General features: G+C 48.4%; 107 protein-coding genes and 2 riboswitches. Of the genes, 75 read left to right on the top strand and 32 right to left on the bottom strand.

The annotated features are described in order from the left end of the window. Positions 1 to 977: 977 nt before the first annotated feature. Positions 978 to 2,363, bottom strand: coding sequence for an alkaline phosphatase (locus BM058_RS00835; RefSeq protein ID WP_090925138.1), 1,386 nt, complete (start codon positions 2,361 to 2,363; stop codon positions 978 to 980). A gap of 154 nt (positions 2,364 to 2,517) precedes the next feature. Beyond that, positions 2,518 to 3,210 carry an L-ribulose-5-phosphate 4-epimerase gene (locus tag BM058_RS00840; protein WP_090925139.1) on the bottom strand — a complete coding sequence of 231 codons (693 nt, stop codon included), beginning with the start codon at positions 3,208 to 3,210 and terminating at the stop codon, positions 2,518 to 2,520. Between the two features lie 308 nt (positions 3,211 to 3,518). On the opposite strand from BM058_RS00840, the gene BM058_RS00845 reads away from it, so the two are divergent. The 14 genes from BM058_RS00845 to dgoD all read left to right on the top strand — a co-directional run bounded on the left by BM058_RS00845 (position 3,519) and on the right by dgoD (position 17,658). Then, positions 3,519 to 4,307, top strand: a complete 789-nt coding sequence (locus BM058_RS00845; protein ID WP_245736755.1) for a DeoR/GlpR family DNA-binding transcription regulator — start codon at positions 3,519 to 3,521, stop codon at positions 4,305 to 4,307. Between the two features lie 211 nt (positions 4,308 to 4,518). Beyond that, positions 4,519 to 5,196 carry a ribulose-phosphate 3-epimerase gene (rpe, locus tag BM058_RS00850; protein ID WP_090925140.1) on the top strand — a complete coding sequence of 226 codons (678 nt, stop codon included), beginning with the start codon at positions 4,519 to 4,521 and terminating at the stop codon, positions 5,194 to 5,196. Between the two features lie 22 nt (positions 5,197 to 5,218). Next, positions 5,219 to 6,187 carry a ribokinase gene (gene rbsK / locus BM058_RS00855; protein ID WP_090925141.1) on the top strand — a complete coding sequence of 323 codons (969 nt, stop codon included), beginning with the start codon at positions 5,219 to 5,221 and terminating at the stop codon, positions 6,185 to 6,187. After that, positions 6,184 to 7,740: a sugar ABC transporter ATP-binding protein gene (locus BM058_RS00860; RefSeq protein WP_090925142.1), complete on the top strand. Its 1,557-nt coding sequence runs from the start codon at positions 6,184 to 6,186 to the stop codon at positions 7,738 to 7,740. Before rbsK ends, BM058_RS00860 begins: the two co-directional genes overlap by 4 nt. A 2-nt stretch (positions 7,741 to 7,742) precedes the next feature. Continuing rightward, the gene (locus tag BM058_RS00865) at positions 7,743 to 8,732 is read left to right on the top strand and encodes an ABC transporter permease (RefSeq protein WP_090925143.1); all 990 of its coding nucleotides are present in this window, start codon (positions 7,743 to 7,745) and stop codon (positions 8,730 to 8,732) included. A gap of 1 nt (position 8,733) precedes the next feature. Continuing rightward, the gene (locus tag BM058_RS00870) at positions 8,734 to 9,702 is read left to right on the top strand and encodes an ABC transporter permease (protein WP_177195373.1); all 969 of its coding nucleotides are present in this window, start codon (positions 8,734 to 8,736) and stop codon (positions 9,700 to 9,702) included. 77 nt (positions 9,703 to 9,779) lie between these two features. After that, positions 9,780 to 10,868 carry an autoinducer 2 ABC transporter substrate-binding protein gene (locus tag BM058_RS00875; RefSeq protein WP_090925145.1) on the top strand — a complete coding sequence of 363 codons (1,089 nt, stop codon included), beginning with the start codon at positions 9,780 to 9,782 and terminating at the stop codon, positions 10,866 to 10,868. Between the two features lie 79 nt (positions 10,869 to 10,947). After that, complete coding sequence (locus BM058_RS00880) at positions 10,948 to 11,910, top strand: sugar phosphate isomerase/epimerase family protein (RefSeq protein ID WP_090925146.1); 963 nt, start codon at positions 10,948 to 10,950, stop codon at positions 11,908 to 11,910. 142 nt (positions 11,911 to 12,052) lie between these two features. Further along, positions 12,053 to 13,723 (top strand): ribulokinase, encoded by a 1,671-nt coding sequence (locus BM058_RS00885; RefSeq protein WP_407690153.1) that lies wholly within the window; start codon positions 12,053 to 12,055, stop codon positions 13,721 to 13,723. Between the two features lie 94 nt (positions 13,724 to 13,817). Further along, on the top strand, positions 13,818 to 15,302 hold the full coding sequence (melA, locus tag BM058_RS00890) for an alpha-glucosidase/alpha-galactosidase (RefSeq protein WP_090925148.1): 1,485 nt from the start codon (positions 13,818 to 13,820) through the stop codon (positions 15,300 to 15,302). 121 nt (positions 15,303 to 15,423) lie between these two features. Then, the gene (locus BM058_RS00895; RefSeq protein ID WP_090925149.1) at positions 15,424 to 15,618 is read left to right on the top strand and encodes a DUF4083 family protein; all 195 of its coding nucleotides are present in this window, start codon (positions 15,424 to 15,426) and stop codon (positions 15,616 to 15,618) included. A 54-nt stretch (positions 15,619 to 15,672) separates the two neighbouring features. Further along, a complete protein-coding gene (locus tag BM058_RS00900; protein WP_090925150.1) occupies positions 15,673 to 16,047 on the top strand; it encodes a FluC/FEX family fluoride channel in 375 nt (124 codons plus the stop codon). Further along, on the top strand, positions 16,044 to 16,421 hold the full coding sequence (gene crcB / locus BM058_RS00905) for a fluoride efflux transporter CrcB (RefSeq protein ID WP_090925151.1): 378 nt from the start codon (positions 16,044 to 16,046) through the stop codon (positions 16,419 to 16,421). The genes BM058_RS00900 and crcB overlap by 4 nt, the downstream gene beginning before the upstream one ends. An 88-nt stretch (positions 16,422 to 16,509) precedes the next feature. After that, positions 16,510 to 17,658 carry a galactonate dehydratase gene (gene dgoD / locus BM058_RS00910; protein WP_090925278.1) on the top strand — a complete coding sequence of 383 codons (1,149 nt, stop codon included), beginning with the start codon at positions 16,510 to 16,512 and terminating at the stop codon, positions 17,656 to 17,658. A gap of 94 nt (positions 17,659 to 17,752) precedes the next feature. Here the strand turns inward: dgoD and BM058_RS00915 are convergent, their stop codons facing one another. Beyond that, positions 17,753 to 18,610, bottom strand: a complete 858-nt coding sequence (locus BM058_RS00915; RefSeq protein ID WP_090925152.1) for a MurR/RpiR family transcriptional regulator — start codon at positions 18,608 to 18,610, stop codon at positions 17,753 to 17,755. Positions 18,611 to 18,817: 207 nt separating this feature from the next. Between BM058_RS00915 and BM058_RS00920 the strand changes: the two genes are divergently transcribed. The 4 genes from BM058_RS00920 (at position 18,818) to BM058_RS00935 (ending at position 23,812) form a co-directional block, all read left to right on the top strand. Further along, positions 18,818 to 20,383: a gluconokinase gene (locus BM058_RS00920; protein WP_090925153.1), complete on the top strand. Its 1,566-nt coding sequence runs from the start codon at positions 18,818 to 18,820 to the stop codon at positions 20,381 to 20,383. Between the two features lie 20 nt (positions 20,384 to 20,403). Then, positions 20,404 to 21,753: a GntP family permease gene (locus tag BM058_RS00925; protein ID WP_090925154.1), complete on the top strand. Its 1,350-nt coding sequence runs from the start codon at positions 20,404 to 20,406 to the stop codon at positions 21,751 to 21,753. An 18-nt stretch (positions 21,754 to 21,771) separates the two neighbouring features. Further along, entirely contained in the window at positions 21,772 to 22,674 is a 903-nt protein-coding gene (gene gnd, locus BM058_RS00930) for a phosphogluconate dehydrogenase (NAD(+)-dependent, decarboxylating) (protein ID WP_090925155.1), read from the top strand. A gap of 403 nt (positions 22,675 to 23,077) precedes the next feature. Further along, positions 23,078 to 23,812, top strand: a complete 735-nt coding sequence (locus BM058_RS00935) for a sulfite exporter TauE/SafE family protein (protein WP_090925156.1) — start codon at positions 23,078 to 23,080, stop codon at positions 23,810 to 23,812. On the opposite strand, the gene BM058_RS00940 is transcribed toward BM058_RS00935, so the two are convergent. Further along, positions 23,796 to 24,536: a YwaF family protein gene (locus BM058_RS00940; protein WP_090925157.1), complete on the bottom strand. Its 741-nt coding sequence runs from the start codon at positions 24,534 to 24,536 to the stop codon at positions 23,796 to 23,798. The genes BM058_RS00935 and BM058_RS00940 overlap by 17 nt on opposite strands. Positions 24,537 to 24,671: 135 nt before the next feature. On the opposite strand from BM058_RS00940, the gene BM058_RS00945 reads away from it, so the two are divergent. After that, complete coding sequence (locus BM058_RS00945) at positions 24,672 to 25,739, top strand: FUSC family protein (protein ID WP_090925158.1); 1,068 nt, start codon at positions 24,672 to 24,674, stop codon at positions 25,737 to 25,739. 25 nt (positions 25,740 to 25,764) lie between these two features. Here the strand turns inward: BM058_RS00945 and BM058_RS00950 are convergent, their stop codons facing one another. Continuing rightward, on the bottom strand, positions 25,765 to 27,525 hold the full coding sequence (locus BM058_RS00950; RefSeq protein ID WP_090925159.1) for an N-acetylmuramoyl-L-alanine amidase: 1,761 nt from the start codon (positions 27,523 to 27,525) through the stop codon (positions 25,765 to 25,767). A 981-nt stretch (positions 27,526 to 28,506) separates the two neighbouring features. Here BM058_RS00950 and tlp point away from each other — a divergent pair. Together tlp and BM058_RS00960 are read left to right on the top strand one after the other, a co-directional pair. Beyond that, positions 28,507 to 28,728, top strand: a complete 222-nt coding sequence (gene tlp, locus BM058_RS00955; RefSeq protein ID WP_090925160.1) for a small acid-soluble spore protein Tlp — start codon at positions 28,507 to 28,509, stop codon at positions 28,726 to 28,728. A 215-nt stretch (positions 28,729 to 28,943) separates the two neighbouring features. Then, positions 28,944 to 30,425, top strand: a complete 1,482-nt coding sequence (locus BM058_RS00960; RefSeq protein ID WP_090925279.1) for a flotillin family protein — start codon at positions 28,944 to 28,946, stop codon at positions 30,423 to 30,425. A gap of 200 nt (positions 30,426 to 30,625) precedes the next feature. On the opposite strand, the gene BM058_RS00965 is transcribed toward BM058_RS00960, so the two are convergent. After that, on the bottom strand, positions 30,626 to 31,249 hold the full coding sequence (locus BM058_RS00965) for a uracil-DNA glycosylase (protein ID WP_090925280.1): 624 nt from the start codon (positions 31,247 to 31,249) through the stop codon (positions 30,626 to 30,628). Positions 31,250 to 31,466: 217 nt separating this feature from the next. Here BM058_RS00965 and BM058_RS00970 point away from each other — a divergent pair, with 217 nt between their 5' ends. Then, positions 31,467 to 31,925: a flavin reductase family protein gene (locus BM058_RS00970; protein WP_090925161.1), complete on the top strand. Its 459-nt coding sequence runs from the start codon at positions 31,467 to 31,469 to the stop codon at positions 31,923 to 31,925. 37 nt (positions 31,926 to 31,962) lie between these two features. Here BM058_RS00970 and BM058_RS18080 read toward each other — a convergent pair whose 3' ends face one another. Both BM058_RS18080 and BM058_RS00975 read right to left on the bottom strand, forming a co-directional pair. After that, complete coding sequence (locus BM058_RS18080; protein WP_177195374.1) at positions 31,963 to 32,139, bottom strand: hypothetical protein; 177 nt, start codon at positions 32,137 to 32,139, stop codon at positions 31,963 to 31,965. A 38-nt stretch (positions 32,140 to 32,177) separates the two neighbouring features. After that, a complete protein-coding gene (locus tag BM058_RS00975; protein ID WP_090925162.1) occupies positions 32,178 to 34,121 on the bottom strand; it encodes an aconitate hydratase in 1,944 nt (647 codons plus the stop codon). A gap of 187 nt (positions 34,122 to 34,308) precedes the next feature. Between BM058_RS00975 and htpX the strand changes: the two genes are divergently transcribed. From htpX to qoxD, 7 genes are all read left to right on the top strand, one after another. Next, positions 34,309 to 35,208 (top strand): protease HtpX, encoded by a 900-nt coding sequence (htpX, locus tag BM058_RS00980; RefSeq protein WP_090925163.1) that lies wholly within the window; start codon positions 34,309 to 34,311, stop codon positions 35,206 to 35,208. Between the two features lie 72 nt (positions 35,209 to 35,280). Continuing rightward, on the top strand, positions 35,281 to 35,568 hold the full coding sequence (locus tag BM058_RS00985; protein WP_090925164.1) for a hypothetical protein: 288 nt from the start codon (positions 35,281 to 35,283) through the stop codon (positions 35,566 to 35,568). Beyond that, positions 35,555 to 36,526: an EamA family transporter RarD gene (gene rarD, locus BM058_RS00990; RefSeq protein ID WP_245736759.1), complete on the top strand. Its 972-nt coding sequence runs from the start codon at positions 35,555 to 35,557 to the stop codon at positions 36,524 to 36,526. The genes BM058_RS00985 and rarD overlap by 14 nt, the downstream gene beginning before the upstream one ends. A 274-nt stretch (positions 36,527 to 36,800) precedes the next feature. Further along, positions 36,801 to 37,724: a cytochrome aa3 quinol oxidase subunit II gene (qoxA, locus tag BM058_RS00995; protein ID WP_090925166.1), complete on the top strand. Its 924-nt coding sequence runs from the start codon at positions 36,801 to 36,803 to the stop codon at positions 37,722 to 37,724. A 33-nt stretch (positions 37,725 to 37,757) separates the two neighbouring features. Further along, complete coding sequence (gene qoxB, locus BM058_RS01000; protein WP_090925167.1) at positions 37,758 to 39,704, top strand: cytochrome aa3 quinol oxidase subunit I; 1,947 nt, start codon at positions 37,758 to 37,760, stop codon at positions 39,702 to 39,704. Continuing rightward, entirely contained in the window at positions 39,701 to 40,309 is a 609-nt protein-coding gene (gene qoxC, locus BM058_RS01005) for a cytochrome aa3 quinol oxidase subunit III (RefSeq protein ID WP_090925168.1), read from the top strand. The genes qoxB and qoxC overlap by 4 nt, the downstream gene beginning before the upstream one ends. Beyond that, entirely contained in the window at positions 40,310 to 40,669 is a 360-nt protein-coding gene (gene qoxD / locus BM058_RS01010) for a cytochrome aa3 quinol oxidase subunit IV (RefSeq protein WP_090925169.1), read from the top strand. 197 nt (positions 40,670 to 40,866) lie between these two features. On the opposite strand, the gene BM058_RS01015 is transcribed toward qoxD, so the two are convergent. The 4 genes from BM058_RS01015 to BM058_RS01030 form a co-directional block, all read right to left on the bottom strand. Continuing rightward, positions 40,867 to 41,202, bottom strand: coding sequence for a hypothetical protein (locus tag BM058_RS01015; protein ID WP_090925170.1), 336 nt, complete (start codon positions 41,200 to 41,202; stop codon positions 40,867 to 40,869). Between the two features lie 151 nt (positions 41,203 to 41,353). Then, entirely contained in the window at positions 41,354 to 42,283 is a 930-nt protein-coding gene (locus BM058_RS01020; protein WP_090925171.1) for a sugar-binding transcriptional regulator, read from the bottom strand. A 106-nt stretch (positions 42,284 to 42,389) separates the two neighbouring features. After that, complete coding sequence (gene tkt / locus BM058_RS01025) at positions 42,390 to 44,396, bottom strand: transketolase (protein ID WP_090925172.1); 2,007 nt, start codon at positions 44,394 to 44,396, stop codon at positions 42,390 to 42,392. 36 nt (positions 44,397 to 44,432) lie between these two features. Then, positions 44,433 to 45,245: a 6-phosphofructokinase gene (locus tag BM058_RS01030; protein WP_143082960.1), complete on the bottom strand. Its 813-nt coding sequence runs from the start codon at positions 45,243 to 45,245 to the stop codon at positions 44,433 to 44,435. 238 nt (positions 45,246 to 45,483) lie between these two features. On the opposite strand from BM058_RS01030, the gene BM058_RS01035 reads away from it, so the two are divergent. The 3 genes from BM058_RS01035 (at position 45,484) to BM058_RS01045 (ending at position 49,716) form a co-directional block, all read left to right on the top strand. Next, positions 45,484 to 46,482, top strand: coding sequence for an ABC transporter substrate-binding protein (locus tag BM058_RS01035; RefSeq protein WP_090925174.1), 999 nt, complete (start codon positions 45,484 to 45,486; stop codon positions 46,480 to 46,482). A 4-nt stretch (positions 46,483 to 46,486) separates the two neighbouring features. Beyond that, positions 46,487 to 48,517 (top strand): iron ABC transporter permease, encoded by a 2,031-nt coding sequence (locus tag BM058_RS01040; protein ID WP_090925175.1) that lies wholly within the window; start codon positions 46,487 to 46,489, stop codon positions 48,515 to 48,517. A gap of 104 nt (positions 48,518 to 48,621) precedes the next feature. Further along, the gene (locus BM058_RS01045; protein WP_090925176.1) at positions 48,622 to 49,716 is read left to right on the top strand and encodes an AbrB family transcriptional regulator; all 1,095 of its coding nucleotides are present in this window, start codon (positions 48,622 to 48,624) and stop codon (positions 49,714 to 49,716) included. Here BM058_RS01045 and BM058_RS01050 read toward each other — a convergent pair. Both BM058_RS01050 and BM058_RS01055 read right to left on the bottom strand, forming a co-directional pair. Continuing rightward, positions 49,701 to 50,483 carry an ABC transporter permease gene (locus tag BM058_RS01050; protein ID WP_090925177.1) on the bottom strand — a complete coding sequence of 261 codons (783 nt, stop codon included), beginning with the start codon at positions 50,481 to 50,483 and terminating at the stop codon, positions 49,701 to 49,703. The two genes, BM058_RS01045 and BM058_RS01050, sit on opposite strands and share 16 nt — an antisense overlap. Beyond that, positions 50,476 to 51,117, bottom strand: a complete 642-nt coding sequence (locus BM058_RS01055) for an ABC transporter ATP-binding protein (protein ID WP_090925281.1) — start codon at positions 51,115 to 51,117, stop codon at positions 50,476 to 50,478. The genes BM058_RS01050 and BM058_RS01055 overlap by 8 nt, the downstream gene beginning before the upstream one ends. 147 nt (positions 51,118 to 51,264) lie before the next feature. Here BM058_RS01055 and BM058_RS01060 point away from each other — a divergent pair, with 147 nt between their 5' ends. The 3 genes from BM058_RS01060 to BM058_RS01070 all read left to right on the top strand — a co-directional run bounded on the left by BM058_RS01060 (position 51,265) and on the right by BM058_RS01070 (position 54,288). Then, positions 51,265 to 51,543, top strand: a complete 279-nt coding sequence (locus tag BM058_RS01060; protein ID WP_090925178.1) for a GNAT family N-acetyltransferase — start codon at positions 51,265 to 51,267, stop codon at positions 51,541 to 51,543. A gap of 751 nt (positions 51,544 to 52,294) precedes the next feature. Then, on the top strand, positions 52,295 to 52,804 hold the full coding sequence (locus BM058_RS01065) for a hypothetical protein (protein WP_090925179.1): 510 nt from the start codon (positions 52,295 to 52,297) through the stop codon (positions 52,802 to 52,804). A gap of 17 nt (positions 52,805 to 52,821) precedes the next feature. Next, on the top strand, positions 52,822 to 54,288 hold the full coding sequence (locus BM058_RS01070; protein ID WP_090925180.1) for a hypothetical protein: 1,467 nt from the start codon (positions 52,822 to 52,824) through the stop codon (positions 54,286 to 54,288). A 257-nt stretch (positions 54,289 to 54,545) separates the two neighbouring features. Here the strand turns inward: BM058_RS01070 and BM058_RS01075 are convergent, their stop codons facing one another. The 4 genes from BM058_RS01075 to BM058_RS01090 form a co-directional block, all read right to left on the bottom strand. Continuing rightward, on the bottom strand, positions 54,546 to 55,151 hold the full coding sequence (locus BM058_RS01075) for an alpha/beta hydrolase (RefSeq protein ID WP_090925181.1): 606 nt from the start codon (positions 55,149 to 55,151) through the stop codon (positions 54,546 to 54,548). Positions 55,152 to 55,164: 13 nt separating this feature from the next. Continuing rightward, on the bottom strand, positions 55,165 to 56,142 hold the full coding sequence (locus BM058_RS01080) for a ring-cleaving dioxygenase (RefSeq protein WP_090925182.1): 978 nt from the start codon (positions 56,140 to 56,142) through the stop codon (positions 55,165 to 55,167). A 3-nt stretch (positions 56,143 to 56,145) separates the two neighbouring features. Then, the gene (locus tag BM058_RS01085) at positions 56,146 to 56,610 is read right to left on the bottom strand and encodes a MarR family winged helix-turn-helix transcriptional regulator (protein WP_090925183.1); all 465 of its coding nucleotides are present in this window, start codon (positions 56,608 to 56,610) and stop codon (positions 56,146 to 56,148) included. A 106-nt stretch (positions 56,611 to 56,716) separates the two neighbouring features. Continuing rightward, positions 56,717 to 58,024, bottom strand: a complete 1,308-nt coding sequence (locus tag BM058_RS01090; protein ID WP_090925184.1) for a globin-coupled sensor protein — start codon at positions 58,022 to 58,024, stop codon at positions 56,717 to 56,719. A 156-nt stretch (positions 58,025 to 58,180) separates the two neighbouring features. Here BM058_RS01090 and BM058_RS01095 point away from each other — a divergent pair, with 156 nt between their 5' ends. Further along, entirely contained in the window at positions 58,181 to 59,080 is a 900-nt protein-coding gene (locus BM058_RS01095) for a DMT family transporter (RefSeq protein ID WP_090925185.1), read from the top strand. Here the strand turns inward: BM058_RS01095 and BM058_RS01100 are convergent. Then, a complete protein-coding gene (locus BM058_RS01100) occupies positions 59,067 to 59,936 on the bottom strand; it encodes an SDR family oxidoreductase (RefSeq protein WP_090925186.1) in 870 nt (289 codons plus the stop codon). The two genes, BM058_RS01095 and BM058_RS01100, sit on opposite strands and share 14 nt — an antisense overlap. Positions 59,937 to 60,080: 144 nt before the next feature. Between BM058_RS01100 and BM058_RS18085 the strand changes: the two genes are divergently transcribed. Further along, complete coding sequence (locus BM058_RS18085) at positions 60,081 to 60,248, top strand: hypothetical protein (protein WP_177195375.1); 168 nt, start codon at positions 60,081 to 60,083, stop codon at positions 60,246 to 60,248. Positions 60,249 to 60,270: 22 nt separating this feature from the next. Here the strand turns inward: BM058_RS18085 and BM058_RS01105 are convergent, their stop codons facing one another. Genes BM058_RS01105 through BM058_RS01115 form a run of 3 tightly spaced genes read right to left on the bottom strand, consistent with a single transcriptional unit; the run spans position 60,271 to position 62,753 of the window. After that, positions 60,271 to 61,428 carry an acyl-CoA dehydrogenase family protein gene (locus BM058_RS01105; RefSeq protein ID WP_090925187.1) on the bottom strand — a complete coding sequence of 386 codons (1,158 nt, stop codon included), beginning with the start codon at positions 61,426 to 61,428 and terminating at the stop codon, positions 60,271 to 60,273. Positions 61,429 to 61,486: 58 nt separating this feature from the next. Further along, complete coding sequence (locus tag BM058_RS01110; RefSeq protein WP_090925188.1) at positions 61,487 to 61,978, bottom strand: hypothetical protein; 492 nt, start codon at positions 61,976 to 61,978, stop codon at positions 61,487 to 61,489. 7 nt (positions 61,979 to 61,985) lie between these two features. Further along, entirely contained in the window at positions 61,986 to 62,753 is a 768-nt protein-coding gene (locus tag BM058_RS01115) for a class I SAM-dependent methyltransferase (protein WP_090925189.1), read from the bottom strand. 680 nt (positions 62,754 to 63,433) lie between these two features. On the opposite strand from BM058_RS01115, the gene BM058_RS01120 reads away from it, so the two are divergent. The 3 genes from BM058_RS01120 (at position 63,434) to BM058_RS01130 (ending at position 67,799) form a co-directional block, all read left to right on the top strand. Then, positions 63,434 to 65,509 carry a methyl-accepting chemotaxis protein gene (locus tag BM058_RS01120; RefSeq protein WP_090925190.1) on the top strand — a complete coding sequence of 692 codons (2,076 nt, stop codon included), beginning with the start codon at positions 63,434 to 63,436 and terminating at the stop codon, positions 65,507 to 65,509. 138 nt (positions 65,510 to 65,647) lie between these two features. Next, positions 65,648 to 66,142, top strand: a complete 495-nt coding sequence (locus BM058_RS01125; RefSeq protein ID WP_090925191.1) for a GNAT family N-acetyltransferase — start codon at positions 65,648 to 65,650, stop codon at positions 66,140 to 66,142. Beyond that, positions 66,135 to 67,799 (top strand): YndJ family protein, encoded by a 1,665-nt coding sequence (locus tag BM058_RS01130; protein ID WP_090925192.1) that lies wholly within the window; start codon positions 66,135 to 66,137, stop codon positions 67,797 to 67,799. Before BM058_RS01125 ends, BM058_RS01130 begins: the two co-directional genes overlap by 8 nt. On the opposite strand, the gene BM058_RS01135 is transcribed toward BM058_RS01130, so the two are convergent. Further along, positions 67,726 to 69,108 (bottom strand): MATE family efflux transporter, encoded by a 1,383-nt coding sequence (locus BM058_RS01135; RefSeq protein WP_090925193.1) that lies wholly within the window; start codon positions 69,106 to 69,108, stop codon positions 67,726 to 67,728. The genes BM058_RS01130 and BM058_RS01135 overlap by 74 nt on opposite strands. Positions 69,109 to 69,332: 224 nt before the next feature. Between BM058_RS01135 and BM058_RS01140 the strand changes: the two genes are divergently transcribed. The 3 genes from BM058_RS01140 to BM058_RS01150 all read left to right on the top strand — a co-directional run bounded on the left by BM058_RS01140 (position 69,333) and on the right by BM058_RS01150 (position 71,378). Then, positions 69,333 to 70,265, top strand: coding sequence for a DMT family transporter (locus BM058_RS01140; RefSeq protein ID WP_090925194.1), 933 nt, complete (start codon positions 69,333 to 69,335; stop codon positions 70,263 to 70,265). A gap of 55 nt (positions 70,266 to 70,320) precedes the next feature. Further along, entirely contained in the window at positions 70,321 to 70,959 is a 639-nt protein-coding gene (locus BM058_RS01145; RefSeq protein ID WP_090925195.1) for an SDR family oxidoreductase, read from the top strand. 176 nt (positions 70,960 to 71,135) lie between these two features. Further along, entirely contained in the window at positions 71,136 to 71,378 is a 243-nt protein-coding gene (locus tag BM058_RS01150) for a DUF2584 family protein (RefSeq protein ID WP_090925196.1), read from the top strand. Positions 71,379 to 71,409: 31 nt separating this feature from the next. On the opposite strand, the gene BM058_RS01155 is transcribed toward BM058_RS01150, so the two are convergent. Beyond that, positions 71,410 to 72,216: a 2OG-Fe dioxygenase family protein gene (locus BM058_RS01155; protein ID WP_090925282.1), complete on the bottom strand. Its 807-nt coding sequence runs from the start codon at positions 72,214 to 72,216 to the stop codon at positions 71,410 to 71,412. 142 nt (positions 72,217 to 72,358) lie between these two features. Here BM058_RS01155 and BM058_RS01160 point away from each other — a divergent pair, with 142 nt between their 5' ends. From BM058_RS01160 to BM058_RS01175, 4 genes are all read left to right on the top strand, one after another. After that, positions 72,359 to 74,518 (top strand): type IA DNA topoisomerase, encoded by a 2,160-nt coding sequence (locus BM058_RS01160; RefSeq protein ID WP_090925197.1) that lies wholly within the window; start codon positions 72,359 to 72,361, stop codon positions 74,516 to 74,518. Positions 74,519 to 74,648: 130 nt separating this feature from the next. Then, entirely contained in the window at positions 74,649 to 74,978 is a 330-nt protein-coding gene (locus BM058_RS01165) for a DMT family transporter (RefSeq protein ID WP_090925283.1), read from the top strand. Next, positions 74,978 to 75,292 (top strand): DMT family transporter, encoded by a 315-nt coding sequence (locus BM058_RS01170; RefSeq protein WP_090925198.1) that lies wholly within the window; start codon positions 74,978 to 74,980, stop codon positions 75,290 to 75,292. Before BM058_RS01165 ends, BM058_RS01170 begins: the two co-directional genes overlap by 1 nt. A gap of 92 nt (positions 75,293 to 75,384) precedes the next feature. Continuing rightward, on the top strand, positions 75,385 to 75,714 hold the full coding sequence (locus BM058_RS01175) for a DUF1516 family protein (RefSeq protein ID WP_090925199.1): 330 nt from the start codon (positions 75,385 to 75,387) through the stop codon (positions 75,712 to 75,714). A 65-nt stretch (positions 75,715 to 75,779) separates the two neighbouring features. Here BM058_RS01175 and moaC read toward each other — a convergent pair whose 3' ends face one another. Then, a complete protein-coding gene (gene moaC / locus BM058_RS01180) occupies positions 75,780 to 76,268 on the bottom strand; it encodes a cyclic pyranopterin monophosphate synthase MoaC (RefSeq protein ID WP_090925200.1) in 489 nt (162 codons plus the stop codon). An 86-nt stretch (positions 76,269 to 76,354) separates the two neighbouring features. On the opposite strand from moaC, the gene BM058_RS01185 reads away from it, so the two are divergent. The 13 genes from BM058_RS01185 (at position 76,355) to BM058_RS01250 (ending at position 88,876) form a co-directional block, all read left to right on the top strand. Next, positions 76,355 to 77,821, top strand: coding sequence for a potassium/proton antiporter (locus tag BM058_RS01185; protein WP_090925201.1), 1,467 nt, complete (start codon positions 76,355 to 76,357; stop codon positions 77,819 to 77,821). A 40-nt stretch (positions 77,822 to 77,861) separates the two neighbouring features. Then, positions 77,862 to 78,761 carry an AEC family transporter gene (locus BM058_RS01190; RefSeq protein WP_090925202.1) on the top strand — a complete coding sequence of 300 codons (900 nt, stop codon included), beginning with the start codon at positions 77,862 to 77,864 and terminating at the stop codon, positions 78,759 to 78,761. Positions 78,762 to 78,830: 69 nt separating this feature from the next. Then, positions 78,831 to 79,580, top strand: a complete 750-nt coding sequence (locus BM058_RS01195) for a FixH family protein (protein WP_090925203.1) — start codon at positions 78,831 to 78,833, stop codon at positions 79,578 to 79,580. Positions 79,581 to 79,671: 91 nt separating this feature from the next. Continuing rightward, positions 79,672 to 79,780: riboswitch (TPP riboswitch) on the top strand. 83 nt (positions 79,781 to 79,863) lie between these two features. Then, on the top strand, positions 79,864 to 80,460 hold the full coding sequence (locus BM058_RS01200; protein ID WP_090925204.1) for a thiamine phosphate synthase: 597 nt from the start codon (positions 79,864 to 79,866) through the stop codon (positions 80,458 to 80,460). Then, the gene (thiO, locus tag BM058_RS01205; protein WP_090925205.1) at positions 80,457 to 81,605 is read left to right on the top strand and encodes a glycine oxidase ThiO; all 1,149 of its coding nucleotides are present in this window, start codon (positions 80,457 to 80,459) and stop codon (positions 81,603 to 81,605) included. Before BM058_RS01200 ends, thiO begins: the two co-directional genes overlap by 4 nt. Then, positions 81,589 to 81,792 (top strand): sulfur carrier protein ThiS, encoded by a 204-nt coding sequence (gene thiS / locus BM058_RS01210; RefSeq protein ID WP_090925206.1) that lies wholly within the window; start codon positions 81,589 to 81,591, stop codon positions 81,790 to 81,792. The genes thiO and thiS overlap by 17 nt, the downstream gene beginning before the upstream one ends. A gap of 6 nt (positions 81,793 to 81,798) precedes the next feature. Next, the gene (locus BM058_RS01215) at positions 81,799 to 82,566 is read left to right on the top strand and encodes a thiazole synthase (protein ID WP_090925207.1); all 768 of its coding nucleotides are present in this window, start codon (positions 81,799 to 81,801) and stop codon (positions 82,564 to 82,566) included. Continuing rightward, positions 82,566 to 83,579 (top strand): ThiF family adenylyltransferase, encoded by a 1,014-nt coding sequence (locus BM058_RS01220; protein ID WP_090925208.1) that lies wholly within the window; start codon positions 82,566 to 82,568, stop codon positions 83,577 to 83,579. Before BM058_RS01215 ends, BM058_RS01220 begins: the two co-directional genes overlap by 1 nt. 677 nt (positions 83,580 to 84,256) lie before the next feature. Continuing rightward, positions 84,257 to 85,405, top strand: a complete 1,149-nt coding sequence (locus BM058_RS01230; RefSeq protein ID WP_090925210.1) for an NAD-dependent epimerase/dehydratase family protein — start codon at positions 84,257 to 84,259, stop codon at positions 85,403 to 85,405. A gap of 20 nt (positions 85,406 to 85,425) precedes the next feature. After that, positions 85,426 to 86,568: a glycosyltransferase family 4 protein gene (locus tag BM058_RS01235; protein WP_090925211.1), complete on the top strand. Its 1,143-nt coding sequence runs from the start codon at positions 85,426 to 85,428 to the stop codon at positions 86,566 to 86,568. A gap of 41 nt (positions 86,569 to 86,609) precedes the next feature. Then, a complete protein-coding gene (locus BM058_RS01240) occupies positions 86,610 to 87,065 on the top strand; it encodes a GtrA family protein (protein ID WP_090925212.1) in 456 nt (151 codons plus the stop codon). A gap of 164 nt (positions 87,066 to 87,229) precedes the next feature. Next, positions 87,230 to 87,700 (top strand): hypothetical protein, encoded by a 471-nt coding sequence (locus BM058_RS01245; protein ID WP_090925213.1) that lies wholly within the window; start codon positions 87,230 to 87,232, stop codon positions 87,698 to 87,700. A 30-nt stretch (positions 87,701 to 87,730) separates the two neighbouring features. Next, positions 87,731 to 88,876 carry a glycerate kinase gene (locus BM058_RS01250; RefSeq protein ID WP_090925214.1) on the top strand — a complete coding sequence of 382 codons (1,146 nt, stop codon included), beginning with the start codon at positions 87,731 to 87,733 and terminating at the stop codon, positions 88,874 to 88,876. Between the two features lie 190 nt (positions 88,877 to 89,066). Here BM058_RS01250 and cls read toward each other — a convergent pair whose 3' ends face one another. Further along, positions 89,067 to 90,515 carry a cardiolipin synthase gene (gene cls / locus BM058_RS01255; RefSeq protein ID WP_090925215.1) on the bottom strand — a complete coding sequence of 483 codons (1,449 nt, stop codon included), beginning with the start codon at positions 90,513 to 90,515 and terminating at the stop codon, positions 89,067 to 89,069. A gap of 183 nt (positions 90,516 to 90,698) precedes the next feature. Here cls and coaW point away from each other — a divergent pair, with 183 nt between their 5' ends. From coaW to thiE, 5 genes are all read left to right on the top strand, one after another. Beyond that, positions 90,699 to 91,541: a type II pantothenate kinase gene (gene coaW, locus BM058_RS01260; RefSeq protein ID WP_090925216.1), complete on the top strand. Its 843-nt coding sequence runs from the start codon at positions 90,699 to 90,701 to the stop codon at positions 91,539 to 91,541. A gap of 24 nt (positions 91,542 to 91,565) precedes the next feature. Then, the gene (locus BM058_RS01265) at positions 91,566 to 92,024 is read left to right on the top strand and encodes a MarR family winged helix-turn-helix transcriptional regulator (RefSeq protein ID WP_090925217.1); all 459 of its coding nucleotides are present in this window, start codon (positions 91,566 to 91,568) and stop codon (positions 92,022 to 92,024) included. Positions 92,025 to 92,102: 78 nt separating this feature from the next. Further along, positions 92,103 to 92,210: riboswitch (TPP riboswitch) on the top strand. A gap of 170 nt (positions 92,211 to 92,380) precedes the next feature. Continuing rightward, positions 92,381 to 93,196 carry a bifunctional hydroxymethylpyrimidine kinase/phosphomethylpyrimidine kinase gene (thiD, locus tag BM058_RS01270; protein WP_090925218.1) on the top strand — a complete coding sequence of 272 codons (816 nt, stop codon included), beginning with the start codon at positions 92,381 to 92,383 and terminating at the stop codon, positions 93,194 to 93,196. Between the two features lie 13 nt (positions 93,197 to 93,209). Continuing rightward, positions 93,210 to 94,031: a hydroxyethylthiazole kinase gene (thiM, locus tag BM058_RS01275; RefSeq protein WP_090925219.1), complete on the top strand. Its 822-nt coding sequence runs from the start codon at positions 93,210 to 93,212 to the stop codon at positions 94,029 to 94,031. Next, positions 94,024 to 94,656: a thiamine phosphate synthase gene (gene thiE, locus BM058_RS01280; RefSeq protein WP_090925220.1), complete on the top strand. Its 633-nt coding sequence runs from the start codon at positions 94,024 to 94,026 to the stop codon at positions 94,654 to 94,656. Before thiM ends, thiE begins: the two co-directional genes overlap by 8 nt. 232 nt (positions 94,657 to 94,888) lie before the next feature. On the opposite strand, the gene nirD is transcribed toward thiE, so the two are convergent. Genes nirD through cobA form a run of 3 tightly spaced genes read right to left on the bottom strand, consistent with a single transcriptional unit; the run spans position 94,889 to position 98,858 of the window. Further along, a complete protein-coding gene (gene nirD, locus BM058_RS01290) occupies positions 94,889 to 95,209 on the bottom strand; it encodes a nitrite reductase small subunit NirD (RefSeq protein ID WP_090925222.1) in 321 nt (106 codons plus the stop codon). A gap of 19 nt (positions 95,210 to 95,228) precedes the next feature. Then, complete coding sequence (nirB, locus tag BM058_RS01295; protein ID WP_090925223.1) at positions 95,229 to 97,661, bottom strand: nitrite reductase large subunit NirB; 2,433 nt, start codon at positions 97,659 to 97,661, stop codon at positions 95,229 to 95,231. 30 nt (positions 97,662 to 97,691) lie between these two features. Continuing rightward, a complete protein-coding gene (gene cobA, locus BM058_RS01300; RefSeq protein WP_090925224.1) occupies positions 97,692 to 98,858 on the bottom strand; it encodes a uroporphyrinogen-III C-methyltransferase in 1,167 nt (388 codons plus the stop codon). A 206-nt stretch (positions 98,859 to 99,064) separates the two neighbouring features. On the opposite strand from cobA, the gene BM058_RS01305 reads away from it, so the two are divergent. The 5 genes from BM058_RS01305 (at position 99,065) to BM058_RS01325 (ending at position 103,595) form a co-directional block, all read left to right on the top strand. Continuing rightward, positions 99,065 to 99,784, top strand: coding sequence for a hypothetical protein (locus tag BM058_RS01305; protein WP_090925225.1), 720 nt, complete (start codon positions 99,065 to 99,067; stop codon positions 99,782 to 99,784). 217 nt (positions 99,785 to 100,001) lie between these two features. Then, positions 100,002 to 101,744: a carbon starvation CstA family protein gene (locus BM058_RS01310; RefSeq protein WP_090925226.1), complete on the top strand. Its 1,743-nt coding sequence runs from the start codon at positions 100,002 to 100,004 to the stop codon at positions 101,742 to 101,744. A 21-nt stretch (positions 101,745 to 101,765) separates the two neighbouring features. Beyond that, complete coding sequence (locus BM058_RS01315; protein WP_170841186.1) at positions 101,766 to 102,032, top strand: cory-CC-star protein; 267 nt, start codon at positions 101,766 to 101,768, stop codon at positions 102,030 to 102,032. Positions 102,033 to 102,045: 13 nt separating this feature from the next. Beyond that, positions 102,046 to 102,987: an ArsA family ATPase gene (locus tag BM058_RS01320; protein ID WP_090925227.1), complete on the top strand. Its 942-nt coding sequence runs from the start codon at positions 102,046 to 102,048 to the stop codon at positions 102,985 to 102,987. A 71-nt stretch (positions 102,988 to 103,058) separates the two neighbouring features. Beyond that, positions 103,059 to 103,595: a GNAT family N-acetyltransferase gene (locus BM058_RS01325; RefSeq protein ID WP_322787865.1), complete on the top strand. Its 537-nt coding sequence runs from the start codon at positions 103,059 to 103,061 to the stop codon at positions 103,593 to 103,595. Here the strand turns inward: BM058_RS01325 and BM058_RS01330 are convergent. Together BM058_RS01330 and BM058_RS01335 are read right to left on the bottom strand one after the other, a co-directional pair. Further along, a complete protein-coding gene (locus BM058_RS01330; protein ID WP_090925229.1) occupies positions 103,587 to 104,897 on the bottom strand; it encodes a hemolysin family protein in 1,311 nt (436 codons plus the stop codon). The genes BM058_RS01325 and BM058_RS01330 overlap by 9 nt on opposite strands. 97 nt (positions 104,898 to 104,994) lie before the next feature. Beyond that, on the bottom strand, positions 104,995 to 108,243 hold the full coding sequence (locus BM058_RS01335; RefSeq protein WP_177195376.1) for a DEAD/DEAH box helicase: 3,249 nt from the start codon (positions 108,241 to 108,243) through the stop codon (positions 104,995 to 104,997). 150 nt (positions 108,244 to 108,393) lie between these two features. Here BM058_RS01335 and BM058_RS01340 point away from each other — a divergent pair, with 150 nt between their 5' ends. The 3 genes from BM058_RS01340 (at position 108,394) to BM058_RS01350 (ending at position 111,213) form a co-directional block, all read left to right on the top strand. Next, on the top strand, positions 108,394 to 109,014 hold the full coding sequence (locus BM058_RS01340) for an HD domain-containing protein (RefSeq protein ID WP_090925231.1): 621 nt from the start codon (positions 108,394 to 108,396) through the stop codon (positions 109,012 to 109,014). A 238-nt stretch (positions 109,015 to 109,252) separates the two neighbouring features. After that, positions 109,253 to 110,707, top strand: coding sequence for a SulP family inorganic anion transporter (locus BM058_RS01345; protein WP_090925232.1), 1,455 nt, complete (start codon positions 109,253 to 109,255; stop codon positions 110,705 to 110,707). An 86-nt stretch (positions 110,708 to 110,793) separates the two neighbouring features. Further along, entirely contained in the window at positions 110,794 to 111,213 is a 420-nt protein-coding gene (locus BM058_RS01350; RefSeq protein ID WP_090925233.1) for a universal stress protein, read from the top strand. 40 nt (positions 111,214 to 111,253) lie between these two features. Here BM058_RS01350 and cudC read toward each other — a convergent pair whose 3' ends face one another. Continuing rightward, positions 111,254 to 111,820, bottom strand: coding sequence for a choline uptake/conversion transcriptional regulator CudC (gene cudC / locus BM058_RS01355; RefSeq protein WP_245736761.1), 567 nt, complete (start codon positions 111,818 to 111,820; stop codon positions 111,254 to 111,256). A 218-nt stretch (positions 111,821 to 112,038) separates the two neighbouring features. Between cudC and betB the strand changes: the two genes are divergently transcribed. Together betB and BM058_RS01365 are read left to right on the top strand one after the other, a co-directional pair. Continuing rightward, positions 112,039 to 113,511, top strand: coding sequence for a betaine-aldehyde dehydrogenase (gene betB / locus BM058_RS01360; RefSeq protein ID WP_090925235.1), 1,473 nt, complete (start codon positions 112,039 to 112,041; stop codon positions 113,509 to 113,511). Positions 113,512 to 113,563: 52 nt separating this feature from the next. Further along, a complete protein-coding gene (locus BM058_RS01365; protein WP_090925236.1) occupies positions 113,564 to 114,772 on the top strand; it encodes an iron-containing alcohol dehydrogenase in 1,209 nt (402 codons plus the stop codon). Positions 114,773 to 115,343 lie beyond the last annotated feature (571 nt).

The raw sequence follows: 115,343 nt of genomic DNA on the forward strand, positions 1-115,343 counted from the left end.
AAATACCGAACGATTTTTTAAAAATCGTTCGGTATTTTTCGTTGCTGAGACAAACCGCTGCGCCAATATGTTTCGCTTTTACTGTAGAGCGCAAGGGAGGCATCGATCGCCGGGCTCATCGTGCCTTCTTCGCCCCGGGTACGGCCTGCCTCCGCCGTTCCTCCGGGTCAGCTGCTTGTCGAAACCGACGCACCACGGCTGTTCCAGGGCCCGTTTGCCGGAATCGAAGCCACACCTGCACTGCTCCGCGATGGGATCACGGTGCCACTCGGTATAATTGTTTGTTTTGTACAGGTTGGGGGCGCGAACGTCGTTGGTAATGGGTTCTAAGGCACTTTAGGAGGTTCTGCGCTCCTGTAAACGTCGTTATACATGACTATTGAGACACTTTAGAGGGTTCGGTACCCTCGTAAACGTCATCAGGAAAGATTCCCAAGGCACTTTAGAAGGTTGCGGACTCCCTAAAACGTCGTTGGACAAGATGCCTGAGGTACATTAGAAGGTTTCGTCCCCTGCCGTAAACGTTGTCATGAGCGAATCGAGGCTGCGTTCAGCGGGAAACTGAACGGGGCGATGCAGCAACGAGAGCCTGCCGCTGTGTGAAAACGGCGGAGAATAGTCCTTAAGGCACTTTAGGGTATCATGCAGCGTCTCAAACGTCATCAGGCATGTCGTCGGAGACACTTTAGAGGGTCCGGTGCGCCCGTAAACGTCATCAGGAATGATCCCCAAGGCACTTTAGAAGGTTGCGGACTCCCTAAAACGTCGTTGGACAAGATGCCTGAGGTACATTAGAGGGTTTCGTGCGCCGGCCCTGACCGCACATCCTGCGGCTTGGGCTGTCCTGAGCAGTAGTCGAAGCATTTTGACTTCGCTGCTATGAGACTCCTGAACAGCGACTCAAGACTTTCATGTTTCGTTATCTTTTGTCCCGGTCTCTTTTTTCATAAAGATGGAATGTTGTTTGTGTTCAGTGATTATTGATTACTGCCCAGGCTGATATTCATCGTATCAGCCATGATTTTCGGCAGATCCGTGTTATCCAGAAGGCCGCTGAAGGAATCGGATTGAGGACCATAAGCATAGACGGGAATATCTACACCGGTGTGTCCGGAGCTTGTCCAGCCTACGAGAGCCTTGTCACTTACAATGGTATTGATGGCTGCGGCAGGATTATCCGCTTCCTGTACCGCTGTAATGTTTTCTTCTGTCCATTCAAAAGGGGTGTGATTTTCGACGACTTCCCGGACATTGGTGCGGTTCTCGTTTAATTGTGCTGCCATATAATCACCGGTTGCCTGCACCTCTTTCAGCTTATCGGCCTGTACATCATATTCTCCATTGGTTCCTACAGACATTCCGCCTGTTTCATGGTCACCGGCCACAACGACAAGGGTGTTTCCTTCTTCTTCGGCAAAGGTGATGGCGTCTTCCACAGCGTGTTCGAAAGCCTCGGTATCGCTCATGGCCCATCCGGCATCATTGGCATGACCGGCCCAGTCAATCTGACTACCTTCCACCATCAGGAAAAATCCATCCTGATCCCGGCTCAGTGTATCAATGGCACTGCTTGTCATGTCGGAAAGACTTGGTTCTTCTGTGCTACTACGCTGCAGTTCAGGGCTCAGTGCACCATCTGCGAACAAACCGAGCAGCTTTTCCCCTTCATTGACATTCACGCTGTCGGTTTCCATCAGCTCACCGTTTGTCTCCACGTGCTGGTAACCAGCATCCTGAGCCTGCTGCAATAAATGCTCTTCCGACTGCATGCCGCCTTCAGATTCCGGCAGGAAATATTCTTTTCCACCTCCCAGCATGACATCGACGTCGTTATCAAGCATCTGTTTTGCGATTTCGGCTTGGTTGTCACGGGATTCCACGTGAGAAGCAAAGACTGCTGGTGTAGCATGGGTGATTCTGGACGTTGCGACTAGTCCGGAGGATTTCCCTTCCTCTTCCACAGCTTCCAGAATAGTTTCCACTTCATTTCCCTGCGCATCGAGGCCGACCATTCCATTGTTTGTTTTATGTCCTGTTGCCATGGCAGTCCCGGCAGCAGCGGAGTCCGTTACCCTGGAGTCGCTGGATCTTGTTTTAAACATGCCCTTCAGATGTTCATCCCAGACTGCATCTTCTCCTTTATACCACCGATAGTTTGCTGCATAATCTGCATTAAAGCCATCCGGTATCATATAAATGATGTTCTCTACTTCATCCTGCTGAGAAGATTCATTCCAGCCGGGATTCCACATCCCGGGAAACCCGAACTGGTTCGCTTCTGTCTGAGCCTCCGTCACGTTTTCGCCGCCTCCGGCCAAAACCAGACCGGCTCCCAATGTAACAGCACCCATCTTTTTGAACATGAATTATCTCTCCTCCGTTTAGTAGATTCCATTTCATTGTACTAAAAGAATATAAAGAGAATTTTTAAAATTTTTAAAGAAATATTAAAGAGGTGTTGGTTTTTGTTAATAAAAAGACGGGCCCGCTCTTGAGAGCAGTCCCGTCTTTTTCCCTTTATTGACCGTAATAGGCATTTTTACCGTGCTTTCTTTCATAATGTTTATTCAGCACGTAATCGTCCAGCAGTTCCGGCTTCCCGTCCTCAGAAAGTTGACTCGATAAGAAGGTCATCTTCGACGTTTTCTCGAGGACAACAGCATTATGCAGAGCGTTTTCCGGGGAGTTTCCCCATGCAAACGGTGCATGGCCGTGAACGACAACGCCCGGTACTTCAAGAGGTTCGGTATGCTCAAAAGCTTCGATGATAACCGTGCCGGTATATTTCTCGTAATCTTGTTCTACCTCTTCTTTGGTAAGGCGGCGTGTGCATGGTATCTCCCCGTTGAAATAATCGGCCTGGGTGGTACCGGCGCACGGAATTCCTTTTCCTGCCTGAGCCCATGCTGTTCCCCAGTCGGAATGAGTATGGACAATTCCCTTCACACCGGGGAACGCTTTATACAACTCGATGTGAGTAGGAGTGTCGGAAGAAGGTTTGAGCTTTCCTTCCACGACTTGGCCATCCAGTGAAACGACGACCATGTCCTCCGGCTGTAATTTACTATACGGCACACCGGAGGGTTTAATAACGAGATTTTCAGACTCCGGGTCGAATCCGCTTACATTTCCCCATGTGAACGTTACAAGATCGTATGTTTCCAGACCTTGATTGGCTTCCAGCACTTCTTGTTTTAGATTTTCCAGCATGGTTTTCACCTCATTTAAAGTATAATTAATTGTACGTACATGTTATAAAAAATCATAATTTAAATTAGCTGCAAGGTCAACCTCTTGTGTTGTTGACTCATTTTGAATGTAAAAATGCGCATACATTATCCTTTTATGAAACCACGCAGAAAACAACACCCAAAGATTGGTATAAGTAGTGTGCATATAGTATACTAAAGAAGAAGAAAGCGCTTATAAAGAAAAAAGCTCCTATAATAAAAACAACATCATATTACTGTTTTAGTGTGGTTTTTATGTTGTTTTAAGTTGGATAGAGGTGTTGTTTTGTGGGAAAAACAAATGATAATTCTTTACAATTGAATGAACGCCAAAGAGAGATTGTCAAAATGATTGATAGAAACGGTGCTGCACGCGTTGCTGATTTAAGTTCCATGTTTCATGTCAGTGAAGAAACCATAAGAAGAGATTTTGAAAAACTGGAAAAAGATAAGCTGCTTCGTAAAATTCACGGCGGTGCTTTAAAAGTGGATCAAGGGGTTGAAACTCCGCAATTGCACAGACAATCGAAAAATGCAGAAGAAAAACAGGTCATAGCTAAAAAAGCAGCTTCATTTGTTGAAAACGGGGATATTATAGCAGTGGATGCAAGTACGACAGCTCTCATGGTTGTGCAGCATGTTAAAGATAAGAGTATCACCGTCATTACGAACTCTATTGGTGTGACCATGGAATTATCCACAGAGGACCACATAAGGGTCATATTGATAGGAGGTTACTTATCGAAAGCATCTATGTCTCTGGTTGGTAATTTCGCTGAAAGAGTAATTGAAGACTATCATGTTGATAAATTCTTTTTTTCCTGTCTCGGTGTTGATATTCAGCGGGGTGTCAGTGAAATGCATGAGGATCAGGCTCTTGTAAAAAAGCAGTTAATATCTATCTCTGAAAACCTATATTTATTGGCAGATTCAAGCAAGTTCGGAGAGAAGTCGCTATTTCGTCTTTGCGACGTTTCGATACTTGATTATCTAATAACGGATAACAAAGTATCCATGAATTCAATCAGGGATGTGAATAAAAGCGGTGTAAGCATTATTGTTGGAGATGAAAATTAGGCATATGTTTTTTCACGCTGTTGGCACAGCGTGTTTTTTTTATGATTGCTGCCAATACCGGAAATCATGCTAAAATAACAGAAATCTGTTTTGTTGGTTTTTACACAATAAATTTTGAAAACGCCAAAAAAAATGTTGCCTTTTTAAAATGTAAGTGCTAGTATTAATTAAAACAAAAAAATGAAAGCGCTTTATTTAAGGAGGAGGTATTTTGACTGAAATTGGACCTTCCTTGATGTGCAGTGACTTAGGGGCACTGCGGGAGGATATTAAGATCCTTCACGAAGGAAATGTGGATTTCTTTCATTTTGATATTATGGACGGACATTTTGTTCCGAATTACACGATGGGAACGGATATGATAAAAAGTGTCAGACACGATACCAATCTACCGTTTGACGCTCATTTGATGATTGAATATCCGGAACGCTATATTGACACCTTTGTAGAATGCGGGTGTGACATGATTTCTATTCATGAAGAAGCCACACCTCATTTACACCGGACACTGCAGCATATGAATAGTACGGGAGTGCGGACAGGGCTGGCTCTTAACCCCTCCACTTCCTTGAACAGCCTGGAATATGTGGGGGATATTGTGGATTATGTTGTGATTATGACGGTTAATCCGGGGTTTGCCGGACAGACATTTATTCCTTCTACTTTAAATAAAATTGAGAATCTTAAGCATTTTATAAATAGTAATAATCTTCAAATAAAAATCCAGGTGGATGGAAATATCAGCTACGACATTATTCCGGAAGTTATAAGAAAAGGAGCAGATATGCTGGTTTGCGGGACTTCCTGTTTATTCAAGCAGCCAAATGGGCTTAAACAATCAACCGCAGACTTAAGACATTTCACGGATCGTCTGAAAGTAGAGCAGTAATGTAGAGAGGGGCAGTCAGTAGATGACTATTACAGTAGTAGGGAGCATTAACAACGACATTGTGGCGGTCATCGATCAGTACCCAAAACGGGGCGACACGATTTTTGGAAAAGAAATTCAGTATTTTCCGGGTGGAAAAGGAGCAAACCAAGCTACAGCTGCAGCAAGGTTTGACAAGCATGTCCGTATGATAGGGGCAGTAGGCAGCGATTATTATGGGGAAAATCTCTTGAAGAGCCTGGGCTCTTCCAGTGTGGACACCCGGTTTGTAAAAACATCGGAAAAATATGCGACAGGAACAGCGATAGTCACGATTGACAGTACCTCGGAAAATACAATGTTCGTCATGAAAGGTGCCAACGAAGACCTGCTGCCGGAAGATGTAGAAACTTCATTTAGAGAAACGGATGATACCAATGTGCTGCTGGTGCAGATGGAGGTTCCCCAGGAAACGGTTATTCGGTCTATGCAGCTTGCCAAAGAAAGAAATATCTATACAATCCTGGACCCTGCTCCGGCTGAAGGCATTACAGTAAAAGCATTGGAATATGCCGATATCATTACACCAAACAGACAGGAAACCTACCACATGCTGGGGATTGATGTTGTAGATGTGGATACAGCAATTCAGGCGGGTAGAACATTTGAAAATATGGGTGTGAAAAATTCCATATTAAAGATGGCGGATCAGGGAGCAGTCGTTTATCAAAGCGGTGAATGGTGTCACATTCCTTCCATACCAGTGGATCCAGTGGACAGCGTTGGAGCCGGTGATGCGTTTGCCGGTACTCTCGCCTGCTGCATTGAAGAAGGAATAGATTTAGTGAGAGCAGCCAGATTTGCTTCTGTTGTAGGGGCTCTGAAAGTAACGAAGGCCGGAGCGCAGGTCGGTATACCAAGCAAAGAAGAGGTGAGAGATTTCTGCTCTCAACTTGGGGAAGAATATCTTTTGGATAAACAAGGAACATTCGAAGGGGGTTTTTCCGGATGAGTGATTACATTCTGGAAATGGAACATATAAGCAAAACCTTCCCGGGGGTCAAGGCACTCGATAACGTAGAGTTAAAAGTAAAAAGAGGTGAAGTTCATGCCTTAATTGGAGAGAATGGAGCTGGGAAATCGACGCTGATTAAAGTGCTGGCTGGTATTCACGATGCAGATGCAGGAGGGAAATATTTATTCGAAGGAGAAGAGGCTGACATTCATCAGCCCCTGGATGCAACGCTGAAAGGGATATCCATTATCTATCAGGATCTCAGCTTATTTCCCAATTTAAGTGTAGCCGAAAACATCTATATCGGAAGGGACAGCAATAAAAAACCGTGGAAGAAAATAAATTGGAAATCCATGAAGGATCTTGCAGAAAAGGCAATGAATGAACTGGATATGGATATAGACCTCAACAAAAAAGTAGAACTTTTGAGTATTGCACAGCAGCAAATGATAGAAATAGCCAGAGCTCTGGCATTTGACTCTAAATTAATAGTAATGGATGAGCCAACATCCTCTCTTTCATCAGGGGAGGTCGAAAAACTGTATAAGGTGATTGATACATTAAAAGAACGTGGAATTTCGGTTATTTTTATCAGTCACAAGTTGAAAGAACTTTTCCGGGTATCCGATAGACTGACTGTGCTCCGGGATGGACAGTATGTAGGCACTTACGGTGTGAATGAAATAAATGAGCAGGAACTTATCAAATTGATGGTGGGTCGTGAAGTAGTTTATGAAAGGAATACAGAAAAAGCAGATATCGGTGAAAAAATGTTTGAAGTTAATAATTTTTCAAAAGAAGGCAATTTCAAAGATATTAACTTCAGCCTGCATAAAGGGGAAATACTTGCGATAACCGGGTTGGTGGGTTCAGGCCGAACAGAGCTTGCTCAATCCATCTTTGGTGTTAATAAAGCTGACCAGGGAACGATCAGGCTCAATGGAGAAGATCTTACCATTTCTTCTGCTGAAGATGCAGTGAAAAATGGAATCGCTTACATTCCGGAAGCAAGACAAGTACAGGGACTCGTTCTTGGGCAGTCCGTTGTTAATAATATGACCCTTCCTGTGATAGACACGCTGCGTAACAAGTTTAAATTGATAGATCATAATATCGAGAAAAATCTTACGAATCAATATATTAAATCCCTGGATGTTCGGCCTTCTATGCCGGATATGCCGGCTGATAAACTTTCTGGAGGCAACCAGCAGAAGGTGGTTATCGGTAAATGGCTTTCGGCTCAGCCAAAGCTTCTCATCATCGATGAACCAACTAATGGTATCGACATAGGAGCTAAAACTGAAATTCACAAACTTCTCAGAAGAATGGTAAACGAAGGGATCGGTGTTATTATGATTTCTTCGGAGCTGCCTGAGGTGTTGTCTGTGAGCGATAGAATTTTAGTCATGAGCCGGGGAAGAATAGAGGGAGAAATGAACACCATCGATGCAGATCAGGAAAAAATAATGAATATCGCGTTGGATACAGAGGGTGAGAAGGACGTGGGTAACTCAGAAGTATCGGACGGCAAGTCTCACCAGGAGGTCTGACTATGAAATTTTTATTAAAACAAAAAGAATTCAGCGTTTTGGCGATAGTTGTTATTATCAGCATTATTTTATCGTTTGTCAGTCCAGTCTTTCTAACTGTGGAAAACTGGCTGGACATCATAGAAGGAAACGCTGTAATCGGCATACTCGCCATAGGAATGACGTTAATTATCATCACTAGTGATATTGATGTTTCCGTAGCAGCCTTAACTACCGCTGTAACTGTATCCATTGGCTATTTGTTTCAGTTTCTCCCGGACAGCTGGATTTCTGTGGTTTTGATATTTTTAATAGCACCGCTTATCGGAATTCTGCTGGGCTCTTTTAACGGACTGTTGGTTTCAAAAATCAAAATTCCTGCGATTGTGGTAACGCTTGGAACCCTGAATATCTTTTCCGGATTGGTTTTATATATAACCAACGGTAATTACATTAACAGCACTAATTTTCCGGATTCTTTCATGGCATTCTCAAACATTGAAATAGCTGGTATTCCGATATTGATATATTTGTTTGCTCTGGTTGCAGCAGGTACCTGGTTTATCCTCAAGTATACTTTAATTGGAAGATCGGTGCTGGCCATAGGCGGAAATGCACAATCGTCCGTGCGGGTGGGGATAAACTTTGAAAAAGTAAAAATGTTTGTATTTAGTTACATGGGCTTTCTTGCAGGCATAGCAGCTATCGCCCAAACTTCGTATACAAGCGCCATTGATCCCAACGGCCTTGCGGGACTGGAATTAACCGTTATCGCAGCTGTAGTTCTCGGCGGCGCCAATATTCATGGCGGAAGAGGTTCTATCCCCGGAACATTGCTGGGTGTCCTGTTGTTGGCGATTATGCAGAATGGAATGATTTTAGCCAGGATCGATACGTTTTGGCAAAATGTTGTAACCGGTGCCATTATTGTCATTGCTGTCTCCTATGATGAAATTAACCACCGCAGAAATCAGGAAAAGCTATCGAATATTGACGTCAAGGAGGCCTCTTAACATGAACATGAAACTTTCAAAAGAAAGCGTTTTAGGCCTTATAGCCCTTGGTATTTTTGTAGGAATGGGTTTATTCACACCAGGATTTTTTTCCTCCAGTAATTTAAATAACATGATGTTTCAACTGCCGGAATTCGGGTTGATTGCCCTGGGAATGATGGTTGTCATTGTAACCGGAGGAATTGATCTTTCCATTACCTATATCGCTGCCTTTTCAGGTGTAGGAGCAGCATTAATGATGACAAATGGCTTTGGAATATTACCAGCCATTGTCGTGGGTATCTTATTTGCTTTGGCCTGCGGTGCTTTTAACGGTACGGTTGTCTCAAAAATCGGAGTTCCGCCGATTCTTGTAACACTTGGAACCATGGTTTTATTTGAAGGAGTAATCCTTGCTATTACAAGCGGGAACGCGATTTCAGGATTTCCTGATGCTTATGGACTTATAGGAAATGGATATTACATGGGCATTATCCCTGTATCGCTTCTTATATTTATCTTCTTCATTATCTTAACCGCAGTATTGCTGAACAAATCAACTTGGGGCAGAAGAGTCTACATGTATGGCAGTAATGATATTGCTACTATGTTCTCTGGAGTGAAAAACAGTAAGGTTTTAATGAAAGTCTATTTATATGCCAGCCTGCTTGCTGCTGTGTCAGCCATCATTATGACATCCCGCTACAATTCGGTGAAAGTAGACCTTGGTTCTTCTTATCTTCTCCAGAGTGTAGCAGCAGCAGTGCTTGGGGGCACTGACATTCACGGTGGTTACGGGAAAGTAATGGGAACTATCTATGCTGTTTTAATCTTTCAGTTTATTCGAAACGGACTCAATCTGATGGATGTTCATTCTTCATTGGTGGATGTGGTGATTGGTGCCATTTTGATTATCGTTCTTACGCTGAATTTCTTTTCTGACAAGTTCAGCAGACGAAAAGCGGAAAGTTCTTCTGAAAAAACAGCTTGAATGTAAATCATTTCGTTTTATAAGCCCGGAAAACCGGGGTTTATAAATAAATCAAGAAGAAAAAGGGAGGATCAATCATGAAGAAGTTGTGGTTATCGCTGACTGTGGTGATTGTCGGACTTATTTTATTGACAGGTTGTGTATCGGAACAAAGCGCCGGCAGTGGAGATTCAGGTGAAGGAGGCGGCACTGGAAGCGAAGAAACCTCCGGAAATTCTGAAGAAGGGAACAGCGGAGAATCCGGATCAGACGGAGGCGGTGGTGTCGCTGTCGTTCCTAAACTTGTAGGCATTCCATACTTTAATGCTTCGGAAACAGGTGCAGAGCAGGCAGGAGAAGACCTGGGAGTGAACGTGGAATATACCGGCCCGACGGAAGCGGATGCTGCGGCACAGGTAAAAGTAATAGAAGATTTGATTTCTCAAGGTATGGATACTATTGCGGTAGCCCCAAATGATCCGGCCTCCGTGGAACCAGTCCTGAAAAAAGCGAAAGAAGAAGGAATCAACGTCATGGACTGGGATACCCCGGCGGACAAAGAATTAGTGGATTTATCGATCAAACAGGTAGATGATGAGGAATTTGGGCGTCACATGGCAGAAAAGCTGGTGGAAGCGATGGGGACAGAAGAGGGCAAAATTGCTATCCTGACAGGCGGTCTTTCTGCTGCGAACTTGAACCTATGGATTGATGCAGCCAAAAGCGAATTGGAAGAGAACTATCCTGATATTGAAATTGTTTCGGACAAAATTCCGACAGAAGAAAAGCAGCAGGTAGCTTATCAGAAAACCCTTGATCTGTTGAAATCTTATCCAGAATTGGACGGTGTCCTTGCGGTTTCTACGCCTGCGCCCTTAGGTGCAGCCCAGGCGGTGCAGGAAGAAGGCCTTCAGGATGAAGTATCCGTTGTCGGTTCCGCCCTTCCTACGGATTCTGAGCCATTTCTCGAAGACGGTTCCCTTGATACAGCCGTTCTGTGGAATCCTGAAAAACTAGGATATCTCACTGTAGCTTTAGGGAAAATGCTGGCCGAAGGTGAAATGCCGGAAGATGGACAGGAAATTGAAAATGTAGGAGAAATCACGGTGAAAGATGACGGAAAAACCGTTATTATGGGGCCTCCTCAGGACTACACCAAAGAAAACGCCTCGGATTTTGATTTTTAGTTGAAATGAATGAGTGAAAAGCGGTCAAATGCGATATGATTTGACCGCTTTTCAAACTAATTATATCAGGGAGGTTTGAATGCGGTTGAAACAAAACTATGAAAGAAAAGATGAAGAAATAAAACGGCAATTTTGCAATATGCTGCAAGAAAGCCCTGGAGAATTCAGTGAGCGTCTCAAGTTCTCGTGGAGCAATTGGGGATTTGGCTTTGAATCTTTGGAAGATTCTTTTCAACGGCTGCATAAAGCAGGTATTCAGTATATTGAAATTCATGGAAATCATTACGGAAAAGATTTGGGGTATAGTGTACAGGAAACTAAAAGGTTACTGCAACATTATGATTTGAATGTCTCCGGAGTATGCGGGATGTTTTCGGCAGAGAATGATTTATCGAGCAATGACCCAAGGAAAAGACAGGCAGCCATTGATTATATTAAGCGTGAAGTAGAATTTACAAAGGAAGTAGGTGGATCTTACTTATTGATTGTACCCGGGGCGGTGGGGAGGCCGCAGGCTTATGATGACATGGAACTGGAAAGAAGTGTAGATTCTATTCATCATGTCGCTCCCTTGTTTCAGCAAAACAATATTAAAGCAGCAGTGGAACCCGTCAGAGCAGCGGAAGTAAGTTTCGTTCATACTGTCAGTGATGCGGTGAACTACATTAAAAAAGTGGATCATGAAGGTATTCAACACATTAATGGAGATGCATATCATATGCAGTCAGAAGAAGAGCATATAGGGGAAGCGATTCTGAAGGCAGGAGACCACCTGATTAATCTTCATATGGCAGACAGTAACCGGGGAGCTTTAGGAGATGGGCATATGGATATTGATACAATTATTATGGCTCTTTATCTTATCCGTTTCCACCAAAAAGAGGCGTTTGTCACTCCGGAGCCGTTGGGGCCGGGAGGAGACCCTTATCCAGCTATGCACGCAAAGCCGGATCAAGCCAAACTGAATCATCTTGTTCAGCAGAGCGTATCGTATTTTCGGGAAAGAGAAGAACATGTAATAACAGGAAAATCACTAGCGTAACAGCAGTTGTTTGTACAAGGTTGAAGGTTTTTTTATTTAAGGGGATTTAGAGAGGTTTGTATTGTTATCAATTGCTATTTTATTTATAATATAAAGAAGTTGTACGTACATGGTTAAACCTGTAGACAGGAGGGGACAGAGGTTGAGTGATTATACGATAGGGATTGATTTTGGAACATTGTCCGGCCGTGCTGTCGTTATTGATACGCAGAACGGGAAAGAACTTGCAGCAGTTGCAGCGGATTATCCGCACGGTGTTCTGGATAATGAACTGCCGCAGCAGATTAAGCTGGGGGAGGACTGGGCGCTGCAGCATCCCGGGGACTATATTCACGTGCTGAAAACGGCTGTACCTGAAGCGGTACAACAGTCCGGCGTGTCAAAAGAAGACGTGATAGGCATTGCGATTGATTTTACTGCTTGTACGATGATTCCTGTAAGCGCTGACAACGAACCGTTATGTCTGGAGGAAAAATGGCAGGATACGCCGCACAGCTGGGTGAAACTTTGGAAACATCACGCGGCCCAGTCTCATGCGAACCGTCTGAATGAAGTGCTCGAGCAGAAACGCCCTGATATTCTGTCCCGCTATGGAGGTAGATTATCGTCAGAATGGATGATTGCTAAAATCATGCAGATTGTCGAAGAAGCACCGGAAGTGTACGCAGAAGCGGATCAATTTCTGGAAGCTGCCGACTGGGTTACTTCCCAAATGACCGGAGTGATCCGGAAGAACAGCTGCACTGCCGGGTATAAGGCCATTTGGCATAAGCGGGAGGGCTATTTAGACAAAGAAACGTTGAAAGCGCTGTCTCCGAAAATGGAAGACTTATATGAAACGAAACTACGCGGGCAAATCTATCCGCAAGGGGAGAAAGCCGGTGAGCTGACCCCGGATATGGCTGATGTGATGGGGCTTTGTGAAGGTACAGCAGTGGCAGTCGGTAACGTGGATGCCCACGTGAGCGTGCCTGCTATGGGAGTGACAGACGAAAAGAAATTGGTTATGTCGATGGGAACGTCCATCTGTCATATGCTGCTTGGAAAAGAAGAACGCACGGTGGAAGGAATATGCGGCGTCGTAGAAGACGGTGTGATCCCGGGGTATTTCGGATATGAAGCAGGACAGTCCGCTGTTGGAGATATTTTTTCCTGGTTTGTCAATCAGTTTGTACCAAAAGCTTATGAAGAAGAAGCTCGGGAAAGAGCCATGTCCATTCACGGACTGCTGGAAGAAAAGGCGGATAAACTCGAACCTGGGGAGACAGGTCTAGTCGCACTGGATTGGATGAACGGCAACCGGTCTGTCCTGGTGGATACGGACTTAACAGGGATGATCCTGGGGATGACACTTGACACAAAACCTGAAGACGTTTACCGGGCGTTGATTGAAGCGACAGCATTTGGCACTTATAAAATCGTAAAAAGCTTCACGGAGCAGGGTGTGCCGATTGATGCCCTGTATGCCAACGGCGGTCTTTCCTATAAAAATAAAATGTTGATACAGATGTACAGCGATGTCACCAACAAACCGATTTATATCGCAGAAAGCGAAGAGCTTCCTGCGGTCGGTTCCGCCATGTTTGCAGCAGTGGCCGCCGGTTCAAAGAAGGGCGGCTATGATTCCATTCAGGAAGCCGCCTTTCAGATGGCACGTCTGAAACCGGAACCAGTTCTTCCGGATAAAAAACGGCATGAAAAATACCTGGATCTTTATGAAGAATATGAACGTCTGCACGATTATTTCGGCCGCGGGGAAAACGATGTGATGAAACGCCTGAAACAGATGAAAAAAGAGAAAGTCCCAAACTAACAACATAAGGGGGGAAGGGCAGCAAAAACTCTTCCCTCTCTTTTTATGAAAGAAAAACGGAGACATTCAAAATGTAAAAAGAGGAGGTCCGGCCATGTCATGCAAAGTGGCATTTATTGGAGCGGGGAGTATAGGTTTCACGAGATCCCTGCTGCGGGACATATTGTCGGTTCGACACTTTAATGATATTGATATTTCATTCACAGACATTGATTCCGGTCATCTGGAAAAAGTCACAAAGCTTTGTCAAAGAGATATTGATAACAATGGATTAACAATTTCCATTCAATCAACGACAAACCGGAGAGAAGCACTGAAAGACGCAGCGTACGTTATTGTCATGGTGAGAGTAGGAGGTCTCGAAGCTTTTCAAACCGATATTGATATTCCGTTGAAATACGGCGTGGACCAGTGTGTAGGAGACACGTTGAGTGCCGGCGGTATTATGTACGGACAGCGCGGAATTCCCGCTATGCTCGATTTCTGCCGGGATATCCGGGAAGTCGCAGCGCCGGATTGTCTTATGCTGAATTATGCCAATCCGATGGCAATGTTAACGTGGGCGGCCAACCATTACGGGGGTGTTCGGACGATAGGTTTATGTCACGGGGTGCAGCACGGTCATCAACAGATTGCCGACGTTCTGCATGCCGCCAAAGAAGAGATCGACATTATCTGTGCCGGCATCAATCATCAAACGTGGTATATTCAGGTGAAACATAACGGAAAAGACAGGACAGGAGATCTTCTCGAAGCATTTGAGAATCATCCGGAGTATAAAAACACGGAAAAAGTCAGGATTGATATGCTCCGCAGATTCGGGTATTTCAGCACAGAATCCAACGGCCACTTGAGTGAGTATGTGCCGTGGTATCGAAAAAGGCCGGCAGAAATAAAAGAGTGGATTGACGACAGCAGCTGGATTCACGGTGAAACCGGAGGCTACCTGCGGGTATGCATAGAAGGGAGAAATTGGTTTGAAACAGATTATCCAAACTGGCTGAATGAACCTGCTTTTCAGTATGAAGAACAGGAACGCAGCGAGGAACACGCGTCGTATATTTTGGAAGCACTGGAAACAGGACAGGTGTACCGAGGGCATTTTAACGTTGTTAATAACGGGGTTATTGCAAACCTGCCGGATGATGCTGTCATCGAAGCGCCGGGCTGGGTCGACCGGCACGGAGTGAACATGCCCCTTGTCGGAAACCTTCCTTTAGGATGCGCAGCTGTGTGCAATCAAAGCATTTCCGTGCAGCGCCTGGCCGTAGAAGCAGCTGTTCACGGAGATGATATGCTGCTCAAACAGGCCATGATGATGGATCCTTTGACAGGAGCTGTATGCAGCCCTCCTGAAATATGGCAGATGACAGAGGAGATGCTGGCGGCGCAGGAAGCCTGGCTCCCTCAATACGAAGAAGCAGTAAAAAACGCAAGGAAAAGTCTCCAATCCAGTGAGATGCTTCCCACCAATGAATGTAATCGTGGAGCGGCCCGCGCAAACGTGAAGACAGTGGAAGAAATGAAACACCAGCCGGGAGCAGCAGCCAAAAATGCCTCAAAGGCCGATAAATCATAATACTGATTATCCCCATATACTCCTATAAGGGAATATGGGGAATTTCTTTTGAATAGAGAATACCTTCCTAGGTATCAAATATGTTACAGTGATATAAAAACATAGAAAGAAGGATGAGAGAATGCCGGAAGCCGTGTACTGGGGAGATATTATTTTTTCCCTGATGATGATACTGGTTGTGATTGCGGTTCTTGTAATTGTGACAGGGGCTGTCATAAAGCTTTTTTCCAAGAAACAGAAGGAGACCGGGGAAATGAATCAAAAACTCGACCGCATTATGGCACATCTTGAAAAAGATGATGATTTTCGAAAATAGCCTTAGCGGAGTATGATAGGTGTACCAATATTCTATGGAACGATGGTGACCTAAATGAAATCTATTATGGCGGTAGGAGCCGGAGGAGCGGCAGGAACCTGGCTTCGGTATCTCGTGAGCCATCAGCTGCCGTTCGATTTTCCTGTAGGAACGATGATTGAAAATGTATCCGGAAGTCTGCTGCTTGGACTTTTATCCGGGTGGTTTGCTGTGAAAGCGCCGAAAGACTGGGTGAAAGCAGGACTTGGTGTCGGGCTGTGCGGCGGATACACCACGTTTTCCACGTTTTCGGCAGATGCGGTAGAACTTTTGCACAAGCAGATGATACTTCCAGCAGCAGGATATACAGCCGGCACCCTGTTTTTTGGCATAGCGGCCGCTGCGGTTGGCTTTACGGCAGGTCAGAAAGCAGGAGGCGGGCGTTTATGACAGTAATTGGTTTAACGATAGGGGGCGGTCTAGGCGCCATTTTCCGTTATCTTGCCGGCATGTTTTTCGCGCGTTTTCAAAAAGGTGTGCCGTTTCCTGTCAGTATGCTGCTTGTCAATGTGATTGGATCCTTCAGTCTGGGTCTTCTCACCGCCTTTCGCTTTGAACCATTTGGGGAAGCAGCCGCACAGGATTCATGGTTTCTATTTGCCGGGATTGGATTTTTCGGTGCGTTTACGACGTTTTCCACCTTCAGTGTAGAAGCCTTTCAGCTTCTGGAACAACGGAATTACCGCGCTTTTTGCTTATACACAGGGTTATCAACAGCTGGAGCATTCCTCTGCTTTGCTCTTGGATGGCAGCTGGGCGGCTGATCCGGGAAGCGGGCATTGCGTCTTTTACCAACCATTGTCTATGATGGGGAGAGTATCAGCACATGTTTAGATGGAAAGGGTGAAGGTGTTGAAAATAACCGGATATGAATTGTTTCAGGTGCCGCCGAGATGGCTGTTTTTGAAGATCGAGACGGATGAAGGAATCGTTGGATGGGGGGAGCCCGTGATTGAAGGACGGGCCCATACCGTGAAGGCTGCCGTGGAAGAATTAATGGAGTACATAGATGGAAAGAATCCTCTCCGTATTGAGGATCACTGGAATATGCTGTACCGCTCCGGGTTTTACCGCGGCGGCCCGATTCTGATGAGCGCGTTGGCCGGCATTGATCAGGCACTTTGGGATATCAAAGGAAAATATTATCATGCTCCGATTTATGATCTGCTGGGAGGCGCCGCCCGGGATACGATACGTGTTTATTCCTGGATCGGCGGCGACAGGCCGGCCGATGTCGGCGAAGCTGCGAAACAGGCAGCCGAAACCGGATTTACGGCGGTTAAAATGAACGGTACCGAAGAGCTGCAGTATATCGATTCGTATGAAAAAATCGATGCTGTCGCTGAACGCGTGGCAGCTGTCCGGGAAGCGGTCGGAAAAGGGGTCGGCATCGGTATTGATTTCCACGGCAGAGTACACAAACCGATGGCCAAAGTACTGGCCAAAGAGCTGGAGCCTTACCGTCCGATGTTTCTTGAGGAGCCGGTTGTACCGGAGAACAACGAAGCGCTGAAGAGTATCGCAGGTCACACCCATATTCCGATAGCAACGGGCGAGCGGATGTTTTCACGGTGGGATTTCAAGCCGCTGCTCGAAAGCGGCTGTGTTGATGTAATTCAGCCTGATATCTCCCACGCCGGCGGTATCACCGAAACGAAGAAAATCGCGTCGATGGCTGAAGCTTACGATGTAGCTGTGGCACCGCACTGCCCGCTCGGTCCGATTGCGCTGGCCGCGTGCCTGCATGTTGACGCAACAGCTCACAACGCCTTTATCCAGGAACAGAGTCTCGGTATTCATTACAACAAAGAAAATGACCTGCTCGACTACATCAAAGACCACCGCGTGTTTGATTACGAAAACGGTCACGTGAATATTCCGCAGGGACCGGGACTGGGTATCGAAGTCAATGAGGACTATGTAAGAGAACGTGCAGCTCAGGGGCACAACTGGAAAAACCCTGTCTGGCGCCACCCCGACGGCAGTATCGCGGAATGGTAAGTAAAAGAGGAAGAAACAAACGAATACAGCTGAAAAATCCGAACGAGCTTGATTCATTCAAGCCCGTTCGGATTTTTTGTATGGTATCGGGATGTTATACCCTGCGTTTTGATATCGCTTTTCTCATTTTATTTACAGCCTGCTGGGTTTTGTCTTTTGTTTTCACACTGTAATTGACATACAACGCATCAAGCAGGGAGAGTTCGGCAATTCTGGATGACAGAGCTTCCGAACGGTAGTCTGTTTCTTCTGATGTCGTGTAAAGGCAGACGTCCACCTGCTTGCTTAACGGGGACTTAGCGAGATTTGTGATCCCGATGGTTACGGCACCATTTTCTTTGGCGGTTTCCACCACTTCGAGAAGGTCGTTATTGGCACCGGTGTGGGAAATGAAAAAGACAACATCTTTTTCAGTAAGCTGCGAGGCAGCCATGAGCTGCATATGGGTATCGGTGTAGGCAAAACAGGGAATCCCCGTGCGGATGAACTTATGCAGGCCGTCCTGCGCTGTTATTCCAGATCCGCCGTTTCCGTAGAAATGGAGCTGGTCTGCGTTCAGTATATGATCCAGCACCTGCTTAAAACCGGTGCTTTCCTGTATTTCTTTCGTAAACTGAACCGCGTTCATATTCGCTTGGAATACTTTTGTCATAATGTCCATTTCGGAGTCGGTTTCATTAATTTCTTCATGAATATCCTGGATTGGATGAACCAGTTCGGATGCAAGCGCAATTTTAAGTGCCTGATAGCCTTTGAAGCCGAGCCTTTTGCAGAAACGAAAAACGGTAGCATCCGCGACCATCAAATCGTCGGCAATCTGGTTGATGGTGGAATGAACGATGGATTCAGGATGCTTGAGAATGTAATCAGCAATCAGTTGTTCTTTTTCACTTAACTGGCGGTAGGAAGAACGAATGCGGTGCAGAACCTGGGTGGTGTTGTCGTCATTCATAAGGCCGGGCTCCTTTTCGTCTATAGTCTTATGTACAGTTTAAATGAAAATTTTTTTCGTTAAAAGCACGGTGGTGAAAATTTTTTCGAAAAAAACCTATTGAACTAAAAAAAATTTCTTGTATAATTCGATTGTAAGAAAAAATATTTACTTAGTCTTCATCAGAACCCGCAGCAGTCTGGCAGGTTAGAAATGAGAGGGATAAATATGAGCAGACAGGTAGTTATCGGCCTTGATATTGGCACGACAAGCACGAAATGCCTGGCCTATGACGTGAATGGAGAAATACACGCGGAGCAGGAAGCAGAGTATACGCTGTATTCACCGGATCCTTCACGAAAAGAACAGGATCCTGATGAAATTTTGAAAGCGGTTAAGAAAACGTTGTCACACGTGGTTTGTGAGGTTCAGAAAAAAGGAGCAGTGGTGGCAGGTGCAGGATTCAGTGCGGCGATGCACAGTCTTCTTGCTCTGGACGACAGTGGAAACATACTGACGAATGCGGTGACCTGGGCGGATCAGCGTTCGGTGAAAGAAGCGGAGGAATTGAAGGAAGACGGCGGACACGAGCTTTATCTCCGGACTGGAACGCCGGTACACCCGATGTCTCCGCTGACGAAATTGATGTGGTTTCAACGTAACCAGCCCGACATTTTTGAAAGGGCTGCGAAGTGGATATCGATTAAGGAATATGTCATTTATCAATTATTCGGTCGTTTCCTGGTGGATCACTCTATTGCTTCAGCAACCGGGTTGTTTGAACTTAAAACAAAACAGTGGGATGACAAAGCGTTAAGAACGGCAGGCATCACGGTAGATCAACTGTCAGAACTGGTACCCGCAACGTATAGGATGAAAGGACTGACACGTGAGGCTGCGGAGGAACTTGATATCGATCCCGATACGCCGTTTGTAATAGGAGCAAGTGACGGAGTGCTTGCCAACATCGGGGCCGGAGCGGTTTCGCCGGGGCAGGCTGCCTGTTCCATCGGGACGAGTGGAGCGGTTCGGACGGTCGTTGATAAACCCACACTCGACCCTAAAGGAAGAATCTTCTGCTATGAACTGACAGAAGACAAATGGGTGATCGGCGGGCCGATCAATAACGGCGGGATTGCCCTGCAGTGGATCAAGGAACAGCTCTACCCGGATCTTGATGGAGCACCGGCATCTAAAGAGGAAAGCACGTTTGATGAAATGACGAAACGGGCTTCAGCCATTCAGCCCGGTGCAGATGGTCTTGTCTTTCTTCCTTATCTCATGGGAGAAAGGGCGCCGTTTTGGGATTCGGATACGAAGGGGGTATTTTTTGGTCTGACGCTGAATCACGGCCGTGATCATATGGTGCGGAGTGTACTCGAGGGTGTCATGTACCAGATGTATTCTGTGGTTATCGCATTGACGGAATCGGGAGTACAGCCCACGGAATACCGCTGCGGTGGAGGTTTTGCGCGTTCTGAACTGTGGCGGCAGATGATGGCTGATATTTTTGAGGAGGACATTGTATTTCCTGAGAGTCATCAAGGCTCCTGCTTTGGGGCAGCCTGGCTCGCGATGTATGCCCTGGAAATGGTCCCTGATTTATCAAGTGTCCGTGATCTTATCAAAACAACCCTCAAACATCAGCCGGTGGAGGAAAATGTGACGGCATACCGTGACATCAAACCAATTTTTCTGAGACTGGCCAGAGGGCTGCACGACGAATTTAAAGCGATCTCCGACGTGCAGCGCAGACACGCGTCCGGTAAAAGAACATTATCATCATCTGATTAAAAAAAGAAAGGAGTGCTACGATGGGATCTACAGCATGGCTGGTTGTTATAGCTGTTCTCGCCGTTATTGCTCTACTATTTTTGGTAATGAAAACGAAACTGCAGGCTTTTATTGCCCTGCTCATGGTCAGTATGCTCGTTGGTCTGGCCGTCGGCATGCCGCCTGGGGAAATTATTACGACGATTGAAGAAGGGATGGGGGGAACCCTTGGATTTATAGCTGTCATTATTGGTCTTGGCGCCATGTTCGGTGAAATGCTTCGGGTCTCCGGAGGTGCTGAGCGTCTGGCAGTAACCCTGATGAATAAGTTCGGGGAAAAGAACGTATCATGGGCGCTTGGTTTAACCGGGTTCATTGTTTCGATCCCCGTGTTTTTGGATGTGGCTCTTGTTATCCTCATACCGATTATTTACAGTTTGACGCAGAAAACGAAAAAGTCACTCCTGCATTTTGGTATACCGCTTCTTGCAGGTCTTGCCGTGACACACAGTTTTATACCACCAACACCCGGACCGATATCGGTGGCTTCCATCATTGATGCAGATCTTGGATGGGTCATCCTTTTCGGAGCGATTGCAGGTATCCCTGCCATGATTTTGGGCGGTCCGGTTTTCGGACGCTTCATCGGCAATAGAATACAGGTAAATGTCCCGGACTATATGATGGAACAGGTGGATGAGTTTGATGACACGCGTGATCTCCCCAGCTTTTTGAGCATTGTATTGATCATTTTGCTGCCTCTTGTGATGATACTCATGAACACCACCGCTGATCTTGTCTTGGCGGATGACAGCACATTGCGGTCTGTTCTTACCTTTGTAGGACACCCGTTCGTTGCCTTGACCATGGCTTCCCTGTTAGCCTTTTATGTATTCGGTATCCGCAGAGGATACAGCAAAGAGGACATTCAGCAGATTACCACGAAAGCACTCGAACCGGCTGGTATTATCATTCTCGTGACCGGTGCCGGCGGTGTATTCGGTGAAATGCTGATCAGCTCCGGTATCGGAGACCTGCTCGCCGAAGGCATGAAAGGAATGCAGATGCCGCTGATCGTCTTTGCCTTTATTGCAGCTACGGTTGTCCGTGTGGCGCAGGGGTCAGCGACCGTATCCATGGTAACGGCGGCGGGTCTTGTCGCACCGCTTATAGAAAACTTTGATGTCAGTGAACCGATGCTTGGTCTGCTTGTTATTGCGATTGCATCCGGAGCCACTGTCTTTTCACACGTGAACGATTCCGGCTTCTGGCTCGTTAACCGTTACTTTGGACTGACCGAAAAACAAACACTGCAGACATGGACCGTGATGGAAACAATCATCGGTTTTACAGGCTTTGGCGTCGCATTACTGCTCAGTCTATTTGTTTAAAGAAAGAGGAGACGTTATATGAAAGCAGGATTAATAGGATTAGGAAAAATGGGATATAACATCGGACTTCAGATGCTTGAAAAAAATCATGAGCCGGCAGCTTTTGATGTCGATCCAAAAGCGGTAGAGACATTCAAGGAGGCTGGAGGAGAAGGTGCTGCTTCTATAGAGGAACTGGTACAAAAGCTGGAAGCTCCGAGAGTGATCTGGGTGATGGTTCCAGCCGGTACGGTGACTGATGAGGTACTCGAAGAGACGGCCCCGCTGCTGGACGAAGGCGATATTCTTATTGAAGCGGGAAACTCCCACTACAAGAAATCGATGGAACATCATCAAAACATGGAAGCACGCGGCCTTTATTTCTTTGATGTCGGCACAAGTGGCGGAATATCAGGGGCAAGGCACGGAGCCTGCTTCATGATCGGCGGAAACAAAGAAGTCTTTCAGAAAGAGCTGGAACCGCTTTTTGATGATTTATCTGTAGAAAAAGGCTATTTTCACACAGGAGAAGGCGGCAGCGGTCATTATCTGAAAATGATCCACAATGGAATCGAGTACGGAATGATGGCGGCGATCGGTGAAGGGTTTGAACTTCTCGAAAAAAGCCCGTTTGATTATGATTATGAAGGGGTGGCAGAGGTCTGGAATCACGGATCTGTCATCCGGGGATGGCTGATGGAATTGATGGGGGACGCGTTTAAAAAAGATGCGAACCTTGATGATATCCGCGGTGTGATGCACTCTTCCGGAGAAGGGAAATGGACAGTGGAATCAGCGCTTGACTATCAAGCTGCGGCGCCTGTCATCGCCCTGTCCTTAATGATGCGGTACCGTTCCCAGGAAACCGACACCTTCACAGGTAAGGTGGTGGCAGCGCTGCGCCATGAATTCGGCGGCCACGCCACAGAGCAACAAGAATAAGAACATCAAGGTAAAGAGGTGCATCTCCCGGGCTGTCACACGCCGTGGACACTAAACCGCCGGTGTGCATGCAAAGTGTGCACGGAAGTAATGTTCATGGACATTGTGAGTTCCCCGCCGGCAGATAGTGTCCATTGGTTTCAGTCCGCACCCACTAATACCAGATTTCAGCGGCGTAGTGTCTACAAAACGGTGATCCGTGGACACTACGCCGTTATTTTTCGCCAGTAGTATCCACCACCGCATGAATCTCCAACCCGCCGCCTTTCTCTGCTGCTTAGGACAGCATACTCTTTCTTCCCACTTGAACAGCGTAAGTCATAACCGTGTTCCTTTCAGGGAATCATGGTACAATGAGGAAACATATCAAGATTTCCGCAGGAGAGAAGGTTTTATTGCATCTATGCTTACAGAACTTATCGTTATTTTCGTTGTACTATTTATCGGCAGTTTTATTCAGGGGGCGAGCGGATTTGGTTTCGGCCTGTTCGCGATGAGCTTTCTTCCGTTTTTATTCTCGGTGAAAGACAGCACCCTGCTCGTTATGGCACTGGCACTGGTAACCTGCCTGACGATTTTTTTGAAGGTGTATTCACGTATCAATATCCGCCGTCTGGCTTTACTACTCGGAGCGGCGGTTGCCGGAAGATTCGGCGCGTACTTTGTGCTGCATAACTTTGGGGAAATGGATGAATTAAAAAAGGTGCTCGGTATTGTACTGATCGGCATGGTATTTTTCATTCTCTTTCAGAAAAACCCTGATACAGAAAAACGCCGTGAAAACCCGGCTGTTCCGATCAGTATGGGCGCGCTCGGAGGGTTTATCGGCGGTGTGTTCGTTGTCGGCGGTCCTTTTTTTGTGTTTTATTTTCTAATGGTATGTAAAGACAAATACGAATATACAGCCAATATTCAGGCCGTGTTTCTGGTTACCGGCCTTACGACGCTGCTTATGCACGGGTTCAGCGGCGATATTCACATGAATCTGCTGCTGTATTTTGTGATCGGTGTGCTGAGTGTCATTATCGGATCCAGGCTCGGTATGAAATGGTTCAAACATTTATCCCAGCATCATATCAAACGATTTGCAGGGCTGATTGTTACGCTGGCTGCGCTGAACCTCATCTTTTTTGCTTAAGGTGGATGCTGCGGCACGAACGTACGATGTTGTACACATAATACATCCCGGAAAACACCGCAAGAGCCACGACTTCAAGGGATAAAAGATAATAGGGCCAGGGACCGAGCCAGTCAAACAGTGTGGCCTGGACCGGTTTTTCCATGATGTACATGTAATTTCCGTCTGTCAGCAGATTGACGCACGCCACCGACACTAAATACAGATTCAAGACTCCCCATGTGCGGAAAATGGATGAACAATAGAGCTTTCGTTTCTCCACGACAACCATATAACAGACCGCGGCAACGACGAGACCGTGGGTGATAAAAAAGTGAAAGAAACGATAATGGGGAAAGCCGTAATCGGCCAGGTCCGGTGTGAGAATCGTCAGCAAAGCGCTTGAAGCTCCTGCGAAAAAGGTGATCTCAAACCATATGCGGCGGGATGTGAAAAAGGACAGAACGGCTGTGATCCAGACGAAACTGCTTAATTGAAGAGGGAGAGAATGAGAAGCATCCCACGCTCCGTTTGAGATCAGAAACACCTGATAAGACAACTCTCCCAGCAGAAATACCGCAGGAAACAAAGTTTTTATGAAGAGGTCTGCTCTCGTATGGCGCAGGTGTCTGCGAAAGATAATGAACAGAACGCACAGAACCGCCATGGTTAGAAATACCATGAGGTGTGCCGGCCCCATCCACGTGAACGACGGACCTTCGTGACTGAATTTCCACCACCACATACGCTGCCTCCTCTCCTAATAGGTCTGCTCTTATTTTAATAGGTGAAAAACGAAAATACGACCCCGGAGATGGAGATGAACAGCTTCTTCAATTATGATATGATGGCATTAAAATGATTGAAGTGGGCCTTATTCATGTTGGAAAAGATACGACAAAAGCAATTTAAATTTATTGGAGCCAGACTGATCAAGACAGGCATAGCCGTTTATGTGGCGGCACTTATCTGTTATTTTTTCAATCTTCCGGCTGCGTTTGCTGTTATTACGGCAATCGTCACGCTCGAACCTACGGCGGCAGCATCGATACGAAAAGGGATCAAGCGGTTTCCAGCGACCCTCATCGGGGCAGCACTCGCTGTAACGGCCGTGTCGATATTCGGGCATAATGCAGCGTCTTATGCTATAGCGGCTGTATTCACCATTTATGCGTGCAACCTGCTTCACCTGGAAGTGGGGACGCTGGTGGCTACATTGACGGCAGTCGCTATGATACCCGGAACCGAAGGGACGTACTTTCTATCTTTTGTGGAACGGGCGGGGACGACAACGATCGGCCTTACCGTCTCAGCGCTCGTGAATTTTTCCATTCTTCATCCGCGTTTTTCGGAACTGATTGCCGACAAAAATGAAAAAATCATGAGAGAAATTACCGAGGTGCTTGAAAAACGCACCAGGGAATTATGTGAAGACAAACCAGCCGCTAAATCGACAAGGCAGCGTTTTCAGCAGCTGCAAAAAGAAGTGAACCGCGCCGAAGACCTCGCCTATTATCAGCGCGAAGAATGGAAATACCACCGCTACAGTGCAAAATATATTGATTTTTTCACTTATGAGAACCGCCGCCTGGAGGCGCTCGAACGAATGGTTTATCACATTAACAGCCTGTTTGTGCTCAAAGAAGTGGAGGACAGCTTCCACGAAGGGGAGAAGGAATTGTGCAGCAGGGCTTTTCAATCCATTATTACGGTTCTCCAGCATCCGGAACACGCGGTATCAACACAACATCATGACCTTATTTCTGAAGTGGATCATCATTTCTGGCATATTCAGGAGACGCATCCGGATATGATTTCCTACCGGTACCATCATCAGTTTTCTAAAGAAATTATCGTTTATTATGTTATCCTTTCTCTTCACGACCGGTTGGAGGACATGGAAAAACTCTATGAAAGACACAAAAAAAAGCACGGTTCCTCTGCATGACCGAGAGGAACCGTGCTTTTTTCGTTTACCAGTTGTAATAGTTGTCGATACCGTCGAAAATGGCACCGGCTGCTTTATCCGGATAACCTGCCTTTTTCATCCGTGCAGCATCACTTGGGTTGGTCAAAAAGCCCAATTCGACAAGACTGCTTGGCATTGTCGTGTTTTCAATAACAACAAATCCTGCATCAGCCACACGGCGGTCGGTCATATCGGTCTGTTTGACCAGCTCCTGTTGGATGGAAGATGCCAGCGCGCGGCTTTCAGATGCTTTGTGGCTCCCGTTATAAAAGGCTTCCGTTCCGTGGGCGGATTGCTTGTAAGCATTGGAATGAATGCTTACAAAAGCATCAGCATCGACGGATTCAGCAACGTCAACCCGCTCATTCAGCCCGAGGAATGTGTCATCATCGCGGGTCATCACAACGTCCACGCCGGCTTCTTCAAGGCGTTCTTCCACTTCCAGGGCCACATCGAGGTTCACTTCTTTTTCAATAAGACCATTTCCGCTGGCTCCGTTATCGTGATCGCCGTGGCCGGCGTCAATGACGATGGTGCGGTCTTCGAGTGCATCCGCCCCGGGTTCTTTTTCCTGCAGGTAATGGCGGTGGACGTATCCTTCTCCGCTGCCGTAATCAATACGAGCCCAGTTCTCTCCGGTATGTTCATATACATCAACGGTATCTCCGCTCTGCAGTTTGGTGATGATATCTCCATCCGTACTGCCTTCGGTCCGGACGTTGAGGTCATCCACCGTTACCTTGGCTGCAGAAATAATACTTCCCTGTACATCGTCTGAAGGGGACTCGTTCGTACCTTCATCCGGTGTTTCTGATGTGTCGTCCTCTTCGGAGTCGGAGTTGTCCACAGTCGTTACATAAGCGCCGTGGATATAACCCCAGTCTCCTGCATTTTCTATTTTCAGCCAGTCACCGTCTCTGCCGTAAATGTCCACATTGGTTCCATCCGACAGTTGATTAACGGCCTGATTCCCGGTGCCGGGGCCTGTTCTGACATTCAGCGGAGTATCGGCATCGACTTCGCCTTCGTACATCACATTTTCATCCGAAAAGTCTTCTTCATCCGGAGAAGAAGACGGGTTCCCATTTCCGCTTGACTGCATCGTTTCTTCCATGGCTCTTGCCAGATAGGCAGAAAATTCAGCGCGGGTGGCCGAATCATTAGGATCGAACGAGCCGCTTTCCTGCACAATGCCCTGATCAGCGAGAGTGGCTATGTATTCCTGCGCCCAGAAATCGCTGTCTATGTCTGAAAAGCTGCCTGCCGTGTCCGGTTCCGCGGCCTGATCAAAGAAAGCTCTTGAAACAACGGCCGCCACCTGGGCTTTTTCGATTTCTCCGTTAGGATTAAAGCTGCCATTGTTTCCCTGGAATATATCCAGTTCCGCCGCTTTTTCGATGCTGCCGTAAGCCCAGAACGAAGAATCAACATCGGAAAACGTCGGGGATGATGCATTCAGTGCTCCCTCACCAAGCGCGTTTGTCATCATGATGGAAGCCTGGGCTCTCGTGAGCGGCTGTTCCGGCCGGTAATCTCCGGAAGCATCTCCATCAGCAACTCCCTGCTCAGTCAGGTACTCAATCTCCTCTTCGGCCCAGTACCCGTTGTCTACGTCTGCATAGCGGTCGGACGCTTCGGCTTGTTCCGCCGAAAATACCGGAATGACAGAGAAAGACAGGGCTGCTGCCATCATGGAATATGTGACTTTTTTATAAAAAATGACAAGATCCCCCTCTCGAAGATAGTTTGGTCTAATATGTGGCATTATTCTCCAAAGGACATAACCTGCAACCAGAATATCATGGTATGTGGTTTTAGACTAGTATGTAGTAGAGATTGTTCGAAATTAGGAAAAAAATATCAGCAGCTGGCATAAAGTAAGAATCCGGGACAAAAGTAAAGCAGGCGGAAGAAAAATACGAATGTCCTCGAATGTCCCGCAGCGGAGCCAACATTCTGTGACTCCTGCTCCGAACAGCACGAGTCAAAGGCACCCCGAAGGATGTGCGGTCAGGTCGGCGCCTGCATGTGACATATCCCCGCAGGGTAATGGCGTTTACGGGGTGCGTTAATTGCCTTATGACTATTCATCTATTTTTTCACGCAGCGGCAGGCGCTCTTTGCTGCATCGGTCCGTTCGTTGCCTGGCTGAATACCGCCTGGTTCTGTTCATAATGACGTTTACGGGGGTACAAAACCCTCTAAAGTGCTTTAAGCATCATTCATAGTGACGTTTAGGGGCACACCTGGTGCTCTAAAGTGCCTCAGGCGTCATGCCCAACGACGTTTGAGAGGCGGCGTGATACCCTGAAGTGCCTTGGGACCCATTCCAAGCGAACGTCCGACCACCCAACCTGAACGCAACAAACAAACGCATGCATTTTCTGTATCAGTACGGCCTCGAACTATGGCAGCTTCTAAGACACAATAAGCGCCAGCAAGTCGATGCCGCGCTTGTACTCTGGAGTAAAAGCAAAGTATATTGGCGCAGCGGTTGATCTCAGGAACGAAAAATGCCAAACGATTTCAGGAAATCGTTTGGCATTTTTCGCTTCTTTTAACGGTTTTGTCCCAGACTCTTTTCGTCACTATTTATTTTTTGCCGTAAGATTACTCTTTTATTCTGCAGATTAAAAAGATGTAAATAGATATGTACTTAGTGGCTGCTTGATACATCATGTTTTTACATAGGGTATCTTTACGATGGTAATACTAAACCTGACATTTTTGAAGGAGTGATGTATCTATGGCAAAACCAGATGATCGTTCCAATAACGCGGAACGGATTGAAAACGCGATTGGTCACACGCTTCAGAATCGAAATGAGGCAAGAGACTACGAAAAAGCACATGCCAAAGAGCTGAGTGAGGAAGAAAAACAGCAGATTGAAGAAAAGAATGAACGGCGCGAAGAAAGCATTGAAGGACTGCAGCAGGAAATTCAGGATGAGGCAGAGGATAATAAATAATGATACGAAAGCGCAGCCTGTGGGACAGAGCTGCGCTTTTGTTTGTTATCCAAAAGTAGTAAATATCTGAAACGGGAATGGTCACCGTTCGTATGATGGTATAGAATGTGTTCAGGAGGTGTATAAATTTGAATTTCTTACAAGATGTTCTAGGTTTAATTATTACTGGTGTCGTCATTTTTGTTGTGCTTATTGCAGCCCTTATCGGCTACATTATGTTCAAACGGAGTTATAAGACGGCGAAGTCCAATGAGGCGCTGATTATCACCGGGAAAAGTCTCGGCAGCGATGAGAATGTGTTTACCGACGAGACAAACGGGCGCCGCCTGAAAGTCGTGCGGGGCGGCGGTGTGTTTATCAAGCCGCTTGTTCAGGTCGCAGAACCGGTTGATCTGACAACATCACAGCTTATGGTGCAGACACCGGAAGTCTACACGTCGCAGGGTGTGCCGGTGGTCGCGGATGCCGTTGCGATGGTGCGGATAGGAAGTTCTCTTCATCAGATTGCCAACTTCGCCGAGCAGTTTCTTGGAAAGAACAAGTCAGACAGGGATCAGGAAATTGTTGAGGTCCTTGAAGGTCATCTCCGTTCGGCGTTGTCTTCATTGACTGTCGAAGAAATCTACCAGAGCCGGGAGCGGTTTAACGAGCAGCTTCAGGAAGTAGCGGAAAAAGACCTTTCGAAAATGGGATTTGAAATCACGTCCTTTGCGCTGAAAGACATACGGGATGAAAATGGCTATCTCGAAGCATTGGGACGTCCCCGCATTGCCGAAGCGAAGAAAAACGCGGACATTGCCGAATCCAATGCCGAACGTGAAACGAGAATCCATCAGGCGCAGATGGATAAGGAAGCCGAAGAATCAGAATATAAACATAAGACTGAAATCGCCGAAGCCCGGAAAAACAATGAAATCCGGGAGTCCTCTTTTAAACAGGAGAATGAAAAAGCAAGGGCGCAGGCGGACCAGGCGTATGCTCTTGAAAAAAGTATCAACGACCGGCAGCTGAAAGAGCAGGAAATGGATGTACGCGCGGTCGAATTATCGAAGCAGTCGGAACTCGAAGAAATCGAAATCGAGCGGAAAGAAAAGCAGTATGAAGGGGAAGTCAAGAAAAAGGCCGACGCCGAACGGTACGCTTCCCAGCAGCAGGCTGATGCCGATAAATACCGTACGATCGCCGATGCCGAAGCGCAGGCTGAAACCGAACGTAAACGCGGGGAGGCTGAAGCCCAGATCATCCGTGATAAAGGACAGGCGGAAGCGGCAGCGAAAGAACAGATGGCTGAAGCCATGTCCAAATACGGCGAAGCTGCTGTTCTTGAAATGATGATCAACATGATGCCGGACTTTGCGAAAGCTGTCTCTGAACCGATGAATAATATCGACAGTGTCAAAGTGATCGATACCGGAAGCGGACAGGGCGTGTCCAACCTGGCAGGAAGCGTCACGAATAATATGGCAGTGATGCAGGATACGTTAAAGGAAACAACCGGCATCGACATGAAGGCACTGCTTGAGAACTTTGCCGGCGGAGAAGGTGCTCAAATGCTTGCGCAGGCCGCAGATACAAACGGGAAAACAGAAGAAGAAAGCGCAGCTTCCACAGAACAGGAATCATCCACCGAAGAGGAAGCCCCTCCCGCGGAAGAGACGGATGAAACCGAAGCCGTTGAAGAGGACAAAGAGCAATAAGAAGGAAAAAGGAACGGGCCGGAGCGGTCCGTTCCTTTTTATGGACAGTTTACACACGAAAGTGTCTAATAACCGAAGTTTACAGACACTTTCAGGGCAGAAGGTGTTTATTTGTCTGTTATTTTTACTTTATAGACAAACATTAGAGGAAAATGGTCTTAAAACAGTTTTTATAGACATTTTTCACTATAGATTGTCCATTATGACATAAGATGCTGCTTCAGTGTTGCCAGATGATCGGAAATATCTGCTTCAAGACTGCGTTTATACAGCGCGGCGGCCGGGTGATAAATAGGGAACAGCGGATAAGTGGCGGGTGCCCACGTATAGGAGCGGGTCTCCCAGTCGTCCAGTCTCAGGACGGGAGAAGTCACAAGGTGTCCGGTGACTTCCGCCATGCGTGGTGCTCCGCCGACAAGGCGTTGATAGGCGGTACGGCCCATCGGAACAATCATACGAGGCTGAAGGCACTCGATTTCTGCGTCGAGTATCGGTGCGTGGGCGGCGATTTCTCCCTGGTTTGGAGTGCGGTTGTATTTTCTTTTTTCCCTGCCTTTTGGCTGCCCCCATTTGTACGGGCGGCTGCGGACGGTACTGGTGACATACACGTCGTCCCGGGTCAGCTCGAGTTCCTGCAGAAAGCCGTTGAAATACTGCCCGGCTCTCCCGCTGAAAGGGATACCATTATGTATTTCCGTTTCACCCGGAGCTTCTCCGACAAACATAAGCACAGGAGAGGCAGAGCCTTTTCCGTAGACAAAGCCTTCACAAGGGTAAGGAGCGATTCGTTCATTGCAGTGCTGGATCAATTTTTGCGGTATCATAAAACCAGCTCCTTTCATGTAAAAGTAGTGGTTCCGGCATCCTCCCGCACCAATGCCGGATGGTGCCATCATCAAGGAAATTCTCTATACATATACTATACACAATGCCGGCTGGTATCAAAAGAAACACAGAAGACAATCTTCCTGCATTGCATGATAAAAGGTTTCCCTGTAACGTAATAAGCAGAAAAAAAGTTAGGGGAGAGGGGGATAACGGATGGATGACCGTTTGTTTAAGACAGCGATGGGTAAATTTGCGACAGGTGTAACGGTAGTGACCACCGATACAGAAGACGGCGTACATGGTATGACAGCCAACGCGTTTATGTCCGTTTCCATGGATCCAAAACTTGTGCTGATATCTGTGGGCAGACACGCCAACACCCACCGTATTATTGAGCAGAACGGCGCGTTTGCTGTGAACATTCTCAGTGAAGATCAAATAGAATCCGCGCAGTATTTTGCGAAACAGCTTGAGGAAGATGTGGATATCCCAATCGAGCGTTTTGAAGGACAGCCGATTATTGAAGGATCGCTTGCAAGCATTGCCTGCACAGTCTATGACAGCCATGAAGCAGGAGATCACACCCTGTTCATCGGTCAGGTGGAGAACCTGATTGTCCAGGATGAAATGCCGCTGCTTTATGTTGAAGGGCAGTTCAGATACTTTCAATAAAAAAATGCCGCAGGAGTAAAATCTCCCGCGGCATTTTTCATTCCAGTGTGCGGTTGGTTTCATCTACGTCAAACGGTTCATCCGGTTCCGGTTTTTCGCCGGCCTGTAGTATGCCGTCCCCGTTGCAGACGCTGCATGAATACTTCCACTGCTCGTCATCCATCAACAGGCCGGTGCCGTCGCAGGCTGAACAAACATTGTCGTGAATGTTCATTGGTCGTTTGCACCCTTTCCTGGAACATGAGGCTTATCTTACTGTTTCTCTTTTACCCAGTTGATAAGTCCTCCTGCTAACATGATGTCCACGTGGCGCTCAGTCAATGCATGACGCAGGCGTATTTCTTTATTTTTTCCCTGAAGCGAAGCGGTGATCTCGCTGCTTTGACCGATGGTATCCCGGATGTTTTTCAGTTCAATGATGTCGCCTTTTTCCACGTCTTCAAAATCACTGTCATCGGCAAAAGTGAGCGGAAGAATGCCGAAGTTGATGAGATTCTGCAGATGGATACGGGCGAAGTCTTTGACAATCACGACTCTGAGCCCGAGGAAGCGCGGAGCAAGAGCGGCGTGTTCACGGCTCGAACCCTGTCCGTAGTTACTGCCGCCGACAATCGCGTGGCCGGTAGTGTCGCGGATATCCATCGACCGGTTGTAATAGTCTTCATTTAGAATTTCAAAGGCAAACTTGCTGATCTCCGGCAGGTTGCTGCGGTAAGGAAGCACGCGTGCTCCTCCTGCGAGAATTTCATCGGTGGAGAGATTGTCTCCGACTTTAAGAAGCACCGGTACGTGCATTTCGTCAGGGAGCGGCTCCATATGTGGAATGGAGGCGATATTCGGTCCTTTGTGCAGTTCAACCTGCTTTGCTTTCTCCAGCGGAAGCGGTTCTTCGAGAAGCCTGAAATCCACAGTCGGCTCATCCGGCTCGGTAAGGCGGGGATAATCCATATCCAGTTTGCGTGGATCTGTGATTTTGCCGTACAGAGCGGAAGCGGCCGCTACTTCCGGACCGCACAGAAAGACGCTGTCTTCTTTCGTACCGGAGCGTCCCGGGAAGTTACGCGGTGTAGTGCGGAGGCTGTTTCTGCCGGAAGCAGGCGCCTGACCCATACCGATACAGCCGTTACAGCCGGCCTGGTGAAGCCGTGCGCCGGATGTCAGAAGGCTGGCGATATGGCCGTTTTGGACAAGGTCGGTAAGCATCTGCCGGGAAGTTGGGTTGATATCATAGGATACCCCGCTTTCGATTTGTTTCCCTTTCACAATTTCGGCGGCCATTGCGAAGTCTTTATACCCAGGGTTGGCAGAAGAGCCGATATAGGACTGATAAATCGGTTCTCCTTCCACTTCGGATACAGGAACCACGTTGCCGGGGCTCGAAGGTTTGGCAATCATAGGCTCGAGAGAAGACAAATCGATTTCTTCATTTAAATCATAAGAAGCATCATTGTCGGCTTTCAGTTCGCGCCAATCTTGTTCGCGTCCCTGCGTCCGAAGGAACCGTTTCACTTCTTCGTCGGAAGGAAAGACCGTGGCGGTTGCGCCGAGTTCAGCCCCCATGTTGGCAATCACGTGACGATCCATTGCACTTAACTGGTCGAGACCGGGACCGTAATATTCAATAATTTTGCCGACCCCGCCTTTCACATCATGACGACGCAGGAATTCCAGAATGATATCTTTGGCACCGACCCAGTCCGGGAGACTGCCTGTCAGTTTGACGCCCCAGATTTCGGGCATTTTCACGTGGTAAGGTTCGCCTGCGATGGCCATGGCAACGTCAATGCCGCCGGCTCCCATCGCAAGCATTCCCATACAGCCGTTGGCACAGGTATGGCTGTCGGAGCCAAGCAGTGTTTTGCCGGGTACGGCCAGCCGCTGCATGTGCACGGGATGGCTGACACCGTTGCCGGGACGGCTGAAGTGCAGACCGAAGCGTTTGGCAGCACTTTCGAGGAATAAATGGTCATCCGGGTTCTTGCTGTCTTCCTGAATAACGTTATGGTCGACATACTGAGCGGAGGCTTCGGTTTTCGCCCGTTCAATTCCCATCGCTTCGAGTTCAAGCATCACCATGGTACCTGTGGCGTCCTGGGTCAGGGTTTGATCAATGGAAAGGGAAATTTCTTCGCCGGCGTTCATTTCCCCGGACACAAGATGTTCTTTTATCAATTTTTGGGCAGCGTTCAAAGACATACGTATAGGAACCTCCTTATGCTGTTTAGTATGATGGGTATGTAATGGTGTATACCCATATTTAAGGAAAATCTAAACAAACCTATCGTTTGGTGAGCCAAAAAGAGAAAGACATGATATAATATGTTACAGTACAGGAGCATACAATGAACCAGGAACATTATGAAAAACAAGGAGGAAGACGGATTTGGGAAAGCGGATTCTGCTTTTTATCATAACCAACGTTCTGATTATTACTACAATCACGATCGTATTCAGTATTCTGGGAATGTTTGGTATTCATATACCGAGTATAAGTGCGACAGCTTCGGGTCAGTTGAACTACGGCCCGCTTCTGATATTCAGTGCGGTGATTGGTTTCGGCGGTGCGTTTATATCGCTTGCAATCTCCCGTATTGTCGCCAAGAAATTGATGGGTGTACAGGTTATCGACCCTGACACCGCGACCGGTGAGGAAAAGAAACTGGTGGATAAAGTCCACCGCATGGCCCGAAGCGCTGGAATGATGCATATGCCCGAGGTCGGCATATATAATTCCCGTGAAGTCAATGCCTTTGCAACCGGACCGTCGAAAAAGCGGTCCATTGTGGCGGTATCAAGCGGTCTTTTGCAGACGATGGATGAAGATGCTGTTGAAGGAGTGCTTGCCCATGAGATGGCGCACGTCGCCAACGGGGATATGGTCACCATGACGCTGCTTCAGGGTGTGGTGAACACCTTCGTCGTATTCCTTTCCAGAATTGTCGCATCTATTGTTTCGCGTTTCGTTCAGAACGAAGGGATGCGGCTGGTGGTTCATATCGCGGCTATTTTTGTCTTTCAGATTCTTTTTTCGATACTTGGAAGTATCGTCGTCAACGCCTATTCGCGGTACAGAGAATATCACGCCGATAAAGGCGGAGCCGATTTTGCCGGCAAAGATAAAATGAAACATGCCCTGCAGGCACTTCAGTCCCGTGCCGACATGGTGGATGACAGCCAGACATCGATGCAGACACTGAAAATTAATAACAAACCGACGTTGATGAAACTGTTTTCTTCCCATCCGCCTTTGGATGAGCGGATCCGGCGTCTGGAAGAAAAATAAAACCTCCTATACCACGCCTGTTGATTTATCATATAAAGGAATGGGAAAGGATTCTATGAGGAGAGTGCATCTGTGATCAAAGCATGTATCCCCTTTTCTTTTTCGTTGGACGGAGCCGTCTGCCCGACTCCAGCGGGAGAAGCGTCAGCCGAAGATCACCGGGTGATTTTCCCGGTAGCTGAGGCGACGCCCGCGGAAAGCGGGCAGGAAAGGGGGAGTCCAACGAAACGCTTCCTATATTTAGATAATAAACAGCCGTGCTCCTATACAGAAATGTTTTCGTACCATCCCTATTACCCGGATGCCGTTCAGGCGCCGGGTTTTTTATTCGCGCCGGCGGGGCCGGATGTTTTATACTGATAGTGGAAAAAGAGAAAATGGAATGGAGGGGAAGCAGGTGGGAGAAACACAGCAGGGATTCGGCGTTTTGGCAGCAGTATGCGCATATTTACTATGGGGCTTTCTGCCGTTGTACTGGAAACTGCTCGGCGGTGTTCCGGCTTCTGATATTCTCGCTCATCGTATTGTATGGTCGCTTGTCTTCATGCTGGCTGTCATTCTTGTCACCGGTATGTTCAAAGGGGTGTGGCGGGAAATAAAGAACACGTTCTCTTCGAAAAAAACCGCGCTCGCGATTACTGCTGCATCCATATTAATCAGTGTGAACTGGTTTATTTTTATTTTTGCAGTGAACAGCGACCGCGTGATTGAAGCGAGTCTTGGCTATTATATTAATCCATTAATCAACGTTACTTTGGCTGCTGTTCTTCTGAAAGAAAAGCTGTCAAAAGCAGAGACGGCCGCATTTGGGCTCGCTGCGGCCGGCGTGGTGATGCTGACGGTTTATTACGGCTATGTTCCCTGGGCGGCGCTGGGGCTGGCGCTGAGCTTTGGTTTTTACGGGTTGATTAAAAAAATCACCCCCGTCGGCGCATGGGCCGGTCTTACTATTGAAACGATGCTGATGACCCCGTTTGCGCTGCTTTTTTTAGTGATATGGAAGGATAATAGCGGGGGCTTCTCTTCGTATGCCGGTTCGGATATTTTACTGCTTATGGGAGCAGGAGCGGCGACAGCTGTTCCGCTTTTATTGTTTGCAGCCGGTGCGAAACGTATCACATTCTCGTTGATGGGGTTTCTGCAATACGGGGCGCCGACCATCATGCTTCTTCTCGGCGTATTTTTGTTTGAGGAACCGTTCAGCCATCAACAACTGATTTCATTTCTTATTGTATGGGCCGGTCTTATTCTTTTTACGTGGTCCCGTGCCGGTACCGCCCGTCGGAATCGAAAACCGTCGGTAAAAAAAGCAAAATAGATGATGTGGGACTTCCCTGCTGCAGGAAGTCTCTTTCTGTTAGGAGGTATATCCCAATATTTATAGATGAAAGAGTGGACGTAAAAAGGGAGAAACCCCTTGAAAACGGCATCATTGAACGTTTTATGACTAATTTGTGTTGATTTTGAAACATTCCCGTGAGATTTATATGACATCTAATCGGGTATGTACGCCAAGGGGCAGGAATTTGCTATCATGTAGGAAACATGATGAATAAAAACTTGAACGATACTTTAGAAAGGAGAGGAACGCCTTGAAAAATAAATGGGGGAAGTACGGCATACTGCTTGCTGTTGCATTTTTGTTGATTCTGACCGCTGGTTGTTCTGTGCCGGTTCTTGATCCAAAGGGTCCGGTCGGGGAAAGCCAGAAGAATCTTATCGTTTTTTCCATAATCATGATGTCGTTGATTGTTATTGTGGTGATGGTCGCGTTAACTTACATGCTGGTTAAGTTCAGGGAGCGTCCCAACCGCAGTGATGAAGACTATGACCCGGAACATGAAGGGAATACGAAACTGGAAATCATATGGACGGTGATTCCACTTATTATTGTGACCGCCCTTTCTATTCCAACGGTGATTACCATTTACCAGCTGGAGGATCCGCCTCAGTCTTCAAGCGATAAGGAACCATTGGTGGTTCATGCGACGTCGGCCGACTGGAAGTGGTTTTTCAGTTACCCGGAACAAAAAATTGAAACAGTGAACTATCTTCATATTCCGACGGACCGGGCGGTTGAATTCAAGCTGTCTTCCGCGGATTCCATGGCCTCTCTATGGATTCCGGCTCTTGGCGGTCAGAAGTATAATATGGCCGGCATGGAAACAACGCTGTATCTCCAGGCTGATGAGGCTGGAACATATGAAGGGAGAAACTCCAACTTTACAGGCACTGGTTTTGCGGAGCAGACATTTGATGTTCATGCAGAGCCCGCGGAAGAATTTCAAAACTGGGTGGAAGAAACAAAGCAGAGCGCTCCGGAATTGACCCAGGACCAGTACGATGAACTGCTTGCGCCTGGCCTGCTGCAGGAGATGGAATTTTCGTCGACGCATCTCGAATACGTGGATCATGGCAGCATGGACGGCAGTGACTATTTGATTCAACGCCATGGAACAGAAGCATTTGAGGACATTCCTGCTCTTGAAGGCGGAGAAGATGTGGCAAATGATTAACAGAGGTATAAAGAAAGCGGGGGAGCAACAGTGATGGATTTTCTGCTGAATGAGTTCCTGGTAACGGGGGACCCGTTAATTTATGGAGCTATGGTATCCATTGTCCTCGTCTCCATCGCCATAGTATTTGTTCTGACGTATTTCCGGAAATGGGGATACTTGTGGCGTGAATGGCTGACGACAGTGGATCATAAAAAAATCGGAATCATGTACATTATCGCTGCGATAGCGATGCTGTTCCGGGGCGGCGTGGATGCGATGCTGATGCGTGCGCAGCTCACCCTTCCGAACACAGAATTCCTGAATTCACAGCACTATAATGAAATATTTACAACACATGGCACGATTATGATCATCTTCATGGCCATGCCGTTTCTCATTGGATTAATGAACTTTGTCGTTCCGCTGCAAATCGGTGCGCGGGACGTAGCCTTTCCGTTTTTGAACGCGGTCAGCTTCTGGTCGTTTGCGTTCGGGGCGATGCTGTTCAACCTTTCCTTTGTTATCGGAGGTTCGCCTGATGCAGGGTGGACAAACTATGCACCTCTTGCCGGGCCGAACTTGAACCCAGGGCCCAATATCAACTATTACCTGCTCGGTCTGCAGATATCGGGTATCGGGACCCTTGCGACCGGAATTAACTTTATGGTAACTATCTTGAAGATGCGGGCTCCCGGCATGAAATTGATGCGGATGCCGATTTTCACGTGGTCATCGTTAATCACTTCTTTTATCATTACCTTTGCTTTTCCGATTCTTACGGTGGCACTGGCATTGATGACGATTGACCGTATTTTCGGTTCGCAGTTCTTCACGCTGACCGGTGAAGGAATGCCGATGATGTGGGCCAATCTTTTCTGGCTCTGGGGCCACCCGGAAGTGTATATCGTTATACTGCCGGCGTTCGGTATTTTCTCGGAAGTTATTTCGACGTTTGCCCGGAAGCAGCTGTTTGGTTACAAAGCCATGGTCTGGTCGATGCTTATCATTGCCGGACTCAGTTTCCTTGTATGGGTGCACCACTTCTTCACCATGGGAGCCGGTGCGGGTGTGAACTCCGTCTTCTCGGTAACAACCATGCTGATATCTGTGCCTACCGGGGTGAAGATATTCAACTGGCTTGGCACGATGTATAAAGGAAAGATACGGTTTGATACACCGATGCTCTGGTCTATCGGCTTTATTCCGTGTTTTGTATTGGGTGGTGTGACCGGTGTTATGCTTGCGATGGCAGCAGCGGACTATCAGTATCATAATACGTACTTCCTTGTAGCACACTTTCATAACGTGCTGATTGCCGGAACGGTATTCGGCTGTTTTGCCGGCCTTACCTTCTGGTATCCGAAAATGTTCGGTCATAAGATGAACGAAAAACTGGGTAAAATCAGTTTCTGGTTCTTTGTCATCGGATTTAATGTCTGCTTTCTGCCGATGTATTTCCTCGGTTTCATGGGAATGCCGCGGCGGACATACTCGATAGAACCGGAATGGATGCCGCTCAACGTCATCTCTACTATTGGCGCGGTACTGATGGCTGTTGGCTTTCTCGTATTTGTGTATAACATTTACTACAGTTTCCGATACAGCGAGCGCGAAAAAACCGGGGATACCTGGGACGGCCGTGCGCTGGAATGGGCGACTACCACACCGGTACCGTTCTACAACTTTGCCACCGTTCCTGAAATAACAGGACCGGAAGCTTTCTGGAAAATGAAGCAGGAAGGCGGCACAACGTATGACAAAGAGAACCTCGAACCTATTCATATGCCGAGTGATTCCGGTGTGCCGTTTATTATGTCGGCGTTTATGTTCGTAGCCGGGTTTGGTCTCGTCTGGGAATGGATGTTCATGGCGATTGCCGGATTGATCGGTATTCTTGCCTGCATGGTCGTACGCTCGTTCGATTACGATCACGGTTTTCATGTGTCGGTGGAAGAAATTAAAGAAACAGAAGAAAAAGCAAGGGAGGGAGAAAAATGAGCGGCCATTCAGAATTGACGACAGGCCCTCTGGAATACCGATCCCATGAGGATAGAATGACGGTCCTCGGATTCTGGTTATTCCTCGGGGCGGAAATAGCATTATTTGCAACCCTGTTTGCCACGTATGCGGTGTTGTTCGGGCGGACGGCGGATGCCCCTGCGCCGCAGGAACTGTTCGAAATGCCGATGGCACTTACTATGACCTTCCTGCTTTTGACGAGCAGTTTTACCTGCGGCATTGCGATTCATGAAATGCGCCGCGGTTCCCTTAAAGGGTTATTGACTTGGCTTATCATTACGCTTGCTCTTGGTCTTGGATTTCTTGGCTTTGAAATTTATGAGTTTGTGCACTACGCACATGAAGGGGCGACGCTGCAGTCCAGTGCGTACTGGTCGAGTTTCTTTGTATTAACCGGTACACACGGGGCCCACGTTACACTGGGTATATGCTGGGCTGTGCTGTTGATCATACAACTCAAAAAGCGTGGATTGAATCAGATGACTGCCCGAAAGACATTTGTTCTCGGCCTGTACTGGCACTTTCTGGACGTTATCTGGATTTTCCTCTTCACGAGTGTGTATCTTATAGGGATGGTGGTTTAAATGAGCGCAGAGAACGAAAAGTTCCCTAAACAGCACATCGTCGGATTTCTTGGTTCCCTGGTTCTAACCTTGGCAGCAGCCTGGGCTGCGGTAGGCTCCGGCCTTCCAACGATCTGGATTATCGTTTCCATTATGGTGATGGCCGTGGTGCAGGCTTTCATTCAACTGTTTATGTTTATGCATTTAACCGAAAAGAACGGATCCATACAGGTCGGAAATATGCTGCACGCTTTCTTCATTGCTGCAGTCATTATAGCGGGTTCTGTCTGGACGATGTCATTTGGTTTCTCCCACAACCACAGCGATGACGGCGGCGGTGGAGAAGAAATGCAGATGGAAGAACAGGAGCATAACCATTAATAGATAAAAAAGAACCGCCCCCCAAAAGGCGGGCGGTATCTGATACGCAGCAAAACGCTTCCGGTTGTCTCACATGACTGCCGGGAGCGTTTTGTTTTGTTATAAAGCAGAGGATGTATGCTTTTAATACAAAAAATCCGAACGATGGGTCGGTTATGATGCCCCCAAATCGTTCGGATTGTTTATTTCAATATAGGTTACCCGAGACTCTTTCTCCACTTGGCAGACCTTTTGTACCCGCCATTTCTCGTGCTGGACCGGAAGGAGTGGATCCAGTCTTTTTTCTGCACTTCTTTAATGGAGCGGATGAGAAACATGATGACAGCAGCATCTGCAAGCAGAAGACTGGCGTAGAATGCAAAGATGGATGTCGGTGCATTCAGTACGGTAATAGATGTGAAGTGGCTGAAGAAGTAGTCCCACATACCGAGCATCAATGCGAACTGTATGATGGCGACTACCTTTAGGTTACGTTTGGCAAAGTAAAGAGGGGCTAGTGTCGCAACGAGCATAAACAATATCAATACATCCATGAACAACACCTCATTCCGAATATTATATAAAACGCTTTCAGTTAATTGTTAACTTTATTGTAACAAATGATTCACAAAAAAGACACAATGACGTCAAAAAAAATTAAAATTTTATAGAGTTATGGATAAAAGGGTAAAAAAAGAGCCGGCTTTAGTCTTTTAAGAGCCGGCCGGCTGTTTTCTGGTCTGTAATCAGTGTATTGGCGTATCCTCCCCGGAGTGCTCCCCGTACGGCCCGGTATTTCATCTGACCCCCGGCAACGAGAATGGAGAACTCTTTCTTTTTTAACTCGTGAAGTTCAATGCCGATGGTGCGCTCATTTAATTCTTCGTGGCAGATGTGGCCGTAATCATCAAAAAAGCGGGAGCATATTTCTCCTGCTGCTTCGTTATCAAGTTTCACCAGTTCATCCTGCGTGAAGTAATCGGTCTGCATCAACACAGAATCAATGGTCGGTGCTCCTACGCTGAAAATTGCCTTTTGGGCGGTTTTTCCTTTTTGGAGAACACGTTGAATGTGGCGGTCTGTTTCGATCGCATGTTTAACAGAAACATGATCAACAATAGCAGGAAGCGGCAGAAGCCAGTTATCGGTCTGAAAGGCGCTGCCGAGCAAATGAATAATTTCTGTTGCATAGGTCTGGTTTCCGGAATGGCTGGCACCGCCGTTCAACTGTACAATTTCGAGATTGGGAAGGGGACGTGTCTGCATATGTTTCGCGGTCTCATACATTGTTGTTCCCCAGGAGGCCGCCAGAATGTCATCGTTTTGTACGTGACTGTCGAGAAACGATGCGGCTGCTTCCCCGAGTTTTTCTTTCAATGTATATTCTTTCTCATCTACATGAACAATAATAACTTCTTTCAATCCGAACCGATCCCGCAGAGCAGAAGACTGCTGTTCAATTTGTTCGGACGGATCGTGAATGGTGACCTCTACAATGCCTTCCTGTTTGGCTTTTTTTAATATCCTCGAAACAGTCGGACGTGACATCTCCAGTTTTTTGGCAATCTCCTGCTGGCTGTAGTCATATTCATAATACATGCGCGCGGCATCGATCATTTTTGAAAGCTGATCCATTTTTCTTCCCCCTGCGTACCTGACTGCATCTTTCATTTTAATAAAAGTGAAACGAAAAATATATAGAAATCCGGAAGAGAGCACCTCTTCCGGATCATGTCATGTGTTAAAGCAGTGCTTTTAATTTGGAAGCTACGTTTTCCGGGGTGAATCCGTACTGTTTGACGACTTCCGGTCCTGCAGCGGAAGCACCGAATGTTTCGATGCCAAAGGCAGCACCTTCTTCTCCGGTGTAGCGTTCCCAACCGAACGGGGAAGCCATTTCGACTGCCAGCCGGGCTTTCACCTCAGGAGGGATAACTTGACGGCGGTAGGATGAATCCTGCTGATCAAATTTATCCCAGCTCGGCATGCTGACGACACGAACAGCAATATTCTCCTGTTCGAGAAGTTTCTGAGCTTCAACCGCCAGCGACACTTCCGAACCGCTCGCCAGAAGCAGTGCATCGGGATCTTTGTTTGAATCACTGACGACATAAGCCCCGCGTCTCACGCCTTCTTCGGCTTTCTCTGCCGTTCCGGGCAGCACAGGCAGGTTTTGTCTCGTCAATACGAGAGCTGTCGGATGGTCTTTGGTTTCCAATGCTTGTTTCCACGCCGCCCGGGTTTCATTTCCGTCAGCGGGACGGATGACCGAAATTCCTGGAATAGCACGCATCGAAGGAAGTTGTTCGATCGGCTCATGCGTCGGACCGTCTTCGCCGACAGCTATGCTGTCATGGGTGAACACATAATTAACCGGCAGTTCCATGATGGAAGCCATCCGGATGGCCGGACGGAGGTAATCGGAAAAGACGAAGAAGGTTCCAGCAAACGCCGTCAGTCCACCGTGCAGAGCAATACCGTTCAATGCTGCTGCCATGGCGAATTCGCGTACTCCGAACCACACGTTTTTTCCGGTGTAATCAGGAGGCCCGAAATCTTCGGTATCATTGATATGCGTTTTATTGGAGCCGCCGAGGTCAGCAGAGCCGCCGAAGAACTCAGGCACATTGCGCGCAATCTCCTGAATAACCTCACCTGATACAGCACGACTTGCTTTTGGTTTATCGTCTTCCTGATAAACCGGAAGCGTGGCGTCCCATTCAGGTGGCAGCTCACCATTTACAGCTCTTTTAAACTGAGCACCTTTTTCCGGATCGTTCTTTTCATACTGTTCAACAAGGGTCTGCCACTTTTCATGCTGGGCTTTGCCGGGTTTTTTGATCATGTCGTGAAAACGGCTGTACACTTGGTCCGGAACGAAGAAAGGTTCCTCAAACGGCCAGCCGTAAGCTTCTTTCGCCAGTTTCACTTCATCTTCGCCAAGAGCGGCTCCGTGGGATGCGGCACTGCCGCTTTTATTCGGCGCGCCGAAACCGATGACCGTCTTGACTTCAATAAAGGACGGTTTATCCGTTACGGACTGGGCCTCTTTAATGGCTTTTTCGACAGCCTCCATATCTTCTCCATCCTCGATATACTGTACGTGCCAGCCATATGCTTCAAAACGCTTCGCCGGGTTCTCTGAAAAAGAACGGTTCAGGTCGCCGTCGAGGGAAATATCGTTGGAATCATAAAGAAGAATCATTTTGCCAAGCTGCAGATGACCGGCGAGAGAAGCAGCTTCGGCACTGACACCTTCCATTAAATCCCCGTCGCCGCAGATGGCATAGGTATAATGATCAATCAGCTCTGTTTTGTCGTCATTGTACAAGGATGCAAGCTTTCGTTCGGCCATGGCCATACCGACCGCCATCGCAACTCCCTGACCGAGCGGACCGGTGGTGGCGTCCACTCCCGGTGTATCAGCAGATTCCGGGTGTCCCGGGGTTTTACTTCCCCAGCTTCTGAACTCTTTTAAATCGTCCAGGCTGATATCATACCCGCTTAAATGCAGGAGACTGTATAAAAGCATCGATCCGTGACCTGCGGATAGGACGAAACGGTCGCGGTTGATCCAGTCCGGGTTACCGGGATCGGTCTTAAAGAATCTGCTCCACAGCGTGTACGCCATTGGAGCGGCACCCATCGGCATTCCGGGATGGCCGGACTGTGCATTTTCCACTGCGTCCATGGAAAGCGTCCGAATCGTCTGTACGGCCAGTTTATCTTCTTCTGTAAAATGTGACAAAGTTATGTCCTCCTTCTATTATGCTTCAGGCATGTTTTATGCGGTGATGTGAAACCATTCCACCTGATGGGACGCCTTCAGGGAAGAACGTCTCCATTCATCTGCCTTCCGGGCGGCGCGGACCATCAAGAGTCTGTCTTTTGCCGTAAACTTCGGTCCGAGACACTGAGCGCTGTCAACGGTTACAACATTGACATGAGGGGACCGGTTTTGAGGCAGACGCTTCTGTACTTCAGCAAGGTCGACTGATTCCTCCACAGCGGCGAGAGCAAAAGTGTGCCCGCTTTGGTAATGATGTTCCAGCTCCCGTGTGAAGTGCTGCATCGATTGTTCATCGGCGCTATTCAGTTTCAATCCCCCGGTGCACAGCGCGGTATCTTCTGTCAAATGAAGAGACGCACCGTCGGGAAGCTGAAGAAAAAACAGCCTCGGATTGTCGTATTTCATGGAATCGGCAGTGTCGGAAACACGGAGAGCGTACTGTACGATTTCATTGAGCGCGGTATCATACCCGATAGATTCCGACTCACGGATAATCGGATAAAAAATGGAGACCGGCAGCATAAAGACCGGCTGTCCAATCTCTTTTAAGAACTGCTGCAATTCCTCTTCCGATGTCAGTGGGTCGGTCAGAAGCAGTACCATGTCCGCATGTGCCTGCAGTGTCTCCGCTACTTCCCACTGTTTCAGCTGCATGGGTGAGAATGGGGCGCTCCGGGCAAACCGCTCGGGGTCAAATGGGTGCCATTCCGCTTTAAAACGGCCGGGCAGAACCATATTCCATGTAGAACCGGACTCACAAAGCTGTCCGGCAAAGAAGTGCAGAAAAGAACTGGGTAATACACTCATATTAACAACAGCAGCGTTCAATCTTCATCACCACGCATTGAAATAAATTTCATTAATTAGTAAACATTTTTTCATCAATCATTATAAACGATGAAACAAAGATTAACAATTAAAATTGGAGAAAAAATCTGAAAAGGTAGATTGACAACCGTGTCATTTTCATAGAAAATAAGTATTGATATTGATAATCTTTATCAATTGAACAGTGATAAATATATACAGTAAGGGTGAGATACATATGAAAAGATGGATGGCAGGTTTGGTGATGGCTGGCATGATGCTTCTTGCCGCCTGCGGGGAAGGCAGTGATGAAGCAGGATCAGGGTCAGAGAGCAGCGGAGAAAGCGGTGATACCCGAAGTGTGACGATAGAAGATGCAAATGGAGAGCAGACGATAGAAGGAACGCCGGAGAATGTGGTGGCCCTGGAATGGTATAATGCGGAGCAGCTGCTCTCTCTTGGCATTCAGCCCGCCGGAGTGCCGAATGTGGAAGGATATAAAGACTGGATGAATACCGGGAAGGAGCTGGCCGGCAGCGTAGAGGACGTGGGCACACGCGCGGAGCCGAATCTGGAAGCCATTTCGCGGCTCAATCCGGATCTGATTATTGCCGCTCAGTTCAGGCACGAACAGACGATTGACCGCCTCAAAGAAATTGCGCCGGTCATTACGTTTGCGCCGTACAACGAAGAAAATTCCCAGAACCTCTACAAGGCGCTGATGGATCAGTTCCGAACGATTGCCAAAGTGACAGATAAAGAACAGGAAGCCGATCAGGCACTGGAAGAGCTGGATCAATTCTATGAAGAGCAGAAACAGCGTCTTGTTGATGCCGGACTGGATGGGGCCCGGTACGTGTCTTCCATGACATTCAGTTCCCAGAATTCGCCGACGCTGCGGCTGTATACCGATAATTCGTATCCGGCGCAGGTCATGAGTAAGCTTGGTCTTGAAAATGTCTACGAAGCTGATGAACATATGCAGTACGGGTATACCGAAGGGGGCGTGGAACCGCTCCAGAATTTTCAGGAAGAAGATGTACAGTTTCTTGCTTTTGTTCAGGAAGATGACAATATCTTCGAAAATCAGCTGCAGGGCAATCCGGTCTGGGAGAATCTGAGTTTCGTGCAGGAAGGAAACACGTACTTTCTCCCGGGAGATACCCCTGTGATCGGCGGCGTATCCTCTGCCAGAGCATTAACAAAAGAGATTGTGGATTCTTTGGTGGAAGAGTGATTCTATGAAAAACAAAACACCACGGCAGCATACGATGCTTGCGGTTCTCACTTTTGGAGGTGGAACCGCTCTTTTGTTCGTTTTGACTTTTGTTCATATTAATCAGGGAGACGTGTCTATCCCTGTTTCGTTAGTGGTGGAAGCCCTCACGAATCCGCAGGACATTCTCGCCCATCACACGGTGCGTATCCTCCGCATGCCAAGAGCGGTGATGGGGATTCTTGCCGGAGGCGCGCTTGCTGTATCGGGTGTTGTTCTGCAGACCGTTACGAAAAATCCACTCGCTTCGGCCAGTACACTCGGCATTCATTCCGGTACATATTTTGCGGTTGTGGCAGGTACAGTGTTTCTCCCTGCTGCCTTATCCGGGAATTCCCTTTTTACGGCTTTTCTTGGGGGTCTTGGTACGTTTCTCGTCGTTTATATGTTATCAGGCGGCAGGAAAGCGACACCGGTTCGAATGGTGCTGGCCGGTATGATTGTGACGTTGTTATGTTCGTCGATGACCAATGTCCTTCAAATCTTTTATGAACAGGAAACGGCGGGTCTGTTTTTGTGGGGGTCCGGTACGCTCGTTCAGAATGACTGGAGCGGCGTTCAGTTTGCGGTGCCATTCGTTGCTGTTAGTTTAGGGATCGTTCTGATTATGTCATCGCAGCTTGATACGTTGAAGCTCGGAGACGATGTAGCTGCCGGCCTGGGTCAGAACGTCCACCTCGTGAAATTCATCTCTGTCGTCGCAGCGGTAATGCTGACGTCTGTAATGGTAAGTGTTGTTGGTCCTATTGGTTTTGTCGGTTTGATTGCTCCGCATATCATCAAACGGCTCGGGTACCGAAAGCATTTCTCCATAACGACTGCTTCTTTTATATGGGGCGGCAATGTACTTCTGGCCGCTGACATTGCAGCAAGAGTCATTGATCCATCCTTTTCCGAGCTTCCGGTAGGTGCCATCAGTGCCTTGATTGGAGCGCCGTGGCTGATCTGGCTTGTGCTTCGGATGCAGCAGGGCCGGGCCGGAGAACAGAATTCATCCGTTATGGCGGGGCGCCCGACAAGAGAACTTCCATTAACTGTTCTCCTGCCTGTATTGACCGGACTTATTATCATAATGGGGTTCATCAGTCTTGCCTCAGGAAACTACGGTTTCGAGCCCATCGCCTTTTTCCAGGCGGTGTCTGGGTCGTCCAATGAGTTCATGAAAAATTTAATTATTGATTTCCGGCTTTCCCGGGCTCTCCTCTCCTTTTTAGCAGGAATGATTCTGGCAGCGAGCGGCCTGGTATTTCAGGGTGTGCTGCGCAATCCTCTTGCGGACCCGTCTGTTATCGGTATCACCTCTGGTGGAGGAGATGGAGCGTTGACCGCCATGTATGTGTTCGGCGGAACAGGAATATGGGTTCCGGCAGGCGCAATGGCCGGAGCCATTTTGTTCTTTTGCATTGTGATGCTCCTGGCTGTCCGCGCAGGATTTCAGCCCGCCACCTTGGCACTGCTTGGAATCGGGGTATCGGCTTTTGGTTCTGCAGTGATCCAGATACTGGTCGTGCAGGCTGATGTCACCGTGACGTCTGCTTTAACCTGGTTGTCCGGAACAACGTATGCCAAAGGCTGGTCTGAGATCACCGCCTATCTGATCTGGCCGCTCCTTTTTGTTATTCCGTTTCTGCTTCTGCGTATCCGCGTACTGGATACGCTGGCCCTTGGAGACGATACAGCGGCAGGACTTGGATTAAAGGTTACCCGTACCAGATTTCAGATGGCACTTGCTGCTGCTGTGCTGGCTGCGTTCAGTGTTGCGGCGGTCGGTTCCATCGGCTTTATCGGCTTGATTGCGCCGCACGCTGCACGCCTGCTGATTGGTCCGTCCCATCAGAAACTGCTTCCTGTGAGCATTCTCATCGGCGGATTACTGCTGCTTGCGGCAGATACTCTGAGCCGGACGTTACTTGCTCCGAATGAGATACCATCGGGAGCCGTTGTCGCTATTATCGGGGCTCCTTATTTTCTATGGCTGATGAGAAGAAAAAGATAGAAAGAAAGCGGGAGTTCCGGTATGCGGGGAAATTGATAGACAGGTCGTCTATATGCTAATCTGTAGTGTAATAGATGATACGGTAGAAAAGAGATGAAGAGACCATGAAAAAAACTGTCCGTTCCCTGTTTCCTTTCGGTGAAACAATGATAATGGCTCTCGCTGCAGGTTTTCTTTTTCAGGTTCTGCATCTTCCTCTGCCCTGGGTGCTCGGTCCGATGTCCGGGCTTATTTTATGGCGGGGGTGTACAGGACGAAGCCTGCGCTGGCCGGCGCAGGGAAAAAATATCGGACTGTTATTTGTCGGATATATGATTGGTGTGTCGGTTACAACGAGCACATTGATCCAAATCGGAAAGCAGCTTCACTTGGTTGCGCTCGTAACCTTACTCACGATTGCTGTCAGTATTTTAATAGGAAGCCTGGTATTCAAGAAGATGGGAATGAAGTGGGCGGATATTATATTCGGCAGCATTCCCGGAGGGTTGTCGCAGGTGGCGGCTCTGAGTGAAGAAGTACAGCAGGTGGATGCTACGAAAGTGCTCTTTATGCAGATGATTCGTATTATCACGGTTATATTCACCGTACCTTTTCTGGTTGTTCACCAGGCAGCTCTGACAGACGGCGGATCGGCTTCTTCGGTCTATACGCCTTTCCTTCCATGGCTGTCTTTTTCGCATATTGCGGTGCTTCTCATCTGCGGGGCAGCAGCGTATGTTATCAGTAAAACAGGGTTTCCTGTCGCCTTTTTGACCGGACCGCTATTTACGGTGGCGGTTATCAATATTTTCTTCGGGACTGCCGCCGACCTTCCATCGTTTCTGACGGTGACAGCACAGCTTCTGCTCGGTACACATTTTGGGCTGCAGATGGATCCCGGGCTTATTAAGCGCTCGAAATGGATCGGCGTATTTACGTTTCTGTGCAGCCTGACTCTCGTGCTGCTGTCGCTTGGCATGTCCGTTTTTCTTACGAACGTCACGCAGATGAATATGGCAACCGCGTTTTTAAGCACCGCCCCCGGAGGTCTTGCCGAAATGACTGTTACCGGGAGCGGTGTCGGTGCGGACCTTGCCATGATAAGCGGCTATCAACTGTTTCGTATTCTTTTCATTTTGTTTCTGGCCCTGCCTTTGATTAAGTGGTGGTTTGTCAGGCAGGAGCAGGATCAGCTGCAGAACACTCAGCCGCGAAGCTGACTTTTCTCATTGAAAAACACTTTGTATGCGTTCTGGACGAACAGGATGACCGTTAAGGAGACGGCCCCGGTAACCCCGAGGAGAATCGCGATCTGATATTCAATGGCGGTAACCGGGTTCACTCCTGCTAGAATCTGACCGGTCATCATGCCGGGAAGAAATACAATCCCGGTTCCGACCATGTTGTTGATTGTCGGAAGTATGGCATTGTCAAATGACTGATTCACAATCTTCCGGCTTGCTTCTTTGGGCGTGGCTCCGAGCATTAACGCGCTTTCGACGCGGTGGCGCTGGTCCTTCATGCCTTCGGTTAATGTCTGGACACCGAGTGTGACACCTGTCATGGAATTCCCGATAATCATACCGGCGATAGGGATGAAATACCGCGGTTCATACCACGGAGAAAACTGAATGACGATAACATTGAAATAGATCAGGCTGGACAAGGTCCCGGCGGCCATGGAAACAGCGATGATCTGTTTCATTTTTTTATCCAGACCGCTCCGCACGCGGCGGAAAATGTTCCATACTGCAAACGTAATCATGAGCAGCACAACCAGTGCCGTCCACAATGGATGAGGGTTATCAAACAGATAGATGAGAATGTAGCCGACAAGGAGCAGCTGGATCGTCATGCGCAGGCTGGAAATGAGAATTTCTTTGCTGCGCGGGATGTTTCTTATTTTCACAATGACAAGCAGCATAAGGATAAAGACATAGGCGGCGGCCAGCTGCCAGATGGTTAAATCAATAATGTTGTTATTCATTTATCTTTCTCCCCTTGTACGAAAACGGCGTGATATCCATCGTCTCGTCTGCATACGCATCGGCAATGCTGCGGGAGTGGGTGACAAATACCACCGTTTTCTGCTTCTTCCGTGCGTGCTTTATAAAGGCTTCCATCACTTCATGCTCGAGCCCTTCATCGAGTGCGGACGTCGGCTCATCGAGCAGGCAGACCGGCGGATCAAGCAGGGTGAGTCTGGCGAGCGCGAGCCGTTGCTGTTCCCCGCCTGATAATGTCCCGGCGTCGTCATCGAGTTCTTTTTGGAGATCATACTGCTGGATAGAATGTGTCATCTGCTCTTCGGAAGGGAGGGGCCTGCCGGCGAAACGGCAACCGGATTCCAAGTTTTCCTTTACTGTATCCCCGAACAGGACAGGGTGCTGGGAGAGCATTGCCGCTTCCCTCCGCAGTTCTACGGCCTCCCAGTCTTGTACCGGTGTCCCTTGAAAGCGGATGACGCCTTTATCAGCGGACACGAGATGATTCATCAATTTCAGCATCGTCGATTTTCCCGTGCCGCTTTCTCCGATCAGAGCTGTCATGCTCCCTTTGTGAATGCGGAGGTCATCGATATGCAGAATGTCTTTGTATACGGCTTCTTCGAATGTAAACATAACGACTCCTTTTTTTGATGCTTTTCTCATAGTATCGCCATTTTTTTCTCCATACAATATGAAACATCGGCTCAAAAAGGAGAAATGTTTAAAGAAAGCGTCCGCAGGGAATTTTTTAGATAAATAAAGAAAGGTGGCCTGCCTGCTATGAGTGATATCCAAATCGGAGAAAATAAATTTTTTATCGAAAAAGACGGGAAAGAGGCCGCGGTCATTACGTATTATCACGACAACAACAGCAACATTGTCATTGATCACACCGGAGTGTCGGAAGACCTGCGGGAGCAGGGGATTGGCAAAGAGCTTGTCGCCAGTGTGGTGGATAAAGCAAGGGCGGAGAACAAGAAGATTATCCCGGAATGCCCATATGCGGAAAAACAATTGAAAGACAACGAAGCCTACCACGACGTACTCGCCACCGCCTGACATGAAGTCAGGCTTTTTTTGTGCGTGCAGTTATGAGGACGGTCGTGCCGGGGTCATGCGGCCGGAAAAAGGCTGAAGGGGAGCGCAAACGTAACAATAAACCGTTCATAAGACAGTTCAGGGTGATCGCCGGTGGTCCAAACGTAATCAGGGGATGATATATATAATAAAAGGAAGCTGCGTTATGGAGACGCAGCTCTTCTTTTATTCGTTTTGAAAGCGCTTAACAGTAAAATGATTCAAAAGAAGGATATGGAAGAAATAGTTTAGCATTCACAGCAATGCATATAAATCATTAGTAACTGGAATTTCAGGAAAAACTCCATTTGTATGGAATTAGAGTGCTAAGACGATGAGAAGAGAGTTTGGGAACAAGTAACTAATAAGCATGTAGTCATTTTTTAGTATGAAGTATGTCATAGGGTTTGATGTACAACTATGTTCCTAAAAGCAAGATTAGAAGGAAACTTTAGGTTTTTTGGAGATTATGCTAAAAATAGTAAGTGTGAAAAAGATGGAAGCATAAGTAAAATTCAAGGGCATGATAACCATTCTAATCAATCACACAAAAAAGAAGACATTTCCCGTTACCATTCACTGGAGTGGGACAACAAAACAGCGGGTGGCTGTACATAAAATGGGATTGAAAAGAGAAAGGGAGCCGCTTCCTTTCTCTTTTCTACCGCCATTGCGATAAAATTTTTAACCGTGAAAATTAACAATCTTCAGATTGAAGAAGGGAAAGGCAAACATGAAAACACACAGCTTGATATTTCTAACGATACTCTTTCTTCTTATGGCCGCATGCGGGAACAACCCTGCCGAAGAAGCGGAAGAAGTGAGAAGCCAGGCGTTAAATGAAGAATTCTGGCAGACATATGATGAATTTATGGCGGTGCAGACCGTGAACGCCGCACAGATTGAACATCAATATCCACAGGTGATGGAAGGTTTGAACAACCAAATAACAACCCTAAATGAATTGGACATTCAGACAGAAGATGCCAAGGAAATAAGAAATAGTTTTGTACAAGGGTTTGAAGCGATGCGGCGGGCGTATGAGCCATTAGAAGGGGAATATGAGGCTATGTACAATGATAATCTGAGTACAGAGCTGGAAGAAAATTATTCTGCAAAGATAGAAAAAAGTAACGAACAGATGAGTAATGCCCTTGCATCGTTAATGGAGTATTATGACTTTGAAAAAGCGGAAGAAGAGGAGATTATGCAGAAGCTGGAACCGTGGATGACAGAACCATAAATTGGAGGCTGGAATCGATGAAAAAGGTCCATCTGACAAAAAAGCTGACCAAAGCGCAGAAAAAATCCTACAAACCTCATGCTCTGCCTGAATTCCCCATCTATCGGACGTTTCCCATCGAGAAGGACGGGAGGTATTTTTATCTCGTAGGTCAGGTGGGGATTCCTGAAGAAGATCATTTTATGCAGTGGATGGTCCTGGATGACGAGGCAACGATGGTGGATAAAGAAACAGCAAAGCCTATTCATGAAATCTACACGATGTGGGAGTGGGCGAGAACATTATCGGACAGCCTCATTCCGTTGTTGGAAGAACGGGAACAGCTGCATCCGGATTCAGATGCCCTGGAACAATTGATTCGATGGATCGCCGAGCAGTTGAAAGAGAGGGGTCATGAGGATGATACGGAAGAGATACTGAAGTATATAACGTTGTTTCGAAATAAGACGATGTGCGAACAGGACATTCTGGCGTTTCTTTATGAGTTAAGAAACGTTGTACGGACAACAGAATCGGAAGGATATTTGTCCGAACCCAACGCTGCTCAAATTTTAGAGCTGTGGAAAGAACTGCAGGAAGCATACCAGCCTTGGATTATACAACTATTTACCATTGATTCCATAACCGCCGAAAACTTTGGTATACAACTAGAAAAGGAAGAAAAATCCACTGAACAAAAGTATGCATATACTATTTTTCTGGAAAAAAACTATGTATACACTACCGCATCGTCTCTTTCTTCTCTTAACGATCATTTTGCCGGGGATTGGAACCATCTGCTGGAATGGCATTTTGAAAAGACCCGGATAGATCCTGACAACCCGAAACCTCCTATTTCTTTTAAAGGGAAATATAAACCGTATCCCGTCTTGAAAAGGCTCTATCAGGCGATGGTTTATGCCATCATTCCTCTGGAAGCCTTACTGTTTTTAGTAACATGGAATATTGGTGTTTTAATTCCAATCGGAGTACAATTGTTAGTCTTCATTCCTATTCTTCGACAGTACTGGATGTGGGCGACCCTGCATCTGATATTCCAGTGGAAAGAGATTCTTAAAGATAAAAGCATGGTGATTGCGCGTTTTGAAGTCAAAGATATGGGAAGTGCGACGGATTCTAAGACGTTCGCGGTTCTGGTTGCGATCATGGGAGGCTTCATGCACATTTTTTTAAGAAATTGGATGGTACTTTCCATATTTTTGATTGTTGCTGGTTTGTTATATGGGTACGGGGTTTTAGCTGATCGTACCTCGTTATCCTGGACCAAGATGGAATTTCACGAATCGTGGATCAAAGTAGGCCCCCTTGAGGTATGGAGTCATTTGGTGAGAGGGCTGTCGTGGAAAGATGAGCAGACCCTGGAAATCGATATACGAAGGGACAATGGTCCATTAACGGTGCAGTTTAAACCGGAGGATACCGTGGAAGCTGCTGAAGCGCTGGAAAAATGGTGCGAGAACAACGGCCGCTCTATGGCAGGATGATACCTTGCATGACACGACTGCCATGTATGCGGCCGGAAAAAATGTAAACGGCCGCAAAAACGTGACCATAAACTGTTCATAAGACAGTTTATAACACCTGAAGCCCCCTAAAACGTAACCGGGCTCATTTCATAACGACGTTTACAGGGCATAAAAGTCATCAAAACGTAACCATGGGGGCTGCACTGTACCTTTCTGTGTTTTCTACTGGGTAATAAAAGAGCTGCGTACCAATAACGCAGCTCTTTCGTCATTCTTTATTTCAAATGTTGTTCGTAATAAGCGGCGGCGCCCTGGACTTCGTCGATGGTCAGCTGGTGGCCGTTGTGTTCCCACTGAATGTGGACGTGCGCGCCGGCCTGCTCGAGCAGGCGTGAGAGTTCTTCGGTTTCCTGGGCCGGGCAGATCGGGTCGTTGGCCCCTGCGCCGATGAAGACATGCTGCTCATTCAGGGAAGGCAGTTCCACTCCTTTACGCGGCACCATCGGGTGATGAAGGAGGGCACCTTTCAGCGCCCCTTCATAATGGAACATGAGGCTGGCGGCGATGTTGGCACCGTTTGAGTAGCCGACAGCGATGACATTGCTTCGGTCAAAGCCGTACTGCTCCGCACTTTCGTCGATGAAATCATACAACTCTCTGGTGCGGTGAATCAGGTCTTCTTCGTCAAACACCCCTTCGGCAAGCCGGCGGAAAAAGCGGGACATGCCGTTTTCAGAGACATTGCCGCGCACGCTGAGCACCGATGCGTCGTCATCAATCAATTTGGCAACCTCAAGCAGGTCTTCTTCTGTGCCGCCGGTGCCGTGCAGAAGCAGCAGCACCGGGGCGCCCGGTTTTCCTTCCCGGAAAATATGCTTCATGACAAAATCCTCCTTAGACGCCCGGTTTATAATCGAGCGGGTTTAATTTGGCTTCGATTTCATCGCGCTGTGGTTCGAGATACGGCGGCAGCGCGAGAGATTCGCCGAGGTGCTCCAGGTCTTCATCGCCGTCAAAACCGGGGCCGTCGGTGGCGATCTCAAACAGGATGCCGTTTGGTTCGCGGAAATACAGGGAGCGGAAATAGTACCGTTCCACAAACCCGGAGTTCGGCAGGCCGACGCTGCTGATATGCTCAATCCATTGATTCAGTTCGTCCATGTCGGCGGCGCGGAAGGCGACGTGGTGGACGCCGCCGCGGCCCTGCCGTTCAAACGGGAGATCGGGACGTTCTTCGATATGGATTTCGGCACCGCTTCCGCCCTCGCCGGTTTCGTAAACGACAATATCCGGATTTCCTGATTCCGTGGAAGGATAGCTGCTTTTGCGGCGGAAGCCCATCACGTCGGTCAATACGTGGGAGGTGGGTTCGGCTTTGCGGACGGTCAATTTAATCGGGCCGAGTCCGGTGATGCCGTGCTCCTGCGGAATCGGTGCGCGTTCCCACGGAGTTCCGCCGGACACGCCGTCGTTGTGTTCATCTGATGCGAAGATGAGACGCTGTCCTTCAAAATCATGAAAGGCCATCGTATTCCGCCCGCCGCGTTCCTTGATTTCTTCATGAGACACGCCTTTTTCATCCAGACGCTGTTTCCAGAACTGCAGGGATTCATCGTTTGGAACACGCAGGGAAGTAGCGGAAATACTGCTCGCCCCTGGTTTGTTTGGTGCGGCCATCGGGATCTCGAAAAACGTTAATTCCGTGCCAGGGTTGCCGCGCTCATCCCCGTAAAATAAATGATAAACGGACGTATCATCCTGATTGACGGTTTTTTTCACAAGGCGCATGCCGAGAACATTTGTGTAAAAATCAAGATTGCTTTTGGCATCGGCGGTAATGGCCGACAAATGGTGAATACCTTTGAGATTCATACGTTATCCCTCCATATGTTCATTGTACTGCTGAAGCTTGCGTAGAAGATCAAGCAGCTGTTTTTGTTCTTCTTTGTTCAATCCCTGAAACTGGGACGCCTGAAACTGCTCCTGACGCGGGACGACGAGGTGGAACAGTTCCCATCCCGAACTTGTCAACGTCAGTACTTTTTTTCTCCATTCCTGGTCCCGGTGTATCCAGCCGAGTTCTTCCATCCGCCCGAGAACCTGGGTCATGTTCCCTTTTGTGACGAAAAGTTTTTCGGCGAGCTCATTCTGGGTTAACGGCTCATGCGTGCCGATTTGGACGAGCACGTCGAACTGCGTTATCGTCACACCCCATTCTTTCAGGTGGGCGTTGGAGCGGCGGAGACTTTGGTTATAAAACCGGGACAGCCGGAACCACAGCAAAAGACCCAGTCGTTCTTCATGCCGTGAAGGCAGAGAAGATGTTTCTTTATCGTTCATCATCATTCCCTCCTTCTGACTATCTGATTCCCTTATCAGTTTATACCTAAACTGATAAAAAAACAAATCATATGCCTGGGCGCGGGGCATATGATGAAAAAGATATTTACACGTTGGTGAAACGCTGTGTGGATTCTTTCAAATGACTGGAAGCCGAAGCAGCTTCACTCGATGCTTCGTCAATATCTTTCACGGAAGCTGTTAATTTCTCTAGCTCTTTTTCTATATTATCGTTTTGATCTTTCGTTTGATGCATGGCCTGCTGAATTTCATTGAAATGCTCGTCTGTTGTGGAGAGACTGTCCACACCTCTGTCCACAAGTTCCACGATACTATCCACGGCACTTGTGACTTTTGCACTTTGTTCTTTCGTATTTTCAATTAATTCCGCGATTCGTGAGGTCGATGACTTGGTCTGGGATGAAAGTTTACGTATTTCACCGGCCACAACAGAGAATCCTTTTCCGTGTTCCCCGGCGCGTGTAGCTTCAATGGAAGCGTTCAGGGCGAGGAGATTCGTCTGTTCGGATACTTTATCAACGAGTTCAATCACTTCATTCATCTGGCTGGAAATGCCGTTTAATTTTTCTACGTGCCCGGATATGTTGGTGACACTGCTGCTCACATCATTCATGTCTGCATGCAGCGACTGCAGCTGTTCCTTCCCGGTGTCGGAACGCTGCTGGGACTCATCAGCCAGCCTTCTTCCTTCCTGCGCCATTCCCATCGCATCTGAGGCCTGCTCGTTCAGCTTTTTAACGGCATCACTGGTACGTCCGGACAGCCCGGCCAGTTCGTCGGCCGTAGAACGTACATGCCTTGAGAGTTCCCGCTCTGTTTCGGCGTGCTTTTCGCTCATCCGCCAAAATTCTTTCTCATACTCATCGAGCACAATCTGTTGTTCCATGCTGACGAGTTTACTTACGGCTTTGACAGCCTCGAACAGATCGGTGCGGTTTTCGATTTGTTGTTCAAACGCATCGAGGAGAGAAACATATAATGTTTCAAAAGCTCCCATATACCACTTTGTCTGCAGTCCGACCTGTACGTGTGCGTAAGCGATCCGGCGGCGTTTGTCCAGGAAATCATCATCGATGCGTCCGGAGAACATTTCTTTAATATGCTGGTTGAATGTTCTCTTAAGCCGTTCGACACTGCTGTGTTCCTTTATAATGGAAAGAAGACCTGGCTGGGCGGTCACTGCCGCGTAGAATTCATCCGTGATTTCTGAGATGTGATCGTTCACGATGGGCTCCAGTGATTTAATGATGCGAAGGTCCTTTTCGGTCAGCGATATTAAGTGAGCCTGTTGCTGCAGATCTTCATGACCGCTTAGGTTCAGCTGGTAACCCTGAATGTCCGGTGCATCTGTGGCGGCCTGTTCTTTTTTTGCAAATGGCAGTCCGAATTTCATCGTTTATCCGTCCCCTTATGTAAGCAATTAACACAAACTTGTTACTATTTATTTCGGCATAAAGTTCTAAACATTTACCGATAGACTTACGAAAGAGGGAAAAAATCCAGTATAATAAAAGAGATTTGATTGCAGGAAAGGTGTCCTCATTTATTTATGAAAGCATATCTTTTATTACTCCTTACAGCGATAATTTTTTCCGGCAATATCATTGTAGGGAAAGTAATCAATGAGTTGCCGCCGTACACGATTGCATTTTTTCGGACAGCGATTGCGTTTCTTGTGATTCTACCTCTTGGATGGAAGGAAGTGAGACGGTATAAACGTACATTTGTGCAGGAGTGGAAGGCTGTACTTGGACTGGCCTTAACAGGAGTGGCTTTCTTTAACTCCTTTATTTATGCTTCCCTTCAGTTCACGACTACGACGAATGTGGCCATTATGGAAGCGTCGATTCCCGTTGTTACAATCATTTGCAGCATGCTGTTTCTACACGAAAGGCTGAATAAAAAACAGTGGCTGGGAGTGGTGCTTTCTCTCGGAGGAGCGGTGTGGGTGATTACGGAAGGATCGTGGGGAGTGATACGCAGCCTGGACTTTAATACGGGAGATATGATTATGATCGCGGCGGTGGCAGCGTGGACGATCTATTCCATTCTCGTCAAAATTCATATGATGAAGTTTCCGGTGTACGGCAGTCTTGTTGTCATGCTTGCGATTGCTAATATCGTACTGCTCCCGATTGCTTTTCTGGAATGGAATGCGGGCGGATTTCCGGATATCTTTCAACCAGGCCGCATCGCGGGGCTGTTATACCTTGGTATCTTTCCTTCTCTCATTGCTCTTGTTTTATGGAATAAAGGGGTGGAGGAGGTGGGCCCGTCCCAGGCCTCTGTATTTTTAAACCTCCTGCCGGTTTTTGTCATGGCGGGATCACTTTTGTTCCTGGAAGAAACGGTAACACTGGTGCAGTTTCTCGGTGCCCTGGTGGTGATCGGTGGTGTTTTTCTAACCACAAAGGTTTCCTCTGCTGCTGAAAACGTCACGAGGAAATAAATTCACCGCCGTTAATATGAACGGCCTGCCCGGTCATGTAGGAAGACTCCTCGGAAGCGAGAAAAACATATATGCCCGCGTGCTCCGACGGTTGTCCGGGACGTCCCATCGGGCTGTTCGTCCCGAACTGCGCGACCTGATCGGCCGGGAAGGTCGACGGAATGAGAGGCGTCCAAACCGGTCCGGGCGCGACCATGTTGATACGAATCCCGAGCTGGGATAACGGTTCGGCAAGACTTCTCGTGAAAGAAACAATCGCTCCTTTTGCAGCGGAATAATCAATGAGCTGCGGATGGCCGCGGTAGGCGTTAATAGACGTTGTATTGATGATGGAACTGCCTTCTTTCATAAAAGGAACCGCCGCTTTCGTAACGTGGAAATAGGAAAAAAAGTTGGTCTGAAACGTTTCTTCCAGCTGTTCTGTTGAGATCTCGGAGATATCCTGGCGCACGTACTGCACGGCTGCATTGTTTACGACGATATCAAGTGTCCCGAACGTGTCCACGGTCTGCTGAATGATGTCTTTGCAGAACGCTTCGTCTTTGATATCTCCTGCAATCAAGAGACACTGTACGCCTTCTGCTTCCACAAGCTGTTTCGTTTCTTTGGCGTCGCCGTGTTCATTGTAATAGACGATGGACACGTTGGCGCCTTCTTTGGCGTAAACCATAGCCACCGCCCGTCCGATACCGCTGTCGCCTCCAGTGATAAGAGCGGTTCTGCCGGAGAGTTTGCCACTCCCGGTATATTCTTTCGGCTGGATAGGAAGTGGATTCATCTGTGATTCAATACCGGGCTGGGAGGGCTGCGTCTGCGCCGGCTGCCCGTTTATCTGTTGATATCTCAGGTTTGTCATCGATGAGCCTCCTTGCTTCGTGAAATCAGTGCTGCTGTTATCTTTCCACAAATACGGCTGAACAAATCCATTATTTTTCTGTAAAATGAAAGAAGGAAGAGGAAATAAACGTTAAAATAAGCAAATCGATGGGAGGGGCATAACATGTACACGTTTGCTGCGGTGGCAGCTGTGATATTTGTGTGCGGATTTCTAATCGCGCGTGTGGTGAATGTTTTCTGGAACGCATCTTCCATCGCAAGAGATGTTATTGTCACTTTTTTTCAGGGGTTGGCTCTGGCCGGGGTGATTATGATTTGGAAGCTTTTATAATAAAGAGGAAACCCGTTTGAAGTCAGGTTTCCTCTTTATTAATGAGTTCGGAGGCAAGCTGCATAATGGTCATATCGTCCATCGGAGGATTGTGAAGGCCGGCGCGGACATCGCGGTAGTACCGCTGCAGTGGGTTCTGCTGCGAAAGACTCCGGGCACCCGCAATCCGCATGGCGGTATCGACGATGTTTACCGCTTGATTCACGACGCTGTATTTCACGGCGCCAAGCTCTGGTTTCATCAGCTGCCGCTCGGCGTAAGAGGATTCATCCCATGTGGATGCTACGCTATAGAGAAAGTGTTTGTTCTGTTTAGAGAGCAGTTCCATTTCCCCGATTTTCTGGCGCACGTTCGGCAGGTCCGAAATCGTACCGTCGATACTGTTTGGCGAGTATTCTTTGGCAAAGGACACGGCGTAGTCTTTCGCTGCTTCGGCAATACCTGCGTAGCATGCCGGAATGTGCAGGAGCCAGCCGGCCGCCGGTTTATCTCCGGGCGTTAAATAGGTGACAAGATGATTGTCAGGTACCCGCACCTGGTCAAGCACGAGGTCGTGGCTGCCGGTGCCGCGCATGGCAATGGAGTCCCACGTTTCCTCCACGGCCAGACCGGAGCTGTTTCCTGGAATCAGAAAGTTTGCGACGCTTTCATCCTTTTCGAGGGTGGCGCTGACGACAAAGTAATCAAGCACCGGTGCCATCGTCGCAAAGGTTTTCCGGCCGCTGATCTTCCACTGCCCGTTCTCGTGTACGGCAGTGGTTTCCGGCTTTCCGCCTCTGGTTGGACTGCCGGTGGCGGGTTCGGTAGCGGTATTGTTCAGGAGCGCGCCGTCTTCCAGCACTTCCCGGCAGAAGGAAGCATATACGTCTTCCGGCCAGCTCTTCTGTTCGCCAAGGTTCTGGACGATTCCCATATGCCAGCCGATGGAGAGCGCCGTCGATCCATCGGATTTTCCGATGATTTCCTGCGCTTTCACCAGTTCCAGGAGAGAAATTTCTTTTCCTCCGTACCGGGCGGGGACGGTAAGAGCCGTATATCCGATGTTTTTCAGGGTTTCTATATTTTCCACGGGGAAAGAGGCCTCTTCGTCATGCTGTGCCGCTCTCTCCTTAAAAGGCTGGACGTGCCTTTTAAGCACATTCAGCCGCTCCGTCATGGTAGATTGCTTGAATAATTCCATGGTAGTATCACTCCTTCTGACAGCCATATCTTATTCTGGAACAATGCAGAAGAACACGTCATATATCCGTGTTCTCTTCCTCAACAAGCTCTTTGACTGTATGCCACTGCTGATTAATTTCTGTATACTGATAAATGGCAAGAACGGAGAATGTGACAAAAACAGCAAAGGCTGTAATACCCTTCAAAAGTTCCGTATTCCGGTCTATGACAGCCCGCTTGCACTTATATTTCATCGTAGACCATAAAGCTTTCCACGTTAGATACAGCATCAATCCTGCTATTACTATATAAGTTTTATAACGAGACATACTGCCATCCATTGCAAAAGCTTTACGGTCCGTCTCAGCTGCAGCATTCTCTGGTATATACAGCGTACGGGAATCGAACCACTCTCTCTGGAAGGTGACTCCTTTGTCTTTCTCTATTTCCTTAATGAATCCGCCGGGATACCAGCCTTTTTCCAGCATTTGATAGAAAAGATAACCCGCTGCGGCATATAATGCAATGATCGCACATGTATGTAAGATGGATTTTACATGTTTAAGCATTACGATCTTATGTGCCTTTCGTTTCCAGTTTATGGACCGCTGCCAAAAAAGTATCCCGGTCCACGGTCTGCAGGACGTTATCTCTGGATTTAATGACGTATTCAGGACCGCCAGCGCTATGCTGGACGAAAGCCTGTAATATGTCAGCATCGTCCTGCTTGTCGACATTTTGGCAGACCGCTACACCGAGCGGGTAATGCAGTCCTTCACGCTTCGGTTCAATTGTGACGCCCCGCTGATAGTAAAATGAAGTAGCGGGATAATCCTGAAACAGGTCACGAAACTCCTCTTCGGTGATCTGGTGGTAGTGAAAAGGTGAACGACTCGGCTTCCCGCGTCCCTGTCCGAACGGGGTGGAAAGCACAAGGGTACCGCCGGGACGGAGCAGGTTTAGAATGTTTTGCAGAAAAACTTGATCGTCCGGGACATGTTCGATTGTTTCAAAGGACAGAATGGTATCAAATGTGCCAAGCTCTTCTTCCATGTCTGGATCCAGGGCATCCGCGGTCTGAAAGGTAAGCAGCGGATGGTAATAGTGCTGCTTGGCGTAACGGATTGTTTCTGGATCGACATCCACCCCGACGATCTCACTGATTTCTTTTTTCTTCTTTTTTGCTGTCATCTGCGCGCCGTACCCGGTCCCGGCTGCAATGTCCAGGACACGGCCTTTTACATAGGGAAGGGCGAATGTATACCGCGCCAAATGTTCGAGCAGCAATCCGTTTTCCGGCTTCATTTCTTTAGGGATAATACGTTCTCCTGTATCTTCAAGCATGATTCTCACCACTTTACCATTTCTTACGCATCCCATTATATCAGAAAAAAAGTGGCAGGTGATGGCAGAGTCGAAATCAACGGAATTTGAAAAAAGCATCTGGAGGAAACGAAACAGTACCTGGAGCAGGTGCTTGATAAAGCATCGAAAGACCAGGACACCTTTCAGGGCAGTATAAAACACGCGACGGAAGAACTGGATCAGATATTTCAGCGGGGTTGTGTCAGCAGCTGTTCATCCGGCGGTGGACACTGTCATCGAAAAATAAGGATGTAGTGTCCACGGATCATTGTGTTGTGGACACTGCGCCGCTGAAATCAGAAATTAGTGGGTGCCGGCCGGAATCAATGGACACTAAGGGTCAGCGCGGGGAACCCTAATGTCCCCAAACACTACCTCCGTGTACACTATGTATGCTGCCAGGCGGTTTAGTGTCCACGGAACCGCTGCGGCCTGGAACAACGACAGTCTGATTTCAGATGCCGGCTCTTTTTTGTTCGTACCCTTTTGCCCCTCTTACTTAAAAAAGTTAAAAATATTTTAAACGATAATAACGAGGGATGAAGCGCTATCATTTCTATTGGCTGTAAGGTATGACTATTTGCTTATTTTTTGTTTTCATATAGAATAGCATCTGAATGAAATAAGACTTATGTATCAATGAAAAATGGGGGATTGTTATGAAGGGGCACATGACGCTGCGGAAAAAGATGCTTGCGATTTTTATCCCGCTGGTTTTGATATCGGGGGCTGCTGTTTCAGCGGTATCCTATTTTACCGCTAAAGGTGACCTTGAAAATGCACTGGAGGATAACATGACTGCCACCAGTGCGGAATTGACGGAAGCAACCGAGAAAGGGTTCGTCGCGCACCAACGGATTGGTGACAATTTATCGGCTCTGTTGAGCAGTCAGGGAACGTCACTGGAAAAAGAAGAGATAGCAGGTATTCTTGAAAATATGATCTGGAATAACGAGCAGACGCTTGGGGCCGGCGTTTGGTTTGAACCATATGCTTATAATGAAGATACAGAGTATTTCGGGCCATATGTGTATAAAGAAGACGGCGAAGCAGTGTATACCGAAATGTACGAAGAACCTGATTATGATTATCCAAGTTATGAATGGTATAAAGCAGGAATGAACTCCGACGGTGCAGCGGTGTGGACGGCTCCGTACACGGACGGGGAAACAGGCATTACGATGTTGACGACGTCGGTTCCTTTTCAGAATAATGCCGGGGAAACAGTAGGTGTCGTCACGTCAGACATCGATTTGAGCACGTTGCAGGATCAAATTGGTTCGGCGGATATGAATGGTTCCGGCTTTGCCTTTCTAACCGATGAAAACGGGCAGTATATCGCACATCCGAACCGGGACAAAGTGATGTCGGCAGGAGTGAGTGACGAGGAAGAATTCGGCGGGGCATTCTCCACCGAAACAAAAGAGATTCAAAGGCTCGATTACAACGGCGAAGAACATCTTGTTTATCAGCAGAACCTGCCTACGACGGGGTGGACGTTATCTCTTGCGGTACCGGAAACGGAATTGTATGCACCGTTGAATAAGCTTTTAACCCAGTTGATCCTCTATACTGTCGTCGTAGCAGCACTTGGATCCATTGTGATTTTCCTGTTTTCCGGACGCTTGACCCGTCACTTGAATACATTGAAAGAAAAGATGGGGCGTGTCAGTGAAGGAGATCTTACGGTGAACACATCGATTGCTTCCAATGACGAAATCGGGGTACTGGGACGTCAATTCAATAAGATGACCGAAGATATGAATGATCTTCTTACCTCGATGCAGCAGACGGTGTACCAGCTGCGGGAGTCGTCTGAACAGATGAGTGCGACATCCGAAGAAACGACCGCTTCGAGTCAGGACATTAACAAAGCGATTCAGGATGTGGCAGCAACGGCAACGTCCATGTCGGAACAGACCGAGGAAACCAATCAGGCGTCCGGGGAACTTGCAGCATCGATCGAAAATATTACACATCGGGTGGAATCGGTCAGGGAATTAAGCAAAAAGCAGGAAACTGACCACAAAGACGGTCTTGAAAAGATGGAGACCCTGCAGCAAGCTTCAGAGTCCGCCGCTGCACAGACGGATAAAGCCGGCTCCACCGTACAGGAATTGTCCGAACACGTGCAGAGTATTGAATCTGTGATTGGAAGCATTGAAGAGATTTCTGAACAGACCAACCTCCTTGCTTTAAATGCGAGCATTGAGGCAGCCAGAGCCGGGGAGCACGGCAAAGGGTTTGCGGTGGTTGCCGGAGAAGTCCGGAAATTATCCGAACAGACAAACGATATGACAGGTCGGATTAAAGAACGGATTACTTCCGTTAAACAAGAATCCCAGGAAGCTGTCACATCGATGAGCGATGTGAAAAGCTCAAACGATCATCAACGGGAAGCTGTATCCCAGACAAAAGAGATATTTGAACGGCTTACAAGTGTTGCAAGAGAAATGTCCGAGGCAATGAACGCTATTTCCAGTGATGCAGTGAACATGAACGAGAAAAAAGACAACATCACGGAGAAACTGGACAACATCAATGCCAGCATTCAACAGACAGCATCGGCGAGCGAAGAAATCAGTGCATCGACCGATGAACAAGTGCAGGCGCTACAGGGAGTGGCAGAAACCGCCGAGCAGCTCCAGGAAATGAGTGAAGAAGCCGATCAGAAAGTACGGGCCTTCCATATTCAGGAGCAGACGCAGGAAAAAGCAGACGGCGATGTTCATTAATCACCGATTTAAAGAACGACAGCGGCATCATCATATGCTGCTGCCGTTCTTTTTTTACGGCACGTTTGCGATTGAAATTCACGGTCGTGATGATAAGATGGAAATGATAAATTGTCATAAGAATTGGTGGAGAAAATAATGAAAATAGTAGAAGTGGAAGCAGCGGAAGCGGAAACGGTGAGAATTGTCATGCAGCAGGCGTTTGCTGAATACGATAAGGATATTATACCATCAGGGGCTATGCAGGAAACGACGGAGTCTATCGAGTCATCCATAGCAGACGGGGAGGAAACAGCTGCTGTGTGCTATATCGAAAACAGGCCGGTCGGTGTTGTCAGAGTACGGGAAGAAGAGGACGCGCTTTATTTTTTCCGATTATCCGTTCCGCCGGAAGAACGGGGGAGCGGGATAGGATCGGCATTGATCCGCTGGGTCGAAAGCAAAGCCCTGCAGCTCGAAAAAGAAACCGTGTATTGTAAAGTGCGGGCGGCCGCGCCTCATAATGTAAGGCGTTATGAACGGCTGGGGTACCATATTTATGATACGTTCACTGTGGAAAGACCGGAATGGCCGGCCTTTGATGTTATCGCCATGAAAAAAAAGATACCGGTGGAGCAGTCGACCCATGAATAAATGGAGCACGCTGCTTCCTGGTGCGTTCAGCTTACTGTTCTGGTCCATTATTGTACAGCCGGATCTGATCGAAGCAGCCTTGGCAGCAGCTTTCTTTCTGGTTGTACCTGCTGTGTTGTATGTTTCAGCTGTGTCCCTCCCCGGACGGACACGTCTGTGCTGGTTTGGTGCTGCCTGGAGCGGTGCACTTTCGATGATGATGGAAACCGGAATAACGGCGATGGTGTTTTCTGTGGTGTGGTTTCTGTTTACTGCGTACATTGCCTGGAAAGGCTTATCCAGGCTGATGACAAGAGGGACAGCTCCTTTAGAAGAGACGGTGGTCGATGCGGGGTTGGTGTATGTCGCTGTCGGAGGCGCCTGGTTCGTGCTGTCCCGCGCAGGCACCGCTCCATTGCTTCCCTATACGGAAGTAATTGTGGATCTAACAGCGGTTCACTTTCACTATGCCGCATGTTTGCTGCCGGTATTAACAGGCCTGCTGGGCCGTCGCCGCTATTATAGAGAAGTGTCCGGCAGACCTTTATTATACAGGATACTGGCAGCCGGCATAACAGCAGGCCCCGTTTTGACAGCTGTTGCCGTCGATCAAGGACCGCCGCTTGAAGCGGTGCTTGTCGGCATATATGTCGTATTTCTGTACTGGTTTGCAGGATGGAGCATAAAGGAAGCCTTCTCGATGCCGCTGTTTTCAAAAATAACAATAACTATTTCCTCGTTTATATTGATAGGGACGATGACACTTTCGATTCTTTACAGCACAGGACGTGCCGCTGGTTACCAAGTAATCGGCATAGCAGGAATGATTCCGTGGCACGGCGCCTGGAATGCATTCGCTTTTTCCATTCTTGCGTTGATCGGGTGGGCTCTCGTATCTCCCGGACCAAGAGCGGCTTATCATTCATTTCCCGTCAGCAGACTGCGGGGAAAAGAGAATATTGCAGAACGCATAGAACAGAATCAGCGGCTTCACGCCACAGATGGTTTGTTTGCTTCGTGGGATACATATAAAAAAAAAGATTTTGATCCAGAGATGCTTTCTCCGCTTGTAAGCGCGTTTTATACACACACGGACCGGTTCCGTATGAAAGCGGACGTTCAGTGGCGTTTTTCTCTTCTATATCATGCTTCCTCTTATTTCAGTAAGAAAATGAAACAGATTAATGTTCCGCCAACAGGAAAAGGGGACATGGATGGAAAAATGTATAGTGTAGGGGAGCAGCAGGACGGGCGCCCGGACCCACGTGTCTGGCTGCGCAGCCATGCAGGTACAGGCAGTCCGGTGTTCACAGCGGTGTATTCCCATCACACGAAAGAGGATGTCACGTATCTCAATGTAGGGCTTCCTCTTCCGGTTGGTGTGATGACAGGCATTCTCCGGCCCGATAACGGCAAAGACGGTGCGCTTGTTCTTACGAGCCGCAAACGATCTGATGTCTGTGGGGATGAGGGTATTTATGTTACGGTCGGCCGCTGGACATGGAAAACACCGCTCCAGGAAACATTTAACATGAAGCAGACGAAAGAAGATATACTGGAAGCCGAGCATACCATGGCGATAGGTCGTTTTCGTTTCCTTAGGATTACGTACTGCCTGCCTTTGATGACAAGTCAAGGGAGTCGGCATGACGGCGCTGGACGATTCGCAGGCGAATGAAAAAACCGACGGCAGCTGAGGTTAATCCGACCGTAATACCGAGCCACCATCCGAAAGGGCCGAGTGCGGTGTAAGCGGCAAGCATATAACCGGCGGGCAGGCCGAACAGCCAGTAAGATACAAACGACGTGAAAAAAGGAACCGTTACATCCTTGTATCCCTGCAGCACTCCCTGCAGGGTCGACTGGGCGGCGTCGGAAAATTGATAGAAAATCGCAAACACGAGGAACTGCCCCGCAAGCGCCGCCACTTCCGGATCATTTGTGTAAATCCAGCCGATATCCTGCCGGAACACGTAAATCAAACAGGAAGAAATAGAAATAATACACACCGCCGATGCCACCCCGATCCGGGTGTACTGCTTTGCGTGGTCCAGCCGCTGGGCGCCGATTTCAAACGCTGTGACAATCGTTAAAGCAAGAGAGATGCTTAATGGAATCATAAAAATGATGGATGTGAAACTGAACGCCGCCTGATGGGCGGCAATCGTCACCGTATCAAACATCGCTCCCATGAAAAGCGTGACCGCGGAAAAAATACTGGCCTCAAAAAACAGAGATAAACCAAGCGGTATCCCGATACGAAGCTGCTTTTTCCAGGCGTTCCATGAAGGAGCGCTCCATTGTTTAAAAAGACGGAACGGCCTCATGATTTCCACCCGGAACGTCATGACAGCACTAAACAGCAGTACAACTCCGTATGATAAAGCAGTAGCATATCCCGCACCGATCCCTCCCATTTCCGGCATGCCGAATTTCCCGAATATCAGACAGTAATTAAACAAAAAATTGAGCGGAAGAACGCCCAGCATAATCGTCATTGTAATGCGGGGATACCCTTGCGCATCAAAAAAGTTGCGTACCACCATTGACAGAAAAAACGGAATGATACCAAAGGATAAACCAATCAGATAATGTTTGGCAATGTGGTGTACGGATGGATCAAGCGACATGACCGACAGCACGGGATCCAGGAAAATCCATCCCGCTCCGAGGATAACAAGGCCGAAAAGAGTTGCAATATAAAAGCCCTGTGTCACGATGTCTGTGATGCTGCGCCGGTCATTTCTGCCGAGCAGCTGTCCGATCACCGGTGTGATGGAAAGAAGGATTCCATTTACCCCGGTAAAGACGGGGAGCCATAAACTGGATCCAATGGAAACTCCGGCGAGGTCGTTTGTGCCGGCCTGACCTGACATGATGGTATCGATGAGATTCATGCCGAAATAACTTAATTCCGTAACGAGAATCGGCCATAGAATGACCGCGAAAAGCTTGATTTTTTCTAGTATAGTGATGGCGTGGTACATAAATAAAGCCTCCGGACGTCATGGTTCGAACCATGCTTAACATAGCAATTTCTACTGTTTTTAGCAAGATATAAAGGGTGGAGATGATTGTACGTCAAAGAACGTCAAAACTATTTTAATATAATAGCTTGTTCCTGTCGTATTTACAGGCTGAAGGTGAGAAGATGGAATTGTTCCTGAGGAGCCGAATCTTTATATTATGTTAAAGCAAAGAAGGTGAGACGATGAGATCTGTTGCTGCCTATGGTATAACAATGCTGGGAGCTTCTTTCTGGGGGCTGACCGGACTGTTTGTTCAGCGCCTCTATATGTTTGGGTTTTCCCCGATTCATGTCGTAACGATACGAATGGTGCTGTCGATGGTTATCCTGTTCAGTATCGTGGGTATCATCCGGCCTTATCTTCTGAAGATCCACCTCCGGGACCTGCCTTATTTCATCGGCCTGGGGGTTGTGAGCATCGCATTATTTAACTGGTTCTATTTCACGGTTATGGAACAGGCTTCCCTGTCGGTGGCGGTCGTTCTGTTGTATACGAGTCCTGTTTTTGTGGCGCTGATATCCCGGTTTGTATTCCAGGAGGCGTTCACCGTGAATAAAATCGGAGCCGTCGTGCTGACTACGGCCGGATGCAGCCTTGTTGCCGGCTTTTTTCCGTTTGGTTCCATGAACCTAACCGTATCTGTTGTGTTTTTCGGGCTGGCTTCCGGATTTTTCTGCGGATTGTACAGTATTATTGGAAAATCCGTCAGCCGCAAATACCATTCTGTTACCATTACGGCTTATTCGATGATGTGCGGGGGAGCGTTTCTTCTGCCGGTCAGCGGCATCGAAAAAAACCTTATGCCGTTTCTGGAGCCGATAGTATGGATACACGTTTTAGGCAGTGTCCTCGTATCTACCATATTGGCTTATGTATTATATACGGCTGGATTGAAATATATTGAATCCAGCCATGCCGCGGTCCTTGCAACCATTGAACCGATTGTCGGTATAATAGTCGGGGTTCTTGTTTTCGGGGACGAATTAACGGGATGGCAGAGCGCAGGAATCGTTCTCGTTTTTTCTTCCATTATTCTATCTGTCTTTTCCAATGGAAATAAATTCAGATCTAAAAGACAGAGACGTTATTTTTCCGACAACGGGAATGCCATGTAAGGTTTTGTATGTGATAAAATCAGGGTAAAGATAGGTAAACGAGGAGGGATCAGGGATGAAGGTTTTGGTGGCCGGTGCCCACGGGGATACCGGACAGATTCTCGTACGTATTCTTGCCGAACAGCCCGGGTATGAAGTGCACGCCATGGTACGCGATTATGATCAAGCCGCAATAATGAGGGAATGGGGAGCAGATTACATCGTGACAGCGGATCTTGAGAACAATGTGTCAAAAGCCCCGAAAGAAATGGATGCTGTTCTCTTTGCTGCTGGCTCCGGACCCGAAGCCGACCTTGAAAAGATCCTCGCAGTGGAGCAGGTAGGTGCGAAAAAACTGATGGATGCTTCCAGGGCTCAGGGGGTTCACCAATTTATTATGCTGAGCAGCATCGGGGCGGACCAGCCGTCCGGACCGGATAAATATTATCTGGAAGCCAAAGGAACGGCAGATGCGCACCTGCAAAGCAGCGGACTGAGCCACACCATTATCCGGACAGGTTCTCTTACTCCCGGAGAAGGAACCGGGTTAGTGGAAATAAAAGAACGATTCACAGATGCGTATGAACGAAGTATCTCAAGGGAAGACGCCGCTGCGGTAATGGTCGCTTCGTTAACACACAACAAAGCACGTGATAAAACGTTTGAGCTTTCCTCAGGAGACCACCCGGTAAACGAAGCATTGAATAAGCTGTAGGCTGCCTTGTTATGTTTTATATTTCCCGGGAAATGATGTCGAAAAAGGGGAAAGAAAAGAGTGCTGCCAATTCGTGCGGTGCTCTTATTTATTTTAAATATTTAAGGGTTTGGAAGGAATTATCCGAACGGTGTCGAAATCTATCTTAAAGGTGCAAAGGAAGGGTGGAATGGATCATGGGATTTTCCATCGAAGTAAACGGAGAAATCGTTACGCACAATCAGGCAGAGCGGCTTGGAGATAGATCGTTTCGTCTTGTGAAGGACGGGTACCATCTGTATCCGCTTGATTCGAAAGTTGATATTCAGATCGAAGAGCAAAAACCGCCGTTTGGAACGGCGGTCATTACAAAGGTGGAATGGAGTTCCGGGTGGACGACCCTTTTCTATGAACTCGTTTCCCTGTCTTCGGTGAATTAATGCAGGACCCGTTCCCCGCAGGCACCTTCTTCTATACGTAAATCATGAAATCCGTATTACCCCGTGTGCTTCTAATCTGATCAGGGTCGGCAATCACCGTCGGCTGATAATCAATCAGGATGGCGGACCGTTCCCCCGGACCGTCTGTTTCCCCTTTTTCAACATCCCCGACATAATGCGTGACAAGTGGATCATATACACTGTAGGACTCAAGAGGCTTATCCAGGTAAAAGGACTGCTTAATATCATCCTGCGGGATATCGGCCGGCATTTTGCCGCGGTGCCGGGGTACAGAAATTGCATTTAACCCGCCGCTTATGTTGTTTCGCCGGATGAGGTGGGCAAACGTAAACGGTTCCCCGTCCTGATGGAGGGTGTTCGGTGAAGATACTGCCACATCGCCCGGATTTTCCACCTTCAGTTTTACAAAATGCACGCCTGCGTGAAAAGGCATCAGCGCATCTTCTCTCGTCCAAAATGTTTCCCTGAAGTCCTGACGTATCATTTCCCGGAGCAGCCTGTTTTCCATTGAACACTGCCAAAGAGCCGGGAACCGCCGGTATTCCCCCACATATTCCGGATTAAAGCTTCCCTGAAAATATTCATAATAGGCATGACCGTCGACCCATGTTTCCGGAAGCCACGTCACCTCATGCGTGCCCGGCATCACAAGCGCCCGCCCGTAACGGCGGTACCGGTTCAGGTGCGGAGCGTATTCATCGGCTGGGAGGTTGTCAAAGGCATGCTGAAGCGCAGCCAGATCATCGTCGATACCCGGATAATCTATTTTATCTTTGAAATGGTAATATTCGTATCCTGCTTCTTTTAACTGACTCACAGCTATGACCTCCATCTATGATAATTCCTTTAAAAGTTTATCATTTTTTCCTCCCGCCGATAAGAGAAAGCATTTCGAAAAGAAGTGACATCCTATATACTGAAAAGAACATACATTCGATATCATCCAGGAAGGAGCATGTATGATGCCGGTTATTCTCGCAGAAAAACCAAGTCAGGCGAAAGCGTATGCCGCTGCATTCCCAAAAGGTCAGAAAAAGGAAGGATACATGACAATTCCCGCCTGTTCTGTTTTCCCGGAAGGGGCTGTACTGACATGGGGAGTCGGCCATCTCATCGAACTAAAAAGCCCGGCCGAATATGAAGCATCGTGGAAACGGTGGGATCTCCAGCAGCTGCCGATGCTGCCGGGCACGTATGAATTCCGTCCGGCCCAGAAGACGAAAAAACAGTTTCAGATTGTGCGCCGTCTGCTCAAACAGGCCGATTCTATCATCGTCGCCACCGACTGCGACCGCGAAGGAGAAAACATCGCCCAAAGCATTATTCACGAAGCCGGCGTCTCAAGCAAGCCGCAGCGTCGGCTCTGGATCAACAGTCTCGAGAAAGAAGAAGTGCGAAAGGGGTTTGAACGGCTGCAGGACGGAGGAGCTTTTCATCCATTGTACCAGGAAGCCCAGGCCCGTCAGATTTCGGACTGGGTTGTTGGAATGAACGCAAGCCGGCTCTACACCCTGCTCCTGCAGAAGAAAGGACTGCAGCATGTGTTTAGTGTCGGAAGAGTGCAGACACCGACGCTCAAACTGATTTATGACCGCCAGAAAGAGATTGAACAGTTCGTACCGGAACCTTATTTTGAGATCAAGGCGACGTTTCAGACGCAGACGGGGGAGTACGCAGGGAAGCTTAAAGAGACCTTTTCAACAAGAGAAGCCGCGGCAGATCTAATCAGCAGGCATGGTATTCAGGAAAAGGAAACCGGACGAATCCGCTCTGTCGACGTCAAAGAAAAACGGGAGAAACCCCCGATGCTTCATTCCCTGTCAAGCCTGCAGACGCTGGCGAACAAAAAATATAAATACAGCCCGTCCCGCACGCTTGAAATCGTACAGAGCTTGTATGATGAACCACTGAAACTCGTGACGTACCCAAGAACCGATACCCGTCATATTACAAACAGTGAATACAGCTATGTTAAACAAAATATCACCGGATGGCAGCGGGTGACCGGAGACAATGTTGAAACGCAGGAACCCCGCGCGCTAAAGCGGTATGTCGACGACACCAAAGTGAAAGAGCACCATGCCATTATTCCGACCAGGAAAGTTCCTTCAGAAGCTGTATTGCAGAAGCTGACCCGTGAACAGAAGAACCTGTATGAGGAGATCATAAAAAGCGTGCTCGCTGTTTTTCATCAGGATTATGTTTATGAAGAAACGACAGTTACTACCGATGTGAAGGGACTCGCGTTTTTAAGTAAAGGGAAAGTCGAGAATCAGAGAGGATGGAAAACGTTGTTCGACCTCTCGGGAAGCCCCTCCAAACAACAACTTCCGGAGCTTCCACCTCTGAACCAGGGAATGGAAGCAGGCGCACGTGTGCAGATTCATGAAGAGATGACAAAACCACCGAAACCCTACACAGAAGGTAATCTCATCAATATGATGAAAACGTGCGGGAAACTGGTGGAAGAAGACGAGGAAGCCAAAGCCGCACTGCAGGAAGTGGAAGGCCTCGGCACCGAAGCGACGAGAAGCGGAATCATTAAGACGTTAATACGCCAGGAGTACATCCAGGTGGAGAAGAACATTGTCCATGTGACGAAAAAAGGGGAGGTGCTCTGCGAAGCGGTACAGGGATCCCTTCTGTCCAAGCCTGAAATGACGGCAAAATGGGAGCTGTTTCTGCGCAGAATCGGGGAAGGAGAGGCTGACAGGCAGACTTTTATTGATAACACGGCATCCTTCACGACGAAACTGGTAAGTACGGCGGCGCAGGAAGTAGAAAACATGGAAATTCCAAAAGAAGGGCTTCCGGCACCCAAGAAAGGAAGAAGCGGCGCAAAACGCAAGCAGAATGCCCCGATCGCGGCGTGTCCTTCCTGCGGGAAAGGAAGTATTGTACTTCGGAAAACGTTCTACGGGTGCACGGAGTACAGCAATGGCTGCCGGCAGACGTTCAACCGGACGATTCTCGGAAAAACCATCACGAAAGCACACATCCGTGCGTTGTGTGAAAAAGGGAAAACTCCGGTTATTGAAGGGTTTGAAGGGAAGCGGTCCTTTGACGCAGCGCTCGTGTGGAATAACGGCAAAACGGAATTTTCTTTTCGCTCGTCCTGATCTGTTCCTGAAATCCCGGATTTTGGACAAAAAATGATTGGGTCTATACAATGTTAGAAAGAGGAAGCGTTAATGTATCCGCCGCAATTATCCACGTGAGGATGCCGGCTTTTTCAGGAGGGGAAGCATGATGAGGTGGCTGTTAGTGATTGTTGCAGCTGTTTTTGAAATCGGCTGGGTGATTGGACTCAAGCATGCGGAGACGGCCGGGCAGTGGTTGATGACAGCAGTATGTATCCTTGTGAGCTTTTATCTTTTGATTGTCTCGGGGAGGAAGCTTCCGATTGGGACTGCGTACGCTGTTTTTGCGGGACTCGGTACGGCCGGAACCGTCGTCAGCGGCATGCTGTTTTTTCAGGAGCCCGTGAATGGGTTGCAACTGTTATTTATAAGTATCCTGCTTTTTGGGGTTATGGGGCTGAAACTGGCGGAAGACCGCGCGGAAAAGGAGAATAGCTGATGGCGTGGATATATCTTACAGCGGCAGGTCTTTTTGAAATGACCGGTGTCACGATGATCAATAAGCTCCACCGGGACAAAAACATCAAGGCTCTTCTTTATCTGATGGGGAGCTTTGGAATGAGTTTTGTACTGCTTTCCATGGCCATGGAGACGCTGGCGATGGGAACGGCCTACGCGGTGTGGACGGGAATCGGAACAGCCGGCGGGGCTGTTCTTGGTATGCTGTTGTATCAGGAACCAAAAGACACTTTTCGCATCAGCTGCATAGCTGTGGTCACAGCCGCCGCCGCAGGACTCAAATTGATCTCATAACAGTCGGTACCCAGCCCCGCAGGCTTGCGGTATTGGACTGTGTCCTATATATTAGGGGGAGAGTTATTACATACAAAGGAGACAGAACGAATATGATGAATATGTTACAAGGAATGCATGAGGGATCATGGTTCCTGCTCGTCATTTTCTTTTTCATCAGTTATTTTGCGCCGAAGCAGAAAATTACGCTGATGATTATGCGTTTATTTGCCGTTCTTATGCTGATTTCAGGTATCGGGATGCTCGCATCCTTGGGCTTTCCGCTTCTCTATATCTTCAAAGGGGTGCTGGCTTTGATTGCGATTGCCCTCATGGAGATTACAATAGCCGGAAAAAAACGCGGAGAAGCCCGCGCCGGTTTGACAGGCTTACTCGTTATAGTGCTCATTATTATTGTACTGCTTGGCTACGGTGTTATTTAATCGCCCAAAAAAGCCGGCGGAACAGATTGAAACCTGTTCCGCCGGCTTTTTGTATAGACCGGAATTCATGATTCCCGGTGATAATTTCCGCTTTTGCCGCCTGTCTTATCGAGCAGGTACGTCGGACCGATTGTCATGTCTTTCCCGGCGGACTTACACATGTCATAAACTGTGAGGGCCGCCGCGGTTGCTGCGGTGAGCGCCTCCATTTCCACCCCTGTATTTCCTTTGACTTTTACTTCACTGGTGATGGACAGATGATAAGTGTCTTGTTCCTGCTGCTCCCATTCAAAATGAATATCAGCACCGCTCAGCATGAGGGGATGACACATCGGAATCCAGTCGGACGTTTTTTTTGCCCCTGCTATACCAGCCACCTGGGCCACAGCGAGTACGCTGCCTTTTGTATTCGTTCCTTCTTCAATCTGTGTATAGGCTTCCTCGGAGACGGTAATTCCCGAACGGGCGCGGGCAGTTCTGACAGTGTCTGTTTTATCGGATATATCGACCATTCTGGCACGTTCCTGTTCGTTCAGGTGGGTGAAGTCAGCCATTGGTACAACTCCTTTCTAGTGAGACGCTTGGAACAGATATGATAATATTATAGTAACACGTTTGTGCGCTGGAGAGGAGATCACGTATGTTTGTCGGGGGTTTTGATATAGATTCGTTTGTACTGCTGGCCGCTCTTCTATTAATTGTGGGAGTGACGGTGACGAAATTTTCCGCACGTCTTGGGATGCCTTCGTTGATTTTGTTTATTCTTGTCGGCATGATTATCGGCAGTGACGGTCTTGGTATCATTTATTTTGATGACGCGCACCAGGCCCAACTGGTAGGTGTCATTGCCCTTGTTATCATTTTGTTTGAAGGGGGCAGTCAGACGAAATGGTCCGTCATCAAACCGGTCATCTGGCCTTCCTTAAGTCTGGCGACATTCGGAGTTATCATTACGTCCTTGATTGTCGGTGTAGCGGCGAAATATGTCGTGGATCTGACCTGGCTGGAATCGCTTCTGCTGGGAGCAGTCGTTGGCTCCACAGATGCCGCTGCGGTGTTTGCCTCGTTGAAAGAAAGAAATATAAAAACAAAAATAGCAGCTACCATGGAAGCCGAATCCGGTACCAACGATCCCATGGCTGTTTTTTTGACACTCAGTTTTATTGAGCTGATTATGCTGGATCAGCCCAACTACTGGCTTTTAATTGGATCTTTTTTCTGGCAGATGGGAATCGGACTGTTAATCGGTATTATTCTTGGAAAAGTAGCATCGGCTTCGATTAACCGGATTAACCTGGATTCCAGCGGTCTTTATCCTATATTTGCGCTTTCGTTTGCGCTGCTGACCTACAGCGTAGCTTCTCTGTCACAGGCGAGCGGTTTTCTCGCTGTTTATGTTGCAGCCCTTATTATCGGTAATTCCGAACTCACTTACCGGCATTCCATTTTCCGGTTCAATGAAGGATTTGCATGGATGGCGCAGATTCTTATGTTTATCATTCTCGGTCTGCTCGCGTTTCCTGAACAGATTCTCTCCCCCGAAATCATGGGAGGCGGCCTGCTTCTGTCCGCCGTCCTTATTTTCGCAGCAAGACCGGCGGCATCGTTTCTATCATTGGCGGGGATGAAATACACATGGAAAGAAAAAGTATTTCTTTCATGGGCCGGACTCCGCGGGGCGGTCCCCATCGTCCTTGCTACATTCGCCATTGTAGCCGAAATCGAGAATGGGTCTGTGATTTTTAATATAGTATTCTTTATTGTGCTGACTTCCGCTTTGATTCAAGGCTCGACATTGTCCTACTTAGCGAAAAAGCTGCATCTTTCCGGTCCGAAAAAAGAAACGCCGACCCATTCTCTTGAACTAATATCGATTGGCCGCGCGAATGCTGAAATCATTGAATTTCAGACCGATGATAAAACACCGGTTGTTGGAAAAACACTGCTTGATATTCAATTTCCCGACTCTGTCCTGGTAAGCGCCATTGTACGCGACGACGAGCTGATCACCCCTGACGGAGACACGGTGATACAAAAGGGTGATTTCTTATATATCCTTGTTGCCAGAAAAGAAAAAAAGAAACTCCGGCAGATGCTGAAAGCCTGAACCAAGCGGCAGTTCCCGGAGGGAAAAGGTGGTCTTTGTCATGTCTGTGTTTCTGAATGTGCTGGTACCGATTATTCTAATCTTTGCGGCCGGTTTTCTGCTTCAGAAGAAACAGATTCTCGAAGTGGGAGCCGTCTCGGCTGTGGCTCTCTACATACTCAATCCGGCTCTTGTTTTTCGAACATTTTATACAACGGAACCGGATGCGGATCTTTTCCGCATCATTTTGTTCGCGATTTTATTTCTGCTTCTCATGCTGGTCATCAATAAAGTGACTGGTCTGCTTTTGAAATGGGATACGGACAAAACAAGCGGAATGACTCTCGCAACGACGTTCATGAATGCGGGGAACTACGGTGCTCCGTTGATTCTTTTTGCTTTCGGTGATACGGCCTTTTCCTACTCGATTATTTTTATGGTGATTCAATCCCTTTTCATGAGTACTATAGGGGTCTACATAGCCAACCGGAGCAGTCTTTCGGCAGGGGATGCGTTCCGGGTCGTGTTGAAAATGCCGGTTTTTCATGCGCTGATTGCAGGAGTGCTCTGTCAGGCTGTACAATTAGAGATAACAGCCTCGTATATGGATGCGGTGAATATGCTTGCAGATGCTGCCATCCCGGTTGTCATGATTGTGCTGGGTATGCAGCTGGCGAAAATTACTGTATCCTCGCTGGACTGGAAAGTTATCGGAATCGGTACCATGCTGCGGCTGGTTATCTCTCCGGCCGCAGCGTATCTTCTCACACTCGTTCTTCAGACCGGTCCGACGCTTAGTGCGGTGCTTATCGTTTCGGCTGCCATGCCGAGCGCTGCAACTATTGCGATGATAGCTGTGCAGTTTAATTCCAGTCCGAATATGGTTTCAAGTATTACGCTCGTGACGACACTGGGAAGCGTTCCCTCGTTATGGATTCTGCTTTCTATTTTCGGAGTTTGAACGAATAATAGAGATGGTTCATGAGAATGTATGTCCTTTATTGTATAATGAGAAAAAGGAGGAGATGAGATGAAAGGTTTTTATACTGCTTTTTCCGTTGTTGCAGCTGTTGCGGTGCTTGCTGCCTGCGGACAGGGCCCGCAGGAGGAAAACAGCTCCGGCGGAGAGGACATGGAAGTCCAGTCCATTGAAGTGAAGCCTGATATGCCGCAGAATCCAGAACCGGGAACAGAGGTGGAACTCGCTGCTTCTGTTACGCAGGGGGAAGAAGCGGTAACAGACGCGGATGAAGTTCGTTTTGAAATCTGGAAAGACGGTGAAAAAGAGAACAGTGAAGAGATTCTTTCGGAAAACAGGGAGGAGAATCGTTATTCCATTCCTTACACGTTTGAAGAGGAAGGTCTCTACCACGTGACCTCCCACGTCACCGCCCGTGATATGCACAATATGCCGACAACAGAAGTGACCGTCGGCGGTGCAGAAACAGAAAGCGGGGATTCCGGCGGGAACGCTGATACAGGTGATCAGCAGCTTGAGATCACCGTAAAGTCTCAGGATATCACGGTAGGACAGCCTTCTGATGTAAGCGTGAAAGTTCAGCACGAAGGAGAAGCGCTGACAGGAGCGGATGTAACGTTTGACCTGCAGGCGCCGCAGGGAGGATCCACCATCCAGCTTGAAACCGAAGAAAGCGGAACCGGCGTCTACACCGGCACGCACATTTTTGAAGCAGCAGGAGAGTATACACTGACTGTCCACGCACAAAACGAAGACGGTCTGCATGAACATGCAGAAACAACCATCACCGCCGTGCAGTGATGTTTCATTACCTGGATTGACAGAGTATGGCATGTATTTTACGATTGATATACATTCTTTCGTATAGTGAACAAAACATGGAATATAGATAAATAACCACTAGGGGTGCCCTTTAGAGGGGCTGAGATTAAAGTAAGCCTTTAAAACTCTTGGAACCTGACCTGGATGATTCCAGCGGAGGAAAGTGGGATGTCGGGGTACTAAGACCCAACACCGCTTTCCTCCTGACGGGAAGCGGTTTTTTTTAGGTTTTTACGATAAAAGAAAGGGGCTGGCAGAGGGCATGCTCCACGTTATTTCAACAGGCCGGCAGTCTTTTTGGGATTGGCTCGATATTACGGTGCGGATTCATGAAGAGGCAGATTATATTCATATCCGTGAAAAAACATGGAATGCTGACAGAATCCAGGAAGCCGTGCACCATCTTGAAGAACGGAAGGTGCCGCGGTCAAAGATTATCATTAACAATCACCCGGAATTGGCAGCTCATATGGATCTTGCGGGTGTGCATCTCCCGGAAACAAGTCCGTTTCCGCAAGTCCCTTCCTTTTCTGCAAGGAAAGGCTGCTCAGTCCACAGCAGAGAAGCAGCCGTCCGGAAAGAACAGGAGGGCGCGGATTACCTTTTTTTCGGCCATATTTTTGAAACAGACAGTAAAGCGGGAAAACCTGCAAGAGGGCTTCATGACCTTCGAGAGCTGACAGCGGCCGTTTCGATTCCGGTGACAGCCATCGGTGGAATTACGCCGGATAATGCCGCCCGCTGCCTGGAACAAGGTGCTTCCGGTGTGGCAGTTATGTCCGGGATATATGAAGCTCTTGATCCGAAAACGGCAGTACAGGCTTACCGGGGCGCTTTACCAAAAGGAGGCAGAACATGATAAAGATGTACGATGTACTCGTAATCGGCGGAGGCATTAACGGCTGCTCGATTGCATACCAGACCGCTTCCCGGAACCGGCGGACGGCAGTGCTTGAAAAAAATACAGTCGGTTCGGAAGCATCAAGTGCTGCAGCCGGTATGCTCGGTGCACAGTCGGAATTGGAAGAGTACAGTCCATTTTTTGAGTTTGCCAGACGCAGCCGGGACATGTTTCCGGAATTAGTGCCGGAACTGGAAGAGAAATCCGGAACCGCCGTTTCGTACATTCAAAACGGTATGGTCAAAATAGCCGACACCCCTGCGGAACAACAACGTCTGGAACGGATGTACTATTTTCAGAAGCAGGCAGGGGAGCACGTGGAATGGCTGCAGCCGGAAGTGGTGAAAACCATCGACAGCAGTATCACCGGGGATCACTATGGAGCCCTTTATATTCAGGGGGACGGCCAGGTAAAAGCTCCGGAACTGACGAAAGCATACGCAGGAGCAGCTGTCCGGGAAGGAGCCGATTTTTATGAATACACTCCCGCTCTGGAATTCATTTATGAAAACGGCCGCGTCACCGGAGTGGAAACACCTCAGGGGCGGTTTTATGCCGATCAGATTGTACTGGCGGGGGGAGCCTGGTCACGCTTTATTCCGCCTTTTGGTGGAGAACTTCCTCCGCTCATCCCTGTTAAAGGAGAATGCGTAGGGCTTCATTCGGCCGTGCCGATTCTGGAGAAAACCGTGCATGCATCCGATTTTTATATCGTTCCCAAGCCCGGTGGTTCTATTGTCATCGGAGCGACCGAAAGGGAAGGGGAAATGGGAAAAGAAGTAAGTGCTGAAGCCGTGCAGCACCTGCTTCATAAAGCATGCCGGCTTGTTCCGGGTCTCAGCCGCGCATCGTGGCAGTGTGCCTGGAGCGGGGTCCGGCCGCAGTCTGCGGACCATAAACCGTATCTCGGCCAAACGGCTTTTGACGGATTGTGGATGGCAGCTGGTCATTACAGGAATGGCATTCTGCTGTCTGCGCTCACCGGAACGTGGATGGCTGATTTACTGGAAGGAAAGACAGAAGAGCAGGAGTGGGTGGAAGCCTTCTCGCCGCGGCGCCGTATTAATCGAAAGGAGGAAGAAATCATTGGAGCTGATTATTAACGGAACAGCCCGTGACATTCCTGAAGATAGAAAAACCGTAGGAAGTCTCGTAGAACATCTGCAGCTTGGCGGAAAAAAAGCCGTCGTAGAACGAAACGGAACCATTATCAAAAAAGATAAACATGACGAGGAACCGGTCGAAGAAGGAGATAAGCTGGAAATTGTCCATTTTGTTGGGGGAGGATGACAAAGTATGTTGAGAATAGGAGATTATTCGTTTAAGTCCCGGCTTTTTCTCGGGACCGGAAAATATAAGGATGCCCGGACGCAGAAAGAGGCGGTTCAGGCTTCAGAAACGGAAGTGCTGACATTTGCGGTACGGAGAATGAATTTATTTGATGAAAGCCAGCCTGATCCGTTTGAAAGCATGGATCTTTCAGGATTCCGTCTGCTTCCGAATACAGCCGGAGCCAAAACAGCGGAAGAAGCGGTGCGGGTAGCTCATATTGCCGCGGCGGCTGACATGTGCGATATGATCAAAGTGGAAGTGATCGGCTGTGACAAAACACTGCTTCCCGATCCCGTGGAAACAATCAAAGCATCCGAAACGCTGCTTGAAGAAGGATACACGGTGCTTGCTTACACGTCGGATGATGTTGTTTTGGCCAGACGACTGCAGGATCTCGGTGTACACGCGGTCATGCCGGGCGCTGCACCTATCGGAACCGGACTTGGTATTATTAATCCGTATAACTTGTCCCATATCGTGGAGCAGGCGGATGTGCCGGTTATTGTGGATGCCGGCATCGGCAGTCCGAAAGACGCGGCTCAGGCGATGGAACTTGGCGCAGATGGTATTTTGCTTAATACTGCTGTATCCGGCGCAGAGGATCCGGTGAAAATGGCAGAAGCCATGAAATACGGTTTGGAAGCAGGAAAACTTGGATATGAAGCCGGACGTATCGAGAAGAAGTATTACGCGCAGGCAACGAGCCCTACGGAAGGATTGAGCCGGCTGTGATGGAAAACCGTTATTCCCGTCAGACAATGTTCTCCGGAATAGGCAGGGATGGCCAGAAGCTTCTTCTCGACAAACACGTTCTTATCGTGGGTGCCGGCGCTCTCGGCAGTGCAGCCGCTGAAACACTGGCACGCGCCGGGGTCGGTTATATCACAATCATTGATCGGGATTATGTGGAATACAGCAATCTGAACCGACAGCAGCTCTATACAGAAAACGATGCCGCGCGTCCGATGCCCAAAGCCCGTGCCGCTAAAGAGAGACTGGAAGCGGTGAACTCGGAAATAACCATTGAAGCGGTTATCGGGGAAGCGGATCCGGCGTTTCTGGAGAATCTTGGCTCAGTCGATGTTATGATCGATGCGCTTGATAATTTTGATACCCGCATGCTTCTCAATGATTTTTCGCAGAAGCACGGCATTCCCTGGGTATACGGTGCATGTGTTGGAAGTTACGGGCTGACGTATACCATCCTTCCGGGAGAGTCGGCGTGTCTGCACTGTCTGATGGAAGATATCCCGCTTGACGGCGAAACCTGTGATACGGTGGGCATTATCGCCCCGGCGGTGCAGATGGTCAGCTCTCATCAGACGACTGAAGCGATGAAGATTTTGACGAAGCAGCCGGACAAATCAAGAAAAACATTATTGTCTTTTGATCTATGGTCGAATGAAAGATCTGAAGTACAGGTGGAGGCGCTGAAAAAAGCAGACTGCCCGTCGTGTGGAGAACAGGCGCATTACCCTTTTCTGCAGTATGAAAACCGTGCGAAGTCAGAAGTGCTCTGCGGAAGGGACGCCGTTCAGGTCCGGCCTGGATCACGGCAGTATATCTCACTTCCTGATCTGAAAAACCGGTACGAAAATCAGATTCAAAAGGAGAATCCGTATCTTTTGGTGCTGCAGCTTGAAGATAAACGCTTCGTTATCTTCGAGGACGGCCGCACCATCATTCACGGTGAGAATGATAAGGCAAAGGCCCGGACCCTGTACCAGAAGTATATCGGCGGATAAATCAGAAAGAAAGAAGGAGTCTGGGACAAAACCTATATAAGATAGAAAAATGCCGAACGATTTTTTAAAATCGTTCGGCATTTTTCGTTGCTGAGACAAACCGCTGCGCCAAAATGCTTCGCTTTCCGCGGGCACGGCTCAAGCCTCCTCGGAAGAAAACCGCTTCCTGCGGGGTCTTGAGACTCGTGCTGTTCCCGCAGGAGTCGAAGCATTTTGGCTCCGCTGCAATTAGACTGTTGAGCAACGATGCAAGACATTCGTGTTGTCCTCCACCTATTTTACTTTTGTCCCAGACTCTTTCATTAGGAAGTGGAACCCCCTGCTGGAGGTAACGCACCATACCTTTCTTAAGAGACAGACGGAAAACAGATGGACAAGATGCGCGCGTCGAAGCTGCAGACACGAAAATACTTAACAAAAACAGAGAAATATATAGTTTTTGTTAAAGTTGGTTTTCATTAAATATTCAATTGAATTTGACACATACATTGATATAGAAAATGTTATAATGTCAAAGAAAGTTTAAGATGACCCAGTAGTGTTTGCCGATAACATTTGCGAAAAGGACTGGAACATGATACCTTTTCTTTGGTATCATCAGCAGGTATAAGAATCTGCCATTATAGATGGCGTTTCATATATCCATTGAATATTAAGAAGAGAGTGGAGGTTATGACGTGAATATTATCATAGCTGGAGGAGACGGTTTTTGCGGGTGGCCGACGGCCCTTTATTTATCCAAACAGGGACATGATGTTTCCATTATCGATAACATGGCCCGCAGAAAGTGGGACGATGAGCTTCATTCCAATTCGATCACGCCGATCGCCGACCTGACTGAACGCGTCGAGAAATGGAAGGAACTGACCGGCAGAGAAATTCGTACATACGAAGGGGACCTGAATCACTACGATTTTCTGAAACAGGTGCTGATGACAGAAAAGCCGGAGGCATTCGTGCATTTTGCCGAACAGCGTTCCGCTCCTTACTCAATGATTGACCGTGAGCATGCCGTGTATACTCAGGTGAACAACGTTGTCGGCAATTTGAACGTGCTTTTTGGCATTAAAGAGGTTGTACCGGACTGCCACCTTATCAAACTGGGTACAATGGGTGAATACGGAACACCAAATATTCCGATTGAAGAAGGATATCTTGAGGTGGAACATAAAGGACGCAAAGATGTGCTTCCATATCCGAAGCAGCCAGGTTCGTTCTATCACTTGTCGAAAGTACACGACAGCCACAATATTATGTTCACCTGCAAAATTTGGGGAATCCGTGCGACCGATCTGAACCAGGGGGTTGTGTACGGACATGAAACAGACGAAACAAAGATGGATCCGGTCCTGTCCAACCGTCTCGATTATGACGGAGTATTCGGAACAGCGCTGAACCGTTTCATCATTCAGTCCACCATCGGACATGACCTGACTGTATATGGAAAAGGTGGACAAACCCGCGGATTTTTGAACCTCGAAGATACCGTGCGCTGCATTGAAATCGCAGCCGAAAATCCGGCGGACCGTGGAGAGTTCCGGGTCTTTAACCAGTTCACAGAAGAGTTCTCCGTTCTGGACCTTGCCGCCAAAGTACAGAAAGTGGCGCAGGAAGAAGGTTTCGACACAAATATCGCACACCTTGAAAACCCGAGGGTGGAACTCGAAGAACACTACTTCCATGCGGTGAACACGAAGCTCAAAGATCTCGGACTTGAACCGCATCTGTTAACGGACGAAGTCATCCGCGACATTCTCAAAGCCGTGATGAATCATAAAGACCGCGTCATCGAAGAGAATGTACTGCCGGGTGTATCCTGGAAATAAAGAAACTGGGAGTGACCTCCTTGAAGATCGCGATTGTAACGGAAACATTTTTACCCTCCACAGACGGGATTGTTACCAGACTGACCGCTTGTATTAAATGGCTTCACCGCGCGGGTCACAACGTTTTGATCATTGCTCCGGATCTCGGGGTGGATGAATTTGACGGCGCCCCCGTCAAAGGCGTTGCGGCGCGGACCCTGCCTTTTTACAGATCGAAGCAGTTTGCGCTTCCGAACCGGGTCGTAAAAGAGTATCTGGAAGACTATAATCCTGATGTGGTTCATGTCGTGAATCCTGCGATTCTCGGATATTCAGGCGTGAAATATGCGCGCCGGCTCGAGTACCCGCTCGTTGCCTCCTACCATACAAATGTTGCGCAGTATCTGGATTATTACCATCTTTCCCCTTTTAAAGGAGTAACATGGTGGTATTTCCGCAAGCTTCATAACCAAGCTGACCTGAATATCTGTACGTCGCAGACCGTTCAGGAAGAGTTGGTTTCCCGGAATTTTTGGAATGTGCATGTATGGAAACGAGGCGTGGATACCGAAAATTTTCATCCTGGTAATTACAGTACTGACATGAGAGAAAAGCTGAGCGACGGCAGAACCGGAGATAAACTGCTTTTGTATGTCGGCAGGCTGGCTCCGGAAAAAGAGATCGAGAAAATCCGTTCGGTGCTCGAAGCATCGGATGAATTTTCCCTTGCTATTGTCGGCGACGGCCCGCACCGACAGCCTCTTGAAAGGCATTTTGAAGGTACAAAAACGGTATTTACCGGTTTCATGCATGGAGAGGAATTGGCGCAGGCCTATGCTTCTTCGGATGTGTTTGTGTTTCCATCCACAACGGAAACACTTGGTCTTGTCATACTGGAGGCGATGGCTTCCGGTCTGCCTCTTGTGGCAGCGCGGAGCGGTCCGACATGTGAACAGATAGAGGATGAACGGACCGGACTGCTTTATGATGCAGAGAAAGATGGTCATTTTGTCGATACGGTGCGCCGTTTTGAAGATGAAACGCTGCGTCGACGACTGGCAGCCAATGCCCGTAAAGATATAGGTGAATTCGGCTGGTCGGAAGCGGCAAGCCAGCTGCTGGAATTATATAATGAAGCGGTTGGATTGGATGAGGCTGCCCGGAAAAAAGAAGAACTAACGTAGCGCACGCCCTCTGATCCAGTCATTGGAATAGAAGGGGTATCATGGCGAAGAAAGAACAGAAAAAAGGTCCATTTCAGTTCATGCAGTTCAGTGTTATCGGCCTCACCAATGCAGGAGTCGATATCGGAACGCTGAACCTGCTTCTGCTCTTGTTTCCGACCGATGAACGGGGGCTGCTGGCTCTTTTTAATACCATCGCCTATTCCCTTGCAGTGGCGAACAGTTATTTCTGGAATGTGATGATCACATTCCGCAACTCCGCCGAGGGAAGCCGGCGGCAGAGGTTGATGTTCATTCTGCAGGGCATCGTCAGTCTTGGAGTGAACAACATCGTGTTTCTGGGAGCCAATCAGCTGCTGGAATGGGCAGGTATACCGAGATGGCTGCGTTATAATGCGGCCAAGGGATGCGCAATGTTTTTATCCTTCACGGCCAGTTTTTTTATGATCAAGTTTTTTGTATTCCAGGACACCGACCGGAAATTTTTCCGTAAATAGCAGAAAAAAAGGGGGTGCCAAAAAGGCAGTCCCTTTCTTTGTACGGAACAGGGTGTAACGATTCCAGCTGTTTGTAATAAAATAAAAAGGGATCACGAAAAATTTATCGAAGAATGTAGTACTGCCTTACTTACTTAAGGTGCAATGTATAAAAGGGGGATGACATGACAGATCGAGAGCCGGTTCATTTATATCTTTCAAGGTATCAGGAACATATTGCGTATTTACAGGAAACCGGACAGGAATCGCCGGGGTGGCGTGAACTCCGGGAAGAAGAACTGCCCGGTTTTCTGCAGGTGAAAGATTCCAGCATTCAGGTGGAGACAGAGTCGATTGTCCGGGATTTTGCCGAAGAGGGCACCTGGAAACAGGGCAGTATGCTTCATATCCGGCTTGAACTGACTGATGGCACGAAACTGGCGATGCACGGGTACTATGTTCCTTCCAGAGAGGACTGGTATCCGGATGAGAATCCTATGATTCATAAAAGCAGCCGGTGCGGCTACTGCCAGTCCATTATCGGGCTCGTCCGGCAGAAAGATTTGAATGATGAACTATGCATGCTCCCTCTGCCGGAGAAAAAGTATCTTTTTGAAACGGTTCTCAAGCGGCATCAAGAGGAGCTTTACGAATAACATGATTATTCGAGAACAGGAGCGAAGCGTATGAAAGTAGTGATTGCACCAGATTCGTTTAAAGAAAGCATGTCAGCGATGCAGGCAGCCCAAGCGGTGGAAAGAGGTTTCAGACAGGTATACGGGGATGCTCTGAAAACAGAACGAATCCCGATGGCTGATGGGGGAGAAGGTACAACCCGGGCTATGGCCGATGCACTGCAGGGAACGATGATAAAAAAAGAAGTCACCGGCCCGGACGGCACTCCGGTGCAGGCAGAGTTCGCAGTACTTGGAGACGGCCGGACCGCGGTAATGGAAATGGCGGAGGCCTCCGGCATTGCGCTTGTTTCCGAAGGAAGCAGAAATCCTCTAACGGCCACATCCTACGGCACCGGAGAACTGATAAAAGCAGCGCTTGATGAAGGAGTCGTAAAAATTATTCTCGGAATCGGAGGCAGTGCCACCAATGACGGGGGCGCCGGCATGTTTCAGGCGCTGGGCGGCAGACTGCTGGATGCGTCCGGAAACGACCTTCCCTCCGGGGGCGGTTCTTTAGCGGAACTGGCTGCTGTTGATGCTTCCGGACTGGATTCACGGCTCCAGCGAACCGACATCCGCACGGCCTGTGATGTGACGAATCCACTGACAGGGGAAAATGGAGCAAGTGCGGTATATGGTCCGCAGAAAGGGGCGGACAAAGAAATGGTCAATCTGTTGGATCAGGCACTTTCCCGCTATGGTGCTGTGATTGAAAAACAGCTGGGTATTCATGTGGACACGCTGCCCGGAGCCGGAGCAGCCGGAGGGATGGGAGCTGGCCTAAAAGCATTTTTGCATGCGGCACTTGAACCCGGCATCGACATCGTACTGGAAGAAACCCGTTTTGCCGGGAGAATGCAAGGGGCTGACCTGGTGATTACCGGTGAAGGAAAAATGGATCACCAGACCGTTTTCGGGAAGACGCCGGTAGGTGTAGCCAAAGCGGCTCAGGCAGTGAAGACAGTGCCGGTACTGGCATTCTGCGGCCAGCTCGGAGAGGGATATGAAGCCGTGTTTACCCACGGTATTACAGCGGCATTCAGTCTTATGCCGGGACCGGGCACAGTGGAGTCCGCCATGATGAACGGAGAAGCTTACATAGAAACCCTGTCCAGAAATACTGCCGCGCTCTGGAAAGCCGGAACCATGAAGTAACGCATTGGAGGCAGGACATGCGACGTCAGGCAGCCGGTATAACTCCACGCCTGCACGCTTTAGGTTACGTTTGGCTCCCGACTTTGTGTATAAAACGTATCTTGAGAGGGTTCATAACGACGTTTGCATTTAATAAAAAACACTTTCGATTACCATAAACGATAATCGAAAGTGTTTTTTACTTCATTGTTTACAGAATGGGGGACAGGAGATGGGATATCGATTCTTTAAACCGAATCCAAAGCGACCGCTCTCTGTAGTCTTTCAGCGTGAGTTCGCGGCAGTGCTTCATGTCTGTCTCGAATGTGAGGGCCATACGTTCTGCCGTTGGCCGGTGATACAGGAAAGCATTGACTTCGAAATTCAGACGGAAGCTTCTTACATCGATATTGGCAGTACCTATTGATGACACTTTTCCGTCGACGACAATCGTTTTGGCATGGATGAAGCCATTTTCGTAGACGTAGACTCTCGCGCCGGTCTTTAAAAGTTCACCAATGTGAGAATACGTTGCCCAGTATACAAACGGATGATCCGGTTTATTGGGAATCATGATCCTCACATCTTTGCCGGAGAGCGCAGCGATGCGGAGTGTGTCCATCAGACTCTGGTCCGGAATAAAATACGGGGTCTGAATGTAAATCGAATCTTTCGCAGCCATTATCATTTTGATGTACCCGTTTTTAATCTGCTCCCACTCTGAATCCGGACCGCTTGAAATAATCTGGGCAGCGGTGTCCCCCGTTGCTTCGTGTACAGGGAACAACCGATCTTCGTAGTGAATATAGTGACGGTGGGTAGCCTGGTTCCAGTCCAGTATAAAGCGGGTCTGGAGAGCTTTGACGACCTGCCCGGTCATGCGCAGATGAGTATCCCTCCAGTACCCGAATTTGGGATCGAGCCCAAGATATTCGTCCCCAACATTAAACCCGCCGAGATACCCCGTGACGCCGTCAATGACGACAACTTTACGGTGGTTCCGGTAGTTCAAGCGCAGGTTAATGAGTGGAATCCGGCGCGGGAAAAAGATTTCGACCTCGCCGCCTGCCTTTTTCAATGTATGAAAGGCGCGTTTCGGAAGCTTCCTGGAGCCCATTTCATCGTACAGAATCCGTACCCGGACCCCCTCCCGCGCTTTTTTCGTCAATGCCTCAAGCAGCCTGGTTCCAAGTTCATCGTTACGGAAAATATAATACTGCAGATGAATATGGTCTGTGGCCTGGTTAATGTCTTCAATAAGCTGATCAAATTTTTCCCTGCCGTCGGTATAAATACTGACCTGATTGTTTTCAGTCAACAGGGCGTCATTGTTCACAAGATGCATGTAAATAAGATCCCTGTAGTCTCTTGCGTCCGGGTCGGAAAAATGGAAGCGGTGCTCCCGGAGGGAATGAATCTGTTCCTTGATTAAGTCCTCAATCCCGATTTTTTTAATATCCTCCCAGTCAAACAACCGTTTCCGGCTCAGATTCTGGCCGAATATCAAATACAGGATAAACCCAAGAAACGGAACGAACAGCAGAACCATCAGCCAGGCCCACGTCGAGGTAGCGTCTTTTCGTTCAAGGAAGATAATAATAACAGCAAAAATTAAATTCAGAAAAATAACAAGACTGATTAAAATGGAGTAAATACCCATATGATTCCCTGCCTAACTGTGTTCGGTGATTATCAAAGTATAACAAAAAAAGCGTGGTTCGTCTGTGGGAGAACTCATTCCCTTATAAAATATTCTATCATTGTATGTACGTTTTAGTATAAAATATACGAAGGCACGATGATGTTAAAGTGGCCGCACAAAGAAAAGGGGTGAACGCAGCCGATGGACAAGCAGTATATCGGTATTGATGCCGGCGGGACACTGGTAAAAATAGTGTATAACCATGAAGGACACCTGCATTTTGAAAAAATGGCAGCGCACCGGATAGATGAAATCATAGAATGGATCAACAACCACTTCACAAATCCTGAAATACATATAACCGGCGGAAAAGCCGGTGTTTTCGCAGAAGCATGCCCGGACAGGGTGCTCAGGGTAAATGAATTCGAGGCCACATGCGAAGGGGTGAGCCGGCTTCTTGAAAAGGCTTCCCCTTCCCCTGAAATCAGCAGCCGGTTTCTGGTTACCAATGTTGGAACCGGGACTTCGATCCATTATGTTTCCGAGGATGCCTATGAACGTATAGGAGGAAGCGGAATGGGAGGCGGCACTCTTTTGGGTCTCTCGTATCTTCTGACCGGCAGGAGTGATTTTGAAACCATCCTGGAAATGGGACGAAACGGAAACGGACAAGCGCTGAATATTACGGTTGGGGACATATACTCCCACGAAACGCCGCCGATTTCCGGTGCATTAACCGCGAGTAATTTCGGGAACACGGCCAATATGAAAGAAACCGGATTTTCAAGCGAGGACTACATATCAGCGGTAGTAAGAATGATAGGGGAAACTATCACCACGATGAGTGTGCAGGCTGCGGACCGTCTTGGTACAGATGCAATTGTCTACATTGGCTCCACCTTTGCCGGCCATGATACACTGAAGGAAATTATTAAAGGATATACGGAGTTAAGAGGAAAGAAACCTTACTTCCTGCCCCGGGGGGAATATAGTGGTGCCGTGGGAGCATTGCTGCACTACGGCTGGTCGGATGCTTTATTGTAAAGGGGAAAGAGAAAAGGGGTTATCATGAATACGGAGGAATATAAGAAAGTATATCTGCAATCACTCGATGCTTTGGAGAATATAGCGACGTACCTGCAGCCGAAACTGCCGATTTTAAGTAAACTTCAGCTGACCTCCCGGCAGGAGTCCATCATGATTTTATTTATCCGTCATGAGGACATGTCTCTTAAAGACATGGCACAGAGACTCGGCATTTCCAAAAGTGCGGTGACTCAATCGGTCAATAAACTGGAAAACGAAGATTTGCTCATCCGCTCCATCAATGAACAGAATCGGCGGGAAGTGACGATGAGTCTTGGGGACACAGGGAAGCAGCTGAAAAAAGAATTTGAAACGTTCGAGGCCTCCATTGTCCAGGATTATTTAACACAGATTAATCTGGAGGATTTGCAGCAGGTGCTGGCTACGTTTAAACAGTTTGAGCGTATAATCAAAGAAGGCGAAAAGAACAGCGGCAGGTAGAGGATGAGCTTTCCATTTGTGCAGATTGACAGGGCTGAGCCCCGTCCGGTACGATAGAATAAAAGATGAATTGTCACAGTTATCCACTAGGGGCGCTGAAAACAGCTGAGATGATGCCTGCCCGGCATCGGTCCCTCAGAACCTGATATGGCTAGTACCATCGGAGGAAAGTGGAGTGGGCGCACAGAAGTATAGTAATAGACGTGCAGCCGCTCTTCCTGATGAAGAGCGGTTTTTTTAGCGGCAGGAACGTATAAAAACGGACGTTTTTATCGTCCAGTTTCGGGCACCGCCGGCTGGTCTTCAGAATGCCTCAATACGAGGGATCCCAGCCTTAATGAAGGAGGAAATAGATAATGAATAATATTCCAAGTGTTTTATCCATTGCCGGTACTGATCCCAGTGGGGGAGCGGGGATTCATGCGGACCTGAAAACATTTCAGGAATGCAGAGCTTACGGCATGGCTGTCGTCACATCAGTTGTAGCCCAGAATACAGAAGGGGTCCGTAATGTCTGGCACCTTCCCATTGAAGCGCTCGAAGAACAGATAACAGCTGTTTTGGAAGATATCGAACCTCAAGCTGTAAAAACAGGAATGGTTGCAACGCCGGCTATGATTGAGAAAACGGCGGAACTGCTGGAAGGCAGAAATATCCCCCTGGTCATTGATCCTGTTATGGTAGCAACAAGCGGTGATTCGCTGATGGAGGACGAAGCAACCTCGATGATGAAGACGAAGTTGTTTCCTCTCGCTGAAGTAGTGACGCCGAATATGGCAGAAGCAGAGTTACTAACCGGCATGAATATCCATACCCGGGAAGATGCTGAAAAAGCGGCACAAATGATTGTGGAAGATATGGGAGTAACAGCTGCTGTCGTGAAGGGAGGTCACGCAAAAGGCGATGCAGAAGATATTATCTATTACAATGGAGCTGTGGATGTTGTAAGTGCCCCGAGGACCTCAACAAAGCATACCCATGGTACCGGGTGCACATTTTCTGCGGCTATAGCCGCTCACCTTTCCCGGGGAGAAGAAGTGAAAGAAGCTGTTAAAAAGAGCAAAGACTTTATTACGTATGCGATTTCGCAGCCACTGGGTCTCGGGAAGGGAAACGGTCCAGTCAACCACTGGGGATCACGGCTTACCGTAGAAGAACTGCTCAAAAAATAAGGAGGGCATGGCAATGAAAGCAAAAGAAGCTGCATCTTATTTAGAACAGGTTCGAACGCGGAATCCTTTAATCTATAATATCACTAACACCGTCGTAGCCAATTTTAACGCAAATGGCCTGCTGGCAGCCGGGGCTTCTCCAGTGATGGCAGACGCTCCAGAAGAAGCAGCGGACATGGCAGCGGCGGCGGATGCTCTCGTACTGAATATCGGCACTCTTCATCCGGAACAGGTGGAGAGTATGTTTGCAGCAGGCAGAGCAGCGTCCCAAAAAGGAATCCCGATTGTGCTGGATCCGGTAGGAGCCGGTGCAACACCGTACCGCACCAATACGGCACGTGAACTTCTGAAAGAACTGGATGTTACTCTTCTTCGTGGAAACGCAGGAGAAGTCTCTGCCATTACCGGACTTGAAAGTGATATGAAAGGCGTGGACGTCTCCGGTGACCAGAAAGACACAGCTGTCATTGCCGAGCACGCAGCGGATTCTTTAGGTACCCCGGTTGCTGTCACCGGTCCGGTGGATGCGGTGTCTGACGGACAGGAAACGTATCAAGTGCATAATGGACACTCGATGATGGCAAAAATCACCGGAACCGGCTGTCTTGCCAGTGCAGTGGCAGCTTCCTTTTTGACGGTCTCGGATCATGTGGTTCAGGGAGCGGCAGCAGCACTTGGGTTTTACGGCACTGCAGCAGAACGGGCGGAAGGTTTCGCGGCAAACCAGGGTCCGGGGACGTTCCAGGTCGAACTCCTGAATGCTTTATATCATGTCGGAGATCTTGATCTCCGTCAGAGCCTCAACATGAAACGAGTGGAAAAAAATGATGAATAAACAGCAGTATCTTCTTTATTTTATAATGGGAAGCAACAACACAGATAAAAATCCGGAAGATGCTCTGCGCGAGGCGGTGCAGGGAGGGATTACCTCCTTCCAGTTCCGGGAAAAAGGACAGTATGCCGAAGAAGGCCCGGCCAAAAAAGAGCTGGCCGGGCGGCTTCAGAAGATCTGCCGGGAAGCAGGTATTCCATTTATTGTAAATGATGACGTAGATCTTGCACTCGAACTTGGAGCGGATGGTATCCATGCGGGGCAGGAAGATACTCCGCTCGTGGATATAAAAAAGCGGTGCCCATCGTCGATGACGATCGGGGTTTCTGCTAAAACCTTGGAGGAAGCGGAGCAGGCCGTGCAGGATGGTGCAGATTATCTTGGTGTGGGGCCGATGTTTGCGACTTCCACGAAAGAAGATGCCGAAAATCCGGTGGGACCGGGAGCCATCCGTCTGCTCCGTGAATCAGGCCTTTCTGTTCCAATTGTCGGTATCGGCGGCATTGATGCTGAAAACGCTGCATTCGTGATGGAAGCAGGGGCTGATGGTGTATCCGTGATTTCAGCAGTAAGCCGGGCAGATGATATCCGGCAGGAAGCAGAGAGACTGCGGGAAGTGCTCCGCTGATGATTGCATTGTTTTATAGACAAGCTTCGGGGGGAACTGGCCATTATTTTTGTATATGAGCAATGGTTCCCGATCGAATGGCAAATGGTGGAGAACCATCGATACGGGACAATACAGCGCAGTAAAAAAATGCCGGACGATTCCATGATGAATCGTCCGGCATTTTTCGTTCGTAATGGTTTTACCCAGTCTCTTTTGGATGTTGCTGTTTATTGTGTCCTGCGTTACGATTTTATTGATATATAAGGTAGACTGCTCCGTCTTCTACGGAAGTTTCAAATGTTTTGACGCAGCCTTCATCTGCACCTTGTACGACACCGTCCGTCACATCAATTTTCCAGTCGTGTAGCGGGCAGAAGACGTACCTGCCGCTGACCAGACCCTGGGAAAGGGGACCACCGCGGTGGGGACAGCTGTTTTCCACCGCGTGAACCTCTCCGTCCGTGAGAAAGACGGCAACGGATTGTTCTCCCACGATTACTTCTTTGGCTAGATGCGGTCTCAGTTCCGCGTAGTCCAGAATATATATTTTCTTTCCCTGCAGCGTATCCATATTCTCCTCTCCTCTCCTTTTACACAAGTTCTACAGCTTTGCGTTCAAACAGTTCTTTGCGTTTGTTTTCATTATGGGTCAAGCTGGCCCAAGGATCTTCCGGTTTGTGCTCAAGGGCGTGGTCCATGCGCTCTTTATAAAACTGCCGGGTCTCTTTGTCATCAATAATGGTGCTGCGGATGTGATCCAGTCCGACGCGGTCCACCCAGTGGGATGTACGCTCCAGGTAACGGGCATCTTCGCGGTAGTACTGCATAAAGGCACTCATAATTTCAAGCAGTTCGTCGCCGGACTCCACTTTAACAAGCTTATCACCGGCTCTCAGCTCGACACCCCCGTTTCCGCCGACATACATTTCCCATGCTCCTTCCACACCGACGATGCCGATGTCTTTAATGCCCGATTCAGCGCAGTTCCGCGGGCAGGCGGACACAGCCATTTTTATTTTGTGCGGCGTATTGAGCCGTTCGAATTTTTTCTCAATGGCGATTCCCATGCCGATGGAATCCTGGGTGCCAAAGCGGCAGAAATCTTCACCGACGCATGTTTTGACGGTACGGATAGCTTTTCCATAAGCGTGTCCGGACGGCATATCGAGGTCCGACCAAATCTCGGGGAGGTCTTCTTTGTTGACGCCGAGCATATCAATACGCTGACCACCGGTTAATTTCAGCATCGGTACTTCGTATTTATCAGCGACATTTGCGATCTTGCGGAGCTGATCGGAATTGGTTACTCCGCCGTACATTCTTGGCACGACCGAATAGGTGCCGTCATTCTGGATATTGGCGTGCATCCTTTCGTTGACGAAGCGGGAGCGGTCGTCGTCTTCGTACGTTTCGGGATGAACAACGCCAAGATAGTAGTTGATGGCCGGACGGCATTTGGTGCAGCCTTCTTCATGCTCCCAGCCGAGCACATTCATCACTTCGCGTGTATGGGTGAGCTGCCGGCTGCGGATGGCTTCCTGCACCTGTTCGTGGGACATGGTCGTGCATCCACACATCGGTTCTATCTGAGATTGCGTCCCTTCATCGCCAAGTACGGCCTGCAGCAGATCGGAAACGAGTGGTTTACAGCCGCCGCAGGAGCGCGAGGCATTGGTGTGCTGTTTGATCTCTTCGACCGATGTCAGACCGTCCTGCTCAATAGACTGGACAATCGCTTCCTTTGATACTCCATTACATCCGCAGATGGTTTCTTCCGGAGCCATCGACAGGACAGGGCTTTCTGTCTGGCCTGTGCCTTCTGAAGGCAGCAGCACCGCTTTGCTCATACCGCCGATGTCTTCCTGCTTTTTCATCATATCCAGAAGCCGCGGAGAGTCGGATGTGTCGCCGAACAGGACGGACCCGACTACTTTTTCGTCCTGAACCATGACTTTTTTATAGACGCCTTCGAATTCATCGTGGACGCGTACGGCTTTTTTCCCTTCCCCGTCCATGAAATCACCGGCAGAAAAGACGTCTACTCCGGATACTTTCAGCTGTGTATACATGAGTGATCCGTTATAAGCAGCTGTGGACGTGTCGTCACAAAGACGATCGGCGAGAACCTTGGCCTGTTCATACAACGGAGCGACAAGGCCGTAGGCAATTCCGTTGTGTTCGGCACATTCACCTACCGCGTATACATTAGGAACGTCCGCTTCCATATAATTATTGACGACGACAGCGCGGTTGGTTTCAATTCCTGCTTTTTGGGCGAGTGCTATATTTGGTTTGATGCCGACTGCCATGACAATGAGATCGGCATACAATTTCGTTCCGTCCTTGAAGTAAAGCCCCTCGACCCGGTCTCCACCGACAATCTGTTCTGTCTGTTTTTCCATATGGAACCGCATGCCCTGCTGTTCAAGTTCTTCTTTCAGCATAGTTCCGGCGGTGCTGTCGAGCTGACGTTCCATGAGGGAATCGGCGAGATGAATGACTTCTGTTTCCATATTAAGATTCAACAGCCCGCGGGCGGCTTCGAGTCCGAGAAGGCCTCCGCCGATAACGGCAGCACGTTGATAATGAGATGAAGCGTTGATCATCGTTTCACAGTCTTCAATGTCGCGGAAGGCAATCACGCCTTCCTTGTCGGCTCCCGGAAGCGGAAGCATAAATGGGTTGGAGCCGGTAGCCAGAATCAGCCGGTCATAGGCAAGAGTGACGTTGTTTTCACTGGTGATGGTCTGTTTCTTTGTATCAATATCAACGACCGGGTCTCCCGTGTACAGTGTAATGTTATTTTGTTCGTACCACTCGTACGTATTTAAAATAATATCATCGAGTTCGGTGTCGCCCTGGAGCACAGAGGATAATGAAATACGGTTATAGTTAGGATGGGGTTCTTTACCAAAGATGATAATCTTATAGCGTTCCGGGTCTTTTTTCAATATTTCTTCCACGGTTCTTACCCCGGCCATTCCGTTCCCAATGACAACTAACTGTTCTTTGTGTTCTGCCATATCTATTCCTCCTTACAAGAAATAAAGGTTTTACATGGTTGCTTTTCTTTCCAAAGTTCCGGACGTTTTGTGTTCATCTGCCAGAAAAATACCGGGCCAGTTCTGCGGCGACTCCAGGGGCAGCAAAGGAAGCATGGGCGTGAACGTGCTGGATATTGTCCCGGTGGCGGTCATCCAACAGGTAAGTGGCTGCGCTTTTGCTGTCCTGTTTTTCAGACAGTCTTCATATAACTGCTGCCCTTCCTTTGTAGAAGGAAAGACCATGTGGCGGATAAATCCTTCTTCCAAAAGACGGTTCATAATGATCTTTGTATTTTCTGATTCATGAAAATCTTCTGATATTACGGAATGGATATATACATCCATTCCTTCTGTTTTCAGCTGTTCATATACGGCCCTTTCGGCATTGGACTGGGGGAAGGCCAGGATTCCTCCGGCAGCTGATGGATGGAACCATTTACAGTCCTGGTGATATCCTACAGCGTTTCCGACAAAGATAACCGATGGATTAGTGATGTTCTGTTCTGCGGCCATGGCGGAAATAGCATGAAGTGGCCCACTGACTGTCCGCTGCCGGTGGTGGGAAGCCCACTCTACAATTAATACTTCCGTGTCCCTGTCTTTCCCGTACTCCATCAAGCGGGTGGTGATGAAGTCGAGGCGTTTCACCCCCATATACCAAATGAGCGTATCACTGGTTGCGGCAAGGTTTTCCCAATCTGCTGATGTTTCTCCGGAGGGCCCCTGACCGTGGCCGGTAAGCACCCGGAAACCGTGGGCATAACGCCGATCGGTCAAGGCAGCTCCAGCATAAGAACTGGCCGCACTTGCGGCAGTAATACCGGGGACAATTTCATAGGGAATGCCGCGCTTTTTCAGATCTTCCATTTCCTCTGTCACCCTTCCGAAAATGGCAGGGTCCCCTCCTTTCAGCCGGACCACTTTTTTTCCGCGGCGGGCGTGAACGATCATTTCCTGCTGGATGGTTTCCTGTCCCAGCGTATGAGCACAGGGCTTTTTGCCGCAGTAAATCAGTTTTGCGTCCCTCGGGGCGTGCAGCAGCAGGGCGGGATGTGCCAGTCGGTCATACAGAACCACATCGGCCTGCTGGAGGCACTCTGCCCCGCGGAGAGTAAGGAGGCCGGGGGAGCCGGGCCCCGCGCCGACAATATGAATGGTGCCCTGCGATTGTTCCATGGATCGGATATCCCCCTTTATCTAACTTTAATATGTATTTTGAGTGTATATTATATAGAGAGTACGTTGTACAAAAACGATAGGTAATCTGACACACTTTCTCATGAAAGTCAGAGGGGAAGGGGACAGCCTTATAAGAACGGGTTTATCCGGAAGGCATCCGGGGAATGCAGGGGTTGGCATACAACGATTAAAGGAGAATATTCATGGCCGTTGACACAATATTACTTGGGGCACTATATTTGGTTGTCCAATTGTTTGCGAATAAAATCATTTCCACCAGTACTATCGGACGCTTCAAGTGGCTCTCCTTTTCCGGCGGGGTGGCAGTATCTTATGTGTTTGTGTATGTACTGCCGTCGCTTCATAAGCAGCAGGATAATCTATCGAAGGATTCCGGCCTGACGATGGAATCGGAGTTATACATATTGGGGCTTGTAGGGCTTTTGGTGTTTTACGGCGTTCACAAAGCGGCCGAACGGGCTTCCCGCAAACACGCAAAGGGAGAAGGAAGCTTCTTTTGGATTCAGATTGCATTTTTTGTCGTGTATAACATGCTGATCTCCTATCATATATTTGCTTCTGATATTAAGGGAATAGAAGCTGTATTTTACGGCATTGCGGTCGGTCTGCACTTCATGGCGGTGTCCCATGACTTGTGGAGGGAGGACGCGGCGCGTTACGAAAAACTCGGCCGCTATCTGCTGGCTGCAGGCATTCTGGCCGGCTGGGCTGTCGGAGTGTTCGCCCCGATGCCGTCTTATATGCTTGGTATCGTGTTCGCCTTCATCTCAGGCGCGATGATCATGAACGTACTGCAAAAAGAACTGCCTTCTGAAGAAAATGCCCATTTCCGCACCTTTCTTGGCGGCGCCGTCGGTTACACAGCGTTAACCATCGCACTCAAACTGTTTTTCAATTGGTAGGATTTCGGGACTGACAAAACATTCGCGCCTGTCATGAAAGGCAGGCGCGGATGTTTTTTAATTGAATGTAAGTGTATAGGACTTATGTAATAATTTTCAATAAACTATCGAGCGGGAATTCGTTTTTTCTTATAATGAATGTGTACTTGAGGAGTTACATATTTTTCGTTTGTTTTGAAATCGCTGACAATAAAGGAGAAAAAGGAGGAAGTGTAAGATGCCGGCTATTGTGTTGGCTGTATTGGGGCTGCTCATCTTCGCTTTGGGCTATCGTTATTATTCCAAATTCATCGCCGAGCGGATTTACCGTCTGGACCCGGATTTTCAGACTCCGGCTCATCAGTTTAGGGACGGGGTAGACTTTGTACCGACGAATAAATGGGTTGTCTGGGGTCACCACTTCACATCTGTTGCAGGAGCCGCTCCGATCGTAGGTCCTGCGGTGGCTGTATACTGGGGATGGCTTCCTGCGTTTTTGTGGGTGGTGCTTGGTACTGTATTCGCAGCTGGTGTGCATGATTTCGGGACGCTTGTATTGTCCGTCCGTAATAAGGGAAAGTCCATAGGAACACTGGCTGAAAATATTATAGGACGTCGGGCGAAACTATTATTTCTGTTTATTATCTTAATTCTATTATTAATGGTTAACGCTGTCTTTGCCTGGGTGATTTCCAACTTGTTTATATCGTTTCCGGCAAGTGTGCCGGCTGTTTTTATCCAGATTCCACTTGCACTCTGGATTGGGTATACTATTAACAAAAAACGAAAAAAGATGCTCGTTCCGTCATTGATTGCGCTGGCAGTAATGTATGTGACCGCGGTTGCGGCAAGCAACATACCGGCCTTGCAGATTGATCTTGTTTCCTATTTCGGAGGGGAAGGTTCTGATGGATTGTTTGGTTTGGGAGCGGTTTCTACAGCCTTCCTGATCTGGATTGCCATTTTGATGGTGTATGTGTATATCGCATCTATTGTTCCTGTATGGAAACTTCTACAGCCGCGGGATTATATAAATTCCCATCAATTAGTGGTGGGACTTGCAATATTGTATCTCGGTCTGTTGTTCAGCTGGCCGCCGGCAGAAGTAACGGCGCCTGCTGTGCGGGAAACAGCGGATGTATCATGGTTCCCTCTGCTATTTATCACCATTGCCTGCGGAGCTATTTCGGGATTTCACGGTCTTGTGGCTTCCGGCACTTCTTCGAAACAGTTGAACAAAGAGACGGACGCACGATTGGTCGGTTATTTTGGGGCAGTCGGAGAAGGCACCCTTGCTTTAATTACTATTTTGGCAGTGACGACATTCTTCGCGACTCAGGGCGATTTTCTGTCCAATTACGGAAGCTTTGATGCTGCTAACGCGGAAGGATTGAATTTCTTTGTAAGCGGCGCCGGCCAGCTCGGAACCGCTCTCGGTCTGCCGGAAGGAACGGCCCGAACGATTGTGGCAGTAATAGTGGTCAGCTTCGCAGCGACTACCCTGGATACATCGGTACGACTGATGCGTTATATCATTTCCGAGCTGGGACAGGAGTACCAAGCGCGCCTTTTGACGAAAAAGCACGTCGCAACCAGTGCTGCCGTCGGAGGGAGTGCTCTTCTGGTGCTGCTTCCAGGGGACCGGGGTTTTGGTTCCGGCGGTTATCTGCTGTGGCCGTTATTTGGCACAACCAACCAGCTTCTGGCTGCGATTAGTTTAATGCTTGTCTCTATCTGGCTGCGCTGGAAAGGGCGGAATTTCCTTTATACGTTAATTCCTATGATTTTCCTGTTGTTTATGACAATCTGGGCCATGGTCAGCCAGGTCGTATTCGAATGGTCCTGGCTCGGACAGGGTGATGCGCAGCTCGTACTGTTTGGTTTTGGAGCATTGATACTGGGATTTGCTGTCTGGATTCTATGTGAAGCAGTGACACTCTTTCAAAAAGACAGATCCCGCAGTCAATCGGACCAAAAATGATGCAGGAAGGAGTGTGGCACATTGACAGATAAGAAAAAAGGACTGAAAGAATTGTTGTCGTTTTATGAAGAGGTGCTCAGTCTTCCGCACCGCTCGGAAATAAAGCGGGAAATCCGGGATGAAGATGACCTGTTTCTACTGCTTTGTTTTTCCGAACTGCTCGGCATTCCCAACCCCGTTTCCTATTATACGATGGAGCTTTACCCGGAAATGATCGAGCGTTTTCATGACTGGCATCTGCGGATGGGAATGGAAAAATCGCCGTTAAATGGAGTCCGCTGCTGTTAAGGAGATGAAAAAGATGGATAAGCTTTACCAGAATGAGATTGTGTTTTTCGGAGGGAAAGGAGGTGTCGGAAAATCAACTTCTGCCTCTGCTTTTGCCCTTTCAGCTGCGGAAAAAGGGAAGGACACCCTGCTCGTTTCGACGGATCCAGCCCATAACCTGGGAGATATTTTTGATACATCAGTTGGTGATGAAGCCCAGTGGCTTTCCGATCGCTTATGGGGAGTGGAAATCAGTCCTGAACAGGAAGCGAAACGATATATTAACGGAGTGAAGGGCAATCTGAAAGGGCTTGTGAAATCACATATGGCTGATGAAGTGAACCGGCAGATTGATATGGCGGCTGTTTCTCCCGGAACGGAGGAGGCGGCTTTGTTTGACCGAATGGTAAACATCGTACTGGAAGAAACCAAAACGTACGATCTGATTATTTTTGATACTGCTCCTACCGGGCATACCATTCGTCTTCTTTCCCTGCCGGAACTGATGGAATCCTGGATTGAGGGGATGCTTGAGCGGCGGCAGGCTGTAAATGAAAACTATTCCCAGTGGCTTCACGACGGGGAGCCGGTGGATGATCCTATTTACCGGACACTCATGGAGCGCAAAGACCGTTTTTCAAGGGCAAGGCAAATATTGCTCAATAGAAAAAAGACCGGTTACGTATATGTGCTGACTCCGGAAAAACTCCCTATCGCAGAAACAAAAAGGGCGCTGCAGCTTTTGGATGAGGCGCAGATGAAGGTAGATACGCTCATCGTGAATAAATGCATGCCCAAAGCAGAAGAAGCCGGCTCCTTTTTCGCGCAGAGGCGCAAGCAGGAAGAAGTGTACAGAAAGCAGATTGAAGAACAGTTCCCGAGACAACGTAAATTGTATCTGCCGCTTCTCGGAGAAGACGTATCTTCAAGAACAGCCTTGGAGACGGTAACAGAGAATTTTCGCGGTGCCTTGTAAATAAGAACTTGATTTCGTGTACTATCTGCCTTATGATATTTCAATAATCATCTGCGAATGGGGAATGGATTGTGGAATTTATACCGTTTAGCAAAGAGCATTATGAACAGCTGAAAAGCTGGATTCCGGATGGCAGCTTTCTCATGCAGTGGGGAGGACCTGAGTTTTGCTTTCCATTAAATAATAAGCAGTTGGATCGTTATGTAAATGGAGACGATCAGCCCGGACTGGAACGCATTGTGTACAGCGTTATGGAAGAACAAGCTGTCATCGGCCATATTTCCCTTGGTGCTGTCGACCGTCAAAACCGGTCGGCAAGAATAGGCAAAGTTCTGGTTGGAGACAGGCATTCGAGAGGTCGGGGAATTGGTCTTCAAATGATGGAGAAACTCTGCAGCATCGCATTTGACGAGATGAAGCTGCACCGAGTCAGTCTGGGAGTGTGGGACTTTAACGAAGCTGCTGTACGCTGTTATGAAAGGGCAGGCTTTGTCCATGAAGGACGGAAAAGAGATATTCGCATCGTGCGTGGAGAATACTGGTCTATTTACGAAATGAGTATGCTGGAATCAGAATGGGAAGAGAAAAAGAAAGCCTTCTTACGTTGAAGGGCTTTCTTTTTTTGCGGCTTCGATCGATTTAATCTGCCGCCCCATCAGTTCCCTGGGGATAAAGGTCCAGTCACGGTGGGTGACGCTTTCGTCTTTTTGAATATCGGGTTTCACAGAAAGAAGCCATCCTCCAAGGGTATCGACCGGCTTTTCTTCAATGTCGAGTTCCAGTTTCTTGTTCATTTCCTCAAGAAGCACTTTCCCGTCCAGTAAATACCTGGATTTTTGTTCGTTCATCGGTTGAATCAGCGCCTCTTCATGAATGTCCAGTTCGTCCCGCATCTCACCGACGATTTCTTCCAGAACATCCTCCACCGTAATAATACCGGCGGTGCCGCCGTATTCATCAAGCAGCACGGCCATATGGGTTTCTTCCTGCCGCATCGTAACGAGCAGCTCTGTGAGGGAGGTGGATTGAATGACCTGGACCACCGGACGCACGCAGGCAGAGAGAGAGAGCGGTTCACCCGGGGAGGAAGCGCGTGCACCAAGAACTTCTTTGGCATGAATCAAACCGATGATGTCGTCTTTATCTTCCCGGATAACAGGGTACCGTGTGTAAGGTTGTTCCGACAGCAGCCGGACGGTCTCCTCGATCGAATCCTCTATAGATACCGTGATCATCTCGGTGCGTGGAATCATGATTTCTCCGGCAGATCGGTTGTCAAAGGCGAAAATCCGATTCACAAAGTCGTATTCGGCTTTGTTGATTTTGCCTTTTTCCAAACTCTGCGACAAGATGATACGCAGTTCTTCTTCTGAATGCGCGGTCTGGTGTTCAGAGGCCGGCCGGATGCCGAAAAGCCGGGTGAGCATGCGGGCGGAGCCGTTCAGCAGCCAAATAAAAGGGTACATCAGTCTGTAAAACCAGATAATAGGTTTGGCAAACGTTAAGGTCAGTGCTTCCGCCTTTTGAATGGCAAAGGTTTTTGGAGCCAGTTCCCCGATAACAACATGCAGGTAAGTGACAAGGATGAAGGCCAGGACGAAGCTGATGATGGACGAGGCTGCTTCTGGAAGCGGAAGGGAGGCAAGAACCGGATGGAGGATCCGCTCCACGGTCGGTTCCCCGAGCCACCCCAGCCCCAAAGCGGTGATAGTGATACCAAGCTGGCAGGCGGACAGGTATTCATCGAGACCATCCATCACTTTGATGGCTGCGTCGGCTTTTTTGTTTCCATCAGCTTTCATCTGCTCGATTTTTGAGCTGCGGGCTTTGACGATAGCGAATTCGGTCGCGACAAAGAAAGCGGTCAAAAGAATGAGAAAAATGAGTAGTATGATATTAACGTAAAGCATGGGCCACCCTCCGTTTTCTATGTTTTGTCCCTGCGGGTATTTTCATTTTTATAGTGTGGCTCATTTTCGCGATTTTACCCGTAAAAAAGAGAGCCGCTTAAAGATTAAGCAGCTCTCGTACGTCTTCTTCGGATAAAGAGGACAAGTTTGTTTCGCCGGACTGAATGACCTGATCAAACAATGCCTTTTTTCTGTCCTGCAGCTGTTGTATTTTTTCTTCAATAGTACCCTGGGAAATCAACTTAATGACCTGAACGGCCTTCTCCTGCCCAATCCGGTGCGCGCGGTCGGCAGCCTGCGTTTCCACCGCCGGGTTCCACCATAGATCAAACAAAATGACGGTGTCCGCACCGGTGAGATTCAGTCCGGTACCGCCTGCTTTGAGCGAAATAAGAAATGCCTCTTTCCCGCCGCTGTTAAACTCATCAGTCATCTGCACCCGCTGCTTTCCGGGTGTGCTGCCATCCAGGTAAAAATAGGAATAGCCCTTTTCATCAAACGCGCTTTTAATAAAGGTGAGCATCGACGTAAACTGCGAAAATATGAGTACACGGTTTCCGTTTTCCCGCGCGTTCTCCATGACACTCATCAATTCTTCGAGTTTACCGGAGCCGCCGTGATATTCCTCGAGAAACATGCCGGGATGACAGCAGAGCTGACGCAGCCTCGTCAGGTTGGCGAGAATATTCATCCGATTCTGCTGAAAATTCCCCTGCCTCAACTGGCCGGCTGTTTCTTCCTTGATCCGGTTCAGGTAGGCAACGTATGTTTCCCGCTGTGTTTTCGTGAGTTCACAGTGCATGGTGGTTTCTATTTTGTCCGGAAGCTCGGTGAGCACATCGGATTTCGTTCGTCTCAGGATGAAAGGAGAAACCCGGTGCCGCACATTCTCTATTTCCATGTTTTTAAACGACTGAATATCCGGAAAAAGGCCGGGCATCAGAATGGCGAACAACGACCATAATTCATCGATTTTATTTTCAATCGGCGTGCCGCTCAGTGCAAATGTCTTTTCTGTCCGCAGCCGCCGGACGGATCGGAATGTCTTGGATGTGTTGTTTTTCAGAGCCTGCGCTTCATCTAGAATTAATCCGTGCCACGTCTTTTCTTCATACAGGTCCACGTCGCGGCGCAGCAGCGGATAGGACGTGATAAGGATGTCAGCCTGGTCCGCTGTTTCAAGCCGGTTCCGCCGCGCGGTTTTACTCCCTTCCACGAGACACACGGTCAGCTCCGGCGTGAACGTATCGGCTTCGTTTTTCCAGTTGTAGACAAGAGACGACGGCGCGGCTACAAGAAACGGCGGCGCGTCCGGGCGTTCCCGCCGCTCCGACAGAATATAGCTGAGGGTCTGCAGCGTTTTTCCGAGCCCCATATCATCGGCAAGAATACCGCCGAATCCGTAAGTCGATAAGGCTTTCAGCCACTGAAACCCGTTCTCCTGGTACTCACGGATCTCAGCCGGGATGCCTTCGGGAAATGGATATTTAAACTGTTCCGGTGTCTGAATGTCCTGAAGCAGTTTTTCCACACTGCTGCTTTTCTGCCAGTGCATGCCGGTGTTGAAGTGTTTTTCCGCCTGAAAGGCCCGGTAGGCGGGGAGACGGAGTGTACCCTCTTTCAAATCTTCCGCAGAAGAACCGGTGTCGTCGAGAAACTCCTGCATGCCCTGCAGCATGTCATTGTCCAGCGGCACGAACCGGCCGTCGGAGGTTTTATGATACGTGCGTTTTTCTTTGAGACTCTGCATCAGTTCATACAGTTGTTCATCGTTTAGATCGTCGGTCTGAAACGAGATATCGAGCCATCCGAACGATTCATCGAGCTCCGAATCCACCGAAAAACGTTCCGGGGAAATAAGCATGCCCTCGATGTCCCGGCTCATGAAAATAGCTGCTTTCTCTTTGAGAGACGGGAGAAAGCTGGTCAAAAAGTGATAAATGGACGTATCGCCGCTTAAGGATAACGTCCGGCCGTTCCAGTGAAATCCCGCGGATTCAATGTCGTGCAGAATCTCCTCTTCTTTTTGGGAATCGCGGATTAAAAGGGATGATTCTGCCGCAGCGTCCCGTTTTTCGGTGACTGCGTGAAGCGAATGCGGACCGTAGCAGAACAGCGGATCCGCCTGGATGGCACTGACGTCTCCGTCCAGGTAGATTTTTGCTTCGAGTGGATGGGATTCCACTGTATCTTCGACCTCCGGCTCCACTGTTAACCGGTTCTCTTCCTGAAGTGACGAAGCGACAGCCGCATACACCTGCTCCAGATCATGGTGATCCAATGGAAGCCTTCCATTGGGGGTGTCCATCAGCATGTGAAACAGCAGTTCCGTGTGGCGGTCATTCCCGCCATTCATTTCATACAGACGGTCGTTCCAGATATAGTAGGAAGTCTGGCTCACTTTTCCGGGAGGATGGTCGAAGGACGAATACGACAAATAATACTGCCCATTTTCCTGATTCAGCTGAAAGGTTCCGGGCCACTGCTCTTTGACGGTCAGCGGAACCATAGACCCAATGGACGGGCGGACGAGTACATTACTGCATGCAAGCAGTGCTTGGAGCACATCCGAGGCGGCAACGGGCGGGATGGTGATTTCGGAACGTCCTGAACGCTCGCCGAACATCAAACTCGTCTGCCGGTCGGTCCATTTCTGGTTATGGATAATCTGTTCCAGTTTTTGAATGACGTGAAGATCAGCTTCTTCAAAATAATGATAGGTCGGATCAAACGTGAACTTCTTCGTGAATGGCAGCAGAGAACGATCCCTCATGGCCGACAGCAGCGATTCGATATCTTTGACGACGTACAGCTTGTCGGTGCCGATCTTCATCTGAACGGAGAAATGCTGTTCCTGCGGCTGCATTCTATCTTTGTGAAAAGAGAGAATGAATTCGGTATGAAGAGCTTCGCCGACAGACTCCACCGACTGCATGCGCCCTGCAAAATAATCAACGAACAGTTTTTTCAGCGAAGCTGTTGCTTCCTGCTCTGTTTGTTTCGGCCGTACATTGGTGCGCTGCTCTCTCTTTTCCTTTGCCGCGGGAGCGGGTTCTTCCGGAACGGCTTTGGAGAGAAGTGCTGCGGCTATATGTTTACAGATGTCCATGCCCCCCTCAAAAGCCGGGCAGTTACAATCTGCTTCCTGCACCTCTCCGTCTTCATGAAACACAACGTCCACCGCATAGTCTTTTGTGCCGGCAACCATTACTTTCATCTTTGTGAAAGAACCGGCTGTATTTTCGCTGACAGGGGTGACCCGGTTCTCTCTCCAATAGGCCAGTCCCCTGTTATATATAATCGATCCGCCAAGTTCCTGGATGTATGACTTGGTCAAAAAACGCACCCTGATCCCTCCTTCTCGTAAAAAAACCGTACCAATCATTATAACATAATCATGACTTACAGAGGGGGAGGGAAAACGAAGGAAAAAAGAATGCTTTACAAGCTGGTGTCATCTGGTGAAAAATAGAAGAAAACAGGCGGAGGTGGTGCCATGAATACATCGTGGATACTCGAAGAGGCACAGAAAGAAGCTGCATCCTTTTTTGAACAGGCGGGTCCTTCGCATGACTACTGGCACACAGAGCGTGTCGTGTCCCGGGCGGTACATCTGGCTGAAGAGGAAAACGCCGACGCGTTTATATGTGAACTCACGGCCTGGCTGCATGACGTGGCCGACAAGAAATTGAACGAAACGGAAGAAAAAGGCCGCAGACATGTGCAGGAGTGGCTGCAAAAACACGTAGATGAACAGGAAACAGAGAACCATGTGATGGATATTATAAATACAATGTCCTTCCGAAATGGGAAAGACGCCGTGATGCATACGCTTGAGGGACAGGTGGTACAGGACGCGGACCGGTTGGACGCGGTTGGAGCAGTAGGTATTGCAAGAACCTTTGCCTACGCTGGAGAAATCGGGGAAACGCTGCACCGGCCGGACCTTCCGGGCGCGGAAAAACATAACACCGCCATCGGTCATTTCTACAATAAACTGCTGAGGGTGAAGTCCCTGATGAACACCCGCACCGCCGCCGATATTGCGGCTGGGCGGCAGAAGTTTATGATCGGTTATCTGGAACAGTTTTACAGCGAATGGGAGAACAAAGCCTGAAATGACACTCTTCCCCAAGGTGGAGTATTATTTTTGATAGATTAGACGAAAAGGCAAGAAACTAAGAGAAAATCGCATCTGCGACAGAGAAAATGACAAATGATGAACGCTTACATGGACATTGGGTCTTGTCTCTTTTTGTGATACAATCCGTTTGTTCACAACGGTCGCTTTTGTTCAGGACAAAAGCGGAAACATCGGGCGCTGCCCAATTTAACAAAAAAGGAGACAGGAGCTATTGAACGTAACAAAATTGAAACAGGAGTGGCTTGGGAATGTCCGCGGTGACATTCTTTCCGGTATGGTCGTCGCCCTGGCCTTGATTCCGGAAGCCATCGCATTTTCGCTTGTGGCAGGTCTTGATCCGATGATCGGGCTGTATGCTTCGTTTTGCATCGCGGTAGTTATTGCGGTTGTCGGCGGCCGCCCGGGAATGATTTCCGCTGCAACGGGAGCCATGGCGCTTATTATGGTAGGTCTTGTGGCTGACTATGGTCTGGAATATCTGCTGGCTGCCACGATCCTGACAGGCATCCTTCAGGTGATTTTTGGATGGACCGGGTTGTCACGGCTGATGAAATTTGTGCCCCGGTCAGTCATGGTCGGATTTGTAAACGCGCTCGCCATTTTGATTTTCTTATCCCAGGTCGAACATTTTCAGGGAGCCGGCTGGTTCATGTACGCCATGGTTGGTGCGACGCTCTTTATTATTTATTTATTTCCGAAAGTATCCAAGGCAGTCCCCTCCCCGCTGATCGCTATTATCGCGGTAACGGTGCTGGTTGTATCCATCGGAGCGGACGTGAAGACAGTGGGGGATATGGGAGCACTGCCTGACACCCTGCCGGTCTTTTTGATCCCGGATATTCCGTTTACGTTTGAAACCCTGCAGATCATATTCCCTTACGCGCTTGCGCTCTCGGCTGTCGGTCTGCTGGAATCGATGCTGACGGCGTCGATTGTGGATGATATGACTGATACCGAAAGCGATAAGGATAAGGAATCACGCGGTCAGGGATATGCCAACGTCGTGACTGGATTTTTCGGCGGTATGGCCGGCTGTGCCATGATCGGACAGTCCATGATAAACATGAAATCAGGAGGAAGAGGACGCCTATCTTCCTTAACAGCCGGCGTGTTTTTAATGTTTTTGATTCTCGTGCTCGGCGATCTTGTCGTACAGATTCCGATTGCCGCTTTGGCCGGAGTAATGATCATGGTCTCTATCAGCACATTTGACTGGAGTTCACTGAAATTGATCCCCAAAATGCCGGTAAGTGACTCGACTGTTATGGTTGTAACGGTTGCGACCGTTGTCGTCACACACGATTTGTCTAAAGGAGTTCTTGTCGGTGTTGTATTGAGTGCCATCTTCTTCGCCGCAAAGATTTCGCGGGTCAAAGTAACAGAGGCACTGGAAAGCTCGGCATCCTATAAGATCTTTCATGTAGATGGCCAGTTATTCTTCGCTTCTGTCACGGACTTCACAAAAAGTTTCGATTATGACGGGCAGGCTGATACGGTGGAAATCGACTTATCCCATGCACACATATGGGATGATTCCGCGGTTGAAGCTCTGGAGAAGGTGAAAGCCAAATTCAGGCAGAAAGGAACCGAGGTGGTTCTAAGCGGAATAAATCAGGAAAGCTCGAGGCTGTTACAACGACTTGACGGCCTGTCCTCTGGACATTAAGAAAGGTGCGCTGAAAAAGCGCACCTTTTTTTCACTTATAAAAAACGGTATGATGTAAGAAAACGCTGAAAAAGGGGAGAACCACCATGTACCAAAACATTCTGCTGGCAGCGGACGGGTCCGACCATTCACTCCGAGCTGTCCGGCACGCAATAGGTCTTGTCAGGGGGGAAGAAACGCCGCACATTGACGTTCTTTACGTAGTGGACGGTGACAAATCAAAGACCGATGTGCTCCATTACGGAAATACAGATGTCATTCAAACGAAACGAAAAGAACAACTGGTACCGGTGGAAGACGTGTTAAAGGAAGAAGAAATTCCTTATGAGATTCATCTGAAACACGGGGAACCAGGCCCGTCTATCGTGAAATTCGCTAATGAAGGGACGTATGACTGCGTCGTTCTTGGAAGCCGGGGATTGAACCAGCTGCAGACGATGGTGCTTGGCAGTGTCAGCCATAAAGTCGCCAAACGGGTGGAATGCCCCGTCCTGATTATCAAATAAATAAGAGAGAGCTTCCACACAGGGGATGCTCTCTCTTACGTCATGTTTCGTCTTCTTGTTCGGGGTCGATCGGAATCAAATCAAAGATTTCACCGGTTTCGATTTTTTCCACTAATTTATTCAGCCATTTGTAGTACGCTTTGGAATTCTCCATGATATGCCAGACTTCCTGTGCCTCCTCTTTCAGTTCCGGGGAGACGTTATCATCCTGTATGATACGTAAGAGTATATCCTGTGCTTCTTTAATAGAGTGGAGGTTGACTTTCGCCTCTCTTTCCCATTTCTGGGTGAAAAAGTTGGAGAAGAACTGGAAAAAGTCATGCTCCGCGACATAGGTCTGCTTTCTTTTACCTTTACGGAATGTTTTCTTGACGACGTTGAATTCCTGCAGTTTTTTAACCCCGGTGCTCATACTCGGCTTGCTCATGCCAAGTTTTTCGCGCATCTCATCCAGTGTCATATCACCTTCAAGATACATCGTTCCATACAGTGTCCCGGCACTCCGGGTAACCCCGTACAAATCCATCGTTTCAGCAATGGAATCCACAACGATTTCTTTGGCATGATCGAGGGACTCCCGGGCTTTTTCATCTGATGAGTAACCCAATCCCATCCTCCTTCATCTTTTTATTAAATTTGTTAAATATATTATTTGCTTTCATATCATAACGCAAAACGAGTGGATATCAAAGAAAAAATCCACCAAAATATATCCTCCCCTCCGTTTGACAATAAAAATACTGGGTGATAAATTAAACACATTCCAAACGTTAAAAAATTTCTTAACATATTAAATGTTTCGGTTACGGAGGAGGGGACGATTGGATGCTGAAAAAAATGTATATTGACGGTGCCTGGGTAGAGGCAGCGTCACAGGAAACCAGAACGATCATTAACCCGTACAATGGTGAAAAGGTGGCTGAGGCCGCAGAAGGAAATCGTGAAGACGCAAAAGCGGCCATTCAGGCCGCGCGCAGAGCATTTGACCACGGAAGCTGGGCAGGGCTTCCTGCAGGAGAGCGGGGAGACGTTGTACAGAAAATCGCGGATTTTATCCGGCGGGACAAAGAGGAGCTGGCTGAACTCGAAACGCTCGACACCGGAAAAACATTTGAAGAAAGCCGCGAGGATATGGACGATATCGCCGGTGTATTTCAGTATTTTGCCGGTCTTGCAGATAAAGATGGCGGAGAAGTGATTGCTTCGCCGATTCCGGATTCGGACAGTAAAGTTGTTCATGAACCGGTCGGTGTATGCGGTCAGATTACACCGTGGAACTATCCGCTTCTTCAGGCCGCATGGAAGATTGCACCGGCTCTTGCGGCAGGAAACACGATTGTTGTGAAGCCAAGTGAAATCACGCCGCTTACGACGGTGAAAGTTTTTGAACTGATGGAGGAAGCAGGCACCCCAAAAGGTGCGGCCAACCTGATCCTTGGTAAAGGTATTGACGCGGGGGCTGAATTATCCGAAAACACCGATGTTGATTTGATCTCCTTTACAGGAGGGATTGAAACGGGTAAGAAAATCATGCAGTCTGCGAGCGTCAATGTGAAAAAGATTGCGCTGGAGCTCGGAGGCAAAAATCCGAACATCGTGTTCGCCGATGCCGATTTTGAACTGGCTGTCGATCAAGCGCTGAATGCCGCCTTTTTCCACGCGGGACAGGTATGTTCTGCCGGTGCGCGTCTGCTTGTGGAAGACAGCATTCATGATGAGTTTGTCGAAGAGCTTGTAAAACGCGCCGGCCGTATCAAACTCGGTGATGGATTTAACGAAAACACCCAGTCCGGTCCGGTGATTTCGGCTGAGCACCGGGATAAAGTGGAGAAGTATGTGGAAATCGGAAAGAAAGAAGGCGCGAAACTCGAAGTCGGCGGCAGCCGTCCGGAAGACCCGGAGCTGCAGAATGGCTTTTTCTATCTGCCGACGGTATTTTCCAACTGCACGTCTGATATGACAATCGTTCAGGAAGAAGTGTTCGGTCCTGTTCTTACAGTAGAGAAGTTCAGCAGCCGGAAAGAAGCTGTGACACAAGCGAATAACACGATTTACGGTCTGGCCGGTGCTGTATTCACCACCGATATCGGCAAGGCAGAAGAAGTTGCAGCAGGACTGCGTCTTGGCACCGTCTGGATTAACGATTTTCATCCGTATTTTGCACAGGCGCCCTGGGGTGGATTCAAGCAGTCCGGCATCGGCCGTGAACTCGGCAAACCAGGCCTGGAAGAGTATACGGAAACAAAACACATTTTCCGCAACAAAAAACCTGAACCCCTCCATTGGTTTACATCATAGTTCCAATCGAAAAGCATGTTATCATGTTGTTGAATGATTGGGAGGTATGATGATGAGTCTGAATATGAAAGTCGAGCATATGCTTGGGTATCATTCTTTTGATATCCCGACGGCGATTAAGCATGGTATCGGAGCTGCCCGGCACATCGGTGGGGAAGTACAAAACCTCGGCGCCGGTAAAGTACTATTAGTTACAGGACCCGGTCTTTATAAAGCGGGATCAGTCCGCCCTGTTACAGATAAGTTGAAGGAAGCCGGCGTGGACGTTGTGATTTTCAGCGATATAGAGCCGAACCCACCGGTCCGTTTAATCGAAAAAGGAGCCAACCTGTATAAGCAGGAAGAATGTGACGGTTTGGTTGCTGTCGGAGGCGGCAGTCCGATGGATACAGCGAAAGCTATCGGAGTTGAAGTGACTCATGAAGGCAGTGTGCTGGACTATGAAGACGCGGAAGGGAAAAAGTCGCTTGAACACCGGATCCCGCCGCTTGTCACTGTCCCGACAACGGCCGGAACCGGTTCGGAAGTCACGCAGTGGGCAGTGATTACGGATGAAGACCGCCGGATTAAATTTAACACCGGAGGCCCGTTGATTGCACCGCACCTGACAATCATTGATCCGGAGCTTCATATCTCCATGCCCCCGCATGTGACAGCGATGACAGGGATTGATGTCATCTCTCATGCGGTGGAATGCTATACGATGAAGTTCGCCCAGCCGGTTACAGATGCTGTCGCTTTACTGGCCATGGAATATGCTGCGAAATACATCCGCCGCGCGTACGCCGATGGTACGGACCTTGAAGCCCGCTACGGCATGTCCCAGGCCGCTATGCTTGCCGGTCTTGCCTACGGCAGTGAATCCGCCGGCGCTGCTCATGCGATGAGCCAGACACTTGGCGGCCTGGTGCCGGTCGCACACGGTCAGTGTGTTGCGGCTATGATGGGACCGGTCATGGAATACAACTGGAAAGCTGTGCCGGAACGCTTCGCCCGCATCGCTCAGGCATTTGGTATCGATACGGTTTCCATGTCCACAGAAGATGCAGCCAAAGCCGCTGTAAACTGGATGTATGATCTGACAGCGGACCTCGACATTCCATCTCTTGAAGAGCAGGGGGTTGATCCGGAGCTGACAGAACAGCTTGCCAAAGCAGCGATGGAAGACCCGCAGACCGAGGGTAACCCGCGCGATCTAAACATCCCGGATTACGAATGGATTTACAAGCGCTGCTTTGACCGGACTCCTAAGACAGTATAACACTCGGCTGAAAAAACGGCCCGTCTCCTTAATCGGAGGCGGGCCGTTTTTCTCTACAGCACAAGAGCGCCATCAAACCGACAGCGGCTCTGTGAACACTAGAATGCCCAGCTGCATACTTAGTGTCCACGGAGGTAGTGTTTGGGGACGCTGTGCCTGCCTGCACCAGCAGATAGTGTCCATTGATTTCCACCGGCGTCCACTAATTCCTGGTTTGAGAGGCGTAGTGTCCATAAACGAGTGGTTCGTGGACTCTATCCTCTTATTTTTCGGCGGCAGTGTACCCCGCAGGATGTGCGGTCAGGACGGCGCCTGCACGCGGCGTACTTCCATAGGATAATGACGTTTACGGGGGCACAGAACCCTCTAAAGTGCTTTAGGAATCATTCCTGGTGACGTTTAGGGGCGTACCTGGTTCTCTAAAGTGCCTCAGGCGGCATGCCCAACGACGTTTAAGAGGCGGCATGATACCCTGAACTGCCTTGGGACCCATTCCAAGTGAACGTCCGTCCACCCACCCAATCTGAACGCAGCAAACAAACGCATAGCATTTTCTGCATCCATACGGCCG

This window comes from Salibacterium qingdaonense (assembly GCF_900114715.1).
GTDB lineage: Bacteria > Bacillota > Bacilli > Bacillales > Marinococcaceae > Salibacterium > Salibacterium qingdaonense.

What these genes read in the sequence shown, in the direction of transcription:
- BM058_RS01105 (WP_090925187.1), bottom strand. Translation starts at nt 61,428, where the DNA reads ATGGAATTATTCAAGCAATCTACCATGACGGAGCGGCTGAATGTGCTT.
- BM058_RS00875 (WP_090925145.1), top strand. Translation starts at nt 9,780, where the DNA reads ATGAAGAAGTTGTGGTTATCGCTGACTGTGGTGATTGTCGGACTTATT.
- BM058_RS01085 (WP_090925183.1), bottom strand. Translation starts at nt 56,610, where the DNA reads ATGAACGATAAAGAAACATCTTCTCTGCCTTCACGGCATGAAGAACGA.
- BM058_RS00945 (WP_090925158.1), top strand. Translation starts at nt 24,672, where the DNA reads ATGTTGGAAAAGATACGACAAAAGCAATTTAAATTTATTGGAGCCAGA.
- BM058_RS01305 (WP_090925225.1), top strand. Translation starts at nt 99,065, where the DNA reads ATGGCCGTTGACACAATATTACTTGGGGCACTATATTTGGTTGTCCAA.
- BM058_RS01185 (WP_090925201.1), top strand. Translation starts at nt 76,355, where the DNA reads ATGTTTGTCGGGGGTTTTGATATAGATTCGTTTGTACTGCTGGCCGCT.
- BM058_RS00915 (WP_090925152.1), bottom strand. Translation starts at nt 18,610, where the DNA reads ATGAATGACGACAACACCACCCAGGTTCTGCACCGCATTCGTTCTTCC.
- BM058_RS01340 (WP_090925231.1), top strand. Translation starts at nt 108,394, where the DNA reads ATGAATACATCGTGGATACTCGAAGAGGCACAGAAAGAAGCTGCATCC.
- qoxB (WP_090925167.1), top strand. Translation starts at nt 37,758, where the DNA reads ATGGATTTTCTGCTGAATGAGTTCCTGGTAACGGGGGACCCGTTAATT.
- BM058_RS01140 (WP_090925194.1), top strand. Translation starts at nt 69,333, where the DNA reads ATGAGATCTGTTGCTGCCTATGGTATAACAATGCTGGGAGCTTCTTTC.
- crcB (WP_090925151.1), top strand. Translation starts at nt 16,044, where the DNA reads ATGACAGTAATTGGTTTAACGATAGGGGGCGGTCTAGGCGCCATTTTC.
- BM058_RS00870 (WP_177195373.1), top strand. Translation starts at nt 8,734, where the DNA reads ATGAACATGAAACTTTCAAAAGAAAGCGTTTTAGGCCTTATAGCCCTT.
- BM058_RS00975 (WP_090925162.1), bottom strand. Translation starts at nt 34,121, where the DNA reads ATGTCTTTGAACGCTGCCCAAAAATTGATAAAAGAACATCTTGTGTCC.
- betB (WP_090925235.1), top strand. Translation starts at nt 112,039, where the DNA reads ATGCTGAAAAAAATGTATATTGACGGTGCCTGGGTAGAGGCAGCGTCA.
- BM058_RS18085 (WP_177195375.1), top strand. Translation starts at nt 60,081, where the DNA reads ATGTACACGTTTGCTGCGGTGGCAGCTGTGATATTTGTGTGCGGATTT.
- cobA (WP_090925224.1), bottom strand. Translation starts at nt 98,858, where the DNA reads ATGGAACAATCGCAGGGCACCATTCATATTGTCGGCGCGGGGCCCGGC.
- gnd (WP_090925155.1), top strand. Translation starts at nt 21,772, where the DNA reads ATGAAAGCAGGATTAATAGGATTAGGAAAAATGGGATATAACATCGGA.
- BM058_RS01050 (WP_090925177.1), bottom strand. Translation starts at nt 50,483, where the DNA reads ATGAATAACAACATTATTGATTTAACCATCTGGCAGCTGGCCGCCGCC.
- BM058_RS01095 (WP_090925185.1), top strand. Translation starts at nt 58,181, where the DNA reads ATGAAAGCATATCTTTTATTACTCCTTACAGCGATAATTTTTTCCGGC.
- qoxD (WP_090925169.1), top strand. Translation starts at nt 40,310, where the DNA reads ATGAGCGCAGAGAACGAAAAGTTCCCTAAACAGCACATCGTCGGATTT.
- BM058_RS00960 (WP_090925279.1), top strand. Translation starts at nt 28,944, where the DNA reads ATGTTCAAACGGAGTTATAAGACGGCGAAGTCCAATGAGGCGCTGATT.
- cls (WP_090925215.1), bottom strand. Translation starts at nt 90,515, where the DNA reads ATGGGTATTTACTCCATTTTAATCAGTCTTGTTATTTTTCTGAATTTA.
- BM058_RS01060 (WP_090925178.1), top strand. Translation starts at nt 51,265, where the DNA reads ATGAGTGATATCCAAATCGGAGAAAATAAATTTTTTATCGAAAAAGAC.
- BM058_RS00900 (WP_090925150.1), top strand. Translation starts at nt 15,673, where the DNA reads ATGAAATCTATTATGGCGGTAGGAGCCGGAGGAGCGGCAGGAACCTGG.
- BM058_RS01220 (WP_090925208.1), top strand. Translation starts at nt 82,566, where the DNA reads ATGGAAAACCGTTATTCCCGTCAGACAATGTTCTCCGGAATAGGCAGG.
- BM058_RS01200 (WP_090925204.1), top strand. Translation starts at nt 79,864, where the DNA reads ATGCTCCACGTTATTTCAACAGGCCGGCAGTCTTTTTGGGATTGGCTC.
- BM058_RS00860 (WP_090925142.1), top strand. Translation starts at nt 6,184, where the DNA reads ATGAGTGATTACATTCTGGAAATGGAACATATAAGCAAAACCTTCCCG.
- thiO (WP_090925205.1), top strand. Translation starts at nt 80,457, where the DNA reads ATGATAAAGATGTACGATGTACTCGTAATCGGCGGAGGCATTAACGGC.
- BM058_RS00925 (WP_090925154.1), top strand. Translation starts at nt 20,404, where the DNA reads ATGGGATCTACAGCATGGCTGGTTGTTATAGCTGTTCTCGCCGTTATT.
- coaW (WP_090925216.1), top strand. Translation starts at nt 90,699, where the DNA reads ATGGACAAGCAGTATATCGGTATTGATGCCGGCGGGACACTGGTAAAA.
- BM058_RS01090 (WP_090925184.1), bottom strand. Translation starts at nt 58,024, where the DNA reads ATGAAATTCGGACTGCCATTTGCAAAAAAAGAACAGGCCGCCACAGAT.
- BM058_RS00950 (WP_090925159.1), bottom strand. Translation starts at nt 27,525, where the DNA reads ATGCCACATATTAGACCAAACTATCTTCGAGAGGGGGATCTTGTCATT.
- BM058_RS00970 (WP_090925161.1), top strand. Translation starts at nt 31,467, where the DNA reads ATGGATGACCGTTTGTTTAAGACAGCGATGGGTAAATTTGCGACAGGT.
- BM058_RS18080 (WP_177195374.1), bottom strand. Translation starts at nt 32,139, where the DNA reads ATGAACATTCACGACAATGTTTGTTCAGCCTGCGACGGCACCGGCCTG.
- thiM (WP_090925219.1), top strand. Translation starts at nt 93,210, where the DNA reads ATGAAAGCAAAAGAAGCTGCATCTTATTTAGAACAGGTTCGAACGCGG.
- qoxC (WP_090925168.1), top strand. Translation starts at nt 39,701, where the DNA reads ATGAGCGGCCATTCAGAATTGACGACAGGCCCTCTGGAATACCGATCC.
- BM058_RS00920 (WP_090925153.1), top strand. Translation starts at nt 18,818, where the DNA reads ATGAGCAGACAGGTAGTTATCGGCCTTGATATTGGCACGACAAGCACG.
- BM058_RS01240 (WP_090925212.1), top strand. Translation starts at nt 86,610, where the DNA reads ATGGCGAAGAAAGAACAGAAAAAAGGTCCATTTCAGTTCATGCAGTTC.
- BM058_RS01145 (WP_090925195.1), top strand. Translation starts at nt 70,321, where the DNA reads ATGAAGGTTTTGGTGGCCGGTGCCCACGGGGATACCGGACAGATTCTC.
- BM058_RS01030 (WP_143082960.1), bottom strand. Translation starts at nt 45,245, where the DNA reads ATGAGTGTATTACCCAGTTCTTTTCTGCACTTCTTTGCCGGACAGCTT.
- rbsK (WP_090925141.1), top strand. Translation starts at nt 5,219, where the DNA reads ATGACTATTACAGTAGTAGGGAGCATTAACAACGACATTGTGGCGGTC.
- BM058_RS00965 (WP_090925280.1), bottom strand. Translation starts at nt 31,249, where the DNA reads ATGATACCGCAAAAATTGATCCAGCACTGCAATGAACGAATCGCTCCT.
- BM058_RS00835 (WP_090925138.1), bottom strand. Translation starts at nt 2,363, where the DNA reads ATGTTCAAAAAGATGGGTGCTGTTACATTGGGAGCCGGTCTGGTTTTG.
- BM058_RS01265 (WP_090925217.1), top strand. Translation starts at nt 91,566, where the DNA reads ATGAATACGGAGGAATATAAGAAAGTATATCTGCAATCACTCGATGCT.
- BM058_RS01150 (WP_090925196.1), top strand. Translation starts at nt 71,136, where the DNA reads ATGGGATTTTCCATCGAAGTAAACGGAGAAATCGTTACGCACAATCAG.
- BM058_RS01250 (WP_090925214.1), top strand. Translation starts at nt 87,731, where the DNA reads ATGAAAGTAGTGATTGCACCAGATTCGTTTAAAGAAAGCATGTCAGCG.
- BM058_RS01170 (WP_090925198.1), top strand. Translation starts at nt 74,978, where the DNA reads ATGGCGTGGATATATCTTACAGCGGCAGGTCTTTTTGAAATGACCGGT.
- BM058_RS01070 (WP_090925180.1), top strand. Translation starts at nt 52,822, where the DNA reads ATGAAAAAGGTCCATCTGACAAAAAAGCTGACCAAAGCGCAGAAAAAA.
- BM058_RS01015 (WP_090925170.1), bottom strand. Translation starts at nt 41,202, where the DNA reads ATGGATGTATTGATATTGTTTATGCTCGTTGCGACACTAGCCCCTCTT.
- nirD (WP_090925222.1), bottom strand. Translation starts at nt 95,209, where the DNA reads ATGGATACGCTGCAGGGAAAGAAAATATATATTCTGGACTACGCGGAA.
- BM058_RS00935 (WP_090925156.1), top strand. Translation starts at nt 23,078, where the DNA reads ATGCTTACAGAACTTATCGTTATTTTCGTTGTACTATTTATCGGCAGT.
- tlp (WP_090925160.1), top strand. Translation starts at nt 28,507, where the DNA reads ATGGCAAAACCAGATGATCGTTCCAATAACGCGGAACGGATTGAAAAC.
- BM058_RS01040 (WP_090925175.1), top strand. Translation starts at nt 46,487, where the DNA reads ATGAAAAACAAAACACCACGGCAGCATACGATGCTTGCGGTTCTCACT.
- moaC (WP_090925200.1), bottom strand. Translation starts at nt 76,268, where the DNA reads ATGGCTGACTTCACCCACCTGAACGAACAGGAACGTGCCAGAATGGTC.
- BM058_RS01365 (WP_090925236.1), top strand. Translation starts at nt 113,564, where the DNA reads ATGAGTCTGAATATGAAAGTCGAGCATATGCTTGGGTATCATTCTTTT.
- BM058_RS00865 (WP_090925143.1), top strand. Translation starts at nt 7,743, where the DNA reads ATGAAATTTTTATTAAAACAAAAAGAATTCAGCGTTTTGGCGATAGTT.
- BM058_RS01330 (WP_090925229.1), bottom strand. Translation starts at nt 104,897, where the DNA reads ATGCTTTACGTTAATATCATACTACTCATTTTTCTCATTCTTTTGACC.
- BM058_RS01320 (WP_090925227.1), top strand. Translation starts at nt 102,046, where the DNA reads ATGGATAAGCTTTACCAGAATGAGATTGTGTTTTTCGGAGGGAAAGGA.
- BM058_RS01165 (WP_090925283.1), top strand. Translation starts at nt 74,649, where the DNA reads ATGAGGTGGCTGTTAGTGATTGTTGCAGCTGTTTTTGAAATCGGCTGG.
- BM058_RS01245 (WP_090925213.1), top strand. Translation starts at nt 87,230, where the DNA reads ATGACAGATCGAGAGCCGGTTCATTTATATCTTTCAAGGTATCAGGAA.
- BM058_RS00940 (WP_090925157.1), bottom strand. Translation starts at nt 24,536, where the DNA reads ATGTGGTGGTGGAAATTCAGTCACGAAGGTCCGTCGTTCACGTGGATG.
- BM058_RS01080 (WP_090925182.1), bottom strand. Translation starts at nt 56,142, where the DNA reads ATGAATCTCAAAGGTATTCACCATTTGTCGGCCATTACCGCCGATGCC.
- thiD (WP_090925218.1), top strand. Translation starts at nt 92,381, where the DNA reads ATGAATAATATTCCAAGTGTTTTATCCATTGCCGGTACTGATCCCAGT.
- BM058_RS01310 (WP_090925226.1), top strand. Translation starts at nt 100,002, where the DNA reads ATGCCGGCTATTGTGTTGGCTGTATTGGGGCTGCTCATCTTCGCTTTG.
- BM058_RS01065 (WP_090925179.1), top strand. Translation starts at nt 52,295, where the DNA reads ATGAAAACACACAGCTTGATATTTCTAACGATACTCTTTCTTCTTATG.
- BM058_RS01125 (WP_090925191.1), top strand. Translation starts at nt 65,648, where the DNA reads ATGAAAATAGTAGAAGTGGAAGCAGCGGAAGCGGAAACGGTGAGAATT.
- BM058_RS01130 (WP_090925192.1), top strand. Translation starts at nt 66,135, where the DNA reads ATGAATAAATGGAGCACGCTGCTTCCTGGTGCGTTCAGCTTACTGTTC.
- nirB (WP_090925223.1), bottom strand. Translation starts at nt 97,661, where the DNA reads ATGGCAGAACACAAAGAACAGTTAGTTGTCATTGGGAACGGAATGGCC.
- BM058_RS01020 (WP_090925171.1), bottom strand. Translation starts at nt 42,283, where the DNA reads ATGGATCAGCTTTCAAAAATGATCGATGCCGCGCGCATGTATTATGAA.
- thiE (WP_090925220.1), top strand. Translation starts at nt 94,024, where the DNA reads ATGAATAAACAGCAGTATCTTCTTTATTTTATAATGGGAAGCAACAAC.
- BM058_RS01175 (WP_090925199.1), top strand. Translation starts at nt 75,385, where the DNA reads ATGATGAATATGTTACAAGGAATGCATGAGGGATCATGGTTCCTGCTC.
- BM058_RS00880 (WP_090925146.1), top strand. Translation starts at nt 10,948, where the DNA reads ATGCGGTTGAAACAAAACTATGAAAGAAAAGATGAAGAAATAAAACGG.
- BM058_RS01350 (WP_090925233.1), top strand. Translation starts at nt 110,794, where the DNA reads ATGTACCAAAACATTCTGCTGGCAGCGGACGGGTCCGACCATTCACTC.
- BM058_RS01115 (WP_090925189.1), bottom strand. Translation starts at nt 62,753, where the DNA reads ATGCTTGAAGATACAGGAGAACGTATTATCCCTAAAGAAATGAAGCCG.
- BM058_RS01160 (WP_090925197.1), top strand. Translation starts at nt 72,359, where the DNA reads ATGATGCCGGTTATTCTCGCAGAAAAACCAAGTCAGGCGAAAGCGTAT.
- BM058_RS01110 (WP_090925188.1), bottom strand. Translation starts at nt 61,978, where the DNA reads ATGCTTAAACATGTAAAATCCATCTTACATACATGTGCGATCATTGCA.
- BM058_RS01055 (WP_090925281.1), bottom strand. Translation starts at nt 51,117, where the DNA reads ATGTTTACATTCGAAGAAGCCGTATACAAAGACATTCTGCATATCGAT.
- BM058_RS01035 (WP_090925174.1), top strand. Translation starts at nt 45,484, where the DNA reads ATGAAAAGATGGATGGCAGGTTTGGTGATGGCTGGCATGATGCTTCTT.
- rarD (WP_245736759.1), top strand. Translation starts at nt 35,555, where the DNA reads ATGTTTTATACTGATAGTGGAAAAAGAGAAAATGGAATGGAGGGGAAG.
- BM058_RS01190 (WP_090925202.1), top strand. Translation starts at nt 77,862, where the DNA reads ATGTCTGTGTTTCTGAATGTGCTGGTACCGATTATTCTAATCTTTGCG.
- BM058_RS01120 (WP_090925190.1), top strand. Translation starts at nt 63,434, where the DNA reads ATGAAGGGGCACATGACGCTGCGGAAAAAGATGCTTGCGATTTTTATC.
- BM058_RS01045 (WP_090925176.1), top strand. Translation starts at nt 48,622, where the DNA reads ATGAAAAAAACTGTCCGTTCCCTGTTTCCTTTCGGTGAAACAATGATA.
- BM058_RS01135 (WP_090925193.1), bottom strand. Translation starts at nt 69,108, where the DNA reads ATGTACCACGCCATCACTATACTAGAAAAAATCAAGCTTTTCGCGGTC.
- BM058_RS01075 (WP_090925181.1), bottom strand. Translation starts at nt 55,151, where the DNA reads ATGAAGCATATTTTCCGGGAAGGAAAACCGGGCGCCCCGGTGCTGCTG.
- BM058_RS00895 (WP_090925149.1), top strand. Translation starts at nt 15,424, where the DNA reads ATGCCGGAAGCCGTGTACTGGGGAGATATTATTTTTTCCCTGATGATG.
- BM058_RS01215 (WP_090925207.1), top strand. Translation starts at nt 81,799, where the DNA reads ATGTTGAGAATAGGAGATTATTCGTTTAAGTCCCGGCTTTTTCTCGGG.
- BM058_RS01195 (WP_090925203.1), top strand. Translation starts at nt 78,831, where the DNA reads ATGAAAGGTTTTTATACTGCTTTTTCCGTTGTTGCAGCTGTTGCGGTG.
- BM058_RS01100 (WP_090925186.1), bottom strand. Translation starts at nt 59,936, where the DNA reads ATGACAAACCTGAGATATCAACAGATAAACGGGCAGCCGGCGCAGACG.
- melA (WP_090925148.1), top strand. Translation starts at nt 13,818, where the DNA reads ATGTCATGCAAAGTGGCATTTATTGGAGCGGGGAGTATAGGTTTCACG.
- BM058_RS00840 (WP_090925139.1), bottom strand. Translation starts at nt 3,210, where the DNA reads ATGCTGGAAAATCTAAAACAAGAAGTGCTGGAAGCCAATCAAGGTCTG.